Annotated in this window: 108 protein-coding genes, 1 tRNA gene and 1 pseudogene (1 of these 110 running past the window's edge); 15 read left to right on the forward strand and 95 right to left on the reverse strand. The window is 44.4% G+C overall.

The window, feature by feature from the left end:
• A protein-coding gene (gene tsf / locus D8886_RS01610; protein ID WP_125342404.1) for a translation elongation factor Ts crosses the window boundary here: on the reverse strand, window positions 1-68 show its 5' portion. Its footprint begins 976 nt before the window's first position; only the first 68 of its 1,044 coding nucleotides appear in the window; the start codon lies at window positions 66-68; its stop codon lies off the left edge, out of view.
• A 72-nt stretch (window positions 69-140) separates the two neighbouring features.
• The gene (gene rpsB, locus D8886_RS01615; protein ID WP_002908542.1) at window positions 141-923 is read right to left on the reverse strand and encodes a 30S ribosomal protein S2; all 783 of its coding nucleotides are present in this window, start codon (window positions 921-923) and stop codon (window positions 141-143) included.
• A 317-nt stretch (window positions 924-1,240) separates the two neighbouring features.
• On the opposite strand from rpsB, the gene D8886_RS01620 reads away from it, so the two are divergent.
• Window positions 1,241-1,311 (forward strand) — tRNA-Cys (locus D8886_RS01620).
• 129 nt (window positions 1,312-1,440) lie between these two features.
• Window positions 1,441-2,133: a hypothetical protein gene (locus D8886_RS01625; RefSeq protein ID WP_002908540.1), complete on the forward strand. Its 693-nt coding sequence runs from the start codon at window positions 1,441-1,443 to the stop codon at window positions 2,131-2,133.
• A gap of 230 nt (window positions 2,134-2,363) precedes the next feature.
• Here D8886_RS01625 and nusG read toward each other — a convergent pair whose 3' ends face one another.
• From nusG to pbp2a, 4 genes are all read right to left on the reverse strand, one after another.
• On the reverse strand, window positions 2,364-2,900 hold the full coding sequence (gene nusG, locus D8886_RS01630; protein WP_002894018.1) for a transcription termination/antitermination protein NusG: 537 nt from the start codon (window positions 2,898-2,900) through the stop codon (window positions 2,364-2,366).
• Window positions 2,901-3,237: 337 nt separating this feature from the next.
• A complete protein-coding gene (gene secE / locus D8886_RS01635; protein ID WP_002894022.1) occupies window positions 3,238-3,417 on the reverse strand; it encodes a preprotein translocase subunit SecE in 180 nt (59 codons plus the stop codon).
• 9 nt (window positions 3,418-3,426) lie between these two features.
• Complete coding sequence (gene rpmG / locus D8886_RS01640; RefSeq protein WP_002894024.1) at window positions 3,427-3,579, reverse strand: 50S ribosomal protein L33; 153 nt, start codon at window positions 3,577-3,579, stop codon at window positions 3,427-3,429.
• 68 nt (window positions 3,580-3,647) lie between these two features.
• The gene (pbp2a, locus tag D8886_RS01645; protein WP_125434020.1) at window positions 3,648-5,876 is read right to left on the reverse strand and encodes a penicillin-binding protein PBP2A; all 2,229 of its coding nucleotides are present in this window, start codon (window positions 5,874-5,876) and stop codon (window positions 3,648-3,650) included.
• A 176-nt stretch (window positions 5,877-6,052) separates the two neighbouring features.
• On the opposite strand from pbp2a, the gene D8886_RS01650 reads away from it, so the two are divergent.
• Window positions 6,053-6,928, forward strand: a complete 876-nt coding sequence (locus D8886_RS01650; RefSeq protein ID WP_185761222.1) for an RluA family pseudouridine synthase — start codon at window positions 6,053-6,055, stop codon at window positions 6,926-6,928.
• 72 nt (window positions 6,929-7,000) lie between these two features.
• Here D8886_RS01650 and D8886_RS01655 read toward each other — a convergent pair whose 3' ends face one another.
• From D8886_RS01655 to D8886_RS01835, 36 genes are all read right to left on the reverse strand, one after another.
• Window positions 7,001-7,975 (reverse strand): acyltransferase family protein, encoded by a 975-nt coding sequence (locus D8886_RS01655; RefSeq protein ID WP_125434022.1) that lies wholly within the window; start codon window positions 7,973-7,975, stop codon window positions 7,001-7,003.
• A 184-nt stretch (window positions 7,976-8,159) separates the two neighbouring features.
• On the reverse strand, window positions 8,160-9,176 hold the full coding sequence (gene galE / locus D8886_RS01660) for a UDP-glucose 4-epimerase GalE (protein ID WP_125434023.1): 1,017 nt from the start codon (window positions 9,174-9,176) through the stop codon (window positions 8,160-8,162).
• A 446-nt stretch (window positions 9,177-9,622) separates the two neighbouring features.
• Window positions 9,623-11,032, reverse strand: a complete 1,410-nt coding sequence (locus D8886_RS01665; RefSeq protein WP_125434024.1) for a lipopolysaccharide biosynthesis protein — start codon at window positions 11,030-11,032, stop codon at window positions 9,623-9,625.
• A gap of 10 nt (window positions 11,033-11,042) precedes the next feature.
• Window positions 11,043-12,128 (reverse strand): NAD-dependent epimerase/dehydratase family protein, encoded by a 1,086-nt coding sequence (locus tag D8886_RS01670; protein WP_185761223.1) that lies wholly within the window; start codon window positions 12,126-12,128, stop codon window positions 11,043-11,045.
• Window positions 12,109-12,831: a 2-C-methyl-D-erythritol 4-phosphate cytidylyltransferase gene (gene ispD / locus D8886_RS01675; RefSeq protein WP_125434025.1), complete on the reverse strand. Its 723-nt coding sequence runs from the start codon at window positions 12,829-12,831 to the stop codon at window positions 12,109-12,111. Before ispD ends, D8886_RS01670 begins: the two co-directional genes overlap by 20 nt.
• Complete coding sequence (locus tag D8886_RS01680; protein WP_125434026.1) at window positions 12,828-14,153, reverse strand: O-antigen polymerase; 1,326 nt, start codon at window positions 14,151-14,153, stop codon at window positions 12,828-12,830. The genes ispD and D8886_RS01680 overlap by 4 nt, the downstream gene beginning before the upstream one ends.
• Window positions 14,153-15,076 (reverse strand): LicD family protein, encoded by a 924-nt coding sequence (locus tag D8886_RS01685; RefSeq protein ID WP_002920400.1) that lies wholly within the window; start codon window positions 15,074-15,076, stop codon window positions 14,153-14,155. The genes D8886_RS01680 and D8886_RS01685 overlap by 1 nt, the downstream gene beginning before the upstream one ends.
• Window positions 15,077-15,081: 5 nt before the next feature.
• On the reverse strand, window positions 15,082-16,041 hold the full coding sequence (locus D8886_RS01690) for a glycosyltransferase family 2 protein (RefSeq protein WP_125434027.1): 960 nt from the start codon (window positions 16,039-16,041) through the stop codon (window positions 15,082-15,084).
• A gap of 91 nt (window positions 16,042-16,132) precedes the next feature.
• On the reverse strand, window positions 16,133-16,966 hold the full coding sequence (locus D8886_RS01695; protein ID WP_185761224.1) for a glycosyltransferase: 834 nt from the start codon (window positions 16,964-16,966) through the stop codon (window positions 16,133-16,135).
• Between the two features lie 10 nt (window positions 16,967-16,976).
• A complete protein-coding gene (locus tag D8886_RS01700) occupies window positions 16,977-17,837 on the reverse strand; it encodes an NAD-dependent epimerase/dehydratase family protein (RefSeq protein ID WP_125351512.1) in 861 nt (286 codons plus the stop codon).
• A 6-nt stretch (window positions 17,838-17,843) separates the two neighbouring features.
• Window positions 17,844-18,449, reverse strand: coding sequence for a sugar transferase (locus D8886_RS01705; RefSeq protein ID WP_125434029.1), 606 nt, complete (start codon window positions 18,447-18,449; stop codon window positions 17,844-17,846).
• 15 nt (window positions 18,450-18,464) lie between these two features.
• Window positions 18,465-20,267 carry a polysaccharide biosynthesis protein gene (locus D8886_RS01710; protein ID WP_125434030.1) on the reverse strand — a complete coding sequence of 601 codons (1,803 nt, stop codon included), beginning with the start codon at window positions 20,265-20,267 and terminating at the stop codon, window positions 18,465-18,467.
• A 38-nt stretch (window positions 20,268-20,305) separates the two neighbouring features.
• The gene (locus D8886_RS01715) at window positions 20,306-21,004 is read right to left on the reverse strand and encodes a polysaccharide biosynthesis tyrosine autokinase (RefSeq protein ID WP_002911466.1); all 699 of its coding nucleotides are present in this window, start codon (window positions 21,002-21,004) and stop codon (window positions 20,306-20,308) included.
• A 10-nt stretch (window positions 21,005-21,014) separates the two neighbouring features.
• Entirely contained in the window at window positions 21,015-21,710 is a 696-nt protein-coding gene (locus tag D8886_RS01720; protein WP_002894051.1) for a Wzz/FepE/Etk N-terminal domain-containing protein, read from the reverse strand.
• 7 nt (window positions 21,711-21,717) lie between these two features.
• Window positions 21,718-22,449 (reverse strand): capsular polysaccharide biosynthesis protein Cps4B, encoded by a 732-nt coding sequence (gene cps4B, locus D8886_RS01725; protein WP_004184392.1) that lies wholly within the window; start codon window positions 22,447-22,449, stop codon window positions 21,718-21,720.
• On the reverse strand, window positions 22,446-23,918 hold the full coding sequence (gene cpsA, locus D8886_RS01730) for an LCP family glycopolymer transferase CpsA (protein ID WP_444473621.1): 1,473 nt from the start codon (window positions 23,916-23,918) through the stop codon (window positions 22,446-22,448). Before cpsA ends, cps4B begins: the two co-directional genes overlap by 4 nt.
• Before the next feature lie 241 nt (window positions 23,919-24,159).
• Window positions 24,160-24,759: an anaerobic ribonucleoside-triphosphate reductase activating protein gene (nrdG, locus tag D8886_RS01735; RefSeq protein WP_125434032.1), complete on the reverse strand. Its 600-nt coding sequence runs from the start codon at window positions 24,757-24,759 to the stop codon at window positions 24,160-24,162.
• A complete protein-coding gene (locus D8886_RS01740; protein ID WP_125434033.1) occupies window positions 24,756-25,274 on the reverse strand; it encodes a GNAT family N-acetyltransferase in 519 nt (172 codons plus the stop codon). Before D8886_RS01740 ends, nrdG begins: the two co-directional genes overlap by 4 nt.
• A 9-nt stretch (window positions 25,275-25,283) precedes the next feature.
• Complete coding sequence (locus tag D8886_RS01745; RefSeq protein ID WP_125434034.1) at window positions 25,284-25,790, reverse strand: GNAT family N-acetyltransferase; 507 nt, start codon at window positions 25,788-25,790, stop codon at window positions 25,284-25,286.
• 9 nt (window positions 25,791-25,799) lie between these two features.
• Window positions 25,800-26,297, reverse strand: coding sequence for a GNAT family N-acetyltransferase (locus D8886_RS01750; RefSeq protein WP_125434035.1), 498 nt, complete (start codon window positions 26,295-26,297; stop codon window positions 25,800-25,802).
• 52 nt (window positions 26,298-26,349) lie between these two features.
• A complete protein-coding gene (locus D8886_RS01755; protein WP_165442207.1) occupies window positions 26,350-26,490 on the reverse strand; it encodes a hypothetical protein in 141 nt (46 codons plus the stop codon).
• A gap of 1 nt (window position 26,491) precedes the next feature.
• Window positions 26,492-28,687 (reverse strand): anaerobic ribonucleoside-triphosphate reductase, encoded by a 2,196-nt coding sequence (nrdD, locus tag D8886_RS01760; protein WP_125434094.1) that lies wholly within the window; start codon window positions 28,685-28,687, stop codon window positions 26,492-26,494.
• 219 nt (window positions 28,688-28,906) lie between these two features.
• A complete protein-coding gene (locus D8886_RS01765; RefSeq protein ID WP_125434036.1) occupies window positions 28,907-30,454 on the reverse strand; it encodes a heme transporter CcmD in 1,548 nt (515 codons plus the stop codon).
• 38 nt (window positions 30,455-30,492) lie between these two features.
• Window positions 30,493-30,636 carry a hypothetical protein gene (locus D8886_RS01770; RefSeq protein ID WP_002899268.1) on the reverse strand — a complete coding sequence of 48 codons (144 nt, stop codon included), beginning with the start codon at window positions 30,634-30,636 and terminating at the stop codon, window positions 30,493-30,495.
• 177 nt (window positions 30,637-30,813) lie between these two features.
• Window positions 30,814-32,349: a cardiolipin synthase gene (gene cls, locus D8886_RS01775; RefSeq protein ID WP_125434037.1), complete on the reverse strand. Its 1,536-nt coding sequence runs from the start codon at window positions 32,347-32,349 to the stop codon at window positions 30,814-30,816.
• Between the two features lie 194 nt (window positions 32,350-32,543).
• Window positions 32,544-33,023: an SP_0198 family lipoprotein gene (locus tag D8886_RS01780; protein WP_125434038.1), complete on the reverse strand. Its 480-nt coding sequence runs from the start codon at window positions 33,021-33,023 to the stop codon at window positions 32,544-32,546.
• Window positions 33,024-33,080: 57 nt separating this feature from the next.
• A complete protein-coding gene (locus tag D8886_RS01785) occupies window positions 33,081-34,313 on the reverse strand; it encodes a bifunctional folylpolyglutamate synthase/dihydrofolate synthase (protein WP_125434039.1) in 1,233 nt (410 codons plus the stop codon).
• Between the two features lie 184 nt (window positions 34,314-34,497).
• Window positions 34,498-34,809 (reverse strand): DUF1292 domain-containing protein, encoded by a 312-nt coding sequence (locus D8886_RS01790; protein ID WP_002894073.1) that lies wholly within the window; start codon window positions 34,807-34,809, stop codon window positions 34,498-34,500.
• A 24-nt stretch (window positions 34,810-34,833) separates the two neighbouring features.
• A complete protein-coding gene (gene ruvX / locus D8886_RS01795; RefSeq protein ID WP_002911439.1) occupies window positions 34,834-35,253 on the reverse strand; it encodes a Holliday junction resolvase RuvX in 420 nt (139 codons plus the stop codon).
• On the reverse strand, window positions 35,253-35,519 hold the full coding sequence (locus D8886_RS01800) for an IreB family regulatory phosphoprotein (protein ID WP_002894075.1): 267 nt from the start codon (window positions 35,517-35,519) through the stop codon (window positions 35,253-35,255). Before D8886_RS01800 ends, ruvX begins: the two co-directional genes overlap by 1 nt.
• A 177-nt stretch (window positions 35,520-35,696) precedes the next feature.
• Window positions 35,697-36,239, reverse strand: a complete 543-nt coding sequence (locus D8886_RS01805) for a hypothetical protein (RefSeq protein WP_125434040.1) — start codon at window positions 36,237-36,239, stop codon at window positions 35,697-35,699.
• A gap of 105 nt (window positions 36,240-36,344) precedes the next feature.
• Window positions 36,345-36,917, reverse strand: a complete 573-nt coding sequence (locus tag D8886_RS01810) for an SP0191 family lipoprotein (protein WP_125434041.1) — start codon at window positions 36,915-36,917, stop codon at window positions 36,345-36,347.
• 135 nt (window positions 36,918-37,052) lie between these two features.
• Window positions 37,053-37,451 carry a transcriptional regulator Spx gene (gene spx / locus D8886_RS01815; protein ID WP_002894078.1) on the reverse strand — a complete coding sequence of 133 codons (399 nt, stop codon included), beginning with the start codon at window positions 37,449-37,451 and terminating at the stop codon, window positions 37,053-37,055.
• An 85-nt stretch (window positions 37,452-37,536) separates the two neighbouring features.
• Window positions 37,537-38,685, reverse strand: coding sequence for a recombinase RecA (gene recA, locus D8886_RS01820; RefSeq protein ID WP_125434042.1), 1,149 nt, complete (start codon window positions 38,683-38,685; stop codon window positions 37,537-37,539).
• Between the two features lie 58 nt (window positions 38,686-38,743).
• Window positions 38,744-40,000 carry a competence/damage-inducible protein A gene (locus D8886_RS01825; RefSeq protein ID WP_185761225.1) on the reverse strand — a complete coding sequence of 419 codons (1,257 nt, stop codon included), beginning with the start codon at window positions 39,998-40,000 and terminating at the stop codon, window positions 38,744-38,746.
• A gap of 409 nt (window positions 40,001-40,409) precedes the next feature.
• Window positions 40,410-40,688: a bacteriocin immunity family protein gene (locus tag D8886_RS01835; protein ID WP_223310420.1), complete on the reverse strand. Its 279-nt coding sequence runs from the start codon at window positions 40,686-40,688 to the stop codon at window positions 40,410-40,412.
• Window positions 40,689-41,286: 598 nt separating this feature from the next.
• Here D8886_RS01835 and D8886_RS01845 point away from each other — a divergent pair.
• The gene (locus D8886_RS01845; protein ID WP_125434044.1) at window positions 41,287-42,135 is read left to right on the forward strand and encodes a helix-turn-helix domain-containing protein; all 849 of its coding nucleotides are present in this window, start codon (window positions 41,287-41,289) and stop codon (window positions 42,133-42,135) included.
• Window positions 42,136-42,144: 9 nt separating this feature from the next.
• On the opposite strand, the gene D8886_RS01850 is transcribed toward D8886_RS01845, so the two are convergent.
• Window positions 42,145-42,717 (reverse strand): DNA-3-methyladenine glycosylase I, encoded by a 573-nt coding sequence (locus D8886_RS01850; protein ID WP_125434045.1) that lies wholly within the window; start codon window positions 42,715-42,717, stop codon window positions 42,145-42,147.
• 9 nt (window positions 42,718-42,726) lie between these two features.
• On the reverse strand, window positions 42,727-43,317 hold the full coding sequence (ruvA, locus tag D8886_RS01855; RefSeq protein WP_125434046.1) for a Holliday junction branch migration protein RuvA: 591 nt from the start codon (window positions 43,315-43,317) through the stop codon (window positions 42,727-42,729).
• Window positions 43,318-43,486: 169 nt separating this feature from the next.
• Here ruvA and D8886_RS01860 point away from each other — a divergent pair, with 169 nt between their 5' ends.
• The gene (locus D8886_RS01860; protein WP_125434047.1) at window positions 43,487-43,993 is read left to right on the forward strand and encodes a helix-turn-helix domain-containing protein; all 507 of its coding nucleotides are present in this window, start codon (window positions 43,487-43,489) and stop codon (window positions 43,991-43,993) included.
• Complete coding sequence (locus D8886_RS01865) at window positions 43,977-44,486, forward strand: RDD family protein (protein ID WP_185761226.1); 510 nt, start codon at window positions 43,977-43,979, stop codon at window positions 44,484-44,486. The genes D8886_RS01860 and D8886_RS01865 overlap by 17 nt, the downstream gene beginning before the upstream one ends.
• A 48-nt stretch (window positions 44,487-44,534) precedes the next feature.
• Here the strand turns inward: D8886_RS01865 and mutL are convergent, their stop codons facing one another.
• Window positions 44,535-46,478 carry a DNA mismatch repair endonuclease MutL gene (mutL, locus tag D8886_RS01870; RefSeq protein WP_125434049.1) on the reverse strand — a complete coding sequence of 648 codons (1,944 nt, stop codon included), beginning with the start codon at window positions 46,476-46,478 and terminating at the stop codon, window positions 44,535-44,537.
• Window positions 46,479-46,662: 184 nt separating this feature from the next.
• Here mutL and D8886_RS01875 point away from each other — a divergent pair, with 184 nt between their 5' ends.
• On the forward strand, window positions 46,663-47,103 hold the full coding sequence (locus D8886_RS01875) for a LytTR family DNA-binding domain-containing protein (protein ID WP_125434050.1): 441 nt from the start codon (window positions 46,663-46,665) through the stop codon (window positions 47,101-47,103).
• Window positions 47,100-47,570, forward strand: a complete 471-nt coding sequence (locus D8886_RS01880; RefSeq protein ID WP_125434051.1) for a DUF3021 family protein — start codon at window positions 47,100-47,102, stop codon at window positions 47,568-47,570. The genes D8886_RS01875 and D8886_RS01880 overlap by 4 nt, the downstream gene beginning before the upstream one ends.
• A 48-nt stretch (window positions 47,571-47,618) precedes the next feature.
• Here the strand turns inward: D8886_RS01880 and mutS are convergent, their stop codons facing one another.
• Together mutS and argR are read right to left on the reverse strand one after the other, a co-directional pair.
• Window positions 47,619-50,168 (reverse strand): DNA mismatch repair protein MutS, encoded by a 2,550-nt coding sequence (gene mutS, locus D8886_RS01885; RefSeq protein WP_125434052.1) that lies wholly within the window; start codon window positions 50,166-50,168, stop codon window positions 47,619-47,621.
• A 78-nt stretch (window positions 50,169-50,246) separates the two neighbouring features.
• Window positions 50,247-50,684: an arginine repressor gene (argR, locus tag D8886_RS01890; protein ID WP_002894105.1), complete on the reverse strand. Its 438-nt coding sequence runs from the start codon at window positions 50,682-50,684 to the stop codon at window positions 50,247-50,249.
• A 300-nt stretch (window positions 50,685-50,984) separates the two neighbouring features.
• On the opposite strand from argR, the gene argS reads away from it, so the two are divergent.
• Window positions 50,985-52,673 carry an arginine--tRNA ligase gene (argS, locus tag D8886_RS01895; protein WP_125434053.1) on the forward strand — a complete coding sequence of 563 codons (1,689 nt, stop codon included), beginning with the start codon at window positions 50,985-50,987 and terminating at the stop codon, window positions 52,671-52,673.
• A 31-nt stretch (window positions 52,674-52,704) separates the two neighbouring features.
• On the opposite strand, the gene nrdI is transcribed toward argS, so the two are convergent.
• The 4 genes from nrdI to malQ form a co-directional block, all read right to left on the reverse strand.
• Entirely contained in the window at window positions 52,705-53,193 is a 489-nt protein-coding gene (nrdI, locus tag D8886_RS01900; protein WP_002908478.1) for a class Ib ribonucleoside-diphosphate reductase assembly flavoprotein NrdI, read from the reverse strand.
• 62 nt (window positions 53,194-53,255) lie between these two features.
• Window positions 53,256-53,774 carry an ABC transporter permease gene (locus D8886_RS01905; RefSeq protein ID WP_125401725.1) on the reverse strand — a complete coding sequence of 173 codons (519 nt, stop codon included), beginning with the start codon at window positions 53,772-53,774 and terminating at the stop codon, window positions 53,256-53,258.
• 178 nt (window positions 53,775-53,952) lie between these two features.
• Window positions 53,953-56,214 (reverse strand): glycogen/starch/alpha-glucan family phosphorylase, encoded by a 2,262-nt coding sequence (gene glgP / locus D8886_RS01910; protein ID WP_125434054.1) that lies wholly within the window; start codon window positions 56,212-56,214, stop codon window positions 53,953-53,955.
• Between the two features lie 32 nt (window positions 56,215-56,246).
• On the reverse strand, window positions 56,247-57,758 hold the full coding sequence (gene malQ / locus D8886_RS01915) for a 4-alpha-glucanotransferase (protein ID WP_125434055.1): 1,512 nt from the start codon (window positions 57,756-57,758) through the stop codon (window positions 56,247-56,249).
• Window positions 57,759-58,193: 435 nt separating this feature from the next.
• Here malQ and D8886_RS01920 point away from each other — a divergent pair, with 435 nt between their 5' ends.
• Window positions 58,194-59,177, forward strand: a complete 984-nt coding sequence (locus D8886_RS01920) for a LacI family DNA-binding transcriptional regulator (protein ID WP_125434056.1) — start codon at window positions 58,194-58,196, stop codon at window positions 59,175-59,177.
• A gap of 117 nt (window positions 59,178-59,294) precedes the next feature.
• On the forward strand, window positions 59,295-61,370 hold the full coding sequence (gene pulA / locus D8886_RS01925; protein WP_125434057.1) for a type I pullulanase: 2,076 nt from the start codon (window positions 59,295-59,297) through the stop codon (window positions 61,368-61,370).
• Between the two features lie 43 nt (window positions 61,371-61,413).
• On the opposite strand, the gene thrC is transcribed toward pulA, so the two are convergent.
• The 39 genes from thrC to D8886_RS02130 form a co-directional block, all read right to left on the reverse strand.
• Entirely contained in the window at window positions 61,414-62,898 is a 1,485-nt protein-coding gene (gene thrC / locus D8886_RS01930; RefSeq protein WP_125434058.1) for a threonine synthase, read from the reverse strand.
• A 112-nt stretch (window positions 62,899-63,010) separates the two neighbouring features.
• Entirely contained in the window at window positions 63,011-64,108 is a 1,098-nt protein-coding gene (locus tag D8886_RS01935) for a LysM peptidoglycan-binding domain-containing protein (protein ID WP_125434095.1), read from the reverse strand.
• Between the two features lie 434 nt (window positions 64,109-64,542).
• Complete coding sequence (locus tag D8886_RS01940) at window positions 64,543-65,166, reverse strand: V-type ATP synthase subunit D (protein WP_004192619.1); 624 nt, start codon at window positions 65,164-65,166, stop codon at window positions 64,543-64,545.
• The gene (locus D8886_RS01945) at window positions 65,163-66,557 is read right to left on the reverse strand and encodes a V-type ATP synthase subunit B (RefSeq protein WP_002902006.1); all 1,395 of its coding nucleotides are present in this window, start codon (window positions 66,555-66,557) and stop codon (window positions 65,163-65,165) included. The genes D8886_RS01940 and D8886_RS01945 overlap by 4 nt, the downstream gene beginning before the upstream one ends.
• Window positions 66,544-68,334, reverse strand: a complete 1,791-nt coding sequence (locus D8886_RS01950) for a V-type ATP synthase subunit A (protein ID WP_125434059.1) — start codon at window positions 68,332-68,334, stop codon at window positions 66,544-66,546. The genes D8886_RS01945 and D8886_RS01950 overlap by 14 nt, the downstream gene beginning before the upstream one ends.
• A 164-nt stretch (window positions 68,335-68,498) precedes the next feature.
• Window positions 68,499-69,194: a GNAT family N-acetyltransferase gene (locus D8886_RS01955; protein ID WP_125434060.1), complete on the reverse strand. Its 696-nt coding sequence runs from the start codon at window positions 69,192-69,194 to the stop codon at window positions 68,499-68,501.
• A 7-nt stretch (window positions 69,195-69,201) separates the two neighbouring features.
• Entirely contained in the window at window positions 69,202-69,522 is a 321-nt protein-coding gene (locus tag D8886_RS01960) for a V-type ATP synthase subunit F (RefSeq protein WP_002894448.1), read from the reverse strand.
• Complete coding sequence (locus tag D8886_RS01965) at window positions 69,509-70,522, reverse strand: V-type ATPase subunit (RefSeq protein ID WP_009660201.1); 1,014 nt, start codon at window positions 70,520-70,522, stop codon at window positions 69,509-69,511. Before D8886_RS01965 ends, D8886_RS01960 begins: the two co-directional genes overlap by 14 nt.
• A 10-nt stretch (window positions 70,523-70,532) precedes the next feature.
• Entirely contained in the window at window positions 70,533-71,123 is a 591-nt protein-coding gene (locus D8886_RS01970; protein ID WP_009660145.1) for a hypothetical protein, read from the reverse strand.
• Window positions 71,124-71,133: 10 nt separating this feature from the next.
• On the reverse strand, window positions 71,134-71,613 hold the full coding sequence (locus D8886_RS01975; protein ID WP_125434061.1) for a V-type ATP synthase subunit K: 480 nt from the start codon (window positions 71,611-71,613) through the stop codon (window positions 71,134-71,136).
• A 132-nt stretch (window positions 71,614-71,745) separates the two neighbouring features.
• Window positions 71,746-73,701 carry a V-type ATP synthase subunit I gene (locus tag D8886_RS01980; protein ID WP_125434062.1) on the reverse strand — a complete coding sequence of 652 codons (1,956 nt, stop codon included), beginning with the start codon at window positions 73,699-73,701 and terminating at the stop codon, window positions 71,746-71,748.
• The gene (locus D8886_RS01985) at window positions 73,691-74,014 is read right to left on the reverse strand and encodes a hypothetical protein (protein WP_125352373.1); all 324 of its coding nucleotides are present in this window, start codon (window positions 74,012-74,014) and stop codon (window positions 73,691-73,693) included. The genes D8886_RS01980 and D8886_RS01985 overlap by 11 nt, the downstream gene beginning before the upstream one ends.
• A gap of 150 nt (window positions 74,015-74,164) precedes the next feature.
• A complete protein-coding gene (locus D8886_RS01990) occupies window positions 74,165-75,061 on the reverse strand; it encodes an ROK family protein (RefSeq protein ID WP_125434063.1) in 897 nt (298 codons plus the stop codon).
• Window positions 75,058-75,900, reverse strand: a complete 843-nt coding sequence (locus D8886_RS01995) for a MurR/RpiR family transcriptional regulator (RefSeq protein ID WP_125434064.1) — start codon at window positions 75,898-75,900, stop codon at window positions 75,058-75,060. Before D8886_RS01995 ends, D8886_RS01990 begins: the two co-directional genes overlap by 4 nt.
• Before the next feature lie 169 nt (window positions 75,901-76,069).
• Window positions 76,070-76,522, reverse strand: a complete 453-nt coding sequence (locus D8886_RS02000) for a NanQ anomerase/TabA/YiaL family protein (protein ID WP_125434065.1) — start codon at window positions 76,520-76,522, stop codon at window positions 76,070-76,072.
• On the reverse strand, window positions 76,522-78,060 hold the full coding sequence (locus D8886_RS02005) for a sodium:solute symporter family protein (RefSeq protein WP_125434066.1): 1,539 nt from the start codon (window positions 78,058-78,060) through the stop codon (window positions 76,522-76,524). Before D8886_RS02005 ends, D8886_RS02000 begins: the two co-directional genes overlap by 1 nt.
• A gap of 83 nt (window positions 78,061-78,143) precedes the next feature.
• Window positions 78,144-79,061 carry a dihydrodipicolinate synthase family protein gene (locus D8886_RS02010; protein WP_125434067.1) on the reverse strand — a complete coding sequence of 306 codons (918 nt, stop codon included), beginning with the start codon at window positions 79,059-79,061 and terminating at the stop codon, window positions 78,144-78,146.
• 17 nt (window positions 79,062-79,078) lie between these two features.
• Window positions 79,079-79,753 carry an N-acetylmannosamine-6-phosphate 2-epimerase gene (locus tag D8886_RS02015; protein ID WP_125434068.1) on the reverse strand — a complete coding sequence of 225 codons (675 nt, stop codon included), beginning with the start codon at window positions 79,751-79,753 and terminating at the stop codon, window positions 79,079-79,081.
• 281 nt (window positions 79,754-80,034) lie between these two features.
• Window positions 80,035-80,211: an acetylxylan esterase gene (locus D8886_RS11750; RefSeq protein WP_260469485.1), complete on the reverse strand. Its 177-nt coding sequence runs from the start codon at window positions 80,209-80,211 to the stop codon at window positions 80,035-80,037.
• A gap of 116 nt (window positions 80,212-80,327) precedes the next feature.
• Window positions 80,328-81,008 carry a DUF6796 family protein gene (locus tag D8886_RS02025; protein WP_125434069.1) on the reverse strand — a complete coding sequence of 227 codons (681 nt, stop codon included), beginning with the start codon at window positions 81,006-81,008 and terminating at the stop codon, window positions 80,328-80,330.
• An 82-nt stretch (window positions 81,009-81,090) separates the two neighbouring features.
• Window positions 81,091-81,249, reverse strand: a complete 159-nt coding sequence (locus D8886_RS11755) for a shikimate dehydrogenase (protein WP_125434096.1) — start codon at window positions 81,247-81,249, stop codon at window positions 81,091-81,093.
• 202 nt (window positions 81,250-81,451) lie between these two features.
• Window positions 81,452-84,106, reverse strand: coding sequence for a bifunctional acetaldehyde-CoA/alcohol dehydrogenase (gene adhE, locus D8886_RS02035; protein ID WP_125434070.1), 2,655 nt, complete (start codon window positions 84,104-84,106; stop codon window positions 81,452-81,454).
• 304 nt (window positions 84,107-84,410) lie between these two features.
• The gene (locus D8886_RS02040; RefSeq protein WP_125434071.1) at window positions 84,411-86,216 is read right to left on the reverse strand and encodes an acyltransferase family protein; all 1,806 of its coding nucleotides are present in this window, start codon (window positions 86,214-86,216) and stop codon (window positions 84,411-84,413) included.
• Window positions 86,206-86,631 (reverse strand): MORN repeat-containing protein, encoded by a 426-nt coding sequence (locus D8886_RS02045; protein WP_185761228.1) that lies wholly within the window; start codon window positions 86,629-86,631, stop codon window positions 86,206-86,208. The genes D8886_RS02040 and D8886_RS02045 overlap by 11 nt, the downstream gene beginning before the upstream one ends.
• Window positions 86,624-87,046 (reverse strand): low molecular weight protein-tyrosine-phosphatase, encoded by a 423-nt coding sequence (locus D8886_RS02050; RefSeq protein ID WP_125434073.1) that lies wholly within the window; start codon window positions 87,044-87,046, stop codon window positions 86,624-86,626. The genes D8886_RS02045 and D8886_RS02050 overlap by 8 nt, the downstream gene beginning before the upstream one ends.
• A gap of 275 nt (window positions 87,047-87,321) precedes the next feature.
• The gene (locus D8886_RS02055; RefSeq protein ID WP_125434074.1) at window positions 87,322-87,885 is read right to left on the reverse strand and encodes a nucleotidyltransferase family protein; all 564 of its coding nucleotides are present in this window, start codon (window positions 87,883-87,885) and stop codon (window positions 87,322-87,324) included.
• Window positions 87,886-87,925: 40 nt separating this feature from the next.
• A complete protein-coding gene (locus D8886_RS02060) occupies window positions 87,926-88,222 on the reverse strand; it encodes a hypothetical protein (protein WP_125434075.1) in 297 nt (98 codons plus the stop codon).
• A complete protein-coding gene (locus D8886_RS02065) occupies window positions 88,203-88,595 on the reverse strand; it encodes a hypothetical protein (protein ID WP_125434076.1) in 393 nt (130 codons plus the stop codon). Before D8886_RS02065 ends, D8886_RS02060 begins: the two co-directional genes overlap by 20 nt.
• Window positions 88,577-89,839: a hypothetical protein gene (locus D8886_RS02070; protein WP_125434077.1), complete on the reverse strand. Its 1,263-nt coding sequence runs from the start codon at window positions 89,837-89,839 to the stop codon at window positions 88,577-88,579. The genes D8886_RS02065 and D8886_RS02070 overlap by 19 nt, the downstream gene beginning before the upstream one ends.
• Window positions 89,839-90,282, reverse strand: a complete 444-nt coding sequence (locus D8886_RS02075; RefSeq protein ID WP_125434078.1) for a hypothetical protein — start codon at window positions 90,280-90,282, stop codon at window positions 89,839-89,841. The genes D8886_RS02070 and D8886_RS02075 overlap by 1 nt, the downstream gene beginning before the upstream one ends.
• Window positions 90,283-90,413: 131 nt before the next feature.
• The gene (gene ruvB, locus D8886_RS02080) at window positions 90,414-91,412 is read right to left on the reverse strand and encodes a Holliday junction branch migration DNA helicase RuvB (protein WP_125434079.1); all 999 of its coding nucleotides are present in this window, start codon (window positions 91,410-91,412) and stop codon (window positions 90,414-90,416) included.
• A gap of 560 nt (window positions 91,413-91,972) precedes the next feature.
• Window positions 91,973-93,019: an aldose epimerase family protein gene (locus D8886_RS02085; protein ID WP_125434080.1), complete on the reverse strand. Its 1,047-nt coding sequence runs from the start codon at window positions 93,017-93,019 to the stop codon at window positions 91,973-91,975.
• Between the two features lie 24 nt (window positions 93,020-93,043).
• Entirely contained in the window at window positions 93,044-94,081 is a 1,038-nt protein-coding gene (gene lacD / locus D8886_RS02090) for a tagatose-bisphosphate aldolase (protein ID WP_125434081.1), read from the reverse strand.
• A gap of 14 nt (window positions 94,082-94,095) precedes the next feature.
• On the reverse strand, window positions 94,096-95,274 hold the full coding sequence (locus D8886_RS02095; protein ID WP_125434082.1) for an SIS domain-containing protein: 1,179 nt from the start codon (window positions 95,272-95,274) through the stop codon (window positions 94,096-94,098).
• Window positions 95,275-95,583: 309 nt separating this feature from the next.
• Complete coding sequence (locus tag D8886_RS02110) at window positions 95,584-95,988, reverse strand: PTS sugar transporter subunit IIA (protein ID WP_002894390.1); 405 nt, start codon at window positions 95,986-95,988, stop codon at window positions 95,584-95,586.
• Window positions 95,989-95,999: 11 nt separating this feature from the next.
• Window positions 96,000-96,824: a PTS system mannose/fructose/sorbose family transporter subunit IID gene (locus D8886_RS02115; RefSeq protein ID WP_125383071.1), complete on the reverse strand. Its 825-nt coding sequence runs from the start codon at window positions 96,822-96,824 to the stop codon at window positions 96,000-96,002.
• Window positions 96,811-97,716 (reverse strand): PTS mannose/fructose/sorbose/N-acetylgalactosamine transporter subunit IIC, encoded by a 906-nt coding sequence (locus tag D8886_RS02120; protein WP_002908421.1) that lies wholly within the window; start codon window positions 97,714-97,716, stop codon window positions 96,811-96,813. The genes D8886_RS02115 and D8886_RS02120 overlap by 14 nt, the downstream gene beginning before the upstream one ends.
• Window positions 97,717-97,741: 25 nt before the next feature.
• Complete coding sequence (locus D8886_RS02125) at window positions 97,742-98,218, reverse strand: PTS sugar transporter subunit IIB (protein WP_002898809.1); 477 nt, start codon at window positions 98,216-98,218, stop codon at window positions 97,742-97,744.
• Window positions 98,215-100,002: a glycoside hydrolase family 35 protein gene (locus D8886_RS02130; protein ID WP_032912356.1), complete on the reverse strand. Its 1,788-nt coding sequence runs from the start codon at window positions 100,000-100,002 to the stop codon at window positions 98,215-98,217. The genes D8886_RS02125 and D8886_RS02130 overlap by 4 nt, the downstream gene beginning before the upstream one ends.
• Before the next feature lie 138 nt (window positions 100,003-100,140).
• Here D8886_RS02130 and agaR point away from each other — a divergent pair, with 138 nt between their 5' ends.
• Entirely contained in the window at window positions 100,141-100,857 is a 717-nt protein-coding gene (gene agaR / locus D8886_RS02135) for a transcriptional regulator AgaR (RefSeq protein ID WP_002907683.1), read from the forward strand.
• Between the two features lie 328 nt (window positions 100,858-101,185).
• On the opposite strand, the gene dhaM is transcribed toward agaR, so the two are convergent.
• From dhaM to dhaK, 3 genes are read right to left on the reverse strand one after another with little or no spacing between them, the layout of a single operon-like run.
• A complete protein-coding gene (gene dhaM / locus D8886_RS02140) occupies window positions 101,186-101,560 on the reverse strand; it encodes a dihydroxyacetone kinase phosphoryl donor subunit DhaM (protein ID WP_125434083.1) in 375 nt (124 codons plus the stop codon).
• The gene (gene dhaL / locus D8886_RS02145; RefSeq protein ID WP_125434084.1) at window positions 101,560-102,138 is read right to left on the reverse strand and encodes a dihydroxyacetone kinase subunit DhaL; all 579 of its coding nucleotides are present in this window, start codon (window positions 102,136-102,138) and stop codon (window positions 101,560-101,562) included. The genes dhaM and dhaL overlap by 1 nt, the downstream gene beginning before the upstream one ends.
• A gap of 10 nt (window positions 102,139-102,148) precedes the next feature.
• Window positions 102,149-103,138 (reverse strand): dihydroxyacetone kinase subunit DhaK, encoded by a 990-nt coding sequence (dhaK, locus tag D8886_RS02150; protein WP_125434085.1) that lies wholly within the window; start codon window positions 103,136-103,138, stop codon window positions 102,149-102,151.
• 217 nt (window positions 103,139-103,355) lie between these two features.
• Here dhaK and D8886_RS02155 point away from each other — a divergent pair, with 217 nt between their 5' ends.
• Window positions 103,356-103,952 carry a TetR/AcrR family transcriptional regulator gene (locus D8886_RS02155; protein ID WP_125434086.1) on the forward strand — a complete coding sequence of 199 codons (597 nt, stop codon included), beginning with the start codon at window positions 103,356-103,358 and terminating at the stop codon, window positions 103,950-103,952.
• Window positions 103,949-104,515 (forward strand): NAD(P)H-dependent oxidoreductase, encoded by a 567-nt coding sequence (locus tag D8886_RS02160; protein WP_125434087.1) that lies wholly within the window; start codon window positions 103,949-103,951, stop codon window positions 104,513-104,515. The genes D8886_RS02155 and D8886_RS02160 overlap by 4 nt, the downstream gene beginning before the upstream one ends.
• Before the next feature lie 191 nt (window positions 104,516-104,706).
• On the opposite strand, the gene purB is transcribed toward D8886_RS02160, so the two are convergent.
• On the reverse strand, window positions 104,707-106,002 hold the full coding sequence (gene purB / locus D8886_RS02165) for an adenylosuccinate lyase (protein WP_125434088.1): 1,296 nt from the start codon (window positions 106,000-106,002) through the stop codon (window positions 104,707-104,709).
• 23 nt (window positions 106,003-106,025) lie between these two features.
• Complete coding sequence (locus tag D8886_RS02170; RefSeq protein WP_125434089.1) at window positions 106,026-106,403, reverse strand: hypothetical protein; 378 nt, start codon at window positions 106,401-106,403, stop codon at window positions 106,026-106,028.
• Window positions 106,404-106,417: 14 nt separating this feature from the next.
• Between D8886_RS02170 and D8886_RS02175 the strand changes: the two are divergent.
• Window positions 106,418-106,609 (forward strand): annotated as a pseudogene (locus D8886_RS02175) (hypothetical protein); the annotation flags it as partial.

A 106,609-nucleotide genomic window follows, 5' to 3' on the forward strand; every position in this document is an offset into this window, starting at 1 on the left:
GCGTCCATGACACCGGCACCAGATTTTTCACGCAATTCTTTGACAAGCTTAGCTGTAATTTCTGCCATTTTTCTTCTCCTATTTTTTAATATAAATAAAGGAGCTGGGCTGAGCCCTGCCCCTTTAGGTTAGTTTACTGATTATTCGTTTGAACCTTCAACAACTTCAACGATTTCTTCAATAGAATCTGCTTGAGTTTCAGTTGCAGCCAATTCTACTTCTACTGATTCAACGCTATCTTCACCTTGACGGCCTTCGATAACAGCATCAGCCATTTTCGCAGTGATCAATTTAACCGCACGGATTGCATCGTCGTTAGCTGGGATGATAACATCAATATCATCAGGATCAGTGTTAGTATCAACCATGGCAACCACTGGGATACCTAATTTCTTAGCTTCCTTAACAGCGATTTGCTCTTTATGAGGGTCAACTACGTACATCACATCTGGGATACGAGGCATATCTTCGATACCGCCCAAGAATTTTTCAAGACGAGCACGTTGTTTGTTGAGAAGAGCGACTTCTTTCTTAGGAAGAACTTCGAAAGTTCCGTCTTCTTCCATGCGTTTGATTTCTTTCAAACGAGCTACACGTTTTTGGATAGTAGACCAGTTTGTAAGAGTTCCACCCAACCAACGGTGGTTGATGAAGTATTGACCTGAACGTTCTGCTTCTTCTTTGACAGCGTCAGCAGCTTGCTTTTTAGTACCAACGAAGAGGATAACTGCATCGTTAGCAGCGGCATCACGCATAAAGTCGTAAGCTTGGTCAGCATACTTTACAGTTTGCTGCAAGTCGATTACGTGGATGCCATTACGCTCAGTGAAGATGTACTTAGCCATCTTAGGGTTCCAGCGACGAGTTTGGTGACCAAAGTGAACACCAGCCTCAAGAAGTTGTTTCATTGAAATTACTGCCATGAGTAAATTCTCCTTTTTGTTTTTTTCCTCTTTTAGATTTCAGCTCGCAGGACCACCCGAGGGCAACAGTCCCACAATTCATCTAAAATGAGTATTTTGCCATTTACACGGCACCCTCTATTATAACAAAAGGGCAGCTCTTTGACAAGGCATTTACCAGATTTTTTGCCGCTATCTGCCTCTAAGAATGAATTTTACCTCTCAGTAGAACATGTACTTCCCGAAGAGTTCTGAATGACAGCGTCTAACATTTTCTGCTTTGACTATGAAAGACTCTTGACGAAAGCAAGTATTTACGATAGAATAATAAGAGTTGCGGCGGTATAGCCAAGTGGTAAGGCACGGCTCTGCAAAAGCTTGATCGTCGGTTCAAATCCGTCTACCGCCTTCGTAAATATATTTCTAGAAGCCCCTCAAAGGGCTTTTTTATTGCATATCCTATTGTTTCTAGCAAACTTTGCTGATATAATATTATAAAAATANCATTCATCATCAGCGAAAGGAAAAAAGATTGATTATGAAAAAAGTCAGCTTCTATGCCCTCAGCCTTCTCTCTCTGCTAGCTCTCTCAGCCTGCATGCCTGCCAAGCAGACGCAGCAAAGAAAAAAGACGCCTAGCTCCCTCAAAGCCTCGAAAAGTTCATCCTCTACAAGGGAATCTAGCAAAAAAAGCTCATCTTCTAGTGAGGACGATGAAGATTACTCTACTTCTTCCAGCTCTAATACTCGCAAGGACCCAAATGCTCAAATCAGCCTAATTGATCAAGGAGAGGCTTTGGAAGCCCTTGGGGATATCCCTGAAATTCCAAAATGGGCTGAATTTAAAACCATAAAAGTTGAGTCCCTTATAGGATCTGCTGGTCCTACTCCCAGCACCAAAGATGAGGTTGTCAGCAAAATGGGACCCGCTGACTCAGATATGGGAAGTGGCGGCTTTTGGCGAGGAACTGATTACAGCATCTTAATAAGTTTTAGTGATCAGGGAGCGGTAACTAATAAGACAGCCAGCCTCCCCAATCCCAAGAAAATCAGCAATCTCAAGGATGTGCAACCTGGGATGTCCGCGCAGGAGGTCGTTGCTAAGCATGGACGTCCAGAAACAATCGCAGTCTTTGGCCACTCAACTGTTTTTGGATGGGAAGGTCAGGATGGCAAAGATTACAGCGTCATGTTCGATCAAGATAAAGTCTATCAAATTGTTGAACCGTAAAATGTAAATTTACTATTTTAAACTTTAGATTTTATAGAACTCTATCAGTTTCTCTACCCAGAACAATCAAATCGTTGGGGTAATGTCTACCTATCAAATGAAACAAACTAAAGACATTATTGACTCTGTCATTAAGGATAAGTAATCTTACAATTGGCTCCAAAAACACAAAAATCCAAGACGTTTTTAGTCTTGGATTTTATTTTTGACGAGAATAACGGCTTCGTCAATTAAAGCTCTGCAATCTGGCTAAGATTAACTTCGGCCACGGTGTCATTACCAAACATGGAAATAATCATCTTGACCTTGTTATTATCAATCTCCGTAATCTTACCTGTATAGTCAGTAAAGGCACCATCAATGATACGAACGGTATCCCCAACCTTGACATCCAAGTCAAATTCCTGCACTGTTTGACCCATGGAGATGAGAATGTTGCGGATCTCTTCTTCCAAGAGTGGTGTTGGTTTAGAGCGGTTTCCGTGTGAACCGACAAATCCTGTGACATTCGGAGTATTCCGCACGACAAACCAAGCTTCGTCTGTCATTACCATTTCCACCAAGACATAACCAGGGAAGCGATTTTCTTCGATTTCCTTGGTCTTGCCATTTTTCTCTACTTGCACGGTCTGAGTGGGGATTTCCACGCGCAAGATATTTTCCAACATATTATAAGTCTGAGCGCGCTGCAAAAGATTTTCTTTTACCTTGTTTTCATAACCTGAATAGGTCTGCAGTACAAACCAGCCTTTGTCAAAACTGTCCATGAGTTCATCCTTTCCTAAATAAAAAAGCCTGCGGGCTTCTGCTTCTTTCTAGCCCTATTATACCATAAATTCCTCAAATGCAAAGGAATTTATTAACTTTTTCCCATACAAATCAAAGCCTTGCAATTCTGCCCAAAAATTCTTGAATCAGCGTTGTCTAGTATGAGAAATTTTTATTTCAAACGATGAATTATAGATAGATTTGATTTTTTTGAAGCTGAGTGAAATTGTCAGCGCGTAAATAAGGACATACGCCAAAAATCCCACCTAATCACAATAGGTGGGACTTTGAATGATATATCTGTCGCAGTATTCTTTTCTATTTCCTCTACAGTTATTAAGAGAAAATATTCAGAATCTGGAAAAGACCGCTTGCCACTACTTTGTCAAAGATATAGATGATGACTACAAAGAACGCAGTGTATTCCATAACAGAGATAAAATCTGTCCATCTCTCTTTTCGGGTAGGCCAAGTTGTATCTTTCAATAATTTAAAAACATCTTTAAAGAATTTCACAACAATCTCCTATCTAGTTTCTTTATGCAGCGTATATTTACTGCAATGCTTACAAAATTTATTAACTTCTAAACGCGTTGGTTTTGGAGTGCTACTGAGCTTAACCGAGTAGTTCCTAGAACCACAGACTGTACACGCTAGACTCGCTTTTTTTAATGCCATAACGCCTCCATCTTTCTTATTATAGCAGGATTCTATGCTTTTGACAAGCCGTTCAGCTCTTTTAAATCCTATTGAAACCAGCTGGTAACAGTATCCCAGAGGTTTTTCGCTTTCTCAGGAATACCAGTGTCATCAATTGCCTTCTTGGCTTCATCCACCAGGTTTTGAGCTCGGTCCTGAACATCCTGCAGGAAGTCTTTATTTTCGGTTGTAGTACCCGTTTCCTCGGTACCATAGGTGTCGACAGGGGCAATGCCGTTGGCAGCATAGGCATTCTTTTGCCCTTCAAAAGAAGTTCCTTCTGTATATGGCAGGATGCTATTGGCAACATTTCGGAAAACAGCCGAGGCTTCATTCGCGCTGGTCCCAGTCAGATAGTGGGTCTCATCAGTTTTTGGAAAGCCTAGCCACTGGCTGATGACCACATCTGGCGTATAACCAATAACCCATTGGTCGCCTGATAGATCTGGGTTAAAGTCCGTTTCAGTCGTACCGGTTTTACCAGCCATAGTGTAGCCATAAGGAGCCGCATAGATACCTGTACCGTTCGAGAAGGTCCCCAGCATCATGCTGTTCATCTTGTCAGTAGTTGAGCCATTAAGAACCCGAGTAGAGGTTTGGCGGTGGGTCTTGACGACCTGACCACTGGCATTTTCAATTTTGGTAATGAGATGGGCATCGTTCATCACTCCGCCGTTGGCAAAGACTGAGTAGGCCTGAGCCATCTGCATTGGATTGGTCGTGACTCCGCTTCCTAGGGCTACTCCCAAAGTCTTATCAACCTTGTCCATATTCAGACCAAACTTTTTCCCGTATTCAAAGGCCTTGTTGATCCCCAGTTCGTCCACAGTTGAAACAGCCGGAATGTTCAGAGATTCTGCCAAGGCTTGATACATTGGAACTGTAGGTGAACTTTGGATATTGCCGTAGTTGTTGATGGTATAGTCGCCAAAGGTGGTTCTGGTATTATCCAGCTCCTTATCTGTCGGCCAACCAGCAGCGACGGCCGGACTGTAGGCAACCAAGGGCTTGATAGTAGAGCCGGGACTACGAGAAGACTGGGTTGCATAGTTGAAGCTTCTGAAGCTCGAGCCTTCTGCACTATTGACTCGTCCAACTAATGCCCGCACACCGCCAGTTTTTGGATCTAAGGCAACACTGCCTGATTCAGCCATAGTGCCATCTTCTGCTACAGGAAAGAGAGAGACATTGCTGTAAATAACCTGCATGCTGGCTTGGTAGTTTTGATCCAACTCCGTGTAAATGCGGTATCCATTATTAACAATCTCTTCTTCTGTCAAGCCGTAGTCATTGACCGCTTCATTGATGACCGCATCGAAATAGGATGGATAGCGATAGTCTTCTGACTTACCCGCATAAGCATCAACCAGCTGACCACCGATTCCTACAGCGGCAGCCTGATCAGCTGTTCCCTGATCAATAAAGCCTGCAGCAACCATATTTTGCAGCACCGTATCGCGGCGATTGGTCGCATTTTCAACCGAATACAGCGGATTATAAATCTCTGGTCCCTTGAGCATACCAGCCAGAACAGCCGACTGGTCCAGACTGAGCTGGCTAGCCGAAACTCCGAAATATTTCTTAGAGGCATCCTCCACACCCCAAACACCATTCCCAAAGTAAGAGTTATTGAGGTACATGGTCAGGATTTCCTGCTTGCTGTATTTCTTATTGATTTCCAGAGCCAGGAAAAATTCCTTGGCCTTCCGCTCGATAGTCTGGTCCTGAGACAGATAGGCATTCTTGGCCAGCTGCTGGGTAATGGTAGACCCCCCACCCGAGCGACCAGCTGTCAGGATAGCTAGGATAAACCGACTGTAGTTAATCCCGCTATTCTCATAGAAAGTCCGGTCCTCTGTTGCGATGACAGCATTTTGCAAGTCTTGACTAATCTCAGTCAGTTCGACATAAGTTCCTTTCTGACCAGACAGGCTCCCTGCTTCATTGCCATCCTTGTCAAAGATGAGCGTGGTAGCTTTGAGGGCATTCTGCAAATCCTTGACATTGGTCGTCTTAGCAACATAAAAGAGATAGCCACCGACTACCAGACCAAAGGTCAAGCCGAGAATCAGGAATATCTTGGTCAGATGAAACCTGCGCCAAAAACGGCGGATAGGGTGCTGAGAGAGAGGTTTCTTCTTGGTCTTGCCCGAACGGCTGAGACCAGACTTAGCCTGCTCTTCTGTCAGCTCTACCTCCTCTGCTGCTTCTTTTTGAGGTTTCTGTATAGTAAAATAATCTACTAATTTTTCAAACAAATCTTTTAAATTCTTCATAAATCTTATTTTATCACCTTATTTAGGTGCAGACAAGAAAGTACCCTATTTCCCGTCTGATTTTTAGTTATTTTTAAGAAAAAGAGTATATTAAATAGCCTTTTAAAAGCCTCTGCAGCAAGTCTTATCCGACACTGCCTATTTTCAAAGTTCTGGCTTTCTGCTACAATAAATGTATGAAATTTACACTCCCTATCCCAGATGGACTGCCTGCCATGACAGTCAAAGAGCTGCTGGAAGAACAATTTCTCATTCCGCGAAAAATCCGGCACTTTTTACGGACCAAGAAGCATGTGTCTGTCAACGGTCTAGCTATCAACTGGCAGACTGTAGTCAAACCCGGAGATGACATCTGCCTGATATTTGACGAGGAGGATTATCCTCAAAAGACAATCTTGCTTGGAAATGGCGAACTCGTAGAAGAGCTCTACCAGGACCAACACCTCATCATCGTCAATAAACCTGAGGGTATAAAAACTCACGCTAATGAGCCAAGAGAGTTGGCTCTGCTTAATCATGTTTCCGCCTATGTCGGTGAGACCTGCTATGTCGTTCACCGGTTGGATAAAGAAACCAGCGGTGCAGTCCTCTTTGCCAAGAACCCCTTTGTCCTGCCCATCCTCAATCGACTGCTGGAAAAGCGAGAAATCAGCCGCGAATATTGGGCTCTGGTCCAAGGCAAGTTCCCAGCTAAAAATCTTATCTATAAAGACAAGATCGGCCGCGACCGCCATGATCGTAGGAAACGGCTGGTCGACCCCCGAAAGGGACTCTATGCAGAGACCCATGTGACTCGGCTCAAACAGTTTGGGCAGGCTGCCTTGGTCAAATGCCAACTCAAGACTGGCCGCACCCATCAGATCCGTGTTCATCTCGCTCACCACGGACACCCACTTATCGGTGACCCCCTTTATCATCCGCAGCCCAAAGGGCGGCTTATGCTCCACGCCCATCGGCTGACCTTCACGCACCCTTTTACGCTAGAAAAAATAACAGTCGAAGCCCGCTCTGACAATTTTGAAAAAGTATTGAACAGTCTGAACCCCAGATAGACCAAGAAAAGCAACAGTATTCTGTTGCTTTTAGTTTGGAGTCAAAGCGAGGATAAGCTATGACAGCTTACATCACTGAGCCGGAAGTGCACTGATAAGTCTGGGCCTGATGGCTTTCTGAAAAGCTATGCTCAGCAAGTAAGATAGCAAGAAAATGATAAAAAAGCCAAAACTATAAATGCTATTCCGAGGCATTATCGACCTGAAAATGAAGATAATGAAAGGATGAATGATATAAATCATGGTGGCATACTTCTTAGCGATATTGTTCAAAACAGGAATGTCAATATCGCTCCCATTTCTGACCGCATAGAAGAAAATTGCACTGGATGAAAAAAGAGTGCTGGGATAGAGGTCATATTCCGTACCCATGAAACAGTACTCAAACAAAATCAAACCCGCTATTCCCAAGCCAATCGCCCATTTCCTGACAGATGACAAGTCATAGGCTAAAATCCGATCCCGATGCTTGGCAAACTGCATCCCTAGAATGAAAAAGGGAAGACCCATAAACAGGAAGTTGCGATAGTAAAATTCGCTATCTGTATTGAACTCGATACAAAAGGCCAGGACCAACAAGAATAAGGACACACCAAAGCTAGTTAAGCGGTGGAAATGCTTATAAAAAACCAGATAAAGCGTGTAGATATAGGAGATAGCCAGCAAATACCAAGTCGGCGTAGCAGCCGAGCCAATCAAGTCTCGGGGACTGTTAAAGAGGAAAAAGTCCGCAAAATCAGATAGGTCTATAGCTGCCATCTTTTCTGTTAACTCTCTTGTCAGCAGCAAGTTGACAAAATGCACAATCGTGTAAAACATCAGGCTGGCAGCAGTCAAAAGGAGCATCTGCTTGAGACGATACTTGACCTTATCTCTGGAAATATTAAAGGAAAAATAGCCCGACAGCATCATGAAAAAGGGAACTGCAAAGCGGGCCACAATTTGATAAAAAACGCCAAATTGCCCCGGCAGCAGAAAGTGTAAGGAAACAATACTAAAGCAAGCTAGGGCCTTAAAAGCATGCAAAGTTGTGTTTTCAGTCTTCATGCAAACATTATAGCATGTTTATTATTACAGCTCATCAAGACCAGATTACACGACCATTAAAAAACATATCAATTGATGACATTCTTTAAAAAGTTCTGCATCTGAGGAAGAAGGCAGCTCTTATACAGAAAAACTCTTCTGCATTATTGCAGAAGAGTTTTATTCATCTAGCGGATATTCTACATTAGCCTTCATAGCCATTAGGATTTGAACTTTGCCATCTCCAAGAATCTTGCATCATATCTTGGAGAGTTTTCTCAGCTTTCCAGCCCAAAATATCATTCGCTTTACTTGCATCGGCATAACAAGTCGCCACATCTCCAGGTCGTCTATCCTTGATAGCATAAGGAATTTTCACACCGTTGACTTTTTCAAAGGCTTTAATCATATCCAGTACACTATAACCAATCCCTGTACCAAGATTGAAAACAGCGACCCCCTTGTTTTCTAAATTATGTTTCAAAGCCAAAACATGGCCCTTGGCTAAATCGACTACATGGATATAATCCCGCACTCCTGTACCGTCATGCGTATCATAATCATTTCCGAAAACGCTAAGCTCTTGTAAATTACCGACCGCAACCTGAGTAATATAAGGCATGAGGTTATGGGGAATACCATTTGGAGCCTCACCAATCAGACCAGACTCATGAGCACCAATTGGATTGAAGTAACGAAGATTGGTTACAGACCAATCTGAATGTGCAAGAGCAAGATCCGTCAAAATCTGTTCCATCATCAGCTTGGTGTAACCATATGGATTGGTCGCTGAAATAGATAAATCTCCTGTCAAGGATGAACAATGATTCATTCCATAGACCGTGGCACTGGAGCTAAAGATAATATGTTCTACCTTGTGCTCTTCCATAACATCAAGAAGAGAAATACCAGCACTGACATTATTTTCGTAATATTTAAGTGGTTCCCGCACCGATTCTTCTACTGACTTATAGGCCGCTAAATGAATGACTGCATCAATGTGATTGTCTTTGAAAATCTGGTCCATCAGATTTTTATCAGAAATCGAACCCTTGAAAAACGGAATATTCTTACCAGTGATAGTTTCTAAGCGCTCTAGCACTTCTGGAGAGCTATTCGAAAAGTTATCCACGATAATGGCTTCATAGCCTGCTGCGACTAGTTCAACCACTGTATGACTTCCAATATACCCCGTTCCGCCTGTAACTAAAATTTTTTTCATAGGCCACCTCTTCTTGCTAATCCTCAAGTTCTCTTTAATTTTACTATTGCAACTAACAGATACTTCTCTTCTCAAAGTTGACTGCCAAATTCTGCACTTACTAAAAACACCAAAACCTAGTCCACTTTGCTACCCTATTGCTCTGCTCTCTTGATGATTTTTGCAGTCTCTTCATGATAAAATAACTTGCAAAATCATTTATATTTAGAGTCATAAAGAACGGAATTAGTTTAGCTAATTTCTAGTTATTCTAAAAAATACCATAATCCGCAATAAATTACTGGAAAAAATGCCTTTCATCTCCACTATATAATATATAGTTCAGCAAACTGATTGTTGCAAGAGCAACTTTATAAGTTACTTTGTTTGATAAACCTACATTATAAACGTAAAAAGCCCAGACAGGGCTTAGTATTTAGATTGAACTATTTATAATTTCTCAAGCATCAACGAGCCCGAAATTGTTGGAGCAGGCCTTTTAAACTTTGGTATTTGTATATGCTATAGGTCAAATAGACAAATCCGTAGGCTGCTGCAGCTAGATAAACTGATAAAAACCAATTCGAAGCAATAAACACAAGCGTCATTAGCAACTCAACCCAGATATCTTTGACGACCTCGATCTGCATCCTCTTGGCTAAGATTAGCTCTGCCAATATACTCCTAGTCGCCAGCAGCAGTACGATAGACAGCACTGTAGCATTCAGATTGCGCATAAAAACTGCAAAAATCAAGGTAGCAGCAAAGCTTAAGAGCATGGCAATTACATTTACTTTAAAAATCTGCCTCTCCATTCGTAAGGCTTTTAAGTAGGTATTGATAAGCAGAGCCATTTTGCCCTCGTAGACAGACATAGGAAAGACTAGAGCCATAAATATCAAGGACTCTCTGTAAGCCGGTAGCCAGCTGTCCAAAGCTATTTTCAGGGGATAATACAGCAAAAGCACTCCAAACATAAGAACCATAAGGACATTCCGCAACTGATTGTAAATCTTAGGCAACTTGCTTTCGTCCGTCCGTTTCAAAATCGGAAAGATGACCAAACCGATAGCGTTGATAAAGGTCATAAGCAGATTGGAAATGCTCAGGGTCAAGGATACTTTCCCAAATGTAGCAATGTTCCATACCTTTTGAATCCCCATTCGAACCGTCCCGATAATGAGCATACTGGCTACATTTGATAGCATCAGATTGATCCCGACAGCAATATTGCGAACCGTTTCCTGCATATCAAGCTTAAACTGATGGAGAGGTCGCAGGGCCATATCTCGGCATAGATACATGGCATAAAAAAGAGAAACAACTCTACCAATCAAATCTGCATAGACCATAATCTTGAAATCTCGAAAACCCACGAAAATAAAGACCAGTAAAAGCAGTAAATAGAGGAGTCGGTCTCCACTGACAACATAGGAACTCTCCTTTAGTCGATTAGTCATCTGCAGAATGTACACAAAGAGAAAGCGCAGATTGGTGACCAACATGGTATAAACCAAAAGTATAAAAACAAACCGACTGCTCTCATCTCTAATAAAGGCAGAAGTCCCTAAGAAAAATAAAATTCCAATTCCTGTCAGATAGATCAAAAGCATGAGAAACTGAGAGAAAAACTTTTCTTTATCCAGATCATCATACTCCAAACCACCGTAGCGCAGGTAGATTCCGTCCACCCAACCCAGATGAACAAAACCGGCATAAGATAAATAAAAAATATAGAGTTGCCAGTAGCCATACTCCTCTACACCCATAATCTTAGGCAAAATCAAGACAACCAGTGAAGAAACTATTACTGTCAGCAAATTAGACAAGACAACATAGGAAAAATTAGCTACTATTTTTTTAAATCCACTAGACAAATTTACCCTCCTATTTCTTCCTATCTGCTGACATGCTCTCAATCAACCGTAAAAACATGGTTTCTAAATCAGTATGAGCATGCCAGCCCAAACTCTCAAGCTTGTCCGTATTGAGACGAATCTTGACTGTCGGATTATAGCCTAGCTTTTCCACATCCTCTGCTAAATCAAAGACTAACTTTGTTTCATTGCTACCGCTTAGTTCAATAACCATTTCCGCCATCTCACGAATGGAAATAGCCGTTTCTTTATTAGCGACATTATAAGCTTGACCTGCTTGGCCTTTCAGCAGAATGTAAAAAATGGCTTCAATAGCATCTTTGGTATAGCAGTAGTTCCGAACAGTTTCCCCTTTAGTCCGGAGAACAATATCTCTCTTTTCAAGGATATCACGCGCAAACTGTGCAAAAACTCTGTTGTCTTCATAGCTCACACATGGGCCAAAGGTTTGTGACAAACGAGCCATTCTAACTGGCACCTGATACTGATGACAATAGCCTACACACAAGGACTCTGCCATGCGTTTGCTTTCCGAATAACTACTACGGACACTGGTTGGATCCAAATAACCGTAATCTTTCTCGCTAATGCTGGAAGCATCAGGATTTGTCGTCCCATAGACTTCCAGAGAAGAGAGATAGACCATACTGTGAACCTGCTTATTTTTAGCCAGCTCCAACAGTTTTTTCGTTCCATTTACGGCTAGATCAATCGTCTCCACAGGATGCTCAACGAAAAAAGAGGAGTCCGTCGCACTGGCTCCATGGATAATATAATCCAAATCCTCCTCTATCTGCCAATCTGACAGCAAGTCAGCATACACTAGCTGCAGATTCTCACTATGTAAAAAATCCTGAAATAGATCTTCCGCTTTTTTCTGATTTCGTGCTAAAGCCACTACTCTGACATTGGCATCGTACAAATCATTTAAAGCCATCAAGGCGGAAATACAGTGTCTGCCTATAAGTCCGGTTGCTCCGGTTACCAAGACTGTGACATTTCTCAGTTCTCTGAGAATAGGACTGACAGTAGCTAGGTCTTCCATATCTTTTTGTAAAATTGTATTATTTCCCATATCAACCAAAAATTTGTGCATTTTCACGCGCTTCGTAAATCGCTCTAAAAATATAAAAATCAGATGGAGTCGTAATTTTGATATTTTCACTGCCCCCCATGACTGTATGCAGAGGGAGTCCAAAATAACGAGCCAACGTCGCAGAATCCGTCATATCAAACTGATTCTCTGCCTGAGCTTTTAAATGCAGGGAGTGAATCTTCGAAAGCGCGAAGGTTTGAGGGGCGACAGCTGTCTGACAAGTGGAACGCTCGATAACTTGATTAATAACATCCGCCTCGTCGACCTGAATGACCGTTTCGATAACCGGTTTAACCGTAATAGCTGCCCCATACTTTTTAGCTGTTTCAATATTTTTAGAAATAATTCCCCCGTCAATCAAGGGGCGAACACCATCATGAATCAAAACATAGTCGTCATCGTTCTTGTATTTTTCCCGTAAAACAGCAAGACCATTAAAGATAGACATTTGACCAGTCTCTCCACCAGGAACCACTTGACTGACTTTTTTAATATTGAATCGAGCTAATAAATCTCTGCAGTAGTCCAGCCAGCCGTCTACACAGACAACCACAATGTCCGATACTGCTGGATGGTCTTCAAAGTGCTCAATCGTATGAATAATAATGGGCTTACCGTGCAACTCTAAAAACTGCTTGGGCAAGGTCTTAGTATTCATGCGGCTGCCTGTGCCGCCTGCAAATATCAGAGCCGATGTCGTCATACCGATACTTTCCTTCCTCTCGTTGTAAATCGTACTCTACTCAGTAAATCAGCTGCCATATAAATCACAAAAGCATAGATAATCCGATTAATGTGGGTTGTCAGCAATGACAGCAATGTTTCCTGAAAGAATGAAATGACTAAAGGATACGCAAATAAAGCGAAAATAATAACCTTTAGCGGGGTGAAATAGCGTTTTTTGATAGAATAGTAGAAACTTCCATAAAAGAAGCCATATAAAAGCTGAAAGATGAGGACTGAGAAATAGCCAAAATCCTTGATAAAGTAGTAATAAATTGTGTAAACATTGGTTTTATCGTCGTTGAAATGAACAACAGGCAAGAAAGGTGTCAGCTCATGGCTAGACAGACCGAGGGATTTCAATGTTCCATAGATAGCAATAAGAGTATTTTCTCCAAAGACTTGATTATCGCTATAAAGAGTAGGATTTTTCAGATAATAGTCTAAAGCCTGAATGGGTGAACCCATATATTTAACCAAATTATCCAAAATTCCGAACTCTGCCCGACTATCCACTCGATTGAGAACAAAGGTTCCAACCGCCATGAATAAGACAAGGAATACAAAGCCAATTNTCAGCAAAGAGCGAAAAAGCTTTACACCATACCTGCTGTCTCTCCACGAATAATACTTCGAGAAAAACAACATATACACAATAGCATAACCTGCAACCAAGCCCAGCAATTCCGTACGTCCGGTAGACAAGAGAGAAATACCTAAAGAAATCAGACTAACCAGCAGTAACTTGCCCTTGTAAAAAATGCCATCTTTTCCTGAAAAAAGAGATTCACAGAAAAAGTAGAAGAAAACAATTCCTAAGGAAAAGTTAACCCGCAACAAATTAAGGCTAAGACGACTAAGAGAGAAATCATAATTTGTAGTCATATGCCGAGCCAATTCAATGGTTTTAAACAATCCCCCAGGTACCTGCTTGCTCTGCGCCGCCAAGTAAAGCAAATCGGAATAAATAAATCTGACCGCATAAGCCAAAAATAAGAGAACTAAAATAATGAAAAAATTACTCACCTTTATTTGACTAGGTTTGGCGTCCAACTTCCTCTCAGCAAACAAATTCGATGACAAGAGGACTCCCATTAAAAAAATGGCATTTCCAACAAAGATAACAGTGACCGTTATCAGAGAAAGTCCCTCTCCCCATTTGGATGAATAAAATGCGGTAAAAACACTTGCTATCATCCATATTGCCAAGTATATAAAAGCCGGGTTAGCATAGTCTCTTCCTACTGTTTTGATTGTCAAAAACAATAGGAAAAGGCCACCCAAAATTAGTAAAAAAACCATTATCTTCCTTCTATTAATTCAACCCAATTATCTCTCAGTCTGACATGACGTTCTGTCTGTTCTTTTTTTTCAGGCGGTGTCATGTAATCACCGTAGCGATTAGTCAGATACTTGTCCGCATCATTAGGTCCATCGAACTCATAGCCTTCAAAGGAATACTTCTTAGCTGGATAGAAACTTTCATAATCGATTGTCTCTCCCAAATAGCCTTTGACACCATAAGCAATTGTTATTTTTGAAGTCTTCTTATTAGACTGGATGAGTTTTTCCATCAACTTATACATATTAGCCGGCCCCATGATAAAAGAAGGGAAGCCTATCAGTCTTCTAATCCAAAGATTTTGTCTGAGTTCTTTGGATTCTTTAGCCATATAGGTCAGATGCGGAGTAAACTTCGTATAACAGCGCGAACTATTGTGTGACAAATCCAAGGCTCTGAATAGAAGACCCTTGAGCTTGCGAAGCATGTTATTCTCTGGGACAAAGTCAATTGGCAGCATATCAAGATAAAGATGTTTCTTTTTACTGAAACCTTCTCCCAAAACATCATAATAGGTCAGTGACTTGCTCTGCAGCTTTAGAACCTTAAAGACACTGTCTGTCGCATCCGCAGGAGAGATCAACTCGAAGTCCTCGCTGTCCGCAAAGATTTCCTGCAGACGATTGTAGTCCTCTCGGAACATCACTAAGTCGATATCATCGTCCCAAGGGATATAGCCCCCATGTCGCAAAGAACCAATCAAGGTCCCTGCAACCATGTAGGAATGAATATGATGCCGACGACACTCTGCATCAAATTTTTTATACATTTGTAAATAGGCTTTTTGCAAAACCTTTAATTTATCATCCGTAATTTTCTGATACATGGGGCTGAAGCGTTCTCCCAAAGCCAACTCCCATTCAATCTTACTGGTTCCTCTCATTTTTCTTACCTCCCAAACTTTTTCAATAATCTCCTAGCAAGTCCATTCAGTGAGTAGGTGTATACCAAATCACTAATGAAATCTTTTATTGTTCGATACTCCCTTATTTGAAACATTAGGCCCAAAGCCCAAAATGGATTTCTAGACTGTAATAATTTCAGTCTAAGATTGGTCAAGGCCAAAGCCCTAGTAACCTGGCGATGATCCGCCTCAGAAATCTGTCGCTCCTCTGCGATTTTTTTCACAGACTCATAGCGACTGATGACCTTCTGTAAATAGTTAATCCTAGATAACCTTGTTTTGTTAAAACTAAGCGACGACGCAGACTGGGTTACATTCGCCTGATGAATGCGATGCTGATCTAGAAGCTGGTCCAAGCAAACAACTTTTCCATACAATGGAGCCAGCATACCAAATAAAACATCATGATAATCAAATCCAGGATAATCCGTATACTGCTGCTGTAAAATATCCGTCAGTACCGACTTTCTAAAAGCTGTCTGATAACCTGACGGCCATTTTTTCAGAAGCCAGGCTAGATCTCTTTCTTGCCTTTCTCCTGAAACCTTGGGCTCCTTGATGACCTGACCATTTTGATCAATCAAGTAAGACCGGCCATACACCATAGCAGCGTCCGTTTCTAACAGCACTTTCTGCAAGGCAGCTGTTTTATCAGGCAGCCATTTATCATCCTGATCAGCGAAAAAAACAATATCGTGCTCAGCCAAACTCGCTAATTTTATAAAAGTTCGATAATGACCCAAATTTTCCTGATTTTCAATCAACTGCCAATCAGTCAGTTGGTGCTTGGTGATGTAGTCCTTGATTAGCGCCACTGTCTGATCTGTCGAACAGTCATCACAGATAATGACCTGATCAGGCTTCAGCTTTTGAGTGCGGATAGAGTCTAGTTGCTCCAAAATAAAATCCGCCCCATTATAGGTCGCCATCACGACAGAAATCATTTCTCCCTCCTTCCTAAACTTTTCATCCTATATCCCCCTAACTCCTAGCTTTCTCCCTGTCTAAGCTAGACTGCTCTGTCTGTGAAGAAGATTACTTCCTTCTAAGCAAATACTTATAAATAAACGCTTTTATCCAAATAGGCGTTCCCACAAAAGCACGAATCATCAACATGTTTTGATAATATTGCCCTCGGTTCAACATACCATGTGACAGCAAAAAAGTATTGACTACTTTCCAGCTGGCAATCTGCTCTGTCTGGCTTCTTCTCGTATGCATGCCATTTCCGACGCGAGCATAAACCAAGACCCGATTAAGATTGGCGAAACGACAGCCCTGAGCAGCCATTCTCGCCCAAAGATAATAGTCTTCCACTAAAGGCAAGGGCTTGTAATTGCCTGCTTTTAAAACAGATGATTTCTTAAAAAATACTGTCATGTGACAGAAAGGATTTCTCCGCTGCAACCTTTTGATAATCTCTTCATGGGAAAGCGGCATTTGTTTCTCTGCCACTATTTGATCTGGTTCCGAATCAAATTCTATGATATTGCCACCCAAAACATCTAACTGCGGATGCTGCTCAATATAGTCCACTTGTTGCTGGAAACGGTCCGGTGTCGCAATGTCATCTGTATCCATTCTAGCAATCCAGTCATAAGAGCAAGCCTCAACACCCCGATGCAAAGCTTCTCCCAATCCGACATTTTCCTTTAAAGGTAGAACTTTCATCTCTGGAAATGTTTCCTTGAAATCTTGAATCGTCTGATACAGCTCTTCTGTCAGCGGCCCATCCTCTACAAGGACAAGCTCATCTGGCTTGCGGCTCTGCTCTATAAGAACGCTATTTAGGCTCTTTCTTAAGAAATCCGGATTCTCCTTCTGATAGACAGACATCAATACCGAAAACTTCACTAACAATCCCCCCAATCATCCTAAACTAGTTTCCCTTCTCCGTCCTCTCAATAGACCTCCTAAAATCTGCCACCTGATAAGACTGAGGATAGCTAGACATCTCTTTTTCATAAGTTAAATCTGAAAACAGTTTATTCAGAGTCGAAACATGGCGAGATAGTCTTTTTAAAATCCAGTTAAATGCAGGCAGCAAGGCTACTCTCTGACCATGAGTCCTTTTTATTTCTTTGACTAGCTGAGAGGTATTGACATAGTCCTGATTTTGAGGATAGAAAACACCGCTGTCTTGATTCTGAACAATCAGTCTGATAAACTCACAAAGGTTATCAATATAAATCATACTACGTTCATTCTGAACCAAAGGGAAGACTGGTAGCTTCTGAGCCAACTTTGACAGTCGCTTATAATTTCCCTTAGTTTGATGACCATAAACCATGGGCGGCCGTAAAACTGCTAATTTGAAATCTTCGCTCTCCAATTCCGCTAGAAGTTGCTCAGCAGCTAGTTTGCTTTTGCCATAAAAAGAATCAGGACTCTCTTGTGTCTCCTTTGTGATAACCCGATCTCCCAAAATTTCGCCATAGACACTCATGCTGCTCATAAAGATAAACTGTTTGACACCTTCGCCTTTAGCTTTTTGAGCCAATTCATAAGGTAGCTGAGTATTGACTTGATTATATACCGATTCCATCTCTTTTGATGGGTTGGAGATATGAACAATCGCCGCCAAATGCAAAATTACATCAAAAGACGAAAAATCTTTCTCCTTCCAGGTTTCTCCGCGGACGTCCAGCTCATCAACCTGAACATCCTCCCGTGAAGAAACATACCTCTTAAAGCTCCGGCCGATATAGCTACCCTCTCCCGTAATTAATATTCTTTTCATCAGCCTTTAATCTTTCTTTTCCATATTTCCCGTGCCGCCTTCGACAACGCCTTCGCTCTTAGCAACACTCTTAATGGTCCCAAAGAAACAGCGGACATCCAATCCAAAAGACAAATGCTGGACATAGTAGCCGTCCAATTCAGCTTTCTTGGCAATCGGCAACTCATCTCGCCCGTGAATCTGAGCCCATCCCGTCAGACCTGGCAAAACATCATTTGCCCCATAGCGGTCTCGCTCTTCAATCAAATCATACTGATTCCAAAGAGCCGGTCTTGGACCTATGATACTCATGTCACCCACAAAAATATTCCAAATCTGAGGCAACTCATCCAGAGACGTCTTCCTAAGAAACTTCCCAACCTTTGTAATCCATTGCTCAGGATTTTCCAGTAAATGAGTTGGGATATCCTTAGGTGTGTCAATTCGCATCGTTCTGAATTTCAAAATATAGAAATGTTTCTTATGCAGACCGACCCGCTTCTGTTTGAACAAAACTGGTCCTTTTGAATCCAATTTAATAGCGAGTACTAGAAGCAGAAAAAACGGTGATAAGACAATCATTCCTAAGAATGACAAGACTATATCTAATGTTCGTTTAAAAAATTTATACATGATTATCCTAAAAACTTATTGTTGTGCAAACTTTACCAAGCTGTCCTTGAGGTCATTTGCACCAAGAGACAGAAGAGAGTCCACATAGGAATCCACCTCTATCTTAGGCAGCGACTGAACATTCCCTACAAAAATCTTTTCATAGACTTGATCATTGACCTTTTCCTTGGCAGACAAGAGCTCTTCATATAGCTTTTCGCCCGGTCGAATGCCTGCTTCCTGAATCTGAATCTCCTCTTCAGTATGGCCACTGAGTGTGATCATCTTTTTAGCTAGGTCCAAAATTTTCACAGGCTCGCCCATATCCAAGACAAAAACCTCTCCCCCTTGCATCAAGGCTCCAGCCTGAATCACCAAGCGGCTGGCTTCTGGTATCGTCATGAAATAGCGTGTCATTCGAAAGTCCGTCACGGTGATAGGACCTCCCTTGGCAATCTGCTCCTTGAACAAAGGAACAACACTACCTCGGCTGCCCAAAACATTCCCAAAGCGGACAGCTGAGAAAAGAGTCTTTCCTTCTTCATTTAAACTGGTTACGACCATTTCTGCTACACGCTTAGTTGCCCCCATAACATTAGGCGGGTTAACCGCCTTATCTGTAGAAATCATGACAAATTTCGCGACACCAGCTGCTTTTGCTGCTTCTGCTACATTTCGTGTGCCGTAGATATTGTTTTTCACCGCTTCTGTCGGATTATACTCCATCAAGGGAACATGCTTGTGAGCTGCTGCATGATATACTCGATCAGGACGATAGGTTTCCATAATATGGAAAATCCTCTCTCTATCTTGAATATCTGCAATGATTGGAATCAGCTCAATATCATCTTTATAACGGCTTGACAGCTCCTTATGAATCAAATAAATTGAATTTTNTCCATGACCTAGAAGCAGGAGCCTAGCTGGGCAGAATTGAGCAATCTGACGGCAAAGTTCCGAGCCGATAGACCCACCGGCCCCCGTAACAAGAACTGTCTTGCATTTAATATTGGACTTCAAACTTTGCTGATCCAGCTTAACTTCTTTACGCCCTAACAGATCTGCAATATCAATTTCCTGAAGTTTGCTGACAGATAGTTTCCCCGTAATCACCTGTTCATACTTAGGCATGGCATTGACCTTGACCTCCGTTTGTTGGCAGTACTCTACGATTCGCTCGTAATCATCCGGAGCCAATGAAGGAATGGCAATGACAATTTGTTCGACTTCATAATTTCCCACAATTTCAGGTATCTGCTCGGTTGTTCCTACAACTTTTACTCCATGAAGATAGGTATTTTGCTTATTCTTATCATCATCTACAATCGCAACAATCTTTAAATCTTTTGATTTTTGCTGGGCTGTCTTGATAAAGAGACTAGCACCATCCCCTGAACCAACAACAAGGGTCTTCGTCCCATCTACTTTCTTACCCAGTAAGGCTGACGGGTGCTGCACGAATTCATGAATCTCCCGCCAAGTCAGCCTTGAAGCAATAACCAACAAAAATGATAGCAGCATAGAAAGGACAATATATCTACTGTTTGTGGATTCATAAAAAATTTTCTCTGCAATGTATACAATTGAGTAAGCTCCCAAAATTGAGCCCCCCACTCGAAACATTGTTTTATAATCTGTATACCTTGTAATGGTAGAAAAGACATTCGACAGTGTTGCAAATGTCAAATACAGTATAATAATCCCCATTAAAATAGAGACAAAAGACAAATCCGTTATCCCGACATATTTTGCTAAGAAGAATTTTGAAATCCCCTGACTTATACTGAGCAAAATAATATCAACAATAATTAAGATGACTCTTTTTCTCGCTCTTGTCATGTTCCTAATCTCCCAATTATCCTAAAACTCTTTAATCCCTATTTCCCATAATTGCCATAGCTGCCGTATCCCCCATAAGTTCCGTAGGCGCCATAGCGTTCCAAATCAATGTTATATTTATTGAGGACAACACCCAAAAAAGGAGTTCCCGTTTGTTCCAGCTGCTCTTTAGCTTTCATCACTGCTTTTCGTTTGATATGACCTGCTTGTGTCACCAAGAAGCTTGCATCGCATTTCTGAGCGATGATAGCCGCATCAATGACCAGACCAATCGGTGAAGTATCCACAATGATGTAGTCATAACGAACACGTAAGTCCGTCAAAAGCGCATCAAACTGCTTGCTTTGCAAAAGCCCAGTCGGATTAGGTGATACTGGACCAGACAAGATAACATCTAGGTTGTCCAGATCTGTATCATTGATGACTTCGTGCAGGGCAGCCTGTCCTGACAAATAGTCCGTCAGTCCTGATACTTTTCTCTGACTGCTAAACACACCAGACATGACTGAGTTGCGGATATCCGCATCGATCATCAAGGTCTTATGACCAGCTCTGGCAAAGGCGGCCGCGAGATTCACTGAGGTTGTAGACTTTCCTTCATTTGCCGTCACCGAGCTTATTTCGACCATCTTGATATTGGCGCCACTCAGCTGTACATTAGTACTTAGAGCATTGTAGTATTCCTCGGTTAGTTTTACAAGGTTCCTTTTTTTCCTAACTAATTCTAAGGTTGCCATTTTCTCTCCCTTACATTCTGTTCATATCTGGGATAACGCCCAACAGCGTCAAGCCCATGACTTCTTCAATGTCCTCTGGCTTCTTCACCCGATCATCCAGGATTTCGACAGCGATGATAAAGATCGACATCAGGACGCTGCCCCCTAAAAATCCTAAGATAACATTACGCCGAATATTTGGTGAAGAAGGCTCTGCTGGGACTGTTGCTTCTTCCAAAGTTGTCACATCAGAAACTTTTGTCACTTCAATAATTTTCTCAGCAGCGATATTCCGAAAGGCATTGGCAATGCGAGCCGCTTCCTCTGGATTGTCATCTTTAACCGTAATCGAAACGATACGAGTATCCGCCGGAACGGAAACGGTGATGTGACGCGTCAGCTCTCTTGGTGACGTTTGCAGTTTCAACTCACTAATTGCCTGTGACAGAACCGCCTGTGACAGAATGATTTCCTTAAAGTCCTTAACGAGGTATGAACCCGCCTGCAGGTCCTGATTAGTCAAAGCTGCCTGTGTTTCGTTCTGACGGCTGACCACATAGATGCGTGTGGTGCTCTGATACATTTTCTTAGCAATAAAGACGCTGTAGCCAAAAGCCAGCAAAGAAAAGAGCACCGCTCCCAATACGATGGTGAACTTTTTCAGCCATAAGGCTCTCAGCAAGGACAAAATATCGATTTCTACGATTTGCTTTTCTTGTTTTTCCATTTTTCCCCTAAATCAATTCATTTTTCAATAATAATGCTTGGTTGCCGCCAAAGAGGGCTTCTGCCCGGCGAGAACCGTATTTCTTAGCGACGATGTCAAAGGCCTCCTTCATAAAGGGCGGTCTCTGGCTTAGATTGTGCATGTCGCTGGCAACAAAGTGGACCAAGTCCTTCTCCAAAAAGAACTGAGCCCGTTTTTTCATAAATTTATGCGAGTCTCCAAGCAGCTTAGGTTTTAGAACACTGGAGCTGTTAATCTGAGTATAGCAGCCCATATTAATGAGTTCCTGCACCTTCTTTTCATCATTTTCCAGACAGTGATAGCGCTCAATATGAGCAAGGACAGGTGTTAGACCTAAGCGCAAAATCTGAGCCAGACCTGCATGGATGTCTTTATAAGGCGTTGCCATGCTAAACTCAATCAGCACGTAACGTGTGCCAGCTAGACTGGGGAAAATCCCCTTTTCCAACTTATCCGCCACATCACTGGTGTAATAAATCTCTGCCCCATAGAGAACCGTCAAGTCAGGCGCTACAAGCTCTGCCAGTTCTTTTACCATTTTAAAGTTAGCTCTAATGGTCTCCTCAGGCGTTTCAAACATGCCCTTTCTGCGATGAGAGGTAGAGATAATAGTCCGAACTCCCTGTCGATAACTTTCTTCCAGCAGTTTTTTGGAATCCTCAAAATTCTTAGGACCATCGTCCACATCAAAGATAATATGAGAATGGATATCAATCATGGTGTTTTCCCTTCCATTACCTGCTGAATCGCTGCCTTAGCATTATCAAGGCTTTCTGGCTGGATTTCCATCATGTAGAGATTGGAATCTGGCATAGCGTAGGATGGTAGATCCATGCGTCCGTTTCCGCTGATAGCTTGTGACTGAACCTGATAGTTTCCACCTGACTCCAGCTGGGTATTGACCAGATTCATAAGAACAGGCAGCTCCATATTGGTCTGGATAGAGTCCTGCAAGCCGGAAATAATCTCGTTGTAGTTCTTCAAAGCACTGGTTGAAGTCAGCTTTTTAATGACTGCTTCGATAACCTTTTCTTGATTTTTTCCGCGGTCATTGTCGCCCCCCTGAAGAGAGTAACGCTCGCGAACAAAGCCAAGTGCCTGATCTGAGTTCATATGGACTTTCCCTACTGGGAAATGATGATTGCCGTGTCTGCTGGTAAATTCTTGGTCATTTTCAACATCAATCCCTCCCAACAGGTCTACCAGCTTGAGGAAGGAAGTGAAGTTCAGACGAACATAGTAGTCAATGCGAATACCGTAAAGATTTTCCAGCGTATGGACAGAAGCATCTACTCCGTAAATCCCTGCATGGGTCAGCTTGTCCATCTGTTCGCCTCCTCCATCTGCAATCGCCACATAAGAATCACGAGGAGTTGTCGTCAAGAGGACTTTCTTGGTCTTGCGATTGACCGTCATGATGATATTGACATCTGAGCGAGAGACAGATGAAATCGAGCCATAAGTGTCAATACCGCTGACATAGATATTGAAGACATCCGCATCAGCAGCATCGCTGCGCTTGCCTGTCTCTACTTGACGAGTAATTTTATAAGTATAGATTTTCTTTATCTTTGAAGCATAGTCAGCATCGTGAGAGGCCAGCATATCTCCAAACGAGCTATTGAGGGCAATGGCCTCGGTCTCTTGATTGATGAGGGCCTTGTAGGCTGCGATATATGACGAGCTGTTTTCTACAGTTAGTTCTGTCTTTTTAGTCTTCTTGATGTGCTCCAGAAGAGCTGTCACATTGTCCTTATCCCCATTTTCAGTCGGAGCTGTCAGCTTCTTCAGTTGAGTCACATCTGATTTATCGCTGTCTGCTCGGACATAAACCGCCATTTCAATTTCAGAGTAATTTGAAGTGGAGTTCACTCCTCTAGATAAGTCCATCAGCTCCTTGACCCCGTACATAGCTCCTGAGGATACCAGCAAGGTCACAAGCAAAAGCACCGTGGTCAGGACTTTGAACTTATTTTTCCATACAAAGAAGGCTGCCAGTAAAATAACAGCCGCCAAAAGAGCAGACAAAATAAGGTTCAGGTAATGAAACGCCAGAACATTATTTTTAAATATAGAAAAAACAAGCAAACCTGAAACCAAGCTTACCAATGTCAGTAAAGCTGCATTAAAGAGCCTCAGCTTCTTCCCCTTTTTAGAAGCAGGCACATTTCTCCTATGTTGATTCATAATTCTCCCTTTTTCTCCCCTGAGATATAAATACATTTTATTATATCATAAATGCATTATGATACACTAAAATATTTAAAAATATTTTAGTTTTTCCCAAAATTTGTTGACAAAAAAGGACAGTCTGTATTAATTTTCGGTAAATTCTTTCTTTTCTCTCGAAAAACCGATATTTTATACTGTTTTTGACAACAGAAAAAAAGAGGTAAAACCTCTTTTATATAAGTATCTTACTTAGTTTTTAAAGCATCTTATCCCTGTCAACTTGCTCATAGGCCTGGAGGCCATCATTCAGCTTGTCCCAGATGACTACCTTGCCTGACTGAAGGGACTTCTGCACATCAATGATGCGCTGATTGGAAGATCCACGAAACTGTAACATGAGATTCTTCTTGGTAAGGTCAAAACGGCCGTCCACTAGGATGTCAATCAAACTCAGCAGCTCCAGCTTATCCTCCGTTTCCAGCATCATCTCCTCCCAGGTGTAGCCCGTCCAAGACCAGATATCCTTGTCCGGAAGCTCTCTCCGAATCCTCTTGACTAAGGGCAGGAGAATGCCTGTATTGAGAAAAGGCTCGCCGCCTAGGAGGGTCAGCCCCTGCACATAAGGCTCCGCCAAGTCTTTCATAATCTGTTCCTCCAACTCTTGGGTATAAGGAATGCCAGCGTTGAAAGACCAAGTTGCTGCATTATAACAGCCCTCACAGTGAAACATACAGCCGCTGACATAAAGGGAGTTGCGAACACCTTCGCCATCTACAAAGTTAAAAGCCTTATAGTCAATGATTCGCCCCTTGCTCAGCTCCTCACTTTTCCATTCTTGAGGTTTGGGATTGTTCATGACACCTCCCCATCTAACTCTATCCAGTAACGCTGACTTCTGTCTATTGTATTTTCATAAACACCGCCAGCAGAGAGAATCGTGCAGCGGCTGGCTTCGTTGTCTTCATCGCAGGTAATCAGCACTCGTTCTAATCCTTGCTTTCGAGCCTCTGTCAGCCCTAACTCTAGCTGCAACTTAGCCAAGCCCTTCCTGCGTTGACTAGGCCGGATAGAATAGCCAATGTGCCCACCCTCCACAAATAATTTGTCATTCAAGGACAAGCGCAGAGCTAAAAAACCCAGAGGCAAGCCAGTCTCATCAAAGGACAAAAATTGGATGGCAGGAACCCAGCCTGCTGGCAAGTTTGCCACATCTTCCTGCCGTTCTACAATTTTCAACCAATCCTCATAATCCTTTGCTCGCTTCCAAGTGGAGCCCATGCCACCGTGCATATAGGATTTTTCAACATCGAACTCAGCAATCATCTCTAAAATTGCGTCTTTATCTTCCAAAGTTGGTCTTCTTAGCTCCATGTTCCCTCCTTAATCGACATCAATCCAGTAACGCTGACTTCTGTCTATTGTATTTTCATAAACACCGCCAGCGGAGAGAATCGTGCGTCGGCTGGCTTCGTTATCTTCATCACAGGTAATCAGCACTCGTTCCAGTCCTTGCTTTCGAGCCTCTGTCAGCCCTAACTCTAGCTGCAACTTAGCCAAGCCCTTCCTGCGTTGACTAGGCCGGATAGAATAGCCAATGTGCCCACCCTCCACAAATAATTTGTCATTTAAGGACAAGCGCAGAGCTAAAAATCCCAGAGGCAAGCCGGTCTCATCAAAGGACAAAAATTGGATGACAGGAACCCAGTCTGCTGGCAGCTTGGCAGCATCCTCCTGCTGTTCTACAATCTTTAACCAATCCTCATAATCCTTTGCTCGCTTCCAAGTAGACCCCATACCACCGTGCATATAGGATTTTGCAGCATCGAACTCAGCAATCATCTCCAAAATCGCGTCTTTATCTTCTAAAGTTGGTCGTCGTAACCTCATAGGCTTTCCTCAATCTATATCAATCCAATAACGCTCTTTCCCGCCTCGAATATCCTCTAAAGCTCCGCCATTAGCCAGAATCACTGCTCGACTGGCTTCATTGTCACAATCGCAAGTCACTAGGACTCGTTTTATATTTTTACTTTTGGCTACTTGCAAGCCCTGCCGCAGCTGCTCTTTTGCGAGTCCTTTGCCACGCGCACAGGGACGGATACTATAACCGATATGCCCGCCTTCTTGGAGCAAATAGTCATTGAGCCGCAAACGCAGGTTGAGAAAGCCCACAGCCTGACCATCCGCAGCAAAAGAGATTAGTTGGATGTAAGGAACAAAACCTTGCGGCAAGCCTAAACCTACCTCAGCTAGCTGAATAGTCTCCAGCCAGTCCTCGTAGACAAAATCCGCTCCGCCAAAGAAGCCATCCTGTCGGCTACCAGCCGCTTCAAAGTCAGCCAGCATCTCTAAAATCTTTTCCTTGTCTCCTAGTTCCGGTCGTCTCAGCTCCATAGTACCTCCTGATACGAAGAGAGTGAGGCCGCCTTGCGCCCCACTCTGACTTCTATTCTTTCTTGTTCTTTTCTAAAAATTGCTGACGCAGTTTGGCTAATCGTTCTTTTTTGCTGCTGCCGCCCTGCGAATGTTTTTCATGGAAACGCTGCACCTGAGCCTTTCCTTTGTCATCCAATTGATACTTTCCCATCTTAATTTCCTTCGTACTTAATAGTCGAGCCATTCATGTGCTTGACCCGAGCTGATATTTCCTTGTGTCGGCCATTGACCATTGGACGGGCTTGCGGATTTCCTAAGTAGCCGCAGGTCCGCTTGACCACATCGACCGTCTTGGGATCGCTGTTGCCACAGTTTGGACAGGTGAAGCCCCGCTCGGTCGGCGTGAAATCTCCCTCAAAGTTACACTTGTAACAGCGATCAATCGGCGTATTTGTACCTAAGTAACCAACTCGGTCATAGGCATAGTCCCAGACAGCTTCCAGTGCCTTCGGATTTTGCTGCAGCACAGGATATTCACAGTAGTGGATAAAGCCGCCTGAAGCACCCACTTCAGGATAAATCTTCTCAAAGTCCAGCTTTTCAAAAGGCGTTGGATTCTTACGCACATCGTAGTGGAAGGAGTTAGTATAGTATTCCTTGTCGGTAATATCTGGAACAACGCCAAACTTCTCTGTATCCAAACGGCAGAAGCGGTCGGTCAGACTTTCAGATGGCGTCGAGTAGACAGAGAAATGATAGTCATACTGATCTGACCACTCTTGTACCCTACGCTTCATATCTTTGACAATAGCAATCGTAAAGTCCTTGGCTTCTGGATTGGTCTCCCAGTCGCCGCCGTAAAAGACTGCTGCCACTTCATACAGACCGATATAACCTAGGGAAACCGTTGCACGACGGTGAGTAAAGAGCTGGTCTACCTGATCATACTTGCCCAAGCGTTGGCCAAAAGCCCCATACTGATAAAGAATCGGTGCATTGGCTGGACTGGCTTCCTTAGTCCGCTCCACTCGGTAAACCAAAGCATCCTCAGCGATATTCATCCGCTCGTTAAAGAGTTCCCAGAATTTATCTAAATCCCCCTCGGATTCAAGCGCAATCCGCGGCAGATTGACAGTAACGACACCTAGATTCATACGGCCGGAGTTGACTTCCTGACCATTTTCATCCTTCCAGCCTTGCAGGAAAGAACGGCAGCCCATCGGTACCTTGAACGATCCAGTCAAGTCGATAATCTTGTCATAGGAAAGCACATCTGGATACATGCGCTTAGTGGCACACTCCAGAGCCAGTTCTTTGATGTCGTAGTTAGGCGTTCCCGGCTCAAGATTGAGCCCACGCTTAAGGGTGAAAATCAGCTTAGGGAAAATTGCTGTGCGGTGCTCGCTTCCCAGTCCCTTGATACGGATATTGAGAATGGCCTTCTGAATTTCCCGCTCAAAACGATTGGTCCCAAGACCAAAGCCCAGCGAGGTAAAAGGAGTTTGACCGTTAGAGGTAAAGAGAGTATTAATCTCATACTCCAGTGACTGCATGGCATCGTAGATGTCCTTCTTGGTCTTCGCCCAGGCGTACTCTTCCTGCTTATCCAGCAAAACCCATTGCTCCGCATCCTTGAGATGCTTTTGATAATTAAGTTCAGCATAAGGCGCCAAAACTTCATCAATGCGGTCCGCAGAGCAACCTCCGTACTGACTAGAAGCTACATTGGCAATGATTTGCGAGATTTGCGCTGTCGCAGTCTGGATAGACTTGGGACTCTCTACTTCTGCATTCCCAATCTTGAAGCCATTTTTCAGCATGCCGTCAAAGTCAATCAGACAGCAGTTAGTCATCGGTGTATAAGGGCTGTAGTCCAAATCATGGTAGTGGATGTCCCCCTTCTGGTGGGCGTTGGCCACATGAGGCGGCAACATCTTAAGCCCAATGGATTTGCCGACAATCCCAGCTGTCAAATCCCGTTGGGTATTGAAAACATCACTGTCTTTATTAGCATTCTCATTGACTACCGTACGATCTTTGTTGAGAAGCTTGTCAATAGTAAAGTTGATATCAGTCGCTTTTGAGCGCTCAAAATCCCGTTGGGTGCGGTAAGTGATGTAGTTCTCCGCAATAGCGTATTCCTTGGCATTTAAAAGCTCATGCTCAACGATGTTCTGAATCTCATAGATTTTGACATACTTAGCGAAACGACTGCTGATTTCTGCCACAATGCGGTCTGTGATAGCTTCTAATTTGGCTTCCAGCATCGGATTCAGAGGACCGACTTCTTGAGCTGCCCGCACCATAGCCTTATAGATCTTTGACACATCAAAAGCCACCCTGCGGCCATCCCGCTTCTCCACATAAATCGCTGGAGCAGTTTCAAACTTCTCTTCCCGTAAAATCATCATGAACACTTCCTTTTCCTGCCCTTAGGACAAATCAAGTCTCTTCAGACTAGCCGCCTGCTAAGAAATTCCCAAGAAATCTCCGACAGCGGTTTATCCAAAGAACAGTATTTTTTAAATCAGTCGATATAAGTCTCATTATAGCACGTTAAAATTAAAAATCAATATGTTGTGGCAAAAAAGTTATTTTTTCTTTTTATACACAACATATTGATTTTACTACTTAAGTTGATAAAGCTTGAAATGCTTGAGCTTGAGGTCAGCTTCCTTGTAATTTTGGGAAATTAGCTGCTTCACATCTGATAGCAATTTGACATCATTGTTAACCAAAATATACTTGGGCTGACTGTTTTCCAGTCCCTTCTGAAGACCTAGACGATTTTCAGCCGTTCCCACATACAAAGTTGGAGTCAAGAGAGAGACAGCAGATAAGCGGCCGCTCTTTTGATACAGACTAGCCGAGGTATCCCAGGCATAGATAGTATCCCCATCCTTGGTCTTTTCCTTAATATACTGAGCCGCCTCACTTCTTTCAGCAGATACACCGCTGGAAAGGATATACTCATTGACCAAAGGATAGCCAATCAGATAAAAGATGGCTAAGAGCGGCAGAAAGAACTGGCCTGAGAGATAGGAAGTCCACATGGTAGGACGACGGCGATCTCGGCGGTGACGCCCCGGTGCCTGCTGCTTGCCTTTATTGAACCACAAAGCAAAAAGAATCATGGCAAAAGGCAGGGCCGGAAGCAGTTGATAACTGCCTTGATCTGGCAGGATAAAAGCTGCAAAGACAGTAATGAAGAGTCCTAGCAGACCGATAAAGCGCAAGACGCGCAAGCTAGTTGCTTGCCCCTTTTCTCTTGAAAAGAGATTAGCACCCAAAGCAGAAATGAAACCTAGACCAACCGTCAGCAAGCCATAATAAATCAAATTAGAAAGACTATGACTGCCAATCAAGCTGATGGAATCCCAAGCATAGGTCACCTGACTAATCGCCTGGCCAAAGGTTCGATTAGCAACAGTAAAGTAGCCGATAGGATAAAAAATCACTGAGAAGCCAAAGAGACCAGCTAAAAGCTGATAGAAGCCTCGAGCCGCACGCTTGGCTGCGATATTGTAGACCAAAAGCACCAGAGCAGTCAAAGAGTAGAAGACTAGGCTGGAAACCGGATCAATCATAAAAGCGAGGGCTCCAAAAGCTCCATAGGCAATGAACTTTTCATCCTTGATTGAATCCTGCAGATAGCGCACCAAAAAAGATAGATTCCAAAAAATAAAGGGCAGGACAAAAATACTAGAGTAAAGACCGCCAAATCCAAGGGCAAAGACTAGCAGGTAAAAGAGCAGCAGGAGGCTGCGCGATAGATCCTGTTTAGGCTGTAAGAGCACCAAGGTCTTGTACAGAAAAAGTCCGGCCATCCACAGAGCCAGCGTCTGAAAGACCATCCACAAAAGCTGGCCAAAAGCCAGGCTGCTGGTCCAAGCCATCAGATAGTAAAGCAGGCCACTAGTTCCATATATTTGCGAATAAGGCACCTGCCCCTGAGTCATGGCCCAGCCGGCATAGAGGTTCTGGCTTTGTAAATTCGTTGCTAGATTGGTCAAAAAAGGATTGACCACACTCAGCAGGCTGATAGCCAAACTGCACAAGAGCGTCAAAAAATAGGGCGTCGGCTCTGGCTTGATGAATTTTTGCTCAGACCTTTCAGCCCTAGTCAGCTGCTCCTCTGAAACCTCTAAAACTTTTTCTTCCGTTGTATCGTGCATATAAAATATTCTCCTTGATATCAGTCCCATCTAGTATATCAAATTCCTGTCCTCCTGTCAGCTTTCTCTTGACCCTTCTTCTGAGCATTATAGCTTCTAGCCAGCTCCTCCAATTCCCGAAAACAGCGATATTCTCTCGTTTCATAAGCAAGCGGCTGACTGGAAATTTTCTCCATTGTCATCTTAAAAAATTCCTTTATTTTTTACATTCGTAAAAACAGAGCAAAAATCTGTCCCAGTATAAAAGCAAAAATGACAAGAACACATCTCAATACGATTAGAAAAAGCACAAGCAAAAAATCTGAGACTTCCGCCTCAGATTTTCTGTATATTGCTGCAGAATTTGCCAACCTCTGGCATTAGAGCATGGGTGCAAAGAGTTGCATGATTTCTTTGATAAAGCGACGATACCAGCTGCTATCGAGATTTTCAGGAAGAATTTCCTCAGAAGCCTCAAAAATTGCTTCAAAATCTTCCTTGATAGCTGGGATACTCTCCGTATGGTACATCAGGACTGCATTTTCATAATGGTGCACCAGACTGCGGTAGTCAAAGTTAATCGTCCCTACCACAGCAAATTCATCATCAGCCACCACGTTCTTACTGTGGATAAACCCTGGCGTGTACTCAAAGATCTTAACCCCTGCTTCCATTAGATCTGGGTAGGCTCCACGGGTAACAATCTGAATCAGCTTCTTGTCCGGAATGAAAGGAGTCACGATGCGGACATCCACTCCCCGCATAGCAGCATTCTTGATATCCTCCGTCAGGTCATAGTCAATAATCAGATAAGGCGTAGTAATGTAGACATAGTCCGTAGCCTGACTGATAATATTTTGATAGACTGTTTTGCCAACCTGGCCCTTATAAATGGGCTTAGGCCCGCTGCCATAGGGAATGTAAAGCCCTTTGCCTTCAACAGCTTTATTTTCCAGATGGTACTTATCAAAGTCTGTGATTTCCCCGCGGTTGATGTACCAGTTCATGAGAAAGAGCCGCGTCAGAGCCTTGACTGCCCGACCTTCCAAGCGTACACCGCCATCTTTCCAGTGTCCAAAACGAACAATATGATTGATATACTCGTCAGCCAGATTGATACCGCCAGTATAGCCAACCTGACCATCAATCACCAAAATCTTACGGTGGTCACGGTTATTATAGGATACCGTCATCCGCGGAATCACCTTGTTAAACTTATAAGCCTCGATGCCCATCTTGCGCAGCTTACGGGTATAATCGCCCGGCAAAGTAGCCATGCAGCCAATATCATCATAGAGCAGCTTGACTTCAACGCCCTGCGAGGCTTTTTCGACCAAGATATCCAGAACACTGTTCCACATCAGTCCTTCATCGATGATATAAAACTCCAGAAAAATGAATTTCTCAGCAGCCCGCAGATCAGCCAGCATGGCCTCAAACATCGCCTCACCGATGGGAAAATAGCGAGAAGCTGTACCGTCATAGACATCTGCATTATTGTCCATACTCAGCAGTGATTTGATAATACCGTAGGCTGACTTGTTTTTCTTTTTCAGCTGGACACGAAGATCGTAGCTGTTGTCCTCACGAAATTTCATGGAGTCCATATTTTCCAGCTGGATCATTTCTTTTTTAGACAGCCGTCGCTCGCCAAACATCAGATAGAGCAGGAAGCCAAAGATTGGCACCACCGCAATCAGGAGCCAGGTCACCTTGCTCTCCGGCGGCATATTGCGGTTGACAATGGCTAAAATGGTCCCAATATACAGGAAGACAATCATGACCACTGACAGCCAGTTGGGTGCAATCTCATTAAAATAGAAAAACGCAACAAAGACAAAGACCAGCTCCAGCAGCATAATAATAATGCTGAAACCGTATTTTGACATTAATAAGCGGAATTTCCTGAAAGTCATACACTCTCCTATCTCATTGCATATATTCTAGTATATCAGTAAAACTGCCTTAAAACAACGTTTATATCAATGCAAATCGTATTTCTGGCTGATGAAAAACCAAGCACAGCTTTTGAATACCACTATCCTCAAAATTTCACTACAAGATTACAACTGATAAAAGGAAAAGCCCTATTCAAGACAGGGCTCTTTCATCATTGTTTGGTAAAGACCAGTGTGTCATCATCATAAGGCTCTTGGGAAAGATCCTCAATTGTCAGCTGATTGCCCTCAATGCGATAGCGCTTGACATCATCTCCAATGACCATAGTCTGGTTGGTAGCATCAATCTGAACCTGTTCAATTTCCTGATCACCATCCGCTTCGACCTTGGTTAGCTGGCCAGTAGTGCCCGAAATCTGCAAGGTCAGCTGATCGCCTTCATGACTTGTCTGGTAGCTGCCATCCAGCTCACCATTGGCTGCTTGCTCGGAAGAAGACGCTGAAGCAGATGAGCTGTTATTGGCCGCACTTGACGTGCTAGCTACCGACGAAGACTCTGCTGTCTTGCTGGAAGCGACTGACTGAGACTGAGAGGAAGGTGCCGTCTGGTTCTGATTAGAGCCGCAAGCTGTCAAAGCCAAAACAGCCACAGCAGTTAGACCTGAAAACATTAACTTTTTAGAAATCGCCATAGTATTCTCCTTTTTCTTCTGTCTTTATTGTACCAAAGCAGGACTCCGGCGGTCAATTTATAAACTTGTCAAATAAGCTCTGACTTCTGCAATAAAATAGAGAGAGCCCGTAATGAAAAGCAGCTGATTATCGTTTTGCCTCTCCTGAAAATTCTGAATAAGCTGACGATAATCCTCTATGTAGAAGAAGCCTTCCGCTTCGGCTTGACCAAGGGAATCTCCGTCAGAAAAGGAAGTAACCGTCAACTGAACATCTGGCAGAGCCTCTCGCAGATAAGCCAGCATAGCGCTATAGTCCTTACGCTTAAGAGCACCGAAAAGAAGCAAGCACTCTTTGTCATTCTGGCTCTGGATAAACTCTACTAACCTTCCCAGCGCAGGCAGATTATGAGCCCCATCTAGATAAATACCTGGACTGGCTTCTTCCAAACGCCCTGCCCATCGAGTCTCCTGCAAGGCTGTCCGAATCTTAGCAGAATCTATCTCCCAGCCCTGCTGCTGCATGAAGAGCAGGAATGCCTGCAGAGCCAGCCCTGCATTTTCCTCCTGATAGCCTCCCTTAAGTCCCAGTTCAAGATTGGGTAGGGTCATAGTCGAATTGGAAAAAGACTGATTCGTCAGAGAAAAATCACGACCATACTGATAGAGTTCTATTCCCAGCTCCTCAGCTCGCTGTTCACAAACCAATCGCGCTTCCTCTGGCAGCGGCCCGATGACCGCTGGTCGCCCCGGCTTGAAAATCCCTGCCTTTTGCTCTGCTATCGCCGTCAAGCTCCTTCCCAGAGTCTCCTGATGGTCCAAGCCCACAGAACTGATGACCGCAATATCTCCCGTAATGACATTAGTCGTGTCTAAGAGTCCGCCGATTCCCACCTCAATCAGGGCTATGTCCACTTCCTGCTCCTTGAAATAGAGAAAGGCAATCAAGGTCAGAATTTCAAAATAGGACAGCTGGTCATGACTTTTGAGCAGTTCTTGCTCCATCTTTTGCACCGCTTGACCCAGACGGATAAAATCAGCTGGAGCAATCGGTTGACCGTTAATACAAATCCGATCGTGAATACTAATCATATGAGGCGAGGTAAAACTCCCTGTCTTGCGACCATGCCCCGCAAACAGCTGACGCATAAAAGCAATAGTAGAACCTTTGCCATTTGTACCAGTTACATGAATCGTTGGATAGCTCCGCTCAGGATTCCCCAAAAGAGTCACTGCCTGCTGCATCCGCCCTAGACCCGAACGAAAGTTTAGACCAATTCGGCTGTTCAGCCATTCTTCAATTTCATTCATTTTCTTACCCAAAAAAGAGCAGCGAAGCAGAATTCAAATCTGAATTGCAACTCGCTCCTCTTTCTAATGTTTATCATAATGCACGCTGGAAAAGAGCCAAGGCTTGGCTACTTCCTTCTTCTGTCAAGTTTAGCTAGCTTTTCACCCGCACTTGTCCATTTCTAGAAATGAGACTAGGCTAGTCTTACTCCTCCATAAAGCTATTGAAGACTTCTTCAATCATATCCCATTCAGCATCTGAGTCTTCTGGGATTGGCTGCAAGTCACCTTCTGTGCCATCTTCATTTTCGGTAAAGGAATAAGCTTGAATCTCTACTTCACCATTCTCATCTTCTTCCGCATTAGCCGGAATCAAAAGAACATAATTCTTGCCAAACTCTTCCTTACCATCAATGGTCAAAAGAATTTCAAATAAAGTTTCGTTCCCTTGCTCGTCAACCAAGGTGATTAATTCACGCTCTTCATGCTCGTGGTCATGGTTATGATCATGTGTCATACTAGTGTCTCCTTCATTTCTTTTCTAAAAATTTCGATCCAGATAATTCTGCAAAATCAGCTGCGCGGCTAGCTTATCAATAACTTTCTTGCGCTTGCTGCGGCTAATGTCCGCCTGCTCCACCAGCATGCGCTCAGCAGCCACCGTCGTCAGACGCTCATCCTGATAGTCAACCGGCAGACCAAACAGCTCAGCAACCCGCTGGCCATAAGCCTGACTAGCCTCTACTCGAGGTCCGCTGGTATTGTTCATATTCTTAGGCAGGCCAATAACAAACTTATCAACCTTATACTCTTTCACCAGCTCGCCCAAGCGCTCTAGGCCAAATTCGCCCTTATCTTCATGAATCGGAATAATCTCCAGTCCTTGAGCCGTAAAACCAAGAGGATCACTAATAGCAACCCCAACCGTTTTCGAGCCCACATCTAATCCCATAATTCTCATTAGAGATCGACGCCTTGTCCTTTCAAATAATAACGAACCAACTCCTCAACAATCTCATCGCGCTCATATTTGCGGATTTGATTGCGGGCGTTGTTATAGCGAGGTACGTACGCAGGATCACCACTGAGTACGTATCCCACGATTTGATTGATTGGATTGTATCCTTTTTCATTGAGCGACTTGTAGACATCGGTCAAAGTCTCGCTAATTTCCTTTTTATTTGAATCATCGAGATTAAAACGTACTGTTTCATCTGTAAATCCCACAATTACACCCTCTTTCTTTAGAATATCCCTATTATAGCATAATTATAGGCTTTTCACAAATTTAATTCACCCGAATTTTCCTAATTTTTCAATAAGCTTTAGCTAATATTTATCCGAAGTCTGGCTCTAAAATCCAGCAAAAATCCAGCTCTCTTCAGAGAACTGGATGGAAACTTCCTAATTTGAAGACGGCACTTCTACACCGTCGCTTCCCTTAAACTTGTTAAGCAATTCTTCCGGACTCAGGGTCTCGATCTGCTCAAACAGCTGCGCGTAGTTTGGAAGCTTTTTGGCTGCTTCGTAGTCTAGATTCTCAGGATCGATAGTCATCTCCAGAGAAATCTCTTCCGCTGTCATATCTGTTTTCAAGTCAAGACCGGTGATATTCACCGCCTCTTTCAGACCCAGTGCTTCCTCGATCAAAGACAGCATTTCTTTCTTTACAGTGGAAACATCCTGTTTTGACAGAGCTTCCTTGATGTTGTCAGGAATAGCCTTGCTGACATGCAGGATAACCTTATCATACTTCTGTCCGCTGTAGCTGACGGTTAAGATCCTGGTTTCTTTTCCATGTTCTAATTGCTTCTCAGTTTTATAGGACTTAGTGACAACATCTCCTTTTCCAGCCCCTCCCTGTGAGGATGAACTGTTATTTGACTGCTGACTGCAGGCTGTTAAGATGGCCAAAGCTGCCAGCAAAAAGACAATTAATTTTCTCATGTCTTATCTCCTTCAATATTGAGCTGATTTTATCATATCATTATAAAAACGGCGCTGTCAAACTGATTGTCACTCTGTCATTAAAATGTAATAAAAAAGAGCAGCTTATTTCTGCTCTTCTGCTCCATTCATCAGGAGATTGTTGATGTATTCTTCTGGCGTCAGCTTAATCATTTCTTTGAGCTTGAGATTTTGAAAATAAGGCATAGACGCTGCTTTTTCGATATCCAAACTCTCAAAGTCATAGGTGGAAGTCATTTTCAGCTCGTTCTCATTCAAAATTGTCACTGAACCGCTGAAACCTTGAAGTCCACGAGCCTGCACATAGTCTGCATCCTGCTCCAGTGACTCATTGAGCGACTTCTGCGCTTCCTCCAGCCCCATTTGCTTGATGGCTTCTTTCATCTCATCATCAGTCGTAGTCAGCCTTTCAATGACCAAGCGTTTAAAATGCTCTCCCTGATAAGTCACCGTCTGACTCTGCTGGTTTCCTCGTTCATCCTTTGGAAAAACAAGCGTTCGAGTAATCACTTCCTGCTGCTTGGCATTATCAATGATAGGCAGATTATTGCTGATTTCTTTCTTGTCAGCCGCATTCGAATTCGTCTCTGTCTTTTTATGTCCACAGCCTGCTAGCAGTGCCACACTCAATCCCAGTCCTACTAAAATTTTCTTCATCTTCCATCCTCCTCAGAGATATTGTATCACAGTTCTGCCCCTTGTCAATCCATCCAGTCGCCAAAGCCCTCTGTCAACCCGAACCAAAAGAAGAGCCGAGATTCTCTTCCCGACTCTTTCAGTTATATTCAAAGATTAGAGAGCTGCCCGCAGACGAGCTTCTGCATTTTCAACATTGCGAACAGAACGTGGCAGAAAAGCACGGATATCATCTTCTTTGTAACCAACTTGGAGACGTTTATCATCCACTAAGATAGGACTTTTCAAAATACGCGGGGTCTCCATGATGATGTCAAGAACTTCGTTGACACTTAATTCCTCAATGTCAACACCCAAACCTTTAGCATAGCGGTTTTTTGATGAAACAATGCTCGCGATACCATTTTCTGTTTTGGTTAAAATATCCAGAAGTTCCTCTTTGGTGATGCCTTCTTTGCCTAAATTTTGTTCTTTATAAGTTAATTGATGAGCGTTTAGCCAGGTTTTTGCTTTTTTACAACTAGTACAACTTGAGACAGTATAGATTGTGATCATGTAAGTACTCCTTTCGCTACACGATACTAATATCGTAGTCTATTATATCACAAAAACCATCGGTCTTGCGACCTATTTTGCAAAATTACTCTTCAATTTCGATGGCATCGTCCAAATCCAGAGTCACTTCTTCCATCGTTTCCACAGGGCTGTCAGCCTTGCTGCCAACCGCTTCTGCTAGCTCATCGCCTTCAATCAAACCATAGCGGACACGAACCTGACGGTCAATTTCGTCAAAAACTTCTGGATGATCAGCCAAGTACTTCTTAGCATTTTCAGAACCTTGACCGATTTTTTCATCATTGTAGGAGTACCAAGCACCAGCTTTTTTGATGATATCCAAATCAGTCGCAATCTTAATCAACTCACCTGTCTTAGAAATACCTTCTCCGTACATGATTTCTACAAAGGCTTCCTTGAATGGCGGAGCTACCTTATTTTTAACGACCTTGATCTTGGTTTCTTTACCAACATTGGTATCCTTGTCATCGCCAGTTCCCTTGATTTGAGTATTGCCACGGACATCCAGACGGACAGAAGCATAGAACTTCAGTGCACGGCCACCTGGTGTTGTTTCAGGATTACCAAACATAACGCCAACTTTTTCGCGCAGCTGGTTAATGAAAATCGCAATCGTCTTCGTTTTGTTGATAGAAGCAGACAGCTTGCGCATCGCTTGGCTCATCATCCGAGCCTGCAAGCCGACATGGCTGTCACCGATATCGCCATCGATTTCCGCACGCGGTACAAGGGCTGCAACTGAGTCCACAACCACCAAGTCCACCGCACCTGAGTCAATCAGCTTACCGGCAATTTCCAGTCCCTGTTCGCCAGAATCCGGTTGAGACAGCAGCAACTCATCAATATTAACACCTAGAGCAGCCGCGTATGACGGATCCAAAGCATGCTCAGCATCGATAAAGGCTGCGATACCACCTTCTTTTTGCGCTTGAGCAACAGCGTGAAGCGCAACGGTTGTCTTACCAGAAGACTCCGGACCATAGATTTCAATAATCCGTCCCTTAGGGTAACCACCAGCACCAAGGGCAATATCCAAGGCCAAAGAGCCAGAACTCATAACTTGAACCTTTTGCTCTGCCCGCTCGCCAAGACGCATAATGGCTCCCTTACCGAAGTCCTTTTCAATGTTTTTAAGAGCATTATCCAAGGCTTTTTGGCGCTCATCGCCGAATTTCTTTGAGATTTCGTCTAATTTTTTTTGTTTCTTTGCCATTTATTTCTCCTGTTTTTTCTAAAATGTCTTTTGGCCATCTTCGTCATTATACCAAAAATCAGCTATTTAATAAAGTTTTTCGTACTAGGTTGAAGGCGTGCAGAACAGCAATTTTCCGCACATCACGCCGACTGCGTCCAGCAATATTGACCTTAATAATTTCTGTTCCTGAAGCACTTGCTAAGCCGATAAAAACAGTCCCTGCTGGATGGTCTTCCAGCGAATCTGGACCAGCCACACCTGTCAGACTGACAGCTAAGTCGCTTTCGGTCAGCTTTCTAGCCTGCTCTGCCATTTTCCCAGCCGTAAAAGCTGAAACGACACCGTGCTTCTCCAGGTCTCCCAACGGAATATCCAGCATCCGGCTCTTTTCCTCCATGCTGTAGGTGACAAAGCCACCTGAAAAAATGGAAGAGGCTCCAGCAAAATCAGCCAAGGTCGCCTGAAAGAGCCCTGCTGTCAGACTCTCCGCTGCCGAAATCGTCTTCCCTTGACTCTTCAGCAAGTCAAAAGCCACCTGTGCCAAGGAATTGTCATCCCCGTAACCATAGAAAATCTCTGACAGTGACTGTCCCTCAAAAGTCTTATGTACCAAAATTTCCTTTTCCACAGCCTCAAACTTGGTGTCGGCTTCTGCCTGACTCAGAGCCTTGGTGGACAGTCGCAGGGTAACTTCCCCTGTCTTTGCATAGGGAGCAATGGTGGGGTCACTCTGCTGTTCAATCATTTCTGCCAAAATAGTCACTAGCTGACTCTCGCCGATACCAAAGAAGCGCAGCACCCGTGAATACAATTTCTGACCTGTGGATAAGAGGGGAACCAGCTCGTTATTGACCATGGGCTTGAGCTCACTAGGCGGGCCAGGCAGGACTACATAGGTCACTCCGTCTGCTTCTAACAATCCTCCGACAGCTAAGCCGGTCGCATTTGACAACGGAGTTGAGCCTTCGACCAGCTGGGCCTGACGCTCATTATTGGGCGTTCGAGCATAATCCGGCCGGCTAGCAAAAAAGCGATCCAGCTTTTCCACAGCCTGAGGATCAAAAATGAGCTCGCGCTCTAAGAATTTAGCCAAGGTTTGCTTGGTCAAATCATCCTCTGTTGGGCCCAAGCCTCCTGTCAGGATAATTAGATTACTGCGTCCTTGAGCAATTTCCAAAACAGAGAGGAGACGATTTTCATTGTCCCCTACTGCTGTCTGAAAATAGACATCAATCCCCAGACTCGCCAGTTTTTCAGATAAAAATTGGGCATTGGTATTGACAATCTGACCGGTCAGAATCTCAGTGCCCACAGCAATAATTTCTGCTTTCATAGAACCTCCTACCTTACTATTCGGAATTGGCTTTATTTTATCACAAAAAATCTTAAAAAAGTTGATTTTCATTCCAGGAAATAAAAAGAGCTGTCAAGTTCCTTGACAAACTTGTCAACATGCTGTGGAAAACTTTTAAGAATGACTGGTGTTATGCAGAATAACTAGATTGTTAGGAAAATGCTATTGGCAAATGGTTTGAATCTTTTTATAATGGAGAGATAAATTCCAATAAAAAGAGTTTGGGACAAAAAGATTTCAATTTTTAAAAATCTTAATTATTAAGCCCTTCAAATCTATAATTAAATACGAAAAGCGAACAAAGCNGAATTCTGATTACCAGAAAACTAGTTTTGTTCGCTTTTTATATTTGAGGTTGGACTTTTGTCCCAGGTTCTTTTAAATACAACTAAAACCAGCTAAAAAAACTAATCCAGCCCCTGTAAAAATTACTTTCCCTTTGCAAGAAGGTCTGTAAGTCTACTAATTCTTTTGAAGGGGCAGACAATAGATACTGATTTAAAAAAGGGATTAGACGGACACACTCAATTGAAGCATTCTTACCATTTTCAATCTTATAAACAGTAGATAAGATTAGCTGTGAAAATTTCTCATCCTTTTTAGTCGTATCTAAATGGTATACTTCTTGCAATAGATGTAAAAGCTCTTTTTCTTTAGCTTTTCTCACAGCAGCTACCTCCTTATCTATAAACACGCGGTACCCACGGTCCGTATCTAGCCCAACCATCAAACATAACATTTACCATGTGCTGTAAAGTGGGTATTACTTGAACCATTTTCCACTCACCTGTATAAGGATTATAATAAAAATCATAAGGTTTCGCTGTATATCTATAGTAAAACTGATTGGCCGGGTCAGTATATCGTGGAACCTCTCCTTGTATTTTTACCTCTCCGCTGTTCACTATATCAGCTCTGATACTTGCTACAGGTGCAAATAAAACAAATACCAACAAAACAACGGAATAAAACCATTTTATTCTGCTTTTCCTCATTTTTAGTACCTCACTGACTACTTGTTTTCAAAGGTAATATAATTTAATGTAAAGTCTTATTTAGCCTTTTGGGCTCACCCTCCTCTCTTTCATATTTAGACCTATTCCCAAGGCCACCACCATGGAAATACATTAACAATAATCATTACTAGCAAAATAAATTTGCGCTTTGTTTTTCCCACCTTTGCCCTCCTTTCTATTTCATGATATACTATTTTAAAACATTTTTTCAAAACGTAGCTTTTAGTAACATTTTCAAAGAGGGTTCTTATGCGCTGGGATTATGGAAAAATCTATAAAGAAATTAGAAAATCAAAAGGGCTGACTCAAGAAGAAATTTGTGGGGATTTTTTAGCTCGCTCAACTTTGGCACGAATTGAAAGTGGACAAGTCGTGCCAAAGTTCGATACCATGATTTTTTTACTTCGCCAGATAGATATGACACTAGAAGAATTTAAATACATTTGTGATTATTATCAACCTAGTCAGAGACAGAAAATTTTAAATTCTCTTTATAACCAAGGTGAGACTATTGTAGGGACGAAAGGTTTGTTACAATTAAAGAGAGAATGCGAGGCATATCTATGTAAACATTCCGATATTCCGATTAAACATGCTTTAGATAGCATCAATATTACTATTCATCTGAGACAAAATGGAATTTCTGAGACAAAAGAAGTTAATGCTACTACCAATAAAATTTGGGCGTATTTAGAAAAACAGGACACTTGGTATGAAAGTGATTTTCGACTTCTTTCTACTATCCTTTATTTCTTCCCTTTAGAAAATATCAAACAATTTACCCAAAAGATTTTAAATAGTATAAAGAAATACCAATCATTTCGCTATGGGAATAATGTACAAATCGGTCTTTTAGTCAACCTTTCTACCATCTATCTTTATAATGGATTAAAGAGAGAATGCGCTGAAATTACTAAGTACATTTACGATTTGTCAAAAAAAGAAAAACGTTATGATTCCCTCGGGCTTTCACAGATTCGACTTGGAATTTGCAAAAATGATAACGAATTAATAAAAAAAGGGATTGCTCTACTACAACTTGCCGATGAAAAAGAGCTAGTAAAATCTCTAAAAGAAGAAATTGAAAAATACCGTTGAGAATCTTTCTCAAACGGTATTTTTATGTGGATTGAAGTCACAATCCTTTTCATGATCATTGATAAGGCCAGCTGCTTCTAGGAATGAATAGACACAAACGGAACCGACAAACTTGAAGCCATGCTTTTTCAGAGCCTTGGACATAGTTTCTGACAGCTCTGTCTTAGTTGGGGCTTCCTTGTAGTTCGTAATTTGATTGTCAATCGTTTTGAAATCGACAAAGGACCAGATATAGTCGTTAAAAGAGCCAAACTGATTTTGAACAGCTAAAAAAGCTTGGGCATTAGCCCTGGTCGCATAGATTTTCATCTTATTACGGATGATATTAGGATTATTTAAAAGACTATCCAAGTCAGCATCTGTCATCTGAGCAATTTTCTGGGCATTATAGAAATGAAAAGCTTCTCGAAAAGCCTGACGTTTATTCAGAATGGTCTCCCAAGAAAGTCCAGCCTGATAGGTCTCCATGCAGAGCAATTCAAATAACTTCTGATCATCATGGAGGGGCTTGCCCCACTCCTCATCATGGTAGGCTACATACAAGGGGTTGTTCATTTTTACCCAGCCACAGCGTTTGGTCATAGCTTTCTCCTATTTTACCAACATCTTAAGAGCGGACTTGATATAGTTTTCAGCTGTATCCGTCGTGCCCTCAAAGAATTTTTTGATTTTCTTAAGTTCAGCAGCTTTGTAGCCCAGAGCCAGCATGGCTTCCATGGCTTCTTCCAGCTCCTGATTATCCACAGTCTGGACGGGCGCCTTGCTTTCTGTCGGACCATCTGCCGCCACTACCTTGCCTTCTAAGTCCAGCACCATCTGCTGGGCTGTCTTCTTGCCAATCTTAGGAAACTTGGTCAGGTAGGTGATGTTTTTCTGCTCAATGGCTTGCACCAAGCCAGCATTATCATCCGCCGCAATAATGGCCAGAGCAGACACTGGGCCAATACCTGAGACTGAAATCAAGCTAAGAAAGAGTTGCTTCTCCTCCTCGGTCGCAAAGCCGTAAAGGAGCTCCGCGTCTTCTCTCACCACCTGATGCACATAGACCTTGGTTTCCTGATGGAGATGTCCGGAGTAAGCATAGGGGTTGGCCACATGAAGAATATAGCCGATAGAGTTGACTTCCAATACAATATATTTAGCTGTGATTTTACTGATGATTCCTTTAAAATATTCGTACATAATCTTCCTTCTTTTTCTATCATTTTGCCTATCTAGTATATCATATTTTCTGTCTAGAAACTGCAAACAGAAGTGCAACCATTGGTTGACAAAATGTACAGGAAGCTGTATTCTCAAGATAAATAAAAGCTGTTAGGATAGAGTTAGCAAAGAAAAGGAGGCTGCGAACATGAAACTCGCCGATAAATTATTTGNACTAAGAAAAGAAAAAGGCTGGTCACAAGAAAAACTGGCTGAACAAATCAATGTCTCTCGTCAGAGCATTTCCAAGTGGGAGTCTGGCCAAGCACTGCCAGAACTCGAAAAAGTTGTAGAACTGAGCAAGATTTTCCAAGTGACTACAGATTATCTGCTTTTAGAAGAAAGCGACAAGCCGGAAATAAAACCCGTCCTCTCAGAAGACGAAAAAAATCGCTACTACAAGGAAGTAAAATCTTATGGCTTCTGGCAGGTTCTGTATATTTTTATATCTGCCTTGGCTATCTTTCTCTTCTTCGCAGGTTCTAGCTTTCCAGCAAAATTCACTGCGCTAGTCTGGTTGAGCTTTTTCCTCTTAATCGCATCCGCAATGGCTATTAACAAGGCGCTAAAAATCAAGAAAAAGTATCTGGACAAGGTTATAGGCCTTGATGAGGATTCTAAGAAAGAAGGTGCTAAAGATGAAACTAAAAACTGACAATCCCATACCTGTCAAAACGCGTCTGAAAGAACTCTTTGGCGACTGGCTCTTCATCTCAGGCTACCTCATTGCTCTTTTTTTACTAGCTACGGGCTTTTATAATCTGGTTCTAAAAGGCATTCCTGCATTCACTGAAGCCCAGAGCCAGCTTCTGGCTTTTTCTACCTCAGTCCTGCCTCTAACTATTATCTTTGCTTGGCTAGACTATAGAAAAGGCAGTTTTGGCAAGCGTTGGGCAGGTTTACAGCTGATTTACAAGCATAGGAGCCTTGCCCACAGCCTTTTGCGCTCTGCTATTAAGTTTTTCCCTTGGCAGCTGGGTCATATAGGAGCTATCCGTAGTGCTTATCAAGCTGATGGACTGTCAATTTTCTTGTCAACTTCAGCAGGGATTCTCTTCCTGATCTTTCTGCTGATGGGACTGCTTCGCAAGGACAAACGACATCCAGCTGATTTGCTTGCTGGAACACAGGTTCAGCTCAAACATTAAAAAACAGCTCTAGTTCCATGACTAGGGCTGTTTGATCTTCTATAGAGTTTAGTATTTCCCTAACTCCCGTAGGCTAGTATGATTTTCCTGAATGCGGCGGAACATTTTTTCCATATCCGACTTGGTAAAGTTGACCAAGACCGGTCGGCCGTGTGGGCAGTTGTAAGGATTATCACACTGGGATAGCTGAAAGAGCAAGTCACGCGCAGAGTAGTCATCCAGACTGTGATTGGCCTTGATGGAGCGTTTGCAGCTCATCATAATGGCTAGCTCTGCTCGATATTTCTTGATGGAAACTTCCTTGGTCAGGAGAAGCATATCACACATTTCATAGATGCCGGCCTCAATCTCCTCTTCCTTGAACCAAATGGGATGCTCACGGAGGATAAACTGATTGGCTCCGTACTCTTCTAAAAAGATGCCAGCATCTTCTAACAGCTCCATCCGCTGCTTGATTCGCAGCATATCGTCTGCTGGAAATTCAAAGATATAGGGCACCAAGAGCTGCTGCTGGCTATTGTCCACATCCCCTATCTTCTCCCGATAATACTCATACTTGACCCGCTCTTGGGCAGCATGCTGGTCAATAATGTAAAGACCACCCTTGCCCTGAGCAAAGAGATAAGTGCCATGCATCTGGCCGAAATATTCTAACTCTGGGAAGCTTGACTTCTCTTCCTGTTCCAACTTATCCACAGCCCGCTCCAGACTGACCTGATCAAGCTCTGGATGGTCTAGTTGGTCATAGCTAACTGGCTTTCTCTCTGCAAATTTGACCGAAGTTGGTTGTGGCTCTGCTTTTTCATTTGTCGCTTCATGAATAGGCTCCGCTGATTCTTCGAAGGATAGCTGCTGCTCGGCCACCTGTGGCTTGAGGAAGAAGTCATTCTGCTCCTTATCGTAGTAGAGGCGATTTTCTTTCAGCGGGAGGCTGGTCTGTTCGGGCTTAGTCGCACGCTTAACAGTTGATTTGGCTAGATTTTCCAAAGCATCCGGGATAAGATCCTGCTCCTTGAGACTGGTTGCAATAGCTTGCGAAATCAAGGCCATGAGTTCCCGCTCTTTAGAAATTCGCACCTCTTGCTTGGTCGGATGGACATTGACATCGGCCAGATAGGGGTCAATCTGAATATTGATGACCGCGAGTGGAAAGCGACCTACCATAAGCTTGCTGCCGTAGCCGTCCAAAATAGCGCGATTGAGCAGGAAATTCTTAATGTAGCGGCCGTTGATGAGAATGGTAATATAATTCCGATTCGCACGAGTCAGCTCAGGCAAACTGACATAGCCACTCACTTCAAAATCCAAATCCGATGCAGAGATTTCCACCATTTTCTTAGCTGTTGCCAAACCATAGATTCCTGCAATAGCCTGACGCAGATTACCACTGCCGGCAGTCCGTGTCATTTCGCGGCCGTCACTGATAAGGGTGAAAGCCACTTCCGGATGGGCCAGACTAAGCCGATTAATCACATCAACGATATGGGACAGCTCAGCCTGCTGACTCTTCATATACTTGAGCCGGGCGGGAGTATTGAAGAAGAGATCTTCTATCTTGATTTTCGTTCCCACCGGACTGTTGGTAGGCTCATGCTCTTCAATTTCACCGCCTTGGGCAACTAGCAGGGTCCCGTGCTGGCCGGCTTCAGTCGCTGTCTCAATGGTAAAACGCGAGACAGAAGCAATGGAAGGAATGGCCTCGCCCCGAAAACCCAGTGTCCGAATCCGAAAGAGATCCGCCTGCTTCTTGATTTTACTGGTAGCATGGCGGCGAAGGGCCAGAGGAACATCTTCGTGGTCTATACCCTCGCCATTATCCGTCACCTGAATGCTCTTGAGTCCCGCTTCTTCGATTTCGATGGTAATCTGGCTGGCACCCGCATCAATTGAATTTTCCACTAGCTCCTTGACCACGCTGCTAGGCCGCTCAATGACTTCACCGGCCGCAATCTGATTGGCTAGAATTTCTGGAAGTTCGATAATTTTTGACATCTTTTTCTCCGTATTTGTTCTGCTATCTATTATAACACATTGGGCTCTTTCTATCAGAAGGCAGACTTGTATTAACCATTCTGCCCGCAAGCCAAACCAGATAGACACAAATAGCTGCCACATGGTCAAAAGGGCTTGTTTTCTCTGCCATGTTGCGGTTTAATAAAGGTGAAAGGAGGAAGTTATGAAAGTTAAGCTAAGAATCGATTCTCAAGTCACCGAAGACTCCGTCAGCATTGAGGCTCGTCTCATGACTGAAAGCATTCAGGAATTGGTCCACTTTGCGCAACATCTGGATAAAGAGGACAAGATCCATGTCAAGAAAGAAGACAACATCTATCTGCTGGACGCTAAGGAAATCCACCGAGTCTATACAGAAAATCGTCAGGTTCAGGTCCGCACAGCAAAAGACAGCTATCGAGCTCAACAAGCTCTTTATCAGTTGCTGCAGGTCCTGCCGGAGTATTTCCTGCAGATTTCTCAGTCGGAGATTATCAACAGCCGACAAATCAGCCACCTCAAGCTAACTCCAAATGGTCTGATTCAAATATTTCTGAAAAACGGCGACCAGACATACTCGTCTCGCCGCTATCTTAAATCTATCAAAGAAAGGTTGCAATTATGAAAACTCGTCTTAAAGAACTCTTTTTCGGAGGGATTGGAGGGATTTTCATCGGTCTCTTCTTCTCCATGATTGTTTCTTATTTTTACAATCCAGCTTATCTACCGCTTCATCCTCGCTCTCCTATCGGCCACTTCTTTTTGATCCAGCATGTCCATGTTTCCCTCATCATGCTCTACTGCATGCTTATCTGGTTTATCATGGGAGCTATTTTCAGATGGAGCGGAAGCTTCTTTCAAAGAGACTGGAGCATCCTGCGCTCCGTTGTCAGTCACTATGGTGTGATGATTCTGACCTTTGCACTTTTAGCTAACCTAGCTGGATTTTTCCCAAGAGAAAAAATACTCAGCCTGACACTGACTGCCGTTGGGGAATTCACTCTCATTTATCTGATTATTTCAGGAATCATCTATTACCACACCTACCGCAACATTCAAAAAATTAATAGCGGTTTGTCTAGCAAATCGTGAGAAACAAAAAGAACAGACTCGAGGCATTAACAAGTCTGTTCTTTGTTTTTACAACTTCTTCTTGAGCTCGGCCACTGCTGCCATGACTTCCAGGGGAGTCATATTGTAGATGTCCAAGTCTCGTAGTTCAGTCAGGACTGGATTTTCCGTTCCTTCTGCAAAAAGAGACATCTGCTCCGCCACTTGCGACTGCTTCGGTCTGGATGCAGTAGGAAGCTCTGAGCCTAGTCCTGTATCCTGACTCTCCAAATGACTCAAAATGCTATCCGCCCGCTCCAGTAATTTCTCAGGAAGTCCGGCAATCTTCGCCACATGGATCCCGTAGGACTTGTCAGCCGGACCCGGCTCAATCTTATGCAGGAAAGTCACCTGCCCGTCCTTTTCCAAGGTTGCTACATGGACATTTTCCAAATGCTCCAAACTTTCCTCTAAGGCTGTCAGCTCATGATAGTGGGTGGCAAAGAAGGTCTTGGCTCCAGTATAGTGATGAATATGCTCGATAATAGCCTGAGCCAGCGCCATCCCATCATAAGTAGCCGTTCCACGTCCCAGCTCATCAAAGAGAATGAGCGAACGCTCGCTGGCCTGCCGAATGGCCCGATTGGCCTCCATCATCTCCACCATAAAAGTGGACTGGCCAGATACCAGATCATCCGCCGCGCCGATGCGAGTGAAAATCGCATCGAATAGCGGCAGACTGGCAGACTGAGCAGGCACATAAGAGCCCATCTGTGCCATAATGACGATAATAGCCAGCTGGCGCATATAAGTCGATTTCCCGCTCATATTAGGGCCAGTAATCAGCTGAATATCCGTTTCCTGGTCCAGCAGAATACTATTTGGAATGTAGCTTTGGGCACCCATGACCTTTTCCACAACAGCATGCCGGCCTTTTTCAATCTGCAGACGGCGCTCTGCAGTAAAGACAGGGCGCACTAAGTGCTGCTGTTCTGCCACCGCAGCAAAGCTCTGCAGGACATCTACAGCTGCCAGCGTTTGTGCTAAGGCCTGCAAGCGCTGGATGTATTTGCCAGCTTCCTCGCGAATCCGCATGAAAATCTCGTATTCCAAATTAGCAGATTTTTCACGCGCCTCCAACATCTCTCCCTCAATCCGGGCCAACTCCTCCGTTCCAAAACGCTCCGAATTTTTCAGGGTCGCCTTGCGGAAGAAATGACTAGGCACATGAGCCAACTGAGAATTGGTCACATGGAAATAGTAACCATCTTTTTTATTGTAATCAATCTTTAGATTGCTGATGCCGCAGTTGGCACGTTCTTTAACTTCCAGCTCCGCAATCCATCCGGTCCCCTCCCTCAGCACAAGCCGATACTGATCTAAAGTCTCATCAAAACCTGTCCGAATGATATTTCCCTCGGTGATGATATGGGGTGCATCCGGCGAAATAGCTGAGCTAATCAAGCCCGCCAACTCTGGAATAGGATCCAAGCCCTCAATCAAACGAGCTAGATGCGGACTGCCAATTCCTTGCAAGATAGCCTTAATCTGAGGCACATTGCCCAATGTAGCTGCCAGCTGCAGCAGATCCTTGGGATTGGTCTTGCCAAATGAAACCCGACTAGCAAGCCGCTCGATATCATAGACTCCCTTGAGGCTCTCCGTCAAATCACTCCGCTCAAAGAAATGATTCAGAAAAACCTCGACGACATTCTGCCGCTGGCTAATTCGCGCTTCATCAATCAGCGGACGCTGAATCCAAGAGCGCAGCATACGGCCGCCCATGGCCGTCTTGGTCTCATCCATCAGCCAATAAAGACTGCCGTGCTTCTTGCCCGAGCGAGCATTTTCTGTCAAATCCAGACTCGCCTTGGTGGCATAGTCCATTTGCAGAAAGTCCTTGATTTCATAATGCTGAGCCTTCTTTAAATGGCTGAGCTCCCTCATCTGGGTCCGGTACACATACTCCAGCAATTTCCCTGCTGCCTGACGTTCCATAGGAGACAGCTCCTCGCCCAGCAGCTGGACATCGTCCAAGGCCGTCTGTACATAGGACAGTAAAAGATTCATCTGTCCAGCCAAGACCTGCTCCTCAACTTCTGGCAAGGCATAGCCCAGCACCACTTCCCTAGCTTTCAAATTGCGGATTTCCCCGCAGACCAAGACAAAGTCCTCTAGACTGGTCACCTGAAACTCACCGGTCACCAAGTCCATATAAGCCAGACCATAGAGGCCGTCTGAGTAATCCAAAGCCACCAGAAAGTTATTCGCAGAGTCCGGCTTACTGGAATCCACTACCGTTCCCGGTGTGATAACCTGAACCACCTCCCGCTTGACAACTCCCTTGGCTTCCTTGGGATCTTCCATCTGCTCCGCAATCGCCACCTTATAGCCTGACTCAACCAAAACATCAATATACTGCTGAGCCGAATGATAGGGAACTCCAGCCATGGGAATGGGATTTTCTGCATTTTTATTGCGGCTGGTGAGAGAAATCTCTAAAATCTGAGCGGCATTGACCGCATCATCATAAAACAACTCATAGAAATCCCCCATCCGAAAAAGCAAGAATGCATCTGGATAGTCCTTTTTGATATCCAAATACTGCTGCATGCCCGGCGATAACTTTTCTACTGCCATCTCTATCCTTTCTAAAAACAAACGAGGTCAGGACATCCGTCTCAAACCTCTCCATTTTTCCTGAAAAAACTGTGATTCTTACATCACTTCCTGTATTTGCTCCTCAATCTCCTGAGCCGCTGCCTGATCCCGGCAAACTACTAAAAGAGTATTGGCACCCGCAACGGTTCCCAGAATACGGCTATCAAACGAGTTATCCACGACATTGGCCAGCACTGTTGCCTCTCCCAGGCCCGTACGAAGAACCAGACTAAACTCTGCCCTGGCCACACTCTCCACATGCTTGGCTAAAAACTCTATAAAATCAATCTCTTCAGTCTCATGCGCCAAAACATAATAAGTCAGCCCCTTCTTCTTAACCTTGGTCAGGCCGATTTCACGAAGGTCACGCGACAGGGTAGTCTGCGTTACATAAATCCCTTGCGCTTCCAGACGATCCTGAATCTCCTTTTGCGTTCCTAGCTTTTCCTCCTTAATCATCGTTTTGACTAACTGATGACGGTCATTCTTTCTCATTTTTACCTCATTATTGAATATTTAGAAGCTGCATTCATGAAGAATACTCCATCCGATGAAAGACTGCTTCTCCATCAATCTAGGCAAAGATTTGCAGGAATACTGAGAATAAACAAAAAACTTTAACCAAGAGTAACAGAGAAGGAAGCATTTAGATGAAAAGGCCATCTATAAATACAGGTTCTTATCCCTCTTATTATATCAGAAAAATTCCTATTAGCCCAAAAATTATTCCCAAAAAAATTGAAGATTCCTTGAAAAATGTGATAAAATAATAACAAAAGACACAAAGGAGCAAATATGGATAACAAACAGTTGATTGCCGGCGAATTGGCCAAGGTTATTGACAGCCTTGATCAAGACGCTATTTTAAATTTATTGGAGCAGCCAAAGAGCTCTGAACTTGGCGATATCGCCTTCCCAGCCTTTTCTCTGGCAAAGACTGAGCGCAAAGCTCCTCAAATCATCGCTGCTGATATCGCTGAAAAGATTGACACAGCGCATTTTGATAAAGTCGTTGCGACTGGTCCTTATGTCAACTTTTTCCTCAGTAAGGCTGAAATTTCTGGCCAAGTCATCAAAGAAGTCATCAAAGACGGAGCTGATTATGGTCAGCAAAACGAAGGAAATAATCAGAATATCACCATTGACCTGTCCAGTCCAAACATTGCCAAGCCTTTCTCAGTCGGCCACTTGCGCTCTACTGTTATCGGTGACGCTCTTTCCAACATCTTCCGCAAGATTGGCTACAACACCATCAAAATCAACCACTTGGGAGACTGGGGCAAACAGTTTGGTCTCTTGATGGTAGCTTATAAGAAGTGGGGAAGCCAGGAAGCTGTTGAAGCTAACCCTATCGACGAGCTCCTCAAACTTTACGTGCGTATCAATGCCGAGATTGAAAACGACCCATCTCTGGATGAAGAAGGCCGCCTTTGGTTCAAGAAGCTGGAAGATGGCGACCCAGAAGCAACTGAGCTCTGGCAATGGTTCCGCGATGAAAGTCTGACAGAATTCAACCGTATCTACGAACTCCTAGGTGTCGAATTTGACAGCCTAAACGGTGAAGCCTTCTACAATGACAAGATGGACGAAGGGATTCAAATCCTTGAAGACAAGGGTCTCCTGCAGGAATCCAAAGGAGCTAGCATTGTAGACTTGGAAGACTTTAACCTTCCGCCTGCTATGATTAAAAAATCAGACGGCGCTACCCTCTACATTACACGGGATATCGCAACAGCCATCTACCGGGCTCGCACTTACAACTTTGTCAAAAATGTCTATGTTGTAGGTCAAGAGCAGGTCAACCACTTCAGACAGCTCAAGGCCGTTCTGAAAAAGATGGGCTTTGACTGGAGCGATGACATGATTCACGTTGACTTTGGTCTGGTGACTAAAAACCGTCAAAAGCTGTCTACACGTAAAGGAAATATCATCCTTCTCGAACCAACTCTGTTAGAAGCTATCAGCCGGGCTAAGAGCCAGATTGAAGCTAAAAACCCAGATTTGGAAGACAAGGAAGCTGTTGCTCGTGCAGTTGGGGTAGGAGCAGTTAAGTTCTACGACCTCAAAACTGACCGCCGCAATGGTTACGACTTTGATCTGGAAGCTATGGTTTCCTTCGAGGGAGAAACAGGCCCTTACATCCAGTATGCCTATGCTCGTATCCAGTCTATCCTGCGCAAGGCGAACTTCCAGCCTGATGCAGAGGCTACATACAGCCTGAACGATCCAGAAAGCTGGGAAATTATCAAGCTGCTTCAAGACTTCGGTCGCGTTGTCAAGCGTGCTGCTGATAACTATGAGCCATCACTGATTGCCAAATACGCTATTAGCTTGGCTCAAGCCTTTAACAAATATTATGCGCACACGCGGATTCTGGATGAAAGCCCTGAACGCGACAGCCGTCTGGCTCTCAGCTACTCAACAGCTGTTGTCCTCAAAGAAGCTCTACGTCTGCTAGGAGTAGAAGCGCCAGAAAAGATGTAAGCTTAATTTAGAACATCAAAAAACGAAAACCTCACTGGTTTTCGTTTTTTTCAATATGATAGAGCTCCTCAATAATCCCCGCAACCTTCTTAATGTCTCCCAACATGCCGCGCATTTCAAAATCAGCCAAAACCGGAAATCCGAACCGCTCTGAGTATTGCTTGGCTGTCAGACAGTATTGGTTGTTAAAGTTACGATTGCCGCTGCCAATGACCCCCAGACACTTGCTGGCATTCTGACCATAGGCGATAAAATCCCCTACATCGGTTGTCAGAATTTCTACATCGCCATTGTCCACACCATTGCCACCCTCCAGATAAGTCGGCAGAAAAGCGATAAAAGGATTGTCCATTTCAAAAAAGGGAATTCCTTCCTTTACCAGGTCTTTGATATGAATCTTCTCTACTTCTAGGCTTGGATGCTGCTCCAGCAAATAGTCTGTCAGCCGACGGACGAAACTCTCTGTATTGCCGCTCAGGCTGATGTAAACCAAGGAAACCTTTGTCATTTTACTCTCCATTCTAAAAAATAACAGATATTGCTTCTTAAAATTGTAAGCACTTATCTGTTATTTGTCAAATCTTATTCGTTTGCAGCTAGTTCTGCTTTTTCAGCTTCTTTCTGCTGCTGGATTAGCTTAAAGACGACGATGGAAAGGAAGATAAGGCTGATGACCACTGACAGGAGGATGGAGAAATTCAGTCCCGTCATCTGTGCCGAAAGAAGAGTTGAGTCTGAAAAAGAAGAAGCTATAATTCCCTTTGATACCACATAAGCATAGGCTGTCGAAATCAAGCCCACAAGAACATCGGCAATGTAGACAAGATTGGCCTTAAATATATCTTTCCTAAAAAGGAAGAAAAGAGCCACTATTAAGAGAACGATGTGCCCGTAAAAAAAGAAATTATTGGCTAGCGAATTCGCCACTTCTGCACTCTTGCTAAAATAAGTTGCATACTGGGATTTTGCTGGTTCTTCTATCTGCTTAAGAATGCTTTTCACTCCAGCATCAGAAGAAGTGAACTTGCCAAAAAGTCCCCACAAGGTTCCCACGGTTGACAATCCCAGCAAAACATAAAGGTAAATTGGTTTCTTTTTCATGAACGCCTCCTGTAAAGAAATATTTTCACTTATTATACACCGAAAAGAAAAAGCTGACAAGACCAAGAGGCTTTCGCCTTTTCAGAAGCCCACACAATAGCTAATTCCCTATCCACATATTTTATTCAAAAATCAAAGCCGAAACACTGCTGTCTCGGCTTTTTTGATTCAAAGAATATTAGCTGTTCAAGTGCCATACTTCTTCTTCGTATTGAGCGATAGTACGGTCAGATGAGAAGAAGCCAGCTTTGGCGATATTGACGATGACTTTGTCCATCCAAGCATCGCGATCTTCATAGTCCGCCAGCATGCGCTCTTTGACTTGGATATAGTCTTCTAGATCCAGCAGGGTCATGAACCAGTCCTTGCTGATCAGTTCATTGTAAAGACGTTCCAAGCGTTCAGCTTTACCGACTGCCAATACTTCATCGCTGACGATAAAGTCAACCAACGGCTTGATAGCTTCACGTGCATAGTACTCACTAGACTTGTAAGCAGATTTTGCATAGAGGTCAATAACAGTTTCAGAATCTTCACCGAAGATGTAGATGTTGTCTTCGCCGACCAGCTCTGCAATCTCAACATTCGCTCCGTCCATAGTACCAAGAGTCAAAGCACCGTTAAGCATGAACTTCATGTTACCAGTACCAGATGCTTCCTTAGAAGCCAAGGAAATCTGCTCAGAAATATCACCAGCTGCAATCAAGAAGCTAGACGCTGTAACATTGTAGTTTTCTACCATAACTACTTGCAGGTGTGGAGCCACTTGAGGGTCATTAGCAATCACTTCTGACAAGCAAAGGATGAGGTGGATGATGTCCTGTGCAATTGTGTAAGCAGGAGCAGCCTTACCACCGAAGAAGACAGTGATTGGACGAGCAGGGATGTTACCAGCCTTGATGTCCAGATACTTGTGGATAACGTAGAGAGCGTTCATTTGTTGGCGCTTGTACTCATGCAGACGCTTGATTTGGATATCAAAGATAGATTCTGGATTGATTTCCACGCCTTGTGCTTCCTTCAAGTGACGAGCCAATTTACGCTTGTTATGAGCCTTGATACCTTCCAATTTTTCTTTGACATTTGCAGCGCCAGTGAATTCCAACAAGCCTTCGAGCTTAGTTGCATCATGGTGCCAGTCTCGGCCCAGCAACTCATCCAAATAATGAGACAGGCGTGGGTTGGCATGCATGAGCCAGCGGCGGAAAGTAATACCGTTGGTCTTGTTATTGAATTTTTCAGGGTAGATATCGTAGAAGGCTTTAAGCTCAGAATTTTTCAGGATTTCTGTATGCAGAGCAGCAACACCATTGACACTGTATCCGTAGTGGATATCCATGTGCGCCATGTGTACACGATCGTGCTCATCAATGATTTGCACTGCTGGATCTGCGTATTTAGCTTTCACGCGCTTATCAAGCTCTTTGATGATAGGCACCAGGTGCGGCACTACTTCTTTCAAGAATTCCAGAGGCCATTTTTCAAGAGCTTCTGCCAGAATCGTGTGGTTAGTATAAGCAGTCATCTTCTGTACGATAGCAATTGCTTCGTCCAGATCCAAACCACGCTCAGTCAAGAGACGAATCATTTCTGGGATAACCAGAGATGGGTGGGTATCATTGATTTGGATGACAGCGTAGTCTGCCAAGTCGTGCAGGTTGCTGCCTTTTTCAATCGCTTCGTCAATAATCAGCTGAGCACCATTTGAAACCATGAAGTACTGCTGGAAGATACGGAGCAATTCCCCTTGCTTGTCACTATCATCTGGATAGAGGAAGAGGGTCAAGTTGCGAGCGATATCTGTCTTATCAAAGTCAATACCATCTGTGATGATATCTGCATCCACTGAGTCCAAATCAAAGAGACGAAGACGGTTCTTAGTTTCTGTCTTGTAACCTGGCACATCAATATCATAAAGAGTAGATGTCAGAGTGAAGTGAGCAAATGGCACTTGGTAGCTGCGGCTAGAGCGAACCAACCAGTTTTGCTCAGTCAGCCAAAAGTTAGGAATCGTTGTCTGTTCGTTGTTTTTCAAAACCTGTTGGAAAAGACCAAAGTGGTAGTTCAGTCCTACACCATCACCATTGAGACCAAGTGTCGCAATAGAGTCCAAGAAGCAGGCAGCCAAACGGCCCAAGCCTCCGTTACCCAGAGACGGTTCCAACTCAACTTCTTCTACCTCGATCAAGTCTTTACCAGCATCTGCCAACTCTTGCTTCACATCATCGTAAAGTCCAAGGTTGATCAAGTTGTTAGACAAAAGTTTACCAATCAGGAACTCTGCTGAGATATAGTAGAGTTTTTTCTTACCAGTATTGACTGGCTTTTGAGCACTGGCTAATTTAGTGTAGTTTAAAAGAGCCAGATAGAGTTCTTCGTTGCTGCAATCAGCAAGATTTTTTGAATAAGTATTTTTGATATAAGTTTGTAAGTTTGACATGATTAATCCCTTCAAGCCTAGTTAGCTATTCTTTATTTGTTAATTAAATCGGTATTCATACGACGGTAAGTCTTGGTCAAGCTGTAAAGCTCACCTTCGACGATTGGATTCAGCTCTTCAGCTGTCATCCGCCAAGTCCAGTTGCCACCAATTGTGGATGGATAGTTCATCCGTGCTGCACCGTCTAATTCCAGTAGGTCTTGCATGGTCGCAATGGCCATAAAGCTGACTGAAGCAAAGATTGTGCGCAGCATTGCATGAGGTACTGTTTCGTACTCCTTACGGTTGGTGTACTGTGCCATATACTGGCGAGTAGCGTCGTCAATCTCATCCTTGTACCAGCCCAAAACAGTATTATTATCATGGGTTCCTGTATACATGACTGAGTTGTTTGGCGCCAGATGCGGGCTGTCAATGCTTTCATCATCAGGATTGAAGGCAAATTGCAAGATCTTCATTCCTGGGAAACCAGTACGCTCACGCAGCTCGATCACTTCGTCCGTCATAAAGCCTAGGTCTTCTGCGATGATATTCAAATCACCCAAGGCTTCCTTGACTGCAGCAAAGAGCTTGTAGTCTGGACCTTTGACCCATTTACCAGTAGCAGATGTTTCTGAGTCAGCAGGCACTTCCCAGTAAGACTCAAAGCCGCGGAAGTGGTCGATACGGACAATATCGTAAATCTTGAAGCTTTCACGCAGACGCTCAATCCACCAAGCATAGCCATCTTTGTCCATAGCTTCCCAGTCATAGATAGGATTGCCCCAAAGCTGGCCAGTTTCTGAAAATTCATCTGGCGGACAGCCTGCCACACAAGTTGGCTTGCCAACAGCATCAGTCTTAAAGAAGTGCGGCTGTGCCCACACATCAGCACTATCAGCTGCCACATAGATTGGCATATCACCGACAATCTCGATGTGATGTTCATTAGCATAGGCTTTTAATCTTAACCACTGCTTAAAGAAGAGATACTGGGTTACACGATGATAAGTCAGCTTGTCAGCCAGCTTCTCACGATAAGAAGCGAGACTAGCAGCCTCACGGCGGCGGATCGCTTCATCCGGCCACTCAGTCCAAGCTAGATTATCAAAATGCTCTTTGATAGCCATGTACTCAGCGAAAACTTCCAACCAAGCTGCATTTTCCTCCACAAAGCTCTCATAGTCAGACAGATCTTCTGCTTTCAAGAAGCGAGCTACTGCTTTTTCCATGATTGGACGGCGAGCATCGAAAATCTTTGCATAATCCACTTTTCTAGGATCATCTCCAAAATCAGCTCCCTTGACATCTGCCTCGTTCAGCAAACCTTCTTCTATCAGAATATCAAAATCGATAAAGTAGGTATTCCCCGCAAAAGCAGAGAAAGACTGATAAGGAGAATCACCATAACTGGTCGTTCCCAGTGGCAAAATCTGCCAATAGCGCTGCTTGGTGCGAACCAAGAAGTCTACAAAATCATAAGCACTTTGGCCAAAAGATCCGATACCGTACTTGCCCGGAAGGGATGAAATGTGCATGAGCACGCCGCTTTGACGTTTTTTCATTTTGTCACCTCGTTATTTTTCCTCTACGCCTTTTCATTTTTACTTAATGCAAACGTTTGCGTCGACTTGATTATAACCTATTTTTTTTTTTAGTGCAAGGGGTTTTTGAGATTTTTTTCAATTTATTGGTTAATGGATATAATGCTCTTTTAGGACTCTCCTACTGCCCCAATTGTTTACCGTTTTTCTCTTCTTGCAAGCGTTCTCTTTTTGTGTTAAAATGTTCTTACAAACAGAAAACGTTTGCGTTTGCGGAGAAACTGCTTCATACTTGCTTTTTTGACCACAATAGTTAAGCAAAATCACTGGCTACGATGGCTATTTTTGGCACAGGTTTGCATGACTCTTAGAAAGCAAGTGCTTCTACTAGTAGATTTAAAATTGTTCATGTTATCGTAAGGATTTCCAGCAAATGCAGGCCTTTAGGAGGTTTTTATGCGAGTTACTATCAAAGAAGTCGCAAAACTAGCAGGCGTATCACCCTCTACCGTGACCCGCGTCGTGCAAAATAAATCAACCATCAGTGAAGAAACTAAAAAACGGGTCCGCGCTGCTATGAAGGAGCTGGACTATCATCCCAACCTCAATGCCAGAAGTCTGGTCAGCCAGTCCAGCCAGGTCATCGGCTTGGTCCTGCCGGACGACTCAGATGTCTTCTATCAAAACCCTTTTTTCCCAACTGTGTTGCGGGGGATTTCTCAGATTGCTTCTGACTATGACTATGCCATCCAGATCAGCACCGGGCAAGATGAACAGCACCGCTTGGAAAATATGAAGCAGATGATTTTAGGAAAGCGAGTAGACGGACTGATCTTCCTTTATTCTAAGCAGGACGATCCTTTGGTCGACTTTGCAGTCAGAAACAACTTCCCCTTCCTTATCCTTGGGAAAGCTGTCTCACCTTTCATCTCTCTGGTGGACAATGACAATATTAAGGCCGGCTATGACGCGACCAGATACTTCCTTGACAAGGGCTATCGGAAAATCGCCTTTCTGGCCGGGAATAAGGAGCTGGTCGTTTCCCAGGATCGTTACACAGGCTACAAGCAAGCCCTGAATGAAGCAGGCCTGGCTTTTGATGAACGCATTATCAAATTCGCCTTCGGTTTCCTTCTGGAAGACAACAGTTACAAGATTATGGAGGAGTTACCGCTGGATGAGATTGAAGCTATTGTAACCTCTGATACCTTGGTAGCAGAAGGAGCCCTGCACTATCTCAAAGATCAGGACTACCAGATTCCCATTATCACCTTTGACTCTATCAAACCGCGCATCGATGTGGATGCCTATATTGATATCAATGCCCTCGAGCTTGGGAAAGAGTCCTTCCGGACTCTCTTCCAAATCATCAAGGACAATAAAGAAGACAAGCAAATCTGCTATCGCCAGTTGATCCCGCATAGCATCAGCACTCGCTAATCCGAGTGCTTTTGCTCATTCATCAACGATTCACATATCGGCCTTGTCCCAACCAGGGCAGAGCCCTAAACTCAAAACAATTACCCAAAGAGAAACTAACAAAGAAAGAGGAAAAACATGGCCTTTCGTATTTTTCAAGCCTATTTAGATGACGAAAACATCATCACCATCGAACTGGAAAAGAGCTTTGATGCCTACTCCATCCACTTTACACTGGAAGACAAGCACAGCTCCAGCCCTTTAACTATCAAAAACATCAACAATCAGGAAGAGCGGATTATCTACACTGTATCGGCTAATGAGCCCATTGACCTGACGCAGTCCTACAAGGTCTATGACCAAGACCGCAACCATACCGACCTGCAGTACCGCCATATCGTGAAAAAGCCTATTTTCGATGAGATTTTTGACTATGCAGGCGACGATTTGGGAGCTCAATACAGTCCCCAAGCCACTGATTTCAAACTCTGGGCACCTATTTCTGAAAAAGTCCTCCTGTATCTGAAAGATCAGGTTCACCATCTCAAACGTCTGGATAGGGGAGTCTGGCATGCAAGGATTGAGGGAGATTTAGAGGGAGCCTCCTATTCTTATCTCCATAAGATCAATGGCAAGTGGGTGGAAGTCCACGATCCCTACGCCCTATCCTCAGATGTCAATTCGGGCAACAGCTATGTCATCGATCTAGACAAGATTAAAAAGACAATCAAACGAGCGAAAACACAGCTGGATCCGACAGAAGCCGTCATTTATGAAATGAGCGTCCGAGATTTCTCTATGCAGAAGGAAGCTGACTTTTCCTATCCTGGGAAGTTTGCCTCGCTGAGCGAATCTCCAGTCGTCCACGGCCAGAAGTTCGGTCTGGACTATCTGAAAGAGCTAGGTATCAGCCACGTGCAACTCATGCCTGTCTACGACTTTGGCAGCGTTGATGAAAAGCATCCAGAGCTCGTCTACAACTGGGGCTACGACCCTGTCCAGTACAATGTCCCAGATGGCAGTTTTGCCAGCAATCCGAGAGACCCTTATGCCCGCATCTTAGAGCTACAGGCGGCCATTACTGCCTACCACAACGCGGATATCAGCGTCATCATGGATGTGGTCTATAATCACGTCTATGACGCCAACAGCTATGCTTTTGAAAAAATCGTGCCCGGCTATTTTTTCCGGCTCAATGACATGGGCTACCGGACCAACGGAACCTTCTGCGGCAATGATGTGGCCAGTGAGAAGGCCATGGTCCGCCGCTATATCAAGCAGTCGGTCAAGCAATGGGTCATCCTCTATGGCTTTGACGGTTTCCGCTTTGATCTGATGGGGATTTTAGATATCCAAACCATGCAGCAGATAGCTGACGAACTCAAGGCGCTCTATCCTAACATCTATCTCTATGGTGAAGGCTGGCAGATGGATACTGGACTGGCAAGTGAGCGATTGGCTCATCAGTACAATGCTGCTCAGCTTCCGGATTATGGATTTTTCAGTGACCATTTCCGTGACAGTCTCAAACAGACCATCGCCCAAGGCCGGCAAATCGAGAGCAAGACTCCTGCCAGTCAGCTTGAAAATGTCCTGACAGCCAATGTCGGTCTAAAAGGTGAGGCTCATTTCACTGCGCCCCAGCAAGCTATTAATTATGTCGAGTGCCATGACAATGCAACAGTTTTTGATTACTTTGATATCGTCAATCCTGCTATCACCCTGCGGGATCGGCTGGCCAATTCGCGGCTGGCTCTCCATCTCGTCCTCCTGGCTCAAGGTGTACCCTTTATCCACAGCGGTCAGGAATTTTTCCGGACTAAAAATCTGATTGACAACACCTATAATATGCCCGACGAGATCAATAAGCTAGACTGGCTGCGCTCTCTGCATTACACAGAAGACATTGCTTTTGTCAAGAAGCTGATTGACTTCCGCAAGGCGCATCCGCTGCTGCATCTAAAGACCAGCACTGCCATCAAGCAAGCCTGTCAGGTCAACTGGCTGACAGACAGTTTATTGGAGTACAAAATTCAAGACAGCAAGGAGAGCATGACCATTGTCATCAACTTTGGCATCCAAGAGGCTGTCTACGAAAACAAAAACAAGCAAAAGCTACACCTCCAATACCCAGCCATTGATGCCCAAAAACCAATCGCACCACTAGCTGACAGTTACAGCCTAGCTGGTAAGCAGTTGATTGTTTTGAAATAGATTGTAAAACATCAGCCAATGAATAAGCTGATGTTTTTGTTTTTTACAACCCCAAATAATCCTCAACTGCTGCCTGCATTTGGTCTGCAGCGACTGTCGTTTTATGACGCACTGGGGCTGTTTCTAAGCCATCCACGGCTGGTGGAAGGGCTACGCCAGAAAGTTCGTGCAGTTGAGCCAAAGCCTCGAAGTCACTAAGTCCTGACTGACCAGTCACAGCCTCAACAGCCACAACTGGGAATTTATAAGGACTAGCGGTAGACGCGATAACAGTCTTGCGCTGATCGCCTGTCTCTGCCAAGTACTTTTGATAGACAGCGGACGCAACGGCAGTATGAGGGTCTTCGATGTAGTTAGAGGCTTGATAGACCCGCTTGATTTCAGCTGCTGTTTCTGTCTCTGTGGCATAGTCAGCCGCAAAGAGCTCTAAAATCTCAGTGTCAAAGTCCGTCAGTTCATACTGTCCATGCTCATTCAGAGCCGCCATCAAAGCAGCTGTTTTCTCAGCGCTGTTACCAGACAGATGGAAAATGAGACGCTCTAAGTTAGAAGAAACCAGAATATCCATGGACGGACTAGACGTCACCTTGAAGCTCCGCTTCTTGTCATAAACCTGAGTCTTGAAGAAGTCGGTCAGGACATTGTTCTCATTTGATGCGCAGATCAGCTTGCCAACTGGAAGACCGATTTGCTTGGCATAGTAGGCAGCTAGAATATTACCAAAGTTCCCAGTCGGAACTGTAAAGTTGACCTTGTCTCCTGCTGTGATTTCTCCCGTCTTCACTAGCTGAGCATAGGCATAGACATAGTAGACAATCTGCGGCACCAAACGGCCGATATTCATGGAATTAGCTGATGAAAACTGCAGTTTATGCTCCAAGAGACGAGCTCTTAGGTCTGTGTCATTGAACATGTGTTTAACATTGGTCTGGGCATCGTCAAAGTTGCCGTCAATAGCAACCACATGCGTATTGGCACCCGTCTGGGTCGTCATTTGCAATTCTTGGACCTTGCTGACACCGTCTTTGGGATAAAAGACGATAATCTCAGTCCCAGGAACGTCCGCAAAGCCTGCCATAGCTGCCTTACCTGTGTCGCCAGAAGTCGCCGTCAAAATGACAATTTTGTTTTCCAAGCCGTGCTTTTTGGCTGCGGTTGTCATCAAGTGAGGCAGGATAGACAAAGCCATATCCTTGAAGGCAATGGTCGCTCCGTGGAAAAGTTCTAGATTATACTGACCATCCAGCTTGACCAAGGGAGCAATCTCCGCATCATCAAACTTGCTGTCATAGGCATGGTTGATACAGTGGTCCAGCTCTGCTTCAGAAAAATCATCCAAAAAAGCAGACAGAATCAGCTTAGCTACTTCCTGATAAGAAGCGTCTTTGAGCTTGGCAAAGTCCAAATCGACCTGCGGATAGGTAATGGGCGTAAAGAGACCGCCGTCTGTCGCCAAACCTTGTAAAATCGCCTGGCTGGCTGTTACTCTATTCTTTTCGTCGCGTGTTGATTGATAAACTAAGGTCATTCTCTCTCATCCTTTATCTGTATTTCGCTTTATTATACCAAAATTTATCAGAAAATTCTCGCTTTTTCATAGAGAATATAAGAAAAAGCCCATTTCTGGGCTTGTTTTCATCTTATTCATTCATAGATACGTGAACGTGGTCGTAGTGGTTTTCAGTTACGCTGCCGCGGTCAGGCATTTGGTTCCAAGTATTAGCTGGTCCATAAACGCTTTCAAATGGCGCGTAGAACTGTTGCTGCCAGATAACGTAAGAGATTCCTCTTTCAGTCATGTTAGAAGTAACATCAGCTGCGACCTGGTTTCCTAATTCAGTATTGTCACCAACGATAAAGTCAGCCGCCAAGCCTTTACCATGGTCACCACTATCACCTGGGCGGTAAAGACTAAATTCTGTAATTCCATATTTAGCTGCTATCTCTTCTTTCAGAGCAGCAGTCTGTGGCTGAAGACCGGCATTAGCAGAGTTGTTGGTTGCAACGCTGGCTGCATCTGTTACAGCTGGAGCATTGTAAGTTGTTGGCTCAACAGCGGCAGTTGCTTGACTAACTTGGTCTTGGCCTAATTCAGTCACTTCTGGTGCTGCCTCTGCTGGTGCTTCTGGACTTGCAGCTACTGCTGGCTGCGGTGCCGCCTCTACAGGAGCGGCTGCATTTGCTTCCGCAGCTGGGGCTGCTTCACTTGCAACTTCTGCTACTGGTGCAGGCGCTTCTTCAGCAGGCGCTGGTGCTTGGTCTGCTGGAGCCGCAACAGCTTCCTCAACAGCTGGAGCTGGAGTTTCTGCTGCTTGAGCCGGTGCCGCTGGGGCTGCTTGCTCAGTACCAAAAATCTCGTCAGCTGTATAACTTTCTGTTACATATCCTGCGTTATTTCCTGCTTGGTAGCTTTGGATTTCTACAGAGGCAATTTCATTTTGTCCATTTGTTGTAACGGTCAAAACAGTACCTGGGAAAATCAAGTCTGCATTGGCAATTTGATTGATTTTAGCCAATTCAACAAGGTCAATATTCATCGCTTGAGCGATATTTCCTAAAGTATCTCCATATTGAACAGTGTATGTTTGTTGGTTTTCATTGCTTGTAATATCCGCTTTAATTTGCTCAACTGTTCTGGCAGTCCAGTTTTGTGGCTGCTCCTCAGCTTTTGTTGTAAACAAAGGCAATGCTGACAAAGCAACAGTTGAAGCCAAAAGTAATTTCTTATTCATTTTCATTTGCATAATGCACCTTCCTAATCATTCATGATACGAAATCCATCTTACCATAAATCTTCTAAGAAAAAAGCCTTTTTCGACCTATTTAACAGAACTGTCTGCCCCCTGTAATATGGAGATTTGTTTGTAACATATAAATATTTGCAATAAGCAAAAGAACCCCATTTAGAGAGGTTCTGTTTCTTTTGGACTTGTTTGAACTCTTAGTATTCTGCTAAGCTAAACCCGACCCAAACTTTGGTCAAAAAAGATAAGATCTCCTAGAAGTTGTCGCTTCTTCGTCTATTTTTGCTTTGAATATATCTATTCACTCTGGGTTAGCTCAGCTAAATCGAGCTACGGCTAAAAACTCGGAAAAAAGAGAACTGGCTCGGATTCATCGAATCCATCGTCCAGCTCCTATTTTTCAGTCGTTTTTTTAACGCCTACGCATCTTACTTCACCTTCATCATTCGGACGAGGCTGGCCCGTTCGGCTTCTTCGAGTTTCATTTCAATGTAGTAAATCGTTTCTTTGAGGTCAGGGATGGTAGCATACTCTAGTCCGTTGACCCGACGGCGGGTTTTCTCGATTTCATCCGCCATGAGCTGGCAGCTTTTTTCAATCTCAGCTAGTCGCAGCAGGTCAGGAAGCAGATCGCTCATGCTTTCAATGGTTTCATCCATCTGGCTGTTAGACGCCACATAGCTATAAACCACGTCTCCCTCGTCATCACCGTAGGGATTGTCAATATGGGCGTGCATCTTGGGCACGCGCACACTCATGATATTCTCTGTTTCCACATGTAGATTAACTTCTCGCATGGGTACAGCAAAAATCTCCTCGACCATGAGGTCACTCTCCAGTGCCTTGGCCATGACAAAATCCTGCAGGTGACCGACCAGAGCGGATTCGACCTTTTGGCGGAGCTGATTATTTTCACGGACAGACTCAATGAAGCGCCGCATCAGCTCATCCCGCTTGTCCTTGAGCAGTTTATGCCCACGAACAGCCGTTTTGAGACGGGCTTTTAAGTTATTCAGCTCCATCCGAGTCGGCTTGACATTGAGTCGTGTCATCTTTCTTCCTCCTTGGTCTGCGGCAGGTATTGGTCAATCATATCGTCCTTGATCCGCTTGAGCTCTGTTCTTGGCAAGATGGACAGGAGTTCCCAGCCCAGATCCAAGCTTTCCTCGATGGTTCGGTTGGTCTGGAAGCCTTGATTGATGTATTCCTGCTCGAAGCGGTCAGTAAAGCGCACATAGAGCTTGTCCGTTTCGGACAGGGCGGATTCCCCCAGAACGACAGCCAACTCCTTGGCCTGCTTGCCTTGCGCATAGGCGGCAAATAGCTGGTTCATGGTTGCGGCATGGTCACCTCTGGTCTTGCCCTCACCTGAGCCCTTGTCCTTGAGACGAGACAGAGAAGGCAGGACATTGATGGGCGGACGATAGCCACTGTTGTATAGGTCACGTGAAAGGATAATCTGCCCCTCCGTAATATAACCCGTCAAGTCTGGAATCGGATGGGTAATGTCATCCTCTGGCATGGACAGAATCGGAATCTGCGTCACCGAGCCTTTCTTACCGACCAGACGACCAGCCCGCTCATAGAGGGTGGACAGGTTGGTATAGAGGTAACCCGGATACCCACGGCGGCCCGGCACCTCCCGACGAGCTGCGGAAACTTCCCGCAGGGCTTCACAGTAGTTGGTCATGTCGGTCATGATGACCAGAACGTGCATGTCCTTTTCATAAGCCAGGTACTCAGCTGCTGTCAGGGCAATCCGCGGCGTCGCAATCCGCTCGATAGCTGGATCATTAGCCAGATTGATAAAGAGCACCGATCGGTCAATGGCTCCTGTCTCCCGGAGGTCATTCATGAAGAACTCGGCTTCTTCAAAGGTAATCCCCATGGCCGCAAAGACCACGGCGAAGTTTTCATCAGAGTTGAGCACGGTCGCCTGACGGGCGATTTGAGCGGCTAATTCCTTATGGGGCAGACCAGAGCCAGAGAATACTGGCAGTTTTTGTCCCCGAACCAAGGTATTGAGGTGGTCGATGGCTGAAATACCAGTCTGGATAAACTCATCCGGATAATCGCGAGCTACTGGATTGATAGCTTGACCGTCAATATCCAGATATTTTTCTGGCAGGATAGCTGGGCCGCCATCAATCGGCTTGCCCATGCCATTGAAAATCCGGCCCACCATGTCTTCTGACACTGGCAGCTCTAGCGGACGACCGGTAAAGCGGACCTTGGCTTTTTCCAGATTAATACCACTAGATCCCTCAAATAGCTGGACCATAGCCTTGTCTTCTTGGACTTCTAGAACCTGGCCCTGACGCTTGCTGCCGTCATGCAGCTGGATTTCTACCAATTCATTGAAATGCACGCCAGCGACTTGGTCGACAATCATCAGGGGGCCGACAACTTCACTGACGGTGCGGTATTCTTTAATGACGCTCATTGTCTAGTCCTCCTTGGGCAAGAATCTGGTGCAGGGTTTCCTCAATAGTCTGACTGAGAGCCTGAATGTTTTCCAACTGGTCTTCATGGATAAACTTGCTGCGAGCAATTCGGTCACGCAGCTCCACCGTTCCTTCCATGATTTCTCGGAAATAAGCCCCCAGCTCCAAGGCACGATTGGCCTCCGCATCAAAGGTCAGGATATTGCTCAATAAAGCCACCTGCTTTTTGAAAGAAGTATAGGTGTCCACATCATCAAAGGCATTCTGCTGCAGATAGTCCTCGCGGATCATCTTGGCCGCATTCATGGTCAGCCTGTCCTTCTCAGACAAGGAATCCAAGCCCACCAAACGCACGATTTCCTGCAGTTCGCTTTCCTTTTGCAAGATATTCATGGCCTTGGTGACTTTCTCAGCCCAAGCAATCTTCTCATGCTGGTCGATATAGGCTCCCACTTCGTCTAGGTAGAGCGAGTAGGAGCTCAGCCAGTTGATAGCTGGGAAATGCCGGCGTTGAGCCAGCTGGGCATCCAAGCCCCAGAAGACCTTGACAATCCGCAGGGTATTTTGCGTCACCGGTTCAGAAATATCTCCACCCGGAGGTGATACGGCCCCGATAGCGGTAATAGAGCCTTCACGCGCAGTCGAACCGAGCGTCTTGACCCGGCCAGCCCTCTCATAATACTCAGCAATCCGACTGCCCAGATAGGCTGGATAGCCTTCGTCACCCGGCATTTCTTCCAGGCGGCCGGACATTTCCCGCAGGGCTTCCGCCCATCGAGAAGTGGAGTCCGCCATGATGGCCACGGAATAACCCATGTCACGGAAGTATTCTGCTATTGTAATCCCAGTGTAAATCGATGCCTCCCGGGCCGCCACCGGCATATTGGAGGTGTTGGCAATCAGCACCGTCCGCTGCATGATGGACTGGCCAGTCGCTGGGTCGATTAATTCTGGAAATTCATTGAGTACGTCGGTCATCTCATTGCCACGCTCACCGCAGCCGACATAGATAACGATATCAACATTGGCAAACTTGGCTACCTGGTGCTGAACGACAGTCTTACCAGCCCCGAATGGTCCAGGTACGGCGGCTGCTCCACCCTTAGTTACTGGGAAGAAGGTATCGATGACCCGCTGACCTGTCACCAAAGGCTCAACCGGAATCAGCTTCTGAGCAAAAGGGCGCCCACGACGGACTGGCCATTTTTGCATGAGAGTCCCTTTAAAAATAGACCCATCCGCCTGCTCAATCTCGTAAACAGTCTCTTCGACAGTAAAACTGCCAGCAGAGATGTTGACCAAGTGTCCACTGACGCCGACTGGCACCATGATGCGGTGCTCCACCAGATTGGTCTCCTGCACCGTTCCCAGAATATCGCCAGCCTCAACCGCATCACCGACAGACAGACTTGGAACAAAATCCCACTTAGTCTCTCGGTCTAGATTTGGCAATTGGACACCGCGGACGAGGAAGTCGCTCTCCGTGATGGTCTGGAAACGCTCTAAAGGCCGCTGAATTCCGTCAAACATCTGGGAAATCAGACCGGGTCCCAGTTCAACGGACAGAGGACTTCCAGTCGTGATGACCGGCTCTCCTGGCCCCAAGCCAGAAGTTTCTTCATAAACCTGAATAGAGGCTTTGTCCCGCCGCATTTCAATAATTTCACCGATCAGCCCCAAATCGCCAACCCGGCAGATATCCTGAATATTCGCTTCCTGCATCCCTGATGCCAGCACCAGAGGACCAGAAACTTTGATAATCTTTCCTTGACTCACAATCTTCCTCCATTCTTGGGAGATTTTTGTTCCTTCTCAATGAAAATCAAAGAGCAAACTAAGTAACAGTTTGAATTCCATTTCCAAAGAGTGTTTTTTGATCCTTGCCGCGAGTTTGAAATCCTTCTTAGCTAACTCTAGGGCAAGGATTGTTTCTTTTTATTTTAAAAATCAGATAAGGCTTTTATTTGCTGACCCTTTTCGTCGAAATTGTCTGGGCTTAGCCATTTTTCTAGACGACTCTTGACGGCCGGCCAATCCTTGTCAATCATGGACAGCCAGTCAGTATCTCGGTTGCGCCCCTTATATACAAGAGCCTGACGAAACCTGCCTTCATAGGTGAAACCAAGCCGCTCTGCTGCCCGCCTTGACGGCTGATTGAGGGCATCGCATTTCCATTCATAGCGGCGATACTCCAACTCTTCAAAGACATAGCGTGCCAGTAAATACTGGGCTTCTGTAGCCAGCCTAGTGCGCTTCAGCTTGGGCGAATAGGTCACAGCTCCCACTTCGATAACGCGGTTGCCCCGGTCAATCCTCATCAAGGCAAAAGTTCCCAGAGCCTTTCCGCTCTCCTTGTCCACAATCGCATAGTGAAAACGATCCTTTGCTGCCAGCATCTGATCTAGCAGCAGAGACCATTCTTCCTGATTTTGGGCAGGATTTTGAAAGAGATAGGTCCACATATCCGCAGGAGAATCCGGTCCATACACTTCATATAAATCTGCTCCATGCTTATCCTTGGACAAACGCTCAATAATAACATACTGGCCTTCGATTCGCTCCAGGTTGGGCAAGCCCCCCGGCTGAAAATCCGGCAGAGCATCCCCAATGGGTTGGCCTAGTTCATTGATTCGCATAAAAACCTCACAATATATCCTGTCCGACAGCCTTCTCGACATTTTCATGGATCCGCGAAAGAGCCAGTCCCGTGCTCCCCTTATGGGTAGGAATGAGCACAAGAGCAGGAATCTCCAGCTGGTCATAGTAAGCCAGGGTTTCTGGAATATCAGCAGCCATATCCTCCGTCAGATAGATAATGCCGAAATCTTCACGGGCAAGCCGACGCAGGGTATTGACCGTCTCCTGAGCTTCCTTAACCGGAAAGGTCTGAAAACCAATCAGCTTAAATGGGAGAATGGTATCGCGATTTCCCACGACAGCAATCTTGTAGCTAGTCTTGTCCATAAATCGGTCGCATCCTTTCTCTGATAAGCTCTACTGGCAACTGATTGTCCATTCCGGTCAAAATCAGCCGCAGATTCTTGACTTCCAGCTCCTTACCCAACAGATAGCGGGCCAGAGGGAGCGGTCCATCTGTCTCAAACTGACCAGCCGCAAGCAACTTAGCCTGCAAGAGGTCCGCTAGATATTCTAGCTCTACTGTCGTCAAGGTCTGGTTCCGCATTTTCTCCTCATAGGAGCGCAGTTCCAGATCGTAACCACAGGGATTGATCTGGCTAAACCAAGTCAAGAAATCTCCCTGCTCTGCCATGGCAATCCAGTTGGTAGCAGAAAGACTTCCCTCATCAGACAAGAGCTGCCTCATAAAGCTGCGCGGTTTTACCAAGCCAACAGCCCGCTTGACGGTGATGGCATTGTAAAAATCAATAGTCAGATTCACCAGCTGCAGCAAGCTCTCATCTTCCAACTCCTGTGTCAGACGCTTAAGATGCTGGAAATAAGCCATGTCCATGCCAATCTCCAGCACGCGCACATCCTGATAATCCTGGTATTCCTGCCAGGTCGCAAGCACCTCGTCCAGCATGAAATCTGGACAATACTCAGCCGAAAAGGCCATAACTAGGTGCTCTAAAACCTCCAGCGAATAGGTCCCCACCGGCATCAGCAAATGCTTTAAGGACTGACCTGTCGCCCGACTCTTGAGAAAAACCTTGAGATTGTGGTAGGTATAGCGGAGCGTGAAAATCTCCACTAACTCCTTACTTGGACTGATCTCAAGCGCCCAATTATAAACGGAATACAAATGCTTCATCAGTACTTGCTCAATGGCATTGAGATCCTTAATCGCTTCAGCATCCATGGCATAGACCGTTCCCTGCAGAAGAGCCGAACGGCTGGCAGGATCGTCAGCCTGCAGCAACTGTTCATATTGCTGGGGCGTCAAAAAGGAAGCCTCCTGCACACTAATGGCTGTATTGACTTGAGAGAAGCTTGTTTCACTCATGGTCCGCCTCCTATTCTGCCTGGTCTTTGAAAATATCCTGAGCCAGACGGTAGCTTTCCTCCTGCCAGACAGAATCCAGCAAGTCACGATAGAGATAACTATCATCCACTCGTCCTTGGCTTAGTACAAAGCCTGCCTGACCGGCTATGGACTGGTCTGAAAAATGCACTCGCGGAAAGGCCTTTTTCAACCCTTCTAACTGACTGGAGCTGAATTTCTCATCTGATAGAGCACCGAAAACCAGTGTCATCTCTTCCTCTTGGTATTTAGCCAGGACATTCTTCAGAAAATGCTCTTCCTCAATCTGTGACCAAGCTGCCATCTGAGCATAAGCCTCTTCAAAAAGCTCTCTGAGAACCCGCTGCTTGATGACCAGAGTAGACTGGCGCTTTTGATTTTCTAACTGCTGAATATCGCGCTGACTGCGACGGCTGATTTCTTTGAGCTGCTGCTCCCGCTGTCCAAGCTTTTGCCGAACCAGCTGGGCCTCACGTTCCTTGGCTTCCTGCTCTATTTTCTCAGTAGCCTCGGCTAAGAGCAAACGCCCCTTCTCGTGAGCCTGCTCCAAGACAGAAGCTTTGAGATCTGATATGTCAGACATAAAAGCCTCCTTACTTCACATTCAGAACCATGATGAAGGATACAACGAAAGCCAAGATGGCGTAGGTTTCAACCATAGCCGCTAGGATAACCCCTTTCATGACCTCTTCCGGACGCTTGGCCAAAATCTGAATACCAGCTGTCGCCACTCGTCCTTGATGCTTTGCTGAAAAGTAACCAACAATCGCAACTGGCAAAGCTGCTAGGAAATAAGCCACGCCTGACTGCACAGCCAATTCTGGCTTGATATTAAAGAAGACGGTAATCCCGATAACAAAGCCATAGAGACCTTGGGTACCTGGCAAAAGCTGTAAGATCAGAGCTTGTGCGAATTTTTCTGGCTGTTCTTTCAAGAGGGCTGCCGCTGCCTGACCGGTGCTTCCAACACCTAGAGCTGAGCCCATTCCGCTGAGAAAGACCGCCAAAGCTACTCCCAGACCTGCAAAAAAGGCGCCGCCGTAAGTTCCAAAATATGATGCTAAATGTTCCATGATTTACTCCTATGAAAATGCTGTAATCGTCGTAAAACCAACAGCTAGTTGAATGAATGTTGCTTATTTTGATGTTCTAGAAAATGTATTTCAAAAGATGAGTTTCTCATCTCTTATCATAGTCCCTAATCTTTATTTCTTGCTTTGCTGAACGTATTTTTCACTAGGCTTGAGCGGAGTGAAAGGCTTGCCGCCGCCGTCGTAAAATTTCCCGAAGAATTCCACGAAAATCAAACGTGCTCCGTGCACATAGCCGGACAGAAAAGATAGAAACATATTGACCAAATGCAGGGCAATAAAGAGCAGAATACCAATGCTAAAGCGAGCGACAGGTGGAAAGAGGCTGACAATCAAGTTAAAAGCCGAGCCAATGCTGGCCCCCGAAAGCCCCAGAGCCATCAGCCTTGTAAAGCTGACAAGGTCTCCTACATAACCACTGACATTGTAGAGATTAAAGAGACCTGACCCCAGCCCTGCCAAACTCTTAGCACTGACAATGGATACTGCCAGTATGCCCAGAGCGTTGATGATGGCCAGCCATTGACCAATCGTTGCCGCAAAAGCCAAGGATGGGAAGAAATTCCCCAAGGCCAAGAGCAGCAGCCCCAGCAAAATCAACACCCAAGCAAAGCCTGCATTATAAGCTTCTGCATAATCCTTGAGGCGAATATTTTTCAGACCGCTGAGGAAGAGGCCCGCCAGCACTGTAACAAAGCCAAAGACGACCGAAATAACCAGAATCGTCATGGCATCGGAGCTGGTGCTAATCAGAGCGAAGGGCAGTTCAAAGCCAAAGAAAGAGCCATAAACCAGTCCCCAGATGATGACTGCCACACCCAACAAGCGGAAGAATCGTAGATTCTTAGCCAATCCCGGCTTGACATGCAAGAAGTGCAGCGCCAGGCTGGTGCCCACAAAGAGCAAAAGGCCGTAGCCGATGTCCGCAACCATCATGCCAAAGAATACAAAATAAAATAGGGAAACGACGGGGGTTGGATCCTTATCACCGTACTTAGGCAAGGAATACATCTCTGTCACTAGCTCGAAGGGCTCCACCAAGGCATTGTTTTTTAGCTTGGTCGGAACTTTATCTTCCTCATCCGGTCGAATCTCTCTGGTCTGGATGAGAATGCTCTGGCCAAACTGCTCCGTCAAGCAAGCCTCAAGAGCTTGAACTTGATTGCTTTCGATCCAGCCTTCCAAGGCCGCCAGATTTTGCGTACTGGCTAACTGATTTTTACTTTCTTGGCGGGAGGAGAGATTGCAGAGATAGTCCAGCTGAACCTTGAGCTGATCCAGTTCATTCTTGGAAGCTGCCAGACTCTTGGTCATAGCATCTGCCACCGCCTCATGCTGTCGAATATTGGCCTTGAGCTGGGCTATCCGATCAGCAGGCAGTTCCTCATGGTCATACTCAAAAGGCTTAAAGCCGTACTCTTTCAAGATTTTGCGAACTTCTTCCAGAGAGCCTGTCTTGTAAAAAATAAGAACCCCGTGCTCCGTATCATCGGTAAAGACTTCCTGAAACTTCAGGTCAGGATGTGCTCCCAGAGTCAGGCGCAGAGCATCGTCGTCAGTATTAGGAATCGTCCCAATCAAAGCTCCCAGATGGCTGAAAGTCGCAGCTGCTTGCGGTGTTAGCTCCAGTGGCTCCCACCTCTCCAGCGCAGCCACTTCCAAGCGGTCAGCTTCTATCTGACCTTTGGCCTCTTGCAAGACCTTGAGCTGCTTGCTGATTCCTTCTAACAGCGCCACCTCATCGCGAGCCTTCCCTGCCTGTTCCAAAGCAGCAAAGGATAATTCCAAAGGCTCTTCTTTTAAGGATTCCAACAGTTTCTTTTTGGGCATAAAGGGCTCCAGCTCTGCAATCAGTCTCTCGAGCTTTTCTTGACGACTGAGCAAATCCTGCTGAGATAGCTGCCGATCCGGTTGGCCGACTAAAGCCTGCTCAAAGGCTGCCTGCCAGTCCTCTTCCTGCCGCAGGTCATGAATCTGAACCGACTCTAACCCCTGTAGGTAAAAGAGAAGCTGATCCAGCAGTTCCTTGGGCAGAAGCAGAGACAGCTGCCGCATTTGACTAATGGCCATAGGCTTCTACCACCTTCTCTACAATGGCTCGCGCCAAGTCTGCTTTTTTGTCCGTCAACGCAGCCGCAACCTTGGCCTCATTTTGCTGGGTTGTCTGCTCCAAGTCTTGCTGCAGGAGCACCAACTTTTGTTGGGAAGACGCGGTTAATTCTTCTGCCAGCTTCTGCGTTTCATTGTCATAGGTCAGACCCAGCTGCCTGAGATTTTCATCTACCTGCTGTCGCAGCTCCTGAGTCTGCTTCCTGTAGCCCATCAAAACTTCTTCTGCAGCAGTTTCAATTTCCTGCATTTTTTCAAGTGTTTCATTGGCCATCTATTCACCCCCTCGTTTTCAAAAACCTTCGAAAACGGATTTTAAAATCTGCATTCCTGGCTGACAGTCCAGCATCTGGTATAGTCATCTTCTGGAATACAGCTTCGTACTTGCATAAATTATATCATATTCTTTCTGAAAACATCTTTTTCAAACAGAGTTTTTCTCCTGATTCAGAAAATGTCGAACAGCGCCTAATCGTCCGGCTTCATTCCCTAGAGCTGCTGCCACTAAGTTTTTAGGCAAAAAGCGCGGATCTACTACTTGCTGCTTCATCAGACTTTCAAGACGTGGCAGAATAAGCTCAGATCTAGCTAATATGCCGCCTCCGACAATCAAGACCTCTGGATTTAGAATATAGGACAGGGTTAAGAGACCTTTAGCTAGGCGGCCCAAGAATATATCAAGTGTTTCCTGCGCCAGCTTATCTCCCTGGTCTACCGCTGCAAAAAAACTACGCCCAGTATGGCCTTGCTCACCTGTCTTTTGGCTGTATAATGCTAACAAGGCAGTTGTTGAGGCCAGAGATTGCCAGTCCTGTCCATCTTCCATAGGCAGATAGCCTACCTCACCAGCGGTATAGGTGGATCCATTGACAATCTTTCCATCATAGATAATGCCACCGCCAATGCCTGTACCGACAGTAATCATAACTGCAGAAGCATGACCTTTGGCAGCACCTAGCCAAGCCTCACCAAGAGCAGCACAATTAACATCATTTTCAATCGCAATCGGTAAACCAAATTCTTTTAAAATCCGACTACGGAAATCCGTTCCAATATAGCCTGGAATGGTATAGCCAGCGTAACTGATTTTCCCAGCCTGGCTGTCAACTACACCAGCAGATGAAATCGCTACTCCATCTAGCTCAAACTTCTCCTTATAAAATGCTATTAACTGGCAAACCTGTTCTAAAATCTGATTCGTTTTCTTTTCAAAGTCAATCTCAGTAGCAACTTCTCGAAATTGATTTAGACTACGTCCATCAGACTGATAGAGATCTGCTTTAATCGTTGTCCCACCGATATCTATTCCAACAATATTCACGATTCATGCTCCTTGTCTTCTTGATTTTCTTCTAAAGCCGAAAGTGTATTTGTAAAGATTTGGCTGCGATGATCTCGGTCTAAATCCATATAATAGGCATAGAAAATGTCCATCACGACTAAAACCGGAAACTGAGGAGAGATATTATTGCCCTGTGCCAAGTGCTTCTTGACAGCTACTAAGACCAGTTCATCACACTGCTGCCTCAAATCGTCGCTGTTATTGGAAGTTACCAGCACAGTCTTGGCTCCGACTTTTTTAGCACTCTGAATAGCCTGCGTGATAATTTTAGTTTCACCAGATATGGAAATTCCAATAACCAGACAGTCTGGATCCAGCATGACTCTATTCACCCGAATCATATGGTCGTCCGTAATGGCCTTACAAACCATTCCCAACCGCATGAAGCGAAACTCCATTTCCCGAGCCACTAAGCCTGAACTTCCCTGTCCGTAGATATAGACTCGGCCAGCATTGTTGAGCATATCCCCCACGCGCAAGAACTGTTCTTCATCAATCAAGGAAAAAGTCTTATTGAGCAATTCGCCATAATCAGACAAGACATTTCTGGTCAAATCCCGACTGACATTTTTACTTTCTGAGCTGGATTCCTGAAATTCAAAGATAAACTGCCGATAGCCTGAAAAGCCACATTTCTTGGCAAAGCGAGTCAGAGAAGGCACAGAGACATAGAGCTTCTGAGACACAGCCTGAGCCGATAAATCAGCTGTCAGTGCCCCGTCAGACAGAAAATAATCTGCAATTTTCTTTTCCAGGTGTGTCAGACTGCCATATACAGACTCAATCACTGGCAAAATGTTTTTTTCCAAAGAAACCATCAGACACTTTCCTCCTGCAACTATTTTCTTTATTTTACCACTTTCTCAAAAGTAATTCCAACCCTTCCTTGCTAGAATTCTCCAGCAGAAAATAAAGTTCAAAACTAACTAAAAAAACTGGGGCAGCATGTTAAGAACAATCCGTCTTTCTCATCCCGCCCGCAGCCTTTTATACAATTTTTACTTTAAAGACAACCTTACGGATGGGGCCGGCTTCTTCAGCTATCAGTCCAGTCTTATGGGCGTCATTAGGATCCAGCAAGAGCAGGTTGCCAGGAGTAAATATCAGGTCAAACAAAGCTTGGCCGGACATCTGCTGCCAGTCTCCCTCCGCATCATAATCCCCTTCTTCCATATTGGACAAAAAGTTATAGTGGATGCGCTCTCTTCCTTCAAAAATCAGATGCACATCGTAAAATTCCCTATGACTTTCCCAGACCCGTTTATCTTCGGTCGTAGTCGTCATTTCAATGACATTGTAAAAGAAATCATCAGACACAGGGTGATTGCCCTTTTCATCTTGGCTGACATCATGTGTCTTTAAAAACTCCAAGACTTTTTTTAAGGCAGGATGCTGAATGTCTCTCTCAACAGCTGCTCCTTTATATTGAACTAGTTCCATTAGTGCCGTACCTCCCAGGATTTATCTGCGTGAATGCTTGCAATATCGTAAACTGTTGTATTCTCTGGCGCAGCCTTGCCTCCGGTTAAGACGGAAACCACATAGCCTACAATCAAGGAAACAACAATTGAAATCAAGGAATAAGCCCAGATACTAACGGCTTCTGCTGGTAGAGCGTACTTGATGACTAGCAGGACAATACTGGAAGCAATCATAGCTGCATAAGCTCCCTTGAGGTTGGCACGCTTGGTGAAGATTCCCAGAATAAAGATTCCTCCCAAGACACCTAGCACCAAGCCCATAAAGCCATTAAACCAAACATAGGCCGATGTAATACCTGTATGAGCCATCACGATTGAAACTACTGTGGAGAAGACTCCTACACCTAGAGAAACATATTGAGCAATTTTAGTCCGTTTCTTGTCGTCCAGATTGCTGGATACAACATCTTGAATATCCAGCGTCCAAGAAGTCGCTACGGAATTAAGACCAGTCGAAATGGTAGATTGAGCCGCCGCATAAATGGCTGCAATCAGGACACCGGTCACCCCAACTGGAAGACCATAGGCAATAAAGTAAGTGAAGATCTGGTCTTGAGGAATAGAGCTGCCCTCGCTGCCTGGATGCTGTACTTGATAATAGACGTATAAGCCTGTACCAATCAGATAAAAGACAGAGGCGATAAAGATTGACAAAACTCCGTTCGTAAACATCATTTTATTGAGTTTCTTCACATTCTGAGTTGTCGTAAAGCGCTGAACGATATCTTGCGAAGATACATAAGAGGACAGGGTATTGGTACCAGAGCCCAAGATAATTAGGAAAATAGAATCTTTCAGCAAGTTAAGATTGAAAATAGTTTCTTTTCCTGAGATAAATTTACCGCTGGCCAGCTCACTAGCAATATCGCCAAAGCCACCCTTGAGATTGGCAATTAGGAAGAAAAGCCCTACAACTGTACCAATCAAGAGTACTGAACCTTGAATAAAGTCTGTCCACAGAACTGACTTGACACCACCGGTATAGGAGTAAACAATGGCAATCGCACCCATCGCGATAATCAAGATATTGACATCAATCTTCGTCAGAGTAGCCAGAGCCACTGAAGGTAGATACATAATGATGGACATGCGGCCGATTTGATAGATGATGAAGAAGACAGCTGACAAAGCCCGCAAGGCCTTAGAACCAAAACGTTTTTGCAGGTAGTCATAGGCTGTATCAATATCCAGACGTGCATAAATCGGCAAGAAGAAACGAATAGCCACTGGAATGGCAAAAATCATACCCAACTGGGCAAACCAGAGCAACCAAGTCCCTGCATAAGAGTTCCCCGCCAGTGTCATAAAGGAAATCGGACTTAGCAATGTAGCAAAAATGGAAACAGATGTTACATACCAAGGTACCGTTCCATCACCTTTAAAGAACTCTTTACCCTGCATCTCCTTTTTCGAGAACAACAAACCTGCTACCAGAACAACTAGTAAATACACAATCAGAATAATCATATCGATTGTGGTAAAACCAACATTTCCCATAGAATTTCTCCATATTATTCATATCCAGAGCGTGGGGTGGGCAGTCTAAGCCTGCCCTGAACTCTGGTGTTACACTCTTTATATTATAAGAAGTCTTCTCTTACCTGCTTAATCATAGCAGCTGCTTCTTTGGCAATTGCATAGTCTCCCTCAGATAGAGGCTCTAACGGTGCTCGAACAGAGCCAATATCCAAGTCCTCATTGAGACGAAGAATTTCTTTCATAACAGCATAGAGATTTGCTCGACCGCTGACCATCTTGTAAATCACACTATTAATCGCATGTTGCAGTTCTTTAGCACGATCCAGATCTTTGTCAATGATGAGTTGGTTGAGCTTGAGGAAGAGGTCAGGCATCACAGCATAGGTTCCGCCAATTCCGGCCTTAGCACCAATAACTCGACCGCTGATAAACTGTTCGTCTGGACCATTAAAGACAATATGATCTTCCCCACCTTCTGCGACAAAGATTTGAATGTCTTGAGTCGGCATAGAAGAGTTTTTAACCCCAATAACTCGTGGATTTTTACGCATTTCCGCATAGAGTGCTGGTGTCAGGGTCGTTCCAGACAGCTGCGGAATATTGTAGATGACAAAGTCAGTATTCGGAGCTGCTGCACTCATATCGTTCCAGTACTTAGCGATAGAATAGTCGGGCAAACGGAAGTAAATAGGAGGAATAGCAGCGATGGCATCAACACCCAAACTTTCAGCATGCTTAGCCAGTTCCACACTGTCCTTCGTGTTGTTGCAGGCTACATGAGCGATAACTGTCAGCTTGCCCTTAGCCACTTCCATGACATTTTCCAAAATCACTTTCCGGTCTGCTACACTGAGGTAAATACACTCACCAGAAGAACCATTAACATAGACACCCTTAACTCCCTTATCAATAAAGTACTGAGTCAAAGCACGCACACGTTCTGGGCTTACTTCTCCTGCTTCATCATAACAAGCATAAAAGGCTGGAATGACACCTTCATATTTTTCTAATTTTGACATATTCTTCCTCTTTTCTATTATTTCGTTGCGTCTGCAAACTTCCTTGTAATCAGCTGCGGCCGTGTAATGGCAGATCCTACTACTACACTAAAGGCTCCCAGCTCTAGAACCCTTTTCACCTTTTCAGGACTATCAATATTCCCCTCAGCAATCAGAGGGTGCTGAATCTCAGCTAAAGCTTTTCGGATGATTTCAAAGTCATTAGCTTCAATCTTATCTCCCTTGCTCTGACTAGTATAGCCTACCAAGGTTGTTCCGATAAAATCAAATCCCATTCGATCAGCTTCCAGCATCTCGTCAAGAGTTGAACAATCAGCCATCAAAAGCTGCTGAGGATATTTTTCTTTGACTTTCTGGAAAAATGCTTTTAAACTCTCTCCTTGAGGTCTGCTGGAATTTGTCGCATCTAAAGCGATAATCTCCGGATGGGCTTCCATCAGCTCATCTACTTCTATCATAGTTGCTGTAATAAAAGCCTGAGCATCTGGATAATCTCTTTTGATAATCCCAATAACTGGCAAATCCACCGCTTCTTTAATAGCCTTGATGTCTATAACCGAGTTAGCCCTAATTCCGCTAGCACCTCCTTCTTTGGCCGCCACTGCCATACGAGCCATGATAAAGTCGCTATGTAATGGTTCGTTTGGTAGAGCCTGACACGACACAATTAACTTATGTCTCAACTCTTCCATTTGATTCCTATCCTCCTTACTTATTTATTGTAAGCCTTTACATTTATTATCTTAACATTTATTGCAATTAGTTTCAATATGATTTTACTTTTAGAAAGTACTTTCCTTTTGAGTATTACTTTTTTTATCTCAGTTTGAAACTTATACAGACGAATATAGCTAAAATATTTTTTCTTTTCGTGGCTGTTCCAACATTTTTCTACAACTAAAAAGAACTAGGCAAATGCCTAGTCCCAGGGGGGAAGCAGTTTTGTAGACTTCCAGTCTTAAAGGAATCAAAGCTAACAAACACTAAGCTCAACTAGCTTATTTAAAACCCCATATTTGAAGTTTAAATCAGCAGAGTGCCAATTAGCAAACCTCCGCACGTATTGATTCCAAAAGGTATCAAAATCGTCGGGCATTTCATCTCTTCCGCGATAATGTAACATTTCTTTAAGTAAAGTAGGGTTTTTCATGTCTTATCCTCCCAACGATTCTTGAGACCTCTTTCATCATACCATAGAAAGAGGAAATCTTCAATAGATTAATATATAGATTTTCTGTTTTTTCTGAAATTTTACCGATTCGCCGCCTAAGAACCCATATGAAGCAGAAGCAGCAAATAAAACAAACTAAATCCTATGTTTAGGCCGGCTCCGTTAAGGTAGGGGCGTCCGATTCTAAGCTTTTCTACCAGTAAGATAGTTAACAGACTGAGCGGTAAAGGAGTCAGCAGCCCCAGATAAGCAGGCAATATTGTCTGACCGCTAACTATTAGCAGTGAGTAAACGAACCAGCCTAGACCTGTCAGGGCGATAGCTGTCCGCCAGGTTATATCTAGAAAGAGCACTGCTTCATTGATAAGCCCGCTGTCTTCGTCTGAGCAGACCTGTCCGTTACTTCGTTTATAAGCCTTTTTGCTGATGATCCCAACGTAGTAAAAGGCCACATGTGCCACGGGTGACAGGGCAAATCCAATTCCTAACAAGGCTATTGACAGATAAGCCCACAAGCCCTTATTTGTCAAACCAAAGAGAGCATAAAGCGAGACTAACATAAGAGGGATTGAGAAGTTAGCCACCAGAGCGCCCAGACGCAGCCGACCGACAGAGCCAGATAACATCAGCATAGCCAGATTCTTATTGCCAATCCGACTCTGCTCCGTAAAAGAGGCATAACTTTCCTTGTCTACCTCAAAACCAACCAGCAGAACATCCCCCAATAACCAGCAAAGACCACTCAACAGCCCAGCCCATAAAGATAAAAAAATCACATTACTCTCCTTTTTTCCATTGTCTCCTTATCTTAGCACAAAAGCTCACTCAATCACAAGTAGTCAGAAGGTTTACGTCTTTTTACCCCAGCAAGCTCCTTTCGTTAAGAGACTTAGCACTCACGTCGCTCCTCTCCTCAGCATCCATGTCTCTATGCCCGGCTTCGACCAGAGGTCTTGCCTGGCTATGTGTTTCTTCAAGGTGTACAGCTTTTGTCCCAAGGGACAAAACTGCATCCACTGCTCTATGACTCAACTTTGTCCTACGGACGCGTTTCATTAAGACACATAGCGCTCACGTCGCTCCGCTCCTCAGCATCAATATCTCTAAGCTCGGCTTCGACCGACGGTCTTGCCTCGCTAAGATACATAGAAAAATCCCCCACCAAAGGCTAGGGGATAACCGACAGACTGTCTTATTTTTAATTGAGGAAGCTGCTCGCTTATTTGCGGCGTCCTGGGCGTTCCTTGTAGCCATAGTAAGCGTCTTCGATGATTTCCTGCATGTGGTCAACCATTGGAAGGCGTGGGTTGGCTGGAGAACATTGGTCTTCGTAAGCAAGGAAGGCCAATTCGCGTGAATGTTCTTTCCATTCTTTTTCGTCAATACCTTGAGCTTTGAAGTTCATTTCGATACCGACACGTTCTCCCAGTTCATAAACAGCTTTCGCAAATGATTCAACACCTTCTTCTGGAGTAGAAGCTGGCAAGCCGAGCATGCGAGCGATGTCTTGGTATTTCTCATCCGCACGGTAGTAGTTGTACTTAGGCCATGTCGCTGTCTTAGCTGGACGTGTACCGTTGTAACGGATTACATATGGCAGCAAGATCGCATTTGTACGACCATGGATCGTATGGAACTGAGCACCAATCTTATGGGCCATAGAGTGGGAAATTCCCAGGAAGGCATTGGCAAAGGCCATACCAGCAATAGTAGAGGCATTATGCATCTTTTCGCGAGAGTGGAAATCAGCATTCTTAACAGAGCTTTCCAGATTTTCAAAGACGAGTTTGATAGCTTGGAGAGCCAAACCATCTGTAAAGTCGCTGGCCATCTGAGATACATAAGCTTCTGTTGCGTGAGTCAGCACGTCCATACCAGTGTCCGCTGCGACAAATCCTGGAACAGTCAGTACCAGAGCTGGGTCTACAATGGCTACAGTTGGAGTCAGAGAGTAGTCAGCGATTGGGTACTTGCGGTTATTAGCCTTATCAGAGATAACGGCAAACGGTGTTACTTCTGAACCTGTACCAGATGTTGTAGGGATTGCGATAAACTTAGTCTTCTTACCAAGCAACGGGAATTTGAAGGCACGTTTACGGATATCCATGAATTTTTGCACAAGGTCACGGAAGTCCACTTCTGGTTGCTCATAGAAGAGCCACATTACTTTAGCTGCGTCCATTGGCGAACCACCACCAAGCGCGATGATTGTATCAGGTTTGAAGGTACGCATAATCTCTGTACCACGTTCAACTGTTGTGATATCTGGATCTGGCTCTACGTCTGCAAAGATTTGGTAAACAACCTTATTCCGACGAAGATCAAGTTGTTCGATGATACGATCTAGGAAACCAAGCTCTACCATAGCATGGTCTGTTACGATCATGACACGTTCCACATCGCGACATTTTTGCAGATATTGGATAGAGTCACGCTCGAAGTAAGTTTTTGAAGGGAGTTTCATCCATTGCATATTATTTCTACGTCTTCCTACTTTTTTGATGTTCAAGAGATTCACAGCACTAACGTTATCACCAACTGAGTTGCGACCATAAGATCCACAGCCCAGAGTCAGTGATGGCAGGAAGGCATTATAAACATCCCCGATACCGCCGAAAGTAGAAGGTGAGTTGCAAATAACACGGATAGCACGGACAGCCTTACCAAATTCCTTGGTCAACTCTTCGTCCGCTGTATGGATAGCAGCTGAATGACCAAGACCATGGAATTCTACCATTTGACGGGCTTTTTCAACACCGTCTTCACGGGATTCAGACTTGAGCACAGCAATGACAGGTGACAATTTTTCACGTGTCAATGGCTCTTTTTCACCAACTTCTTTACACTCTGCAGCCAAGATATTCGTATCTTCTGGCACGCTGAAACCTGCTTGCTCTGCAATCCAAGTAGCTGGCTTACCAACGATATCCGGATTGAGCTTAGCACCAGCACAGTTCTTGCTATTTGCCTTAGCACCGAAGCAGAATTCTTCCAACAGAGCTTTTTCTTTCTTATTTACAAAGTAAGTATGATAAGATTTGAACTCTGCTACAAATTCATCATAAACTTCCTTGTCAATGATAACCGCTTGCTCAGAGGCACAGACCATACCATTGTCAAAGGACTTAGACATAACGATATCATGAGCTGCTTGACGGATATTAGCGGATTTTTCCACATAAGCTGGTACGTTTCCGGCACCAACTCCCAGAGCTGGCTTACCACATGAGTAAGCTGCCTTCACCATTGCATTACCACCTGTAGCAAGGATCGTCGCAATCCCTTCGTGGTTCATGAGGGCAGAAGTTGCTTCCATAGATGGCACTGTAATCCACTGCACACAGTTTTCAGGCGCACCTGCTGCAATCGCTGCATCACGCACGATTTGTGCTGCATGAGCAGAAGATTCTTGAGCCGATGGGTGGAAAGCAAAGATGATCGGATTACGAGTCTTCAAAGAAATCAAAGATTTGAAAATCGCTGTTGAAGTCGGGTTGGTAGTCGGTGTGATACCGCAGACAACACCCACTGGCTCCGCAATCAGGGTCAAACCAGTTACATCATCTTCTTCAATCACGCCAACAGTCTTCGTGTGGCGCATATTATTCACAACGTGCTCACAGGCGAAAAGGTTTTTCGTTGCCTTGTCTTCAAAAACTCCGCGGCCTGTTTCTTCATAAGCGTGCAGGGCCAACTCACCGTGGGCATCCAAAGCTGCTACAGAGGCCTTGGCTACGATGTAGTCCACCTGTTCCTGATTCAGCTTTCTCATTTCCTCTAGTGCAGCCAGACCTTTTTGCACCAATTCATCAACATGCTTTTGCGCTGCCAAAGCCTTGTCTTCTTGTTCTACCGTTTTCTTCTTTTCAGCCATTCTATTCCTCCAATGGTTTTGCCTTAGGTTAGATGAAGAACTCTAACCTTTGTTAAATATTTCACAATTTAATTATAACCTATTTAATGATTTTTGTAAACACTTTCACTTAACATTCACAAACTTTTCTCTATTATTTTGTGAATGTTATACAATAAGCGCTTATTTATCAGATTATTTTTGTCTATTTTGTGAAAAAATTTTTTAATTTTTTAGAGCTTTCACATACTTTTGTTTTCACATAATATATGAAAGCGTTTTCTTGATTTAGACATAAAAAGCTCGGATGGACCGAGCTGATTATTTATGGTTTCACATTACCTGAATTGGCTTCATCTATGGCTTGCTTAATGGTATTGGCATAGAGGGTTCCACCCTCTATAATGGACTCTGAGTTCGAGCCAAAGTGGACATAGTCTGTCCCTTCCCAAATCTGTGGGTTATCAATAGCGGTCTGATGCCAGTCAGCTACAAAGACATAGTCGTACTTCTTGGCTAATTCTAGCTCATACTCCCGCTGCTGGGCCAAGACACCGCCCTCTGAGCGACCGTCATAAGGAGTCACGAGGATCAGTTGATGACCTTTAGGCAGGCTGGAAACATATTCATCCAAAAGTTCACTCGAGTAACCGGACGAATTGGTTCCAAGAGCCAGAATAACCTGCTTCTTCAGCACCCTATTAGCAATATCTGTCTTGTAGACCTCCAAGCCTGTGCTCAAACTGCGGCTAACGACAGTATCTAGCTCGATTCCTGGCAAGATCTGCTGCAATTGATCGCTTGAGCGCAGGGCAACCGAGTCACCAATCATAGTAATCCCGTCCGCCACATTGTACTCAGTAGCCTTGGACTGATCAACCTGGCTGCGAGTTGTCTGCATCTTAGTGTCTGCTTGATTCAGAGCGTTGACAATCAAACTTTCCTCAAAAGCTCCGACCTTTGGTGCTGTCACCGAGATAAAGAACATGATTAAAGTCAACGGAATCATACTGTAAAAAATTGGTCTAGTGAGAGATGACAGATCCATCTTGGTTCCCATGATAACCGGCTGACGACCAGCAAGAGTTGGCTCCAAGATATAGAAAGACAAGGCTGCAAAAGTAAGAGACAGCAGCGTGGTCAAGAGAACAGCCAAACCGTTACTCATCAGCTGGGTAAAGATAATATAGAATGGCCAGTGGAAGAGATAAACACCATAGCTGGTATCTGCGATAAAGTTGATAGGGCTAGGCTCCTTCACATCAGGAAGCTTATCATGCAGCATTCTAGCAGCCAAAATCATCAGACAGGCCAAGATAGTCGAAATCAAAAATCCTACCAGGTAGGTCCAAAGATTATCAAACTTGAGTAGGAAACTGAGCAAAAGCAAAATAGCTGCGCTGCCCCCCATAATTCCTAGCACTTGCTTGAGAGCCAACTTTTGCTCCAGCATTTTAAAGCGACTGCTGACATGGCCGACACCAGACAAGGTAGCCAGGATGCTTCCTGCAAAGAAAGGAAAGACGTGGGTCAAACTTGAGAAATAAATATCAGAGAAATTCTTAGTGGTCAAAGCGCCAGCAAACATTGATACAAAGCTGACCAAAAAGAGACCTGCAGAAACCAGCGCAATCATACCGCGATAGCGGGCTGTTGACTTGGCAACCTTGCCCAAGCCCCAAGCAGCCAAGCCCCAAAGAACATAATAGTGCACTTCTAAAGCCAGACTCCAAGTATGGATCAAGATGTGCGGCACAAACTGACTCTCATAACTGCCGCCTGATAGCATTTCATAAAAGTTGGTCACAAAGCCCAAAGCAGCCGCAATCTGCGTCCCAATCCCAGCCACAAAATCCTTACGTATCAAGAGAGTAAAGGGCATAACGACCAAAATCATAAAGACCAGAGGTGGTACAATCCGATAAAAACGCCGTTTGAAAAAGCCTTGGATATCGATTTCTTTCTTCTTGGCAAACTCGTCAATAAGCAGAGCGGTAATCAAGAAGCCAGAAAAGGTAAAAAAGATATCCACGCCAATAAAACCGCCAGGGAAAACGCCCTGGAAGTAATGATAAAGCAGAACTAGAAGCAGCCCCGTGATTCTGACGAGCGAAAACCATTTAATGCGCATTTTGATAAATTCCTTGTTTAAACGTTCCTTCATAAACGACATTGCCTTCTGTCGTTAGCTTTCCTTGTCCATCGGCCTGACCCTTGCTGAAGTCCCCTTCATATTTCCAGCCAGCCTGCGAGGTAAAGGTTCCTTTGCCGTCAAAGATGCCATTGCGAAATTGACCGCTATAACTATCCCCATTTTGAAAAGTCATAGTCCCCTGACCGTTGATCTTCCCGCGAACCAAGGTTCCGTCATACTTGATCTTTCCCTGATCCAACGTTAAAACGCCATTACCAGGAATCCCCGAAGTAAAGACCAGAATAGCTGACAGTACAATGACCGTGACAGCCAAGAGTTCTAAATTCTGCCGGGTCAGATAGACCTTGTATTTATCGTAAAATTCTTTTACTTTATCCATATTCCTATCCATCCAAACGCTCTAGCCACTTCTTGCAGCCAGCCAAGACCAAATCATAGGTTTGGTCAAAATCTCCTGTGTACCAAGGATCTGGTACACTTTCTTCTTCAAACTGATAAATTTTATGCTGAAAATCTTCAGGCGCCATCCGCTTCAAATCTCGAACATTGCTCTCATCCATACCGATGACGTAGTCAAAATCCGCAAAATCCGCTGCTGAAATCTGCCGAGAAGTCTTGTTCCTATCATAAGCAATAGCATATTTCTTAAAAATAGCCTGTGTTCCCCGATGAATGGGATTGCCGTGCTCCCAGCTTGAGGTTGCCCGGCTCTCGATTTTCAGTTGGTCTGTTAAACTCTTCATGACAAACTCTGCCATCGGACTGCGGCAGATATTGCCCAAACATACAAATACAATTTTCTTCATACAATACCTCGCTATCTATTATAACAAAATAATGGCAAAAACTAGTTCTGAATCGTTTACAGTTTCCTGATTCTCGTTGAAAACTGGCAAGCCCTGTCCCTCTCATGTCTGAAAATAGCAAAAAACCACCGTTTGGTGGCTTTTTGTAGGGAGATTATTTTTTAAAAAGAAAAAAGTTTTAGGAGTTAAGTTAATTTCTTAACTTGGTTATAGTATAATATCCATTCCTTAAAACTTCCTTAAAATAACTTAAACATTTTACTCTTATCTTGTACCTATTTATCAGGATAGTGGTATTCCAGATGGGGCCAGCGTTTCTGCCAATTCTTCTTAGCCAAGCGCTCAGAATAGACACGCTGGCGCTCCTTATTTTCAAGAAAATGAGGAGTCGGTCTGACCTGAAAGTTTAAGATATCCTCCAAACCATAGGGAGCAAAAAGTTCCAGTTTGTCATTTGCCAGCAAGCGCAGTCCGATAGCCGTGCAGCGCTCAGGATACTTACTCATGGCTTCGCAAGCATTTTTATAAGGCGCTGTTCCAGGACTATGGCGGTGCATATAGGCTTGATTTCTGAGCTCCCATCGATACTGTGGCCAGTCTGCCTTGAGTTTGGCTTCCAGCTCTATCGTCTCTGCCTCAGCATAAGTCGGATCAAAGAAAATGACATCTACATCCGTCTCTGAGTCAAAACCTGGTCGCTCTGACAGCATATTCCAGATGAAATTCCTCACACATCCAGCCGCTAACCAAGAATCCTTGAGCTCCAGACTGCGAATAATTTCCAAAATCGCTCGGATGTCTGGATCCTGACCTAGTTGATTTAAGGCAATCTGTTCCATTTTCGTCTCATGTTGGATATTAGCATTCCCCTTCACTTTATCACTTACCTATATCATCATATTTTGCTAGCATATTGGGAACATACATTTCTAATCTTTGTAGGATATTACCCCGGATAGCAGTATCCATTTGACTACTGATGTTGATAATCGTTGTCTTTGTTTCAAGTGCAATTTGCTTGGCTCTAGTCTGAAATTCTTTCTTCACTTTTTCACGAGCTTTCTGCGCAGCCTGAGCTTCCGCTAATGCACGCTTGCGTTCCATTATCCTTCGCATCTCTTTCAAAGCAAATTCATATTCCTTGTCTGTATAATATTCATTTATTGGAGCTCTCATATCTCTTCCTCATCTGATAATATTCTTCTTCTAGCTTATCCCTGTTCTTTCGGAAAGCTTTTTCGCATTCGAGTTGTTTTTCATCTAATTTTATAGTTTGTTGATTATAAACAGTTTGGGATTCCAACATTAGATTTTCCATGTTAGAGAAATAGTCCTGCATATCCTCAGAAGAAACCGAAAACCTCTCCAAAACATAAGTCATTTTCTCTATCTCCTCATCTACTAAATTCCCGAATTCCCTGAAGCGGTCATAAAGTTCTTTCTCATTCCTCTCAAATAACTTTTTTTCATGACGATATTTATCTTCAAACTCAGTCAATTCTCGTTCTTTTCTGTTTACATCTTCCCAAGTTACATCTCTTCTTTCCATCGTTTAAATTCCTCCGCCAATCCTGCATCTGTTGCCAGTACTTTTTCAATAGCTTCCTGAAGCTGCCCGTTTAGTCGTTCAAAAGCTGTCGCTGGATCAGCCATTTTAGCAACTTGATGATTGGTTTCACTCTGAAATCCATCTACATATTGGTCTTTTGTAACACCTTGACTAGCATAGATAGCTTCTACTTCTTCAATGGATAGTTCTGTATAGTTAGTAAAGTCAATTTTGGACCAGAGATTCGCTACTTGATTGTTTGCCTCTTCAGATAATTTCAATAACTCTTCCGCTCCAATACGCGCTGCGTTCATCATACTAGAAGACAAAATCTGTCCCTGTACAGCATCCAGATAAATCTGTTCTGCTCCACTAATACGATTGGAAGCCCACCTCGTTTTTAATTCCTTATAACGCTGCATTCTACTCAAACTATCAGCATAAGCCTTATAGAGCCCGCTGACTAAAGGTTTACCTCCCTTGCTATCAATCACCTGTCCAGTTACAGGGTCAAATATCCATTCATCAATTCTATGACTAGTTCCATCTACCCAATATATAGTTCTGGGAATAGAATTTGATATATCATTTTGACTAGTAAACCATTCAGGATGATTAAAATCATTATAGCGGACTACGTCATCATTCTTTCTACGGTAATCCACAAACATAGCAGAGTTCTTTTCCAGAAACTGTTTTTCTTCCTCAGTCAAAGCTCCATATTTAAACCAAGCATTAAAAGTGGTTGTTGGAATATGATACTTTGCCCCCAATTTAAGCATGTATGCTCCTTGAGAATAACCAGATAATTTACTTACTTCATACTGAGGATTATCCATAATCTCTTTGACAAATTGATCCGCCACCTTATATTGAGGAGATAAGTATGTTTGTCTGGCTCCAACTGCACCAGCGGCATCACGCGTAAGCGGACCCAACTTGTTAACTGGACTTTTAGGATCCGTTCCTGCCGAAATTACAGCCACACTCTTATAGTCAGGTAGTCCGTTAACAATTGGCGCAACGGCCATACCATCAAAACCTGTCTTAGGATCTGCCTTAGTCGCAATAACACGAAATTCCTGACCATCTGAAGTCGTAATAGTGTTGGTTTCGTTACTATTCTTTGGATTAGACGTCACTAATTTCTGTTTATTCCGATCTGAAAAATCTTTATTCACACTGTAGACAGCATAATCCTGATTCAAACCATTCAATTGTTCATCTGTGTAATTAAACGACATTATACTTCTCCTCTCTCGTTATTAGAATAGATAACTAATATTTTGGATGAAGTTTTTCCCCTATGACTTTGAAGCATCTTCCATTGCTGATCAATTTCTTCATCTGTCTTTCCTTTCATTAGTCCATCATGATTTTCTTTACTATACAATTTATGATTTATTCCATAAATTATTTTTTCTCCATTATTAAATCGTATTTTTACATCACAAGACCAAGAACCTGGTTTATCAGTATAGTAGGGTTCTGTTATCTCAATTTCCTCAATCCCTTCATAAGAATTCTTCAAAGCCTTTACTAGACTGACTTCATACTCTCTGTTGCGACGCTCTTCTTCGGACTTTTTGTTCAAGGTAAACATATAAATACCTCCTACAGTAATGATAGTCAACAATACAATAACAATGAGCCATTTGAATCTGCTCATATATCTAGATTTTGCCATAAGCTTTTTCTCCTTTATCGCTATTATACTATAATTTCTAAAGCAAAGTATAATAGAATAATGTTCTTTAGAGCAAATAATAATTCTACAATATATTGTTCTGATGTATGAAAAAAGAAACAACGTCTCCGTCATTCCTTCATATACTCATATCCTAGATGCTCATAGGCTTTACGGGTAGCCACGCGCCCAGTCCGTGTCCGCATGACAAACCCTTTCTGAATCAGGTAAGGCTCATACATGTCCTCCACTGTTTCACGCTCCTCAGCAATATTGACCGAGAGGGTTCCCAGCCCCACGGGACCGCCACCGTAGATCTCAATCATGGTCTTCAAAATCTTCTGGTCCACATAGTCCAGCCCTTCCTGGTCCACATCCAGCATGGAGAGAGCCTGGTCAGTTATCTTAGCATCAATCAGGCCATTGCCCATAATCTGCGCGTAGTCCCGGACCCGCTTGAGCAAACGGTTGGCAATCCGCGGTGTGCCTCGGCTACGCAGAGCCAGCTCCTTCGCAGCCTCGTGGGTAATATCCATCTCAAAAATCTCTGCCGTCCGCTCGACAATTTCAGTCAAGTCGCCAGCTTCATAATACTCCATGTGACCCGTAATTCCAAAGCGAGCACGCAGAGGATTGGACAGCATGCCTGCCCGAGTGGTCGCCCCAATCAGAGTGAACGGTGGCAAATCCAGATGGACACTGCGACTGGTCTCACCTGAGCCAATCATAATGTCGATGTAAAAGTCTTCCATAGCGCTGTACAGCACTTCCTCTACTGCCATTGGCAAGCGGTGAATCTCATCTATAAAGAGGACATCACCCGGCTCAAGGTCATTTAAGATCGCAACCAAATCACCAGACTTCTCAATCACCGGACCTGAAGTCTGCTTGAGATTAACACCTAGTTCATTGGCAATGACAAAGGCCATGGTCGTCTTCCCCAGACCTGGAGGGCCAAAAAGCAGGGTGTGATCCAGCGCCTCATCCCTTAGCTTAGCCGCTTCAATAAAAATTTTCAGCTGATCCTTGACCTTATCCTGACCAATATACTCCTGTAAATACTGGGGACGCAAGGTGCGCTCCACCAATTCCTCATCACCCATTAATTCATTATCTAAAATTCTACTCATAGAACTATTATAGCAGAAAATAAACCAGAGGAAGCAAATCTAATCCACGTCTGAACACAAAAAAAGACCACCGGATTGGGTGGCCTTTNTGGGAGATTATTATGAAAAAGTTTAGGATTTCTATCAAATAAAGTTAGGAGGTCTTCATTTGATACTCATAGTATACTGCCCCTAACTTAAAGAAACCTTAACTTTGTATAACGTATCTTTTAAAATTTAACATTTGAGTTACAATCCGATAAACTTCCTGTCTTATTCTAAAATTTGAGCAAAAAAAGACCACCGAATTGGGTGGCCTTTATGGGAGATTATTATGAAAAAGTTTAGGATTATCAAACAAAGTTAGGGGGCTTCATTTGATAGAAATAAGTATAGCAGTCTTACCTTAAGGAAAACTTAAAGTAAAATTCAGTTAGCAAAAAAGATTTTTACTGTTGATGTTAGAAGCTTTTTCCTTGCTTAAGATTGGCTACTTATGAAAATATAGTCACTGAAATCTGTACAAAAAAAACGGCAGAAGGAGGTACTGCCGTTTTCTGTGCTCTTTCGCGATTGTTTCTTTATAATGTTGCTGTTACGTCAGCAAAATACACTGTCCTGCTGGTAAAAATCTGACCGGCCTTGAGANTGACATCTGACTGCTGGCTGCTGTGAATGGCATCCGGCAGAGCCTGGGTCTCCAGAGCCAAGCCATTATGCTGAATCATAGGCTGTCCATCAAATTGAACCGAATCATCTACGCAATTCGCTGAATAAATCACCAGGCAGGGCGCCTGAGTCTCAATAGTCAGGCGGCGGCCCGATGCTGGATGATAGAGCGTCCCTACCTGATCTCGGCTTGGGCTTAGTGCAAAAGGATGATCTAAGCCAGATACCAGCTGAATTTGCTCATCGGTCGCATCGAAAATTTCTTTAAGGGAAGCGCCCTCAGTCAGCTTCTTAACAAAGTCGCGCTCTGCATCAGCCTTTTTTTCGGGAAGGCCGTCAGTTGCGATAGGATAGACACCATCAGTATTGAGCTGAAGGATATGGTCATCAATGGGCTGATTGAAACGACCAGACAGGTTGAAATAGCTGTGGTTGGTCGGATTGACCAAGGTATCCTGATCTGTCTGGACCTGATAGGAGATTTCCAGCTCGCCCTTCTCTGTCAGGGTGTAGGAAACCCAGATTTTCAGATTGCCAGGGAAGCCGCCAGTTCCGTCAGTCCGCTCTGTATAAAAGGTAAGCCCGTCATTGCTGACTTCTTCCACCTCAAAAATGCTACTATCCCAACCGCTTGAGCCACTATGATTGCAGTTTGAGCCATTATTGGCCTCTAGCTGATAGGTCTGGCCATTCAGCTCAAAAGCTGCTCCGGCAATACGACCCGCAACCGGACCAATACTGGCTCCGTGCTTAGGACTGTTCCCAATATAGTCCTCAAACTGATCAAAACTAATGACGATATTGTCAAAGTGATTATTTTTATCAGGAGTGACATACTTGATGACGGTTGCTCCGTAGTTCATGACTGTTAGACGATAACCTCGTTCGTTTTCAAAAGTGTAAGCCAGAATCTCCTGACTGCCCAGCTTTCCAAAAATGGATTCTCGGTAAGATTTCATACCAAACCTCTTTTATCTATCCTGTTAAAAATCACGAACTTGCCAAGTCCTGTCTTCAAAAGGCAGGTCAAGCTTGTCCACCCAAGACACTGCTGTTTGGCGCAAGACTTGATTAAGATCCTCGATATTCTGACGACCTGTCTCGTCCAGCCACGCTCGAGCTGCTGCAGCTCCCTCTTGGGCAAAGACTGAGACCGCATCCTTCCAGGTAGCCCGTCCGCACAGAACTCCGTTAAACTGTGAGCCCGCTTCATGGGCTAGCCGCAGCGTTTCTTGGAAAAGCTCAGCACTGACACCAGCGCTGAGGAAGATGAAAGGCAAGTGTGTCGCATCTGACTGTTCTTTAAAGAAAGCTTGGGCTTCCGTCACGCTGTAGACTGGCTCAACTCCTTCTTTGGTGAAGCCCTCGACAAAGTTCATATTGACTGGCACTTCAACCTTTAAGACATCTACATGATAACGGGGATCTGAAAAGAGCTTGACTGCCTCGTTGACCTTATGCGGCTTAAGCTTGGCATAGTTAGCGTCCAAGACACTGTCACTCTTCGCATCATAGGTCAGAATCTCCAGAAAATAGGGAATGTCTTCAGCCAAACATTCACTGCCCACGCGCTCAACCCAGGCCTGCTTGATGTCGTTGATTTCTGGCTTGTCGTCCACATCATAGTAAATCAAGACCTTGACGGCATCTGCGCCCATGTCTCGGATGCGACTAGCTGACCAGTTTGGCAGCAAATCCGGCAGGCGGCCCTCCGCTGTCGCATCATAGCCAGTCTTCTCATAGGCCACTATCAGCCCGCAGGACGCATCCCGCAGTTCTGCTGCCGGCAGACCGAACTCTGGATCCAACAGGATGGAGCTAGCATAAGATGTTAGCTGACTAGAGATTAATTCTTTGAACTGAACCAGAGCTTGGTCACCCGAAGGCGCATCTTCTCCGCTGGCCAGCATTTTCTTGAGCGAACCACGCTGGTCAATGGCCAAAGCCCCGATAATCCCCTGCTCGTCTGATAGTTTTTTCAGATGGCTCACTTTTTTGTGGCTAATTTGTAATTTCTCCATAACTTTTCCTTCTCTTACTCCTCAAAAGGGTGAATGATAACTCCTTGTACTACACGATTGACCGTGCCTGTCGGAGACGGTGTATCTGGACGGTTTTTGACCTTGAGCGAGGACAAGAGAGCAAAGAGCTGAGCGTAAACGATGTAAGGGAAGATGCGATAGCTATCTCCCAGAGGCTCTTGGGTACTTAGCACCACTTGCTCGACTCCTTCCAACTGCTCCTCCCGGTCAGTCAGCAAGACCAGTCTGCGGACAATCCCGTCACCAGCCACTTCCCGCACCAAGTCCAAATCATAAGCTTTGGCATAGCCATCTGTCGAACCAAAGACCAGAACGACTGTGTCTTGGTTAATCAGCGACTTAGGCCCATGCCGAAAACCGACTGGACTTTCGTACATGGTTGCAATTTGGCCGGCTGTCAGCTCTAAAATCTTAAGCTGGGCTTCATGTGCCAAACCAAAGAAAGGCCCTGCTCCCAGATAAATGACCCGACTGAAATCCAAATCAACCAGCTGCTGCACATCTGCAACGCGTTCTAAAACATCCTGACTGAGCTGAATCAAAGCCGCAACCTTGGCTTCCTTTTGGACTAGTTCAGCCCGGTCAAAGACCAAAAGGGCTGTCAGCATCATAGAGCTGAAGCTAGAAGTCATGGCAAATCCAGCATCATTAGAAGCTTCTGGCTGCAGGAGCAAAAGATTCTTTTCATCACCTTGAGCCTGCTGGGCTAGCTTGCCTTGGGCAGCACAAGTAATGGTAATCTGGTACAAGTCATCTACCAACTGCTTGGCCAAGTCCACAGTCGCTACACTTTCTGGGGAATTTCCGCTACGAGCAAAGGAAATCAGCACTGTCGGCACTTCTCTCTTCAGATGTACCAAGGGATTGGCAACGATATCTGTCGTCGCAATAGCGTTGAAATTCCATTTGCGCTCATCATAAATCTGCCTGAAATAAGGCGTCAAGGTATCTCCGACATAGGCTGATGAGCCAGCTCCGGCAAAAATGACCTTGATGTAGTCATGTTTGTCCTCGATTTTTTTCAGAAAAGCAGCGATGTCTGCGGCCTGAGACTTGTAACTGTCAAAGGCTTCCTGCCAGACCTCAGGCTGCTGATAGATTTCTCTCGTTGTAATGTCAGCCCCCAGACGCTGCAATTCTTCCTGTGAATAATATAACATTCTCTTTCTCATTCCTTTCCATCATTTGAAAAAAGGGGAGCGAGACAGAAATCCAGAAAATCAAAGATTTTCGGCTCGCTGTCCCACCCCCGCAACGCTGTCTGGCTTGAAATATGCTTTTAACAAGCTTTTTCAAGCCAGACAGCGACTGCATTTTGCAATGCTGAACCATCCATTTCCCTAGGCCAAGAGGCATCTCCCAAATTCCTCTTAGACCAATATGCTTGAATCATCCACTGTGGCCAATCTTTACCTATTAGCAGTCTCCCATCTGCTGACAGCGCAAGGACTTGACCTAACTAGAAGTGGCTGTTCAAGCTTTTATTCATCTTCATCATCCATTAGACCAGCTAGAACATCATTAACCTTAACAATATTCTCTGCTGCCTTGGATGGATAGCTGACTTCTGCTCCTGTCAAAGAAGCGTTAATAAACTCAATGACCATGGGCAGATTGACCCCCGCATAAAGCTCGATATCCTGTCCTTCCATAATGAAGCGGCTGACTACATTACAAGGAGTGCCCCCCAAGAGATCCGCAAAAACCAAGTAATCCTCAAAATCTTTAACCGTTTCTAAGAATTTAGCTGCGAAGTCTTCTGGACCTTCCTCCGGAAGCAGGGCTACTGCATGGATGTCTTCCTGAGGCCCCATAATCATTTCCGTAGTTGTTTTCAGTTCTTCACAAAAGCGACCATGACTGACTAAAACTAATTTCTTACTCATAAATCACTCCATTACTCTGGTACTTGTCCCAGCAGGAAGTAGCCGATAGCAGAGAAGCTTACTGCCATGATAATGATAATGAAGATAGCCTTAGTAGAGTTCATTCCTTTCTTGCCCAAGAGCCAGAAGATAAAGCCTGTAAAGACTGCTGGAATCAAACGTGGGAAAATCAGATTCATCATGTCTTGGAAATCAATCGCTTTTTCACCGATGTTCCATACCCAGGATACTTCAAAGTTGATCATAGTAGCAATCAAACCACCTACCATAAAGATCCCCAATACAGAAGCCGCTTCAACAAGAGCTGTCAAAGTGCTTTGCATGTTGGTGATGAGATTGACCCCTTCTTTGTAGGCAAATTCTAACTGTTTCCAACGGAAAATATCATAAGCAACTGCTACAGCAATCCAAAGTAAAATTCCCCAAGGCTGGCCTGCGATAGCCATGGTAGCAGCGATAGATCCCATGATGGCTGGCACAAGAGAGCCAAAGATAGAGTCTCCAAGAGGAGCAAACGGCCCCATAAGACCTGTCTTGATACCATTGACCGCATCTTTTGATTTAACGCCGTCTTTTTCTTCCATAGCTAGGTCAAAACCTGCAATAATGGTGTGGAAGAAAGGTGATGTATTGAAGAATTGCGTATGCAATTTCATCATTTCTTTCAATTCTGGAGTGCCGTCACCATACATTTTACGCAACTGAGGCAAGAGCATGTAGAGGTAACCAGAACCTTGCATTCGCTCGTAGTTCCAGCCTAATTGGAAAGTGAACAAGCTGCGTTTATTGATTTGTTTAAAATCTTCTTTTGTTAATTTATAATTAGAGTTCGTCATCTTCAATTTCCTCGCTTTCTGATTTTGTGCTAGCAGCTGGAGCAGCAACTACTGTTCTTTGGCTGTATTTGAAATGCTGTACTGCAAGGAAGATACCAAAGATAGCTACACCAATCATAGACAAGCTTTTGAAGTTGTTGGCAAATGTGATTGCAGCATCTTTTGGAAGAGTTCCAACAATACTAGATACAGCCCCACCCAAAGTTTGAATGTTTGAATAAAGCACAGTCAGCATAGCCGTCAAGCCAAAACCAAGAGCTAAGTAATGAAGATTACGTTTAACTGGAAGGTAACGAAGCAAGATAGCAAACCCGAGTCCTGGAAGCATACGACCAGCCAGCGTCAAACCTGCAGCCAACCATTTCACACCAGCAACACCATCTACTATCGCTTGAACAAATGTTCCACCAAATGCCAGAGCCAGAAAGACTGGGAGGGCACGAGACAGAGCCCAAGGAAGGGCACCTAAGAGATAGTTGCGTTCAATACCTTTATAGTCGAAGCGCTCAATTGCTGCATCCACACGGTGCGCGAAATAAGTCGTTGTCATACGGCCCAAGATATCGAAGTAAGTCAGCAAAGTTGCTACCGGTACTGCGATTGTCGCGATAGCCAACTCTGGCTTAATGCCTTGTGCTACGGAAAAGGCTGTCGCAAGAACGGCACCTGATGTCGCATCAATACGAGAAGCTCCACCAAATGTCCCTACACCAAGAACGAACAATTGCAGGCTACCACCAATAAACAAACCGGTCACTGGTTTCCCCATAATCAAGCCAGTAATGAACCCAGCAAATACAGGGGATCCTGCTGACGAAACGATGGTCAACTCATCACAGATTTGATAAGCTGAGTACAAAGTGAGTAGTAAAATTTGCCACCATTGTATCATAACAATGTCCTCCTAAAATTTTTTCTTATTTTAATAACTTCATGAAGTCCTCAACCGGATCGTTGGGAACCATTTGCGCTGTCAGTTTTACTCCTTTTTCATGAAGCTTGTGAAAGGCTTCAACATCTGCATCTACCACGTTGATAGATCGGGTAATGGAGCGAGTTTCGTCTGACTGAGACATATTGCCAACGTTCAGCGTTTCCAGCGGAACACCAGCTTCGACCAACCGCAGGAAACGGTCTGGCTTACGAGCAACAATCAAGAGTCGCTGTGAATCATACTTGCCGGCCAAGATATTTTCTGCTGCCTTAGCAATCGGCAAGACACTAAGTTTCACACCAGCTGGCGTTGCGAGCTTGAGTCCGCTCTTTTCGATAGCATTTTCAGCTACCTCATCGTCAATCACCATAATGCGTGAAATGTTGAGCTTGGTAGTCCAAAGATTGGCTACCTGTCCATGGATTAAACGTCCATCGATACGTGCACCTACTATTGTCATAGATTTTCCCCCTTTATTGTTTTAAATGTAGGTTGGTTAACTAAGTGAATGGTTTCGCTGTAGATCCCTTCTGTCTCAAAGATAATGATGCGATTGTCGCCTTCTCTGAGCAGGCTGTGCGGGATATAGAGCGATAGGGTCGGTCCGACATTCCAGAAACGGCCAATGCTGACACCATTGACAAAGACGACGCCCTTGCCAAAGTCGGACAGTTCCAGATAAGTATCTTTAAGCGCTTTCATTTTAAAGTCAAAAGCGTAGAAAGCTGGTTGTTTTTCTTGCCACCCTTTTGAAAAGTCTATCTTTTCTGGATGGTCCAGCGGAAGCGGATAATGCTGCCAGTCAAGCAGGAAGTGCAGATCCTTGCAGACACCCGTACGAATGCCCTTCTGTTGGGTATCTGCCAAGAGTTTGTGCCCATAATTGACCCGGCCCATATTTTCCATCAGAATGTCAAGCTGGTGCTCTGCCTTTTTCTGACCGTCCACCATAATATCCTGACCGATTTCTGTCTGGTACTGGGTTGCTATGTGCTGACCGTCCACATAGAGCTGCATACGGTCGCGGCCGTCAATGACACGGAGTCTTTCCTGATCAGCATCCCAACTAGCCCAAGTCCGATAGAGCAGGTAGCCGACATTTTGCCCCAGCTCCTCCATCTTCATCGGATAGAGACTTTCGATAGGCTCTGCCAAGTCAGGCAGGGTCTCAAAGAGACTGACTTTCTGACTGAGCGGAATATTTCCGAGTTCAAAAGACTCTTTCACCAGTGGCTCCATCTGCGGATACTCTGGATAATGCTCTTTCAGCATCCTCTGGACTGCATAGTACTTATCCGTCGGATTGCCACGCTCATCGAGTAGAGCATCATAGTCATAGGAAGTTACCTGTGGCAGGTCAATGACACCTCTGGCTGAACAGCCGTTCATGAAGCCAAAGTTGGTACCGCCATGAAACATATAGAGATTGATTGAGCCCTGCTTGAGCACTTCGTGAACAGCTTGAGCCAACTCGTCTGGATCTCGCTTGATGATAGGTTCTTTCCAGCGATTGAACCAGCCATCCCAGAACTCCATACACATGAGCGGCCACTTTTTTCCATGCTCATCAAAGAATTCCTGCATCTGGGCAAAATTGTAATCTGCCTTGGAGCCGAAATTTCCTGTCACAAAGACATCGTCATCAATCAGCGTACCAGCTTGAAGGGTAGCCCGCCAAGGTCCGTCTGATGTAAAGAGCGGACAGGTTACACCTCGTTCTTCCATGAGCCGTCTGATTGCTCTCAGGTAGGCCTTGTCTTCCCCATAGGAACCGTACTCATTTTCCACCTGCATCATGAGGATATTTCCCCCATTGTCCAGAAGCCTTGGAGTCAGTCGCGGCAGCAGCTCGTCATAATAACTGGCTACAGCCTGCAGAAAGGCCTCATCTGATGAGCGGATGCGCATATTTTCATTGAGCAGCCAGGCCGGCAGACCACCGAACTCCCACTCCGCACAGATAAAAGGCGAAGGGCGGATAATGGCATAAAGTCCCAAATCCTGAGCCGTCTGTAAAAATGCCTCAATATCTAAAATCCCTTGGAAGTCAAAAACACCTTTTTGAGGTTCGTGCATATTCCAGGGAAGATAGGTCTCCACTGTGTTAAAGCCCAGAGCTTTGAGATTATAAAGGGAATGATACCAATCCTCAGGCTGTACCCGAAAATAGTGAATGGCTCCCGATAAAATCTTAAACTCCCGATCATCCAAACAGAAGGAATGACCAATTTTGAATCTTGCCATCTGATGTTCCCTCAGGTATAAAACCGCTTTCATCTCTTATTAATATTAATATAATAAATTTTTGCATAAATGTCAACATTTTTTTTAAAATATGTTAAAATCTTAAGTAAGAAAAGTAAAAAAAGAGAGGTGAACAAAATGGCTATTCCAAAATACCAACAAATCAAAGATGAGCTCAAGCAGCAAATCATTTCTGGCAAATTTGAAAATGGCGATAAGTTTTACACAGAGGCTGAGCTGATTCAGATGTTTAATGTCAGCTCCATTACTGTTGTCCGCGCTTTGAATGAACTGGCCAATGATGGTTACATCATCCGCCAACAAGGCAAGGGAACCTTCGTTTCACGTGCAAGAAAGCACAAGCTGGTGGAATTTTCTGACGTTGAGACCTTCCCTATCCAAAAAGATAAGGTGACTGTTCTCTCCATCAAGCGTGGGAATGACCTGAAAATCTTGGATAAGCTAGAACTGGCACCAACGCAGTTCTACTATAAGATTGACCGGATCAGACGGACTGGCGATAAAGTCTATATCTATCACCAAACCTATATCCCTGAGCAGTACATCAATCCTAACTATCCAGATATGGACTACTACAGCTCTATCTACAACCGCTTCAAAACTGACTACCACATTCACATGAATGATGAACATTTTGAAGAGACCAACGAAATTGTCTTCCCAACACCAAAAGATGTTGCGAAAGTGTTGGAAGTTGATACCAACTTCCCAACCGTTCATCAGGTGAAGATTACCCAGCTGGAAAGCACAGGACAGATCTTAGAGTACAGCGAAACTTACAAACGCGGTGACTTCTTCAAGATTAAGTTCATTTCCTGCAATCGGGACCACTAAGATTGAAAACGATGGCTTCTAATCGGCTGTCGTTTTTTGTTTCATCTTGTGTACTTATATCTATTATAAGTCTATCTATACCAATTTGCAATCCATTCTAAAAACTTTTGTTCATTAAAAAGCGAATAGTGTCAAAAATTAAACATGGACTATAAATTTGTCCTATTTTTAATCAATTTAAAGAAGAAAAAATTAAGAAATACTGGCTATTTCCCTGAAAATTGGTACAAGGATAAAGCAAAAAAGCTGGGATTAAATCCCAGCTTTTTGATATAAAATGTTCCTTATTTTTCAATTGAAGTCGTTTATTAAGTCTTTAGAAAAACGGCTATTTTTTTATTTCTAATTCACGGACCTGAAGCAAAACATTAGGCAAATCTGCCCCAGCCTGAAGAAGGGCAGCAGCCGTATAAGCGCCTTCTACTAAGGGAACATTATTGATAATGATTTCCTTGTCAGAAAAGTCTGCGACCATTTCTAGATTCATCCGAGCCGAGCCCAGATCGAAAAAGGCCAAAATAATGTCCTTGTCATTGGCATCTAAAGCTGCCTGAATCCCTTCAAAGCTGGTCCCGATGCTGCCGTCTTCTAGCCCGCCTACATAGCTGATGGCCACATCTGCCGCCACCTGCGAAATGATGTCAAACAAACCTTGGGCCAGGTTTTGGGAATGAGAAACGATAAGAATGCCAGTATCTGCCATCAGCCTGCCTCCGTTTCTAAAAGAGCCTCAAAGAGGAGACCAGATGAAGCCGAACCGGGATCGATATGACCGATAGAGCGCTCCCCGACATAGGAAGCCCGCCCCTTAGTCGCCTTCAAATCCTTGGTCGCTTCCACTAAGGAGCTAATTTTTTCATGCGTCAAGTCTCCAGACTGCAGAGAAACAGGAATCCTCGACCAGACATCCACCATGGTCTTCTCGCCTGGCACAGCCTTGCCCCGCTTCTGAATCATGTCCAGACCAGCTTGGATGACTTCTGACAAGTCTTTGCCGTCTTTTTCAGCCTTGGCCATGCCCATGAAGGCCGAGCCATAAAGAGGGCCTGAAGCACCGCCGACCTTGCTAATCAGCTGCATGGAAACAGCCTGAAAAACCTCAGCCGCACTGGCAAAGTCCTTAGCAGCTAGACTCTCTACTGCTGCTGCCATTCCCCTAGCCATATTGGCGCCATGATCGCCATCACCGATGGGTGTATCGAGATCAGATAGATAAGCTTTTTGGTCCTGGATCTTATCGTTGAACAACTGCATCCATTTTTTTGCTCTTGCTGCGTCCATAAGTACCTCCTTACCAAGCGGCTGTCGTGACAGGACTGTTGAGAGCTGTCAGCCAGTCTGGCTGTTCCAGCTGGATAAAGGTCAGAGAAATCCCCGCCATATCAATGGAGGTCATGTAATTACCCAGCTTTTTATAGACAACTTCGACTCCAGCTTCTGCCAGAAGATTTGCTACATCGGCCGCAAAGACATACTGCTCCATGAGTGGTGTTGCACCCATACCATTGATGAGGATGCCGATTTTCTTGCCAGATTTGAGCTCAACAGACTGACTTAGCTTTTCGACTAATTCTTTAGCTAAGTCCTTAGACGGCTGCATCTTTTCCTTGCGATAGCCTGGCTCACCATGGATGCCAATGCCGAACTCTATCTCATCATCAGCCAAAACAAAACCAGGCTTGCCGACTTCCGGAACGGTTGCCCCGCTCAGAGCCAAGCCAACTGTGTGAATATTTTTGACTAGCTCATCAGCCAGAGCCTTGATTTCAGTCAGAGATTTGCCTGCACGCGCCGCATCCCCTAGAATCTTATGGACAAGGATGGTGCCAGCCACTCCACGGCGGCCTTGAGTATAGAGGCTGTCTTCCACTGCGATATCGTCATCTACGATGACACTAGCCACCTCAATCCCTTCCATCTCAGCCATTTCCTGAGCCATTTCAAAGTTCATGATGTCACCGGAGTAATTCTTGATTACCATGAAGACCCCAGCTCCCTCATCTGCTTCCTTGATAGCCTGCAAGACCTGATCAGGTGTTGGTGAAGTAAAGACTGCTCCGCAGATAGCGGCCGACAGCATGCCCTCACCGACAAAGCCAGCGTGGGAAGGCTCATGGCCACTGCCACCACCAGAAATCAGGCCAACCTTGCCTGTCTTCTCACTCTTGCGGGCAATGATATCAAAGCCCTCCACCCGATAAACCAAATCACTGTGAATATAGGCCAAGCCATCCAGCATCTCGTCCACAACCGCCGTTGGATCGTTGATAATTTTCTTCATAGATGTCCTCCGTTTCTCTGCGCTTCTCTATAATGAGCAATTTGCTCTAAAAAGAAAGCGCTATCATTTTGATATCATTTTAACATTTTATCTTACCGAAAGCAAATTCTGCCACATCTTAGACTAGAAGAAAACATCAAATTAGTTGACAAGAAAAAGTAGACAGTGTATACTAAAGATAGATAAGTAGACAGTGTATACTTTTCGGAGGAGATACATGAAACGCAATACTGCCCAGCTGAAAGAACAGCTCATCCAAACAGGGATTGACGAAATCGGAAAACATGGAATTGAACAGCTTTCGCTCAGGACTGTTGCCAAGGCCTGCGGTGTGACTCACGGCAGCCCTTACCGCCATTTTGAGAGCAAGGAAGGCTACCTTAAGGTCGTTTTGACCCAGCTTTCGCTCTTTCTCAATCAGGAAATCAATGAAAAGATTGATGCGACAGGTTCTGCGCGTGATCAGCTGACCCAGCTTGGTCTTAATTTTATTATTTTTGCCAAGACCTACCCTCATTTTTTCGAAGCTCTTTTTATCAAATTTCCTTTTAAATATATGAAGGTGACTCGGGACACCATTCTCTTGGAGTCTGACCTGCCTGGATTTGATAAATTTAAGGAGCTTGTTTTAAAGCTTCGCAAGGAGGAAAATTTTAGCAATAGCGAAGCGGAAAGCCTTTTTCACTTTTGGAGCTTTATCACGGGTCTAGCCGTTCTGGCCAACAGTCCTATCGGGCAAGACCTTGATCCTCAAGCTATCCAAAGCACGATTGAACACATGCTTGACATTTATATCAAAGGAGAACGATCATGAAAACCTTGATTATTTACACCCACCCCAGCCCAACTGGCTTCAATGCTGCTATTCTCAAAGAAGTTCAAAGCAACCTTTCTAAGAAGCATGAGGTGAAAACCTTGGACTTGTATGCTGAAAATTTTGATCCGATCTTGCGCTTTGACCAAGAACATAGACGCCGTGACCTGCACAAAGACCCTGAAATGGCCAAATACCGGGATTTGATTACTTGGGCAGACCATCTGATTTTCATTTTCCCTATCTGGTGGAGCGGTATGCCGGCCATTCTCAAAGGCTTTATCGACCGCGTCTTTGCTGCTGACTTTGCCTATTCTTATAAGAAAGTAGGCATGCAAGGCCACCTGCAAGGCAAGTCCGGATGTATTATCGCCAGCCATAATACACCAGCCTTTGCCCTGCCTTTTGTCCAAGACTATGGCAAGGTACTGAAGAATCAAGTTCTGAAACTGTGCGGAATTACCCCAGTCAAACTGACCGAGCTCAACGGAGTAGAACGCAAGACGGACCAACAACGCCAAGAAATGCTGCAGAAAATCGGGCAAATGGCCAGTCAGATTTAAGACAAAGAAAACGAGAGTGGGAAAGAACTTCAAACAAGTTAAAAAAGCTCGTCTTCCCACCCCCGCACAGTTGATTAGGTCATCTTTGGAGCTTAAAAAGCGAAGGAAGATGCCAATCAACCACTGCGTCATCTATTTTTTCTAATTTAGATTCAAAAGCCTGGACTTTTTGCCCAGGCTCGTTTTTATGTTTATTCCAAACCCACGCGCTTGAAGATTTCATCTACGCGCTTGGTGTAGTAAACTGGGTTGAAGATTTCATCAATCTCTTCTTGAGTCAGACGGGAAGTGACTTCTGGGTCTGCTTCGAGCAAAGGCTTGAAGTCAACTTGATTGTCCCAAGACTGGGCAGTCTTTGGCTGCACCAAGTCATAAGCCTGCTCCCGCGTCATACCTTTTTCAATCAAGGTCAACATAGCCCGCTGACTAAAGATAAGACCGAAGGTGGAGTTCATGTTGCGCTTCATGTTTTCTGGGAAGACGGTCAAGTTCTTGACGATATTACCAAAGCGGTTGAGCATGTAGTCGATAAGAATAGTCGTGTCCGGAGCGATAATCCGCTCAGCTGATGAGTGGGAAATGTCACGCTCATGCCAGAGAGAGACATTCTCAAAGGCTGTCACCATGTGACCGCGAATGACACGCGCCAGACCAGTCATATTTTCAGAGCCGATAGGGTTGCGTTTGTGAGGCATAGCAGATGAACCCTTTTGCCCCTTGGCAAAGAACTCTTCGACTTCGCGCTGCTCAGACTTTTGCAGACCACGGATTTCGGTCGCCATGCGCTCGATAGATGTCGCAATCAAGGCTAGGGCTGAGAAGTATTCAGCGTGGAGGTCGCGTGGCAAGACTTGAGTCGAAATCTCCTGCGGACGGATGCCTAATTTCTCACAGACATAGCTTTCCACAAATGGCGGAATGTTGGCAAAGTTACCAACCGCACCAGAGATTTTCCCAGCTTCCACACCCGCAGCCGCAATTTCGAAACGCTCAATATTGCGCTTCATTTCGCTGTACCAAGTCGCGAGCTTAAGGCCGAAAGTCGTAGGCTCCGCATGCACCCCGTGAGTACGACCCATCATGATAGTGAACTTGTGCTCCCGCGCCCGCTCCGCAATGATGTCCGTGAAGCGACGCAAATCCTCACGGATGATGTCATTGGCCTGCTTGTAGAGGTAGCCATAGGCCGTATCCACCACATCAGTCGAGGTCAAGCCATAGTGCACCCACTTGCGCTCTTCACCCAGTGTCTCAGAAACTGCCCGAGTAAAGGCAACCACATCATGGCGCGTCTCCTGCTCAATCTTCAAAATGCGGTCAATGTCAAAGCCAGCCTTTTCACGAATCAAGGCCACATCTTCCTTGGGAATCTCACCCAACTCAGCCCAAGCCTCATCAGCCAGAATCTCTACCTCCAGCCAAGCCTTGTACTTATTTTCCTCATTCCAAATGTTCGCCATTTCAGGGCGAGAGTAACGGTTGATCATGATTTTTCTCCTTGATTCTATCATTAATAATTTCGACGTATATATTCAGCTTGTTTTATATTTCCAACTTGTTCACATGCTTTAATATACATTAATCTCGATTCTTCGCTTATATACATTATATTTTCCTCAAAGTAAACTATAGCATCATCAAATTGCTCTAATTTAAATAATACTTTTGCGTATATTTCATATAACTCTGGCAAAAGAATATTTTGTTCTTCTAATTTAAGTATATCGAAGAGGCTTTCTTTTAAAGATTCCAAAGATACCGCATCATCTAAAGTTGTTTCATCAAAAGTTAGTAAAAAAATATTTCCTTCTACAAAGTGACGATAGTTTTTAAACTCTCTTTTTATATAAATATCTGATAACTTTAGCACTTCTTGGTAGATACCCAATTTAATTCTAATAGCTATTTGGCGAATTTTTGCTCAATGCACAAGGAGAGGATGTCGTAGCCGGCATTCGAACTCCTGAGCCTATCGCTGCACTTGAGACAGCTCTCCCTCAGGCCTATGCAGCCTTCCAAGACTATGCTAAGATTCTCGAAAATCACTACAAGGACATGCAAGATATCGAATTTACCATAGAAAAGGGTAAACTC

This window comes from Streptococcus sanguinis, assembly GCF_003943655.1.
In the GTDB taxonomy this organism is placed as follows: Bacteria; Bacillota; Bacilli; order Lactobacillales; family Streptococcaceae; genus Streptococcus; species Streptococcus sanguinis_F.

Excerpts from the sequence above, each read along its gene's own strand:
- D8886_RS02120 (WP_002908421.1), bottom strand. The coding sequence starts at position 97,716 with ATGATACAATGGTGGCAAATTTTACTACTCACTTTGTACTCAGCTTAT.
- recA (WP_125434042.1), bottom strand. The coding sequence starts at position 38,685 with ATGGCAAAGAAACAAAAAAAATTAGACGAAATCTCAAAGAAATTCGGC.
- D8886_RS02015 (WP_125434068.1), bottom strand. The coding sequence starts at position 79,753 with ATGGAAGAGTTGAGACATAAGTTAATTGTGTCGTGTCAGGCTCTACCA.
- D8886_RS02155 (WP_125434086.1), top strand. The coding sequence starts at position 103,356 with ATGAAACGCAATACTGCCCAGCTGAAAGAACAGCTCATCCAAACAGGG.
- galE (WP_125434023.1), bottom strand. The coding sequence starts at position 9,176 with ATGAAAAAAATTTTAGTTACAGGCGGAACGGGGTATATTGGAAGTCAT.
- D8886_RS02005 (WP_125434066.1), bottom strand. The coding sequence starts at position 78,060 with ATGGGAAATGTTGGTTTTACCACAATCGATATGATTATTCTGATTGTG.
- D8886_RS02075 (WP_125434078.1), bottom strand. The coding sequence starts at position 90,282 with ATGGCAAAATCTAGATATATGAGCAGATTCAAATGGCTCATTGTTATT.
- cls (WP_125434037.1), bottom strand. The coding sequence starts at position 32,349 with ATGACTTTCAGGAAATTCCGCTTATTAATGTCAAAATACGGTTTCAGC.
- D8886_RS01780 (WP_125434038.1), bottom strand. The coding sequence starts at position 33,023 with ATGGCGATTTCTAAAAAGTTAATGTTTTCAGGTCTAACTGCTGTGGCT.
- thrC (WP_125434058.1), bottom strand. The coding sequence starts at position 62,898 with ATGACCTTAGTTTATCAATCAACACGCGACGAAAAGAATAGAGTAACA.
- D8886_RS02130 (WP_032912356.1), bottom strand. The coding sequence starts at position 100,002 with ATGGCAAGATTCAAAATTGGTCATTCCTTCTGTTTGGATGATCGGGAG.
- argS (WP_125434053.1), top strand. The coding sequence starts at position 50,985 with ATGGATAACAAACAGTTGATTGCCGGCGAATTGGCCAAGGTTATTGAC.
- argR (WP_002894105.1), bottom strand. The coding sequence starts at position 50,684 with ATGAGAAAGAATGACCGTCATCAGTTAGTCAAAACGATGATTAAGGAG.
- D8886_RS01965 (WP_009660201.1), bottom strand. The coding sequence starts at position 70,522 with ATGAGTGAAACAAGCTTCTCTCAAGTCAATACAGCCATTAGTGTGCAG.
- D8886_RS01845 (WP_125434044.1), top strand. The coding sequence starts at position 41,287 with ATGCGCTGGGATTATGGAAAAATCTATAAAGAAATTAGAAAATCAAAA.
- D8886_RS01705 (WP_125434029.1), bottom strand. The coding sequence starts at position 18,449 with ATGTATAAATTTTTTAAACGAACATTAGATATAGTCTTGTCATTCTTA.
- D8886_RS01755 (WP_165442207.1), bottom strand. The coding sequence starts at position 26,490 with ATGGGAAAGTATCAATTGGATGACAAAGGAAAGGCTCAGGTGCAGCGT.
- nrdD (WP_125434094.1), bottom strand. The coding sequence starts at position 28,687 with ATGATTTTACGGGAAGAGAAGTTTGAAACTGCTCCAGCGATTTATGTG.
- malQ (WP_125434055.1), bottom strand. The coding sequence starts at position 57,758 with ATGAAAAAACGTCAAAGCGGCGTGCTCATGCACATTTCATCCCTTCCG.
- D8886_RS01715 (WP_002911466.1), bottom strand. The coding sequence starts at position 21,004 with ATGGCAACCTTAGAATTAGTTAGGAAAAAAAGGAACCTTGTAAAACTA.
- D8886_RS01810 (WP_125434041.1), bottom strand. The coding sequence starts at position 36,917 with ATGAAGAAAATTTTAGTAGGACTGGGATTGAGTGTGGCACTGCTAGCA.
- cpsA (WP_444473621.1), bottom strand. The coding sequence starts at position 23,918 with ATGAATCAACATAGGAGAAATGTGCCTGCTTCTAAAAAGGGGAAGAAG.
- D8886_RS01880 (WP_125434051.1), top strand. The coding sequence starts at position 47,100 with ATGAAAACTCGTCTTAAAGAACTCTTTTTCGGAGGGATTGGAGGGATT.
- D8886_RS02055 (WP_125434074.1), bottom strand. The coding sequence starts at position 87,885 with ATGGAACAGATTGCCTTAAATCAACTAGGTCAGGATCCAGACATCCGA.
- D8886_RS01940 (WP_004192619.1), bottom strand. The coding sequence starts at position 65,166 with ATGACACGACTCAATGTCAAGCCGACTCGGATGGAGCTGAATAACTTA.
- cps4B (WP_004184392.1), bottom strand. The coding sequence starts at position 22,449 with ATGATTGATATCCATTCTCATATTATCTTTGATGTGGACGATGGTCCT.
- D8886_RS01655 (WP_125434022.1), bottom strand. The coding sequence starts at position 7,975 with ATGAAGACTGAAAACACAACTTTGCATGCTTTTAAGGCCCTAGCTTGC.
- D8886_RS01825 (WP_185761225.1), bottom strand. The coding sequence starts at position 40,000 with ATGAAAGCAGAAATTATTGCTGTGGGCACTGAGATTCTGACCGGTCAG.
- D8886_RS01690 (WP_125434027.1), bottom strand. The coding sequence starts at position 16,041 with ATGATTTCTGTCGTGATGGCGACCTATAATGGGGCGGATTTTATTTTG.
- D8886_RS01650 (WP_185761222.1), top strand. The coding sequence starts at position 6,053 with ATGAAATTTACACTCCCTATCCCAGATGGACTGCCTGCCATGACAGTC.
- D8886_RS01700 (WP_125351512.1), bottom strand. The coding sequence starts at position 17,837 with ATGAAAAGAATATTAATTACGGGAGAGGGTAGCTATATCGGCCGGAGC.
- D8886_RS01955 (WP_125434060.1), bottom strand. The coding sequence starts at position 69,194 with ATGCGAATCAATGAACTAGGCCAACCCATTGGGGATGCTCTGCCGGAT.
- dhaM (WP_125434083.1), bottom strand. The coding sequence starts at position 101,560 with ATGGCAGATACTGGCATTCTTATCGTTTCTCATTCCCAAAACCTGGCC.
- D8886_RS01875 (WP_125434050.1), top strand. The coding sequence starts at position 46,663 with ATGAAAGTTAAGCTAAGAATCGATTCTCAAGTCACCGAAGACTCCGTC.
- rpmG (WP_002894024.1), bottom strand. The coding sequence starts at position 3,579 with ATGGCATTAAAAAAAGCGAGTCTAGCGTGTACAGTCTGTGGTTCTAGG.
- D8886_RS02045 (WP_185761228.1), bottom strand. The coding sequence starts at position 86,631 with ATGGATAGGAATATGGATAAAGTAAAAGAATTTTACGATAAATACAAG.
- rpsB (WP_002908542.1), bottom strand. The coding sequence starts at position 923 with ATGGCAGTAATTTCAATGAAACAACTTCTTGAGGCTGGTGTTCACTTT.
- D8886_RS01745 (WP_125434034.1), bottom strand. The coding sequence starts at position 25,790 with ATGAGGTTACGACGACCAACTTTAGAAGATAAAGACGCGATTTTGGAG.
- D8886_RS02000 (WP_125434065.1), bottom strand. The coding sequence starts at position 76,522 with ATGGAACTAGTTCAATATAAAGGAGCAGCTGTTGAGAGAGACATTCAG.
- dhaL (WP_125434084.1), bottom strand. The coding sequence starts at position 102,138 with ATGGACGCAGCAAGAGCAAAAAAATGGATGCAGTTGTTCAACGATAAG.
- D8886_RS01850 (WP_125434045.1), bottom strand. The coding sequence starts at position 42,717 with ATGACCAAACGCTGTGGCTGGGTAAAAATGAACAACCCCTTGTATGTA.
- D8886_RS02060 (WP_125434075.1), bottom strand. The coding sequence starts at position 88,222 with ATGAGAGCTCCAATAAATGAATATTATACAGACAAGGAATATGAATTT.
- dhaK (WP_125434085.1), bottom strand. The coding sequence starts at position 103,138 with ATGAAGAAAATTATCAACGATCCAACGGCGGTTGTGGACGAGATGCTG.
- D8886_RS01905 (WP_125401725.1), bottom strand. The coding sequence starts at position 53,774 with ATGAAAAAGAAACCAATTTACCTTTATGTTTTGCTGGGATTGTCAACC.
- D8886_RS01720 (WP_002894051.1), bottom strand. The coding sequence starts at position 21,710 with ATGGAAAAACAAGAAAAGCAAATCGTAGAAATCGATATTTTGTCCTTG.
- D8886_RS01685 (WP_002920400.1), bottom strand. The coding sequence starts at position 15,076 with ATGAGAGGAACCAGTAAGATTGAATGGGAGTTGGCTTTGGGAGAACGC.
- D8886_RS02125 (WP_002898809.1), bottom strand. The coding sequence starts at position 98,218 with ATGACAATAGTAGGTGCACGTATCGATGGACGTTTAATCCATGGACAG.
- nrdG (WP_125434032.1), bottom strand. The coding sequence starts at position 24,759 with ATGAACAATCCCAAACCTCAAGAATGGAAAAGTGAGGAGCTGAGCAAG.
- D8886_RS02160 (WP_125434087.1), top strand. The coding sequence starts at position 103,949 with ATGAAAACCTTGATTATTTACACCCACCCCAGCCCAACTGGCTTCAAT.
- adhE (WP_125434070.1), bottom strand. The coding sequence starts at position 84,106 with ATGGCTGAAAAGAAGAAAACGGTAGAACAAGAAGACAAGGCTTTGGCA.
- D8886_RS02050 (WP_125434073.1), bottom strand. The coding sequence starts at position 87,046 with ATGAAGAAAATTGTATTTGTATGTTTGGGCAATATCTGCCGCAGTCCG.
- mutS (WP_125434052.1), bottom strand. The coding sequence starts at position 50,168 with ATGGCAGTAGAAAAGTTATCGCCGGGCATGCAGCAGTATTTGGATATC.
- agaR (WP_002907683.1), top strand. The coding sequence starts at position 100,141 with ATGGCTATTCCAAAATACCAACAAATCAAAGATGAGCTCAAGCAGCAA.
- ispD (WP_125434025.1), bottom strand. The coding sequence starts at position 12,831 with ATGACGACATCGGCTCTGATATTTGCAGGCGGCACAGGCAGCCGCATG.
- D8886_RS01805 (WP_125434040.1), bottom strand. The coding sequence starts at position 36,239 with ATGAGAAAATTAATTGTCTTTTTGCTGGCAGCTTTGGCCATCTTAACA.
- glgP (WP_125434054.1), bottom strand. The coding sequence starts at position 56,214 with ATGTCAAACTTACAAACTTATATCAAAAATACTTATTCAAAAAATCTT.
- D8886_RS11750 (WP_260469485.1), bottom strand. The coding sequence starts at position 80,211 with ATGAAAAACCCTACTTTACTTAAAGAAATGTTACATTATCGCGGAAGA.
- D8886_RS01975 (WP_125434061.1), bottom strand. The coding sequence starts at position 71,613 with ATGGAACATTTAGCATCATATTTTGGAACTTACGGCGGCGCCTTTTTT.
- D8886_RS01785 (WP_125434039.1), bottom strand. The coding sequence starts at position 34,313 with ATGAATGAAATTGAAGAATGGCTGAACAGCCGAATTGGTCTAAACTTT.
- D8886_RS01770 (WP_002899268.1), bottom strand. The coding sequence starts at position 30,636 with ATGACAATGGAGAAAATTTCCAGTCAGCCGCTTGCTTATGAAACGAGA.
- D8886_RS02095 (WP_125434082.1), bottom strand. The coding sequence starts at position 95,274 with ATGAGAAAGAGAATGTTATATTATTCACAGGAAGAATTGCAGCGTCTG.
- D8886_RS01980 (WP_125434062.1), bottom strand. The coding sequence starts at position 73,701 with ATGGCCATTAGTCAAATGCGGCAGCTGTCTCTGCTTCTGCCCAAGGAA.
- D8886_RS01670 (WP_185761223.1), bottom strand. The coding sequence starts at position 12,128 with ATGCACAAATTTTTGGTTGATATGGGAAATAATACAATTTTACAAAAA.
- D8886_RS02115 (WP_125383071.1), bottom strand. The coding sequence starts at position 96,824 with ATGACGAACTCTAATTATAAATTAACAAAAGAAGATTTTAAACAAATC.
- D8886_RS01750 (WP_125434035.1), bottom strand. The coding sequence starts at position 26,297 with ATGGAGCTGAGACGACCGGAACTAGGAGACAAGGAAAAGATTTTAGAG.
- ruvX (WP_002911439.1), bottom strand. The coding sequence starts at position 35,253 with ATGAGAATTATGGGATTAGATGTGGGCTCGAAAACGGTTGGGGTTGCT.
- D8886_RS02070 (WP_125434077.1), bottom strand. The coding sequence starts at position 89,839 with ATGTCGTTTAATTACACAGATGAACAATTGAATGGTTTGAATCAGGAT.
- D8886_RS01765 (WP_125434036.1), bottom strand. The coding sequence starts at position 30,454 with ATGCACGATACAACGGAAGAAAAAGTTTTAGAGGTTTCAGAGGAGCAG.
- D8886_RS01865 (WP_185761226.1), top strand. The coding sequence starts at position 43,977 with ATGAAACTAAAAACTGACAATCCCATACCTGTCAAAACGCGTCTGAAA.
- D8886_RS01790 (WP_002894073.1), bottom strand. The coding sequence starts at position 34,809 with ATGACACATGATCATAACCATGACCACGAGCATGAAGAGCGTGAATTA.
- D8886_RS02110 (WP_002894390.1), bottom strand. The coding sequence starts at position 95,988 with ATGAGTAAGAAATTAGTTTTAGTCAGTCATGGTCGCTTTTGTGAAGAA.
- D8886_RS01920 (WP_125434056.1), top strand. The coding sequence starts at position 58,194 with ATGCGAGTTACTATCAAAGAAGTCGCAAAACTAGCAGGCGTATCACCC.
- D8886_RS01945 (WP_002902006.1), bottom strand. The coding sequence starts at position 66,557 with ATGAGCGTCATTAAAGAATACCGCACCGTCAGTGAAGTTGTCGGCCCC.
- nrdI (WP_002908478.1), bottom strand. The coding sequence starts at position 53,193 with ATGGAGAGTAAAATGACAAAGGTTTCCTTGGTTTACATCAGCCTGAGC.
- D8886_RS02010 (WP_125434067.1), bottom strand. The coding sequence starts at position 79,061 with ATGTCAAAATTAGAAAAATATGAAGGTGTCATTCCAGCCTTTTATGCT.
- purB (WP_125434088.1), bottom strand. The coding sequence starts at position 106,002 with ATGATCAACCGTTACTCTCGCCCTGAAATGGCGAACATTTGGAATGAG.
- lacD (WP_125434081.1), bottom strand. The coding sequence starts at position 94,081 with ATGGAGAAATTACAAATTAGCCACAAAAAAGTGAGCCATCTGAAAAAA.
- D8886_RS02065 (WP_125434076.1), bottom strand. The coding sequence starts at position 88,595 with ATGGAAAGAAGAGATGTAACTTGGGAAGATGTAAACAGAAAAGAACGA.
- D8886_RS01960 (WP_002894448.1), bottom strand. The coding sequence starts at position 69,522 with ATGGACAAGACTAGCTACAAGATTGCTGTCGTGGGAAATCGCGATACC.
- ruvB (WP_125434079.1), bottom strand. The coding sequence starts at position 91,412 with ATGAGTAGAATTTTAGATAATGAATTAATGGGTGATGAGGAATTGGTG.
- mutL (WP_125434049.1), bottom strand. The coding sequence starts at position 46,478 with ATGTCAAAAATTATCGAACTTCCAGAAATTCTAGCCAATCAGATTGCG.
- nusG (WP_002894018.1), bottom strand. The coding sequence starts at position 2,900 with ATGGACAGTTTTGACAAAGGCTGGTTTGTACTGCAGACCTATTCAGGT.
- D8886_RS01970 (WP_009660145.1), bottom strand. The coding sequence starts at position 71,123 with ATGTCTGACATATCAGATCTCAAAGCTTCTGTCTTGGAGCAGGCTCAC.
- ruvA (WP_125434046.1), bottom strand. The coding sequence starts at position 43,317 with ATGTACGAATATTTTAAAGGAATCATCAGTAAAATCACAGCTAAATAT.
- D8886_RS01995 (WP_125434064.1), bottom strand. The coding sequence starts at position 75,900 with ATGGTTTCTTTGGAAAAAAACATTTTGCCAGTGATTGAGTCTGTATAT.
- pulA (WP_125434057.1), top strand. The coding sequence starts at position 59,295 with ATGGCCTTTCGTATTTTTCAAGCCTATTTAGATGACGAAAACATCATC.
- D8886_RS01625 (WP_002908540.1), top strand. The coding sequence starts at position 1,441 with ATGAAAAAAGTCAGCTTCTATGCCCTCAGCCTTCTCTCTCTGCTAGCT.
- D8886_RS01740 (WP_125434033.1), bottom strand. The coding sequence starts at position 25,274 with ATGGAGCTAAGAAGACCAACTTTGGAAGATAAAGACGCAATTTTAGAG.
- D8886_RS02040 (WP_125434071.1), bottom strand. The coding sequence starts at position 86,216 with ATGCGCATTAAATGGTTTTCGCTCGTCAGAATCACGGGGCTGCTTCTA.
- D8886_RS01935 (WP_125434095.1), bottom strand. The coding sequence starts at position 64,108 with ATGAAAATGAATAAGAAATTACTTTTGGCTTCAACTGTTGCTTTGTCA.
- D8886_RS01985 (WP_125352373.1), bottom strand. The coding sequence starts at position 74,014 with ATGGCCAATGAAACACTTGAAAAAATGCAGGAAATTGAAACTGCTGCA.
- pbp2a (WP_125434020.1), bottom strand. The coding sequence starts at position 5,876 with ATGAAGAATTTAAAAGATTTGTTTGAAAAATTAGTAGATTATTTTACT.
- spx (WP_002894078.1), bottom strand. The coding sequence starts at position 37,451 with ATGATCACAATCTATACTGTCTCAAGTTGTACTAGTTGTAAAAAAGCA.